A 113908-nucleotide genomic window follows, 5' to 3' on the forward strand; every position below is an offset into this window, starting at 1 on the left:
ACGCTATTCCTATCTCGAAATTCGAGTGGGAACTTCGGGGGTCGAATTTCGCGCGAAATTCGAATCGGCCTAGCCCTGCAGGGTCTCCGAGGGCGTGCGGCCGTACTTGTCGCGGTAGGCGGCGGCGAAGCGGCCCGTGTTGGTGAAGTTCCAGCGGGCGGCGACCTCGGCGACCGTGGACGTCCTCGCCGCCAGCAGGTCCTCGTGCGCTCGGGCGAGCCGGATGTCGCGCAGGCACGCCGACGGTGTCGTGCCGACGTACTCCTGGAAGCCCTCCTGCAGGCGGCGGACGCTGACACCGGCGATCTCGGCCATCTCGGCGGCCGTCCACGCGTGGGCCGGGTCCGAGCGCAGCCGGTCCAGGACGCGGTTGACGATGCGCGGCCGGGCGGGTGCGGCGCTGCGCCGGTCGGGGTGCATGGCCAGGAGGAATCCCGTCATGATCGTGCTCGACAGCTGCCGCTTGAGGACGTCGTCGCACAGCATCGCGTTGGTCTCGCCCAGGTCCGCGGTGAGGTTGCGGACGAAGTGCAGCCAGCCCCGGGTGGCCGCGCTGCGCCGGTCGATCTGCGCGGGCAGGTCCAGTCCGCTGGGCAGAGGAGCGGCCAGCACCCGGTCGGCCTCGCGTTCCAGGCAGGCGCGGTCGAACTTCACGCCGACCACCGTGCACTCCGACGACCAGCGGGTGATCGGGGTGGTGCGGTTGGGCGGGAAGATCGTTCCGGTGCCCTCGCCGGAAACCACCTGGTCGCGGCCGTGCCGGGACTCCAGGCGGCCGGCCAGCGGCATGTTGACCTCGTAGGCGTCGGGATAGGCGCAGTCGATGGCCACGTCCACGCCCCAACCGATCCGGCCGACGGTCACCGGCCCCAGGTCCACGGTGTGCATCGACAGGTCGAGCCGGTCGGTGGGCGACAGCGGGCGCAGCTCGTGCGGGAAGTAGGCGCCGGTGACGGCGCGGATCGCCTCGCTCCAGTCGCGCGTCGCCGCCCGGCGGACCGCCTCCTGCGACGTTCCGGTCACCATCTCGCCTCCTCGTCCTTGAGCCGGCTTGCCAGGGATTAAACCGGCCGGGAACGCGATGGGTAAGCGCTGCCGCGGGTGAATCCCGATTTCGTCGCGCAATTCGTCCCGGCACCGCGCCCAGCGGCTCGACCGCGCCCGCCGGACCGTGGTGTTTTTCCTGCTGACACCGCCCGGACGGCGATCCCGGATCCGCTGCGGAAGGAACCGATCTCCCGAAATGCGAGTGCGCCGGAAGAGCGACGGAGGAATTGCGATGACGATGACCACGCCGAGCTGGATCGCGGACGTGACGATGGAGCAGCTGGAGCGCGACCCGTACCCGTTCTACGAGCGGCTTCGCGCCGAAGCCCCGCTGGCCTACGTCCCGGCGCTGGGCTGCTGGGTGGCCTCCACCAAGGAGATGTGCAAGCGGATCGCGGGCACGGATGACAGCGACTTCGAGGGCGTCATCGCCCCGGCCGGTCGCCGCACCTTCGGCGACCCGGCGGTGCTGGACGCCAACGGCGCCGAGCACGACGACCTGCGCGCCATGGTCGACCCGGGGCTGCAGCCCAGCGAGGTCGACCGGTACGTCGACGGCCTGGCCCGGCCGATCGCTCGTCGCTACCTGGAGGCGTTCGAGAACGACGGCAAGGCTGACCTGGTCTCGCAGTTCTGCGAGCCGGTCAGCGTGCGCAGCCTCGGCGACCTGATGGGCCTGCGGTCGGTGAGCTCGGACAAGCTGCGCGAGTGGTTCCGCAAGCTCAGCGTCTCGTTCACCAACGCCGGTGTCTCCGAGAACGGCGACTGGGCCAACCCGGACGGCTTCCTGCCCGGTGACGAGGCCAAGGCCGAGATCCGCGCGGTGGTGGACCCGCTGCTGGACGCCTGGACCGTCGAGCCCGACGACAGCGCGCTGTCGCACTGGCTGCACGACGGCATGCCACCCGGCCAGGTCCGCGACCGCGAGATCATCTACCCGAACATCTTCGTGTTCCTGCTCGGTGCGATGCAGGAACCGGGACACGCGATGGCCTCCACCATCGCCGGCCTGTTCACCCGCCCCGGCCAGCTGGAAAGGGTCATCGACGATCCGTCGCTGGTGCGCAGGGCGATCACCGAGGGCGTGCGCTGGACCTCGCCGATCTGGTCGGCGGTGGCGCGGCGCAACCACCAGGACATGACCATCGACGGCATCGAGCTGCCCGCCGGTTCGGTGGTGATGATGTCCTACGGGTCGGCCAACCACGACGAGAACGACTACAGCTCGCCCGCGGTGTTCGACCTCGATCGCACGCCGGTGCCGAACCTGGCCTTCGGCGCGGGCAAGCACGCCTGCGCGGGAACGTACTTCGCGACCGAGGTCGTGCGCATCGCGCTGGAGGAGCTGTTCGAGGCCATCCCGAACCTGGAGCCCGACACCGATCACGAGGTGGACTTCTGGGGATGGGGCTTCCGCGGCCCGGTCGAGCTGCACGCCGTGTGGGAGGTGTGATGGCCGCGCCCGAGATGACCCACGAGGTCCGCATCGATCCGCTGGACCGGTCGACGACATGCCCTGCGGGGCAGTCGATCCTGGAATCGTGCCTGCGCGACGACATCTGGCTGCCGCACTCCTGCACGCAGGGAACCTGCGGCAGCTGCAAGGTGAAGGTGCTCGCCGGCGAGGTCGACCACCGCGAATCATCGGAGTACACGCTCACCCCGGAGGAACGGGAGTCCGGGATCGCCCTGGGCTGCCAGGCCACGCCGATGTCCGGGCTGGTGCTCGAACCCGTCGAGCAGGTCGACCCCGACGACGGGGTGCCGCGGCACCCGCTGCGCGACCACACCGGGACCGTGGTGGTGCTCGACGACATCGCCCGGGACATCCGGCGGCTGGTCGTCGAGCTCGACGAACCGATGGCCTTCAACCCCGGGCAGTACGCCGAGATCTCAGTGCCGGGAACCGAGGTGGCGCGGCAGTACTCGATGGCCAACCCGCCGTCGGAGACCTCGCGCCTGGAGTTCCACGTGCGGCGCACTCCCGGTGGGATCGCCACCGACGGCTGGATGTTCGCGGGCCTGGCGGTGGGCGAGCGCGTCGAGCTCAAGGGGCCGCTCGGGGACTTCGGGATGCCCGTGGCGCAGGAGGAACCGGCGATCCTCATCGCCGGGGGAACCGGGCTGGCGCCGCTGAAGTCGATCGTGCGGCACGCGCTGGCCCACGACCTCGCCCCGGAGCTGCACCTCTACCACGGTGGCCGGAGCAGGCAGGACCTCTACGACGTCGAGTTCTTCGAGGACCTGGCGCGCGAGCACCCGAACTTCGGGTACCGGCCCTGCCTGTCCGAAGAGGACTGGGAGGGTGCGACCGGACTCGTGACCGACGTGGTGCTGGCGGACTTCCAGTCCTGCCGCGGGCTCAGCGCGTTCCTGTGCGGTCCGCCGGGGATGATCGAGGCGGGGGTCAAGGCGCTGAAGCGGCGGCGGATGGCTCCTCGCAAGATCCACCGGGAGGAGTTCCTCGACGCATCGCACGCCGCGAGGTGACGCCTCGCCCCGCGCCACCGCAGTGGCGCGGGGCGGGGGATCAGAAGACGACGCCGGCGTCCTCGGCGAGGAGCTCGTCGGTGGCGCGTTCGGCCACGGCCGCGATGGTCATCGAGGGGTTGCAGGCGGCGGTGTTGCCGGGCATGAGGGCGCCGTCGAGGACGTAGAGCCCCCGGTGGCCCTTCACCCGGCCGGCGAGGTCGCAGACCACGTTCATCGACGCGCCGCCCAGCGGGTGCCAGGTGTTGGGCACCAGCGAGGTGGTGTCGAGCCGGACCGAGCCGTTGCCCGCGACCGCGGCGACGCGTTCGTCGATGCGCTCGGCCAGCACCGAATCCGCCTGCGACGGCCAGTCCAGCACGGCGTCGTCCTTCGCCGAGTCGTAGACGAACCGGCCGCGCCCGGAGCTGACGCCGTAGCCGACCAGCATCGTGGTGCGCAGGTTCGGCGTCGGAGGCAGCGACGCCTGGATGACCGTGTTGGCCAGGGTCGGGTCGTCCCACTCCTTGCTGCCGTAGATCACCGGTCCGCCCTGCGGCGCGCCGAAGTCGTCGGCGAGGTTGGTCCAGGTGTAGATGCGGTCGCCGTTGGAGCCCCAGTTGGAGCCGAGACCGTCGGGCATGTCCGGGATCTGGTCCTTGGCGGCGGCGCGCATCAACAACCGCGTGGTGCCCGCCGTGCCCGCCGCCATGACCAGCGCACCGGTGGTGATGATCTTCTGCTCCAGCACGGTGCCGTCGGTGGCGATGCGGTCGACGTGGACCTGCCAGCGGCCATCGCGGGTCTTGGCCACCTCGGTGACGTTGTGCTGCTCGGCGACGGTGACCTTGCCGGTGGCCTCGGCCTGGGCGATGTAGGTGACGTCGACGGAGTGCTTGCCGCCGTTGTTCACGCCGAACGCGCAATCGCCGTTGGTGTAGGAGGGTTTCATCTCGCCGCGGAGCTCGCGCAGCGCGTAGTCCCAGTCGATCGGCATCGGGATCTTCTCCACCGAGTAGCCGGCCCGCTCGACGTTGCGGGCGAAGATCCGCGATGCGGTGTAGGTCTCGCTGTTGATCAGCTCGTCCGGGGCGGTGGCGATCTTGAGCATCTCGGCCACGCGCCGGTAGTAGACGCCGTCCATCCGGGCGTAGTCGAGCCGCTCGGGCATGTTGGCGTTGAAGACCTCTTCGGTCGGTTGCAGCGTCATGCCCTGGTAGAGCAGGGAGCCGCCGCCGACCCCGGCCGCGCACATGATGTCCATGCCGTTGCCGGTCACGCGCTCCAGCAGGCCGGTGTAGCGCTCGAACGGCGGCGGGGAGATCCCGAACAGCGACGGGCCCGAACCCAGCCAGAAGAACCGCTTGTCCGGGGCGGCCAGGGTGGGGAAGGTGTCGGCGTTCGGGCCGGTCGGCCAGCGCTTGCCCCGTTCCAGCACGAGCACCGGCACCCCGGCCTGGGCGAATCGCAGCGCCGTCACGCCACCGCCGAACCCGGATCCGATGACCACCACCCGGTGCTCCTCGCGGGTGAGGGGCACGCGGCCGGCCGCGTGGGCGTACGGGCCCAGCAGGGACAGGCCTGTCGCCGCGGCTGTTCCGGCGAGCAGGGTGCGGCGGCTGAGTTCGGGCATGCGGTACCTCCAGGCGCGCGTCCTCGATGACTGAGCCGCGAGCCTAGGGAGCCAAAACGAGACATTGAACTGGTCGACGATCTCACTACTGGCGAGTAAGTTGGGGTCCCGTGTGGCCATGTGGAGGTAGTCGGTGCTGAGCTCTCGCCGTACCGACGCGCGCCGCAATCGCGAGGTCATCCTGCGGGCCGCCGACGAGGCGTTCACCGAGGACGTCGACCTCGTGCCGCTGTCGGAGATCGCCCGCCGCTCCGGACTGGGCCGCGCCACCGTCTACCGGCACTTCTCGGACCGCTACGCCCTCGGGATCGCGGTGGCCGAGAGCAAGCTGCACCTGCTGCGCGAGCTCGTCGCCGAATGCGACTTCATCGAGGTGCTGGAGGAGCTGTTCGACGAGCAGATCTCGCGGCGCCCGCTGGTGCGGCTGTTCCGCGAGCTCCCGCCCGCTGACCAGCGCCGATACGCCGGTCAGCTGGTCTCGATCCTGGCCCCGGGACTGCGCGAGGCGCAGGAGGCCGGTGTCATCCGCAGCGATGTCGGCCCCGACGACCTGGCCCTGATCTGCGAGATGGTCGAGGGCGCGCTGTCGTCGCACCTGCCGGTGCCCGGAGGCGTGGAGTCGGTCCAGCGGGTCGTGGAGGTCATGCTCGCCGGTCTGCGGGCCTGATCAGGACTCGCCCGCGAGGACCTGCTGCATCCGGGCGGTGACCAGCGGCCTGCGGGAGTCGTGGTGGGGGAGGCGGTGCGCGAGCTGCCCCAGGATCTCCAGGTCGTCGGTCGGGTGGTCGCGGAACAGCGCCCACAGCGCCGCCACGTCCCCGCGGTCGAGGACCGCGTTGCGCAGCGACGCGAACAGCTCCTCCCGCTCGTCGCGGATCGCCGGCGCCTCGCTGGCCTCCAGCAGCGGCCCCCGGTAGGTCTCCGAGGCGGTGCGGATGTCGCCGTCGTGCAGCGCGCGGCGCACGGTGAGGAAGTCCGCGTCGACCGCGGCCTGCAACCGGTAGGGCTTGGTGGCGATGACGTGCTCGCCCAGGTGCGTGCGCAACCGGTGGATCTCCGCGCGGGCGGTCACCGGGTTGCCGCGCTCGCCGTAGAGCTGGAAGGCCAGCCGGTCGGCGGTCAGGCCCGCTGGTCGCATCGCCAGCAGCGTCAGGATCTCCGCGTGCCGCAACGACAGCGGAACCTCGCGCCCGTCGAGGACCGCGCGCGGCCCCGCGGAGCTCAGGAAGGACAGCGACAGGACGGGACGAGGACGCGTCCGCGCCGCCGACGAACCGGGCAGCCGCAGCAGGTACCCCTCGGCGAGCCGTTCCAGCACCGCCTCGCGGCCGTCGGCGAGCGTGACCCGGCCGTCGGTGACGTCGACGCGCTCGGGCAGCAGCGACGCACCCGGTTCCACCGCCAGCACCCGCCCGGTGCGGGTCAGCAGCGCGCCCGCTTCACCCCGCAGCGCCCGCAGGTGCGGCATGTTGCGCGCCCGGAGCTGCTCGTCTCGCGCGGCCATCCGCGCGCGCAGGTGGCTCTCGGCCAGCTGCGCGGCGGCGCTGACCAGCGACACCATCGCCGGGTGCACGGTGCGCAGCGGGCCGCTGATGTCCACCGATCCCAGCACGTCACCGGTGTCGGGGTCGTGGATGGGGCTCGCCGCGCAGGTCCAGTCGTGGTAGGTGCGCACCAGGTGCTCGGCGGAGTAGATCTGCACCGGTTTTCCCACCGCCAGGGTGGTTCCCATCGCGTTGGTGCCGATCGCGTCCTCGGCCCACCGGGTTCCCTCGCACAACCGCACCCGGTCGGCGCGCCGCTGCACCTCGGAGTTGCCCTCGCGCCAGAGGATCAGCCCGTCCCGGTCGGTCACGATCATCACGTGCATCGCCTCGTCGGCGACGTCGAGCACGGTCTGCCGCAGCACGGGAATCGCTGCGGCCAGGGGATGTTCGGTGCGCATGTCGCGGACTTCGTCCCGCTCGCAGACCACCGGCGCCTCGCAGGAGTCGGGGTCGATCTCGGCGGCCAGCGAACGCTGCCAGGACTCCGAGACCAGCGTTCGCGGTGAGCGGGGCGCGCGGTCCCCGCGCAGCACCGCGTCCCACACGCGCCCCAGCAACGATGCGTACTCCAGCGGGTCGGCCAGCATCGCGGCGGTCGTGGGTTCCTCCTCGGTGCGCACCCTGCCTCCAGTCCCGACGTCGGCGTCGACGCGTGAGGGTCATGATGACCACGCGCGACACCGGGGACAAGAGCGCCACCCGCCACCAGGACCAAAACCGTCCGTTCGGTCAGGCACCCGGTCGGCGCAAACCCGGTGCAACCTCGTTGCAACGTGAGGCACGACACGATTCCGCGCGACAACGGAAGTTCTCGTGCAGGAGGCAACGCATGACCAAGTACGCAGCGCCGGGTACGCAGGGCAGCGTCGTGGCCTACGAATCCCGCTACGACCACTACATCGGCGGTGAGTACGTGGCCCCGGCCAAGGGCGGGTACTTCGCGAACCCGACGCCGGTGACCGGTGCGGACTTCACCGAGATCGCCCGGGGAACCGCCGACGACGTGGAGCGCGCGCTGGACGCCGCGCACGGCGCGGCACCGGCCTGGGGCCGCACCTCGGTCGCCGAGCGGGCCAACGTGCTCAACCGGATCGCCGACCGCATGGAGGCGAACCTGGAACGGCTGGCCGTCGCCGAGAGCTGGGAGAACGGCAAGCCGGTCCGCGAGACCCTGGCCGCCGACATCCCGCTGGCCATCGACCACTTCCGCTACTTCGCCGGAGCGATCCGCGCGCAGGAGGGGAGCCTCGGCGAGGTCGACGACAACACGGTGGCCTACCACTTCCACGAACCGCTGGGCGTGGTCGGCCAGATCATCCCGTGGAACTTCCCGATCCTGATGGCCGTCTGGAAGCTGGCGCCCGCGCTGGCCGCGGGCAACGCCGTGGTGCTCAAGCCGGCCGAGCAGACCCCGGCCTCGATCCACGTGCTGATCAGCATCATCGGCGATCTGCTGCCCGCGGGTGTGCTCAACGTGGTCAACGGCTTCGGCGTCGAGGCGGGCAAGCCGCTGGCCTCCAGCAACCGGATCGGCAAGATCGCCTTCACCGGTGAGACCACGACCGGGCGGCTGATCATGCAGTACGCCAGCGAGAACATCATCCCGGTGACGCTGGAGCTGGGCGGCAAGAGCCCGAACATCTTCTTCGACGACGTCGCCGCGGCCAACGACGCCTTCTACGACAAGGCGCTCGAGGGCTTCACGATGTTCGCGCTCAACCAGGGCGAGGTGTGCACCTGCCCGTCGCGGGCGCTGATCCAGAGCGGCATCTACGAGAAGTTCCTCGGCGAGGCCGTGGAGCGCACCAAGGCGGTCAAGCAGGGCAACCCGCTGGACACCGACACCATGATCGGGGCGCAGGCCAGCAACGACCAGCTGGAGAAGATCCTGTCCTACCTCGACATCGGCAAGCAGGAGGGCGCCAAGGTCCTCACCGGTGGCGAGCGCGCCGACCTCGGCGGTGAGCTCTCCGGCGGCTACTACGTGCAGCCGACGGTGTTCGAGGGCCACAACAAGATGCGGATCTTCCAGGAGGAGATCTTCGGCCCGGTCGTCTCGGTCGCTCGCTTCGACGATTACGCCGACGCGATCAAGACCGCCAACGACACCCTCTACGGCCTGGGTGCCGGGGTGTGGTCGCGCGACACCAACACCGCCTACCGCGCGGGTCGCGAGATCCAGGCCGGCCGGGTGTGGGTGAACAACTACCACGCCTACCCGGCGCACGCGGCCTTCGGCGGCTACAAGCAGTCCGGCATCGGCCGCGAGAACCACAAGATGATGTTGGAGCACTACCAGCAGACCAAGAACCTGCTGGTCAGCTACTCGCCCGACAAGCTGGGCTTCTTCTGATGGAGCCCGCCAGGGTCGCCTTGACACCGGAGGCGGCGCAGCTGCTGCGCCGCCTCCGGGCCGACCACGGCCCGCTGATGTTCCACCAGTCCGGCGGGTGCTGCGACGGCAGCGCCCCGATGTGCTACCCGGCGGGGGAGTTCCGCACCGGCGGCTCGGACGTGCACCTCGGAGACCTGGAGGTGGACGGGGAAGCGGTTCCGGTGTGGATGTCGGCGGCGCAGCACGAGTACTGGAAGCACACGCACCTGACCATCGACGTCGTGCGCGGCCGGGGCAGCGGGTTCTCGCTGGAGGCCCCCGAGGGGGTCCGGTTCCTGATCCGCTCCCGGTTGCTCACCGACGACGAGCTGGAGGCGTTCGGCCTCGCCTGATCGGCGGTGTCGTTCTCAGGGGGCGATGGCGGGGCCTGCCCCACCGGGTGGGCGCCGCTCGCGCCCTCACCGCGCGCACGCGCGTCCCTGGTCAGTGGAAATCTGGTCGACGGTGGTTCGCGGTGTGGTTCAGGTCACTTTTCGGACTAGGATGGGTCGGGGTTCGGCTCGTCGGCCCGATCGGTGATCGTCGAGGTCCGCGCCGCGCACACCCCCGCCCCGGTGCCTGGAGGATGCCTGATGACAGTGCGAAGCCGGGTGCCCAGCTCGCGCGAACCAGCGGTCGCCGAGCTGGCCGGACCGCAGATCGCGCCGCTGAGCGGCGGCTCGCCCGGGCTGGCGAAGTTCCACGTCCCGGAGGTCGTGTTCGGGCCGGGTGCGTTGGCCGAGCTCGGGCACTGCGCGCGGCGGCTGGGCGCGCGCCGCCCGTTCCTGGTCACCGACGGCGGCGTCGCCGAAGCCCGGTGGGCCGCCGAAGCCGCCGGGCACCTCGACGCGGTCGGGTTGAAGGCCGTCGTGTGGGACGCCGTCACGCCCAACCCCAAGGACCACGAGGTCGAGGCCGCGCACCAGCGCTACGCCGAGTCCGGTGCCGACGTGATCGTCGGCGTCGGCGGCGGTTCGGTGATCGACGCGGCCAAGGGCGTGGCGATCCTGTCCGGCAACGGGGGCCGGATCCTGGACTACGAAGGCGTGGACCAGGTGGTGAACCCGATCCCGCCGCTGGTCATGGCGCCGTCGACGTCGGGAACCGGTGCCGACGTCTCGCAGTTCGCGATCATCACCGACACCGCGAACGCCACCAAGATCACCATCCTCAGCCGCGCCCTCGTCCCCGAGATCTCGGTGGTCGACCCGCGGCTGCTGACCAGCATGCCGGACTGGCTCAACGCCGCCACCGGTCTGGACGCGCTCACCCACGCCATCGAGTCCTACGTCTCCCGGGCGCACAACACGCTCACCGAGCAGCACTCGCTGCACGCCGCGAAGCTCATCACCGGCAACCTCGCCCGCACCCTGTTCCGCCCCACCGAGGCCGAACCGCGCGTGGCCATGGCGCAAGGCGCGCTGGAAGCCGGGATGGCCTTCACCAACGCCATCCTCGGCGCCACCCACGCCATGAGCCACCAGGTCGGCGGGCTGCTCGACGCCCCGCACGGGGTGATCAACGGGGTGCTGCTGCCGCACGTGATCCGCTTCAACGCCGAGACGGACCCCTCGCGCTACGTGCCGCTGGCCGCGGCGATCGGGATCGACACAGCAGGAGTTCCCCCCTTCGAGGTGGCCTTCGCCCTCGCCGACCGGGTGCGGGAACTGGCCGACGTCGTCGGCGTCCCGCAGACGCTGCGCTCGCTCGGGGTGTCCGATGTGGACATCCCGGTGCTGACCCGCAACACGCTCAAGGACGCCTGCCTGACGACGAATCCGCGCGAAGCGCGGGCGACCGACATCGCGGCGCTGTTCCGGGCGGCGCTGTGAGCGGTGATTCCGGGACCTCAGGCGGCGACTTCGGCGACGACCTCGGCGTCCTGACCGGGCTGCGCTCCGGGAAGCGCTCGTTCTACCCGGAGTACGTGCGCTCCGCCGAACGCCTCGAATGCGCCGTGCAGGCGCTCGACCGCATCTCCCGCGCGCTGGTGCGCACCGTCGAAGGTCCCCGCACGCTCGTCGAAGCCGTGGTGCGCGCCGCCGCCGAACACCTGCAGGCCGACCGGCTGCTGCTGGGCATCGCCGACGGAGCCCTGCGCGCGGCCCGGCCGCGGTTCCTGCTGCTGCATCGCGGCGAACTCGTCGACGACGAGGACCACCTGCCGCCCGAAGCCCGCGAGCAGCTCGACGTGATCCGAACCCGGCCGTGGGAGATCGAACTCGCCCCCGACGGCCCCGGCTGGGTCCGGGCGCCGATGACCCTGGACGACGAGCCGGTCGGCGGCATCGTCGGCTGGCCGGGCGACGTGCAGGTCGCCGACACCGACCTGGCGATCATGCGGGTGCTGGCGAACCAGGCCGCCGTCGCCGTGCACAACTCGTTCCTGTTCCACGCCGCGGCCCAGCTGCGCGGGCGCACCGAGCAGCTCTCCGAGGCCGCCGCCCAGCAGGCAAGGGACCTCGCCGCCCGCAACGCCGAACTGCAGGAGACCCAGCGGCGCCTCGTGGAGGCCATGCAGCGCCAGGCCCTCGACGACGAACGCCACCGCATCGCCCGCGAGCTGCACGACACCGTCACCCAGTACGTCCTCAGCGCCGGCATGACCGTCGAGGTGTGCCGCTCCGAACTCGCCGAGATGGGCCCGGAAGCCGAGCAGGTCGCGGAGAAGCTCGCACCTGCCAAGGGGCTCACCCAGCAGGCCGTGGAACGCCTGCGCGCGGCGATCTACGCGCTGCACCACGGCGCCGAGGAACCCCCGGGCTCGCTGCCGGTCCTGCTCAAGCAGCTGTCCACCGTGCACCTGTCCAGCGAGTTGAAGGTGGAGGTGCGGGTGGCGGGCAGTCCCGCTCCGCTGCGACCGGAGGACGAGAGCTCCATCCTGCGGCTCACCGGCGAGGCGCTGTTCAACGTCGTCTCGCACGCCGCAGCCAGCCGTGCCGTCGTGCAGCTCGTCTACCAGCCGCAGCAGTTGAGGCTGACGATCTCCGACGACGGGACGGGCGATCCCGCGCAGCTGCGGCGATCGCTGAAGCTGTCCTCGGCGACCGACCTGGCGGGCCGGCACCGCGGCCTGGCCAACATGGCCGCCCGCGCGCAGGAACTCGGCGGGACGCTGGGCATCCGCCGTTCGCGGATGGGCGGCGTCGCGCTGCAGCTGCGGGTGCCGCTGTCCTCGACCCGGGAGGTGATGCCATGACCCCGCCGGTGCCCGACCAGCGCACACCGTGCGGACAAGTGCGGATCGTGCTCGTCGACGATCACGCGATCGTCCGGCACGGCCTGCGCTCGGTGCTCGAACGCGAGGAGGACCTGCACGTGGTCGGCGAGGCCGCCACCGCTGCCGAGGCGATCGACGTGGTCGCCGCCGCCCGCCCGCACGTCGTGCTGCTGGACCTCAAGCTCTCCACCGGCGACAACACCGAGGGGCTGCACCTGTGCGGGCAGCTCACCGAGCTGCACCCGGGACTCGGGGTGCTGGTGCTGACGACGTTCCTCGACGGCGGGCTGGTCGTCGAGGCCATCCACCGCGGTGCGCGGGGCTACGTCGTCAAGGACGTCGACACCACCGAGCTCGTCCGCTCCATCCGCGCCGTGGCCCGCCGGGAGAGCTCCTTCGACTCCCGCTCGGCCGCGGCCATGGTCGAATCGATGAACTCGCCGTCGAGCGATCCGCGCCTGACCGAACGGGAGCTCATCGTCCTGCGCCAACTGGCCCACGGGCTCAGCAACCGCGACATCGGAGCGAAGCTCTTCATCTCCGAAACCACGGTCAAGTTCCACGTCCGCAACATCATGCGCAAGCTCACCGCCACCAGCCGCGCCGAAGCCGTCTACGAAGCCAGCAAGCTCCACCTCATCTGACGAATCTCCCCGTCCCCGAATCCACAAGAACCCCCACCTGACCAGTGCAGACACGCTCGACCGCAGGGTGGGATTCGAATTTCGCGCGAAATTCGAGCCGCCCGAACACGTCTCAAATTTCGCGCGAAATTCGAAATGGGGTCAGGGGGACGTGCGGATCTCGAGCCAGCCTCCGTGGTGGTTGGTCACTTCGTAGGGGTGTCCCGTGCTGTCGCCGAGGTGGTGGAGATCGGTGGGTGTGTAGGTGCGGACGTGGCCGAAGGCCGCGGTGGGCTCGTCCTCGTAGGGGACGGCGATGATCACGCGTCGTCGGGCGAGGCGGAGTGCTTCGGCGAGGACCGCGTCTCCCCGGCCGGGCTCCAGGTGTTCGAGCAGGTGCATGGCCGTCACCGTGTCCACGGCGCCGTCGGGCAGCGGGACCTGGGCGGCATCGCAGACCAGGGTGGGCATGCGATGACCCCGGGTGGCCGCGACCGTCTCCAGCAGGCGCATGCTGCCGGGGGCCAGGTCGGAGGCGATGACCGAGTGCTCGCCCCGTTCGGCGAACAGCAGCGGCAGGAACCCGAAGCACGAGCCCAGGTCCAGCACCCGTCCGGGCGGGGCGAGCCGCAGGACCCGCCGGTACAGCGGGGCGAAGTCGGCGATGGAGGAGTGCGGCGCGCATCCCGCCGGAGCCGACCAGCACTCCCGGGTGCGCGAGAGGGTGTTGTCGTAGAACGTCGTCCACGCCCGCAGCGGGTCGTCGATCACCGACTGCACCACCTCGGTGAACACCCGCTCGAAGACCTCGACGCCGCTGAGCCAGCCGGGCGCGAACAGCTCGTCGGCGAGGACGCCCGCCAGGTTGTTGTCCAGCTGATCGGGCCGCAACCAGTGGCTGATCTCCATCCGGTGATCGCGCCGGTGCAGGCAGAAGTGCCCGGTGCGGGTCACCTGCACGCGCGCGTCGCACGGCGCGTCGTGCCGGGAGACGGTGACCATCGGGTCGCGGCCGTGCGGTGCCAGCGGATCGATGTGGTGCAGCGCGGAGCGCTCTCCCGCGCTCACCGCCCGGTCACCTCCGTCGCGATGGACTCGGCCGCCTTCGCCAGCCCTGAGAGGTCGCGCACCACCTGCACCCGGTCGCAGTGGTCGGCGTAGTCCGGCAGGTCGCAGCGCCCCAGCCGCCACGAGTAGCGCGGTTCCGGGGTGAGCCAGATGGTTTCCCGCGACCGGCGCGCGATCTCGGCGAGCGCGTCGACGTTCGGGTCGTTGCCGTTGCCGCGCCCGTCACCGAGGATCAGCACGGTGGTCCGGCGGTTGAGGCTGTTGCCGAACTCGTCGAGGAAGGCCGCGAAAGTGGCGCCGTAGTCGGAGTTCCCGTCCACGTCGAGGACCCCGCCCTGCGGCAGCCCGTCGAAGACGAGCCCGAGCGCGCGCTCCAAGGGGTGATCGGTGAACAGCTCCGAGATCTCCACCGGATCGTCGACGAACGCGAACGTGCGGACCTGCGTGAACAGCGACTGCAGCCCGTGCACCAGGTGCAGCGTGAAGCGCGCGGTGGAACGCACCGACAGCGACACGTCGGCCAGCACGATCAACCGCGGCTTGTCCTCCGCCCGCGTCACGGTGACCGGACGGAACGGGACGCCGTCGTAGCGCATGTTGCGCCGCATCGTGCGAGCCGGGTGCACCCTGCCGCGCGGGGTGTTGCGGCGCTTGCTGGTCGGCGCACCGCGCAGGCTGTGCACGATCCGGCGCAGCGACTCCTCCAGCTGCTGCCGCTCGCCCTCGTCGACGCGGTCGAGCCGGCCGGTGGTGACCTCGCGGGACTCCTTGGCCGTGCGCTCCAGCTCGGCGAGCTTGGCCAGGTGCTGCTTGAGCAGTTCGGGCAGGTTCTCCAACACCCCGGTGAGCTGCCCGCGCGGCGTGGAATCGGGTTCCTCGTCGTCGGCGAGCCAGTCCAGCAGCGTCTGCTCCTCGGCGATGCTCAGCCGTGTGTCGATGCGGTGACCGGTGTGCTCGGCCAGCGATCCGGGCGTGCCCGCGTTGTGCAGGTGCTCGGTCTCCAGCTGCACCGACGGCACCGATCCGCCGCCCGTGCTGCTGTTGTCGCTGGAGAACACCACCTCGTCGGTCATCGACGCGAGGTCGATCTTGTTGCTCTCCTGGTGCAGGTTGTACTGCTGGGCCATGTCTTCGGGGTCGAAGTAGTCCCGGATGTCGGCTGGTTTGGCGTGGGTGTGGCCCTCCTGCGGCGTGTCGGCAGGCTCCTCGGAGACGGTGAACGACTGGAGCTCGCCGGTGTCGGAGAGGTCGTCGTGCTCGTGGGTGTGCTCGTGCTCGTGGTCGTCGGGAACGACACGTCGCAACGTGAAGAAGGCGTCGAAGACCTCGTCGAAGATCTCCTCGTCGCGCCGGTCCTTGATCATCGCGACCTTCAGGGCGTTGCGCAGCGCGTCGCGGTCGTCGAGCATCCCGGGCTGGGCGGCGCAGCGCATCGCGTCGGTGGCCTCGGACACCGAGATGCGGATGCCGAACAGGCGCAGCAGGCGGACGAACCGGTGCAGAGCTGATTCCACGGCCCGCTCCTCACGACTTGCGCCGGGTCACCGATGAGAACGAGCGATGTCCCTGACCGCCCGTCGGCCGCCGACCGGAATCGGTGGAACCTGGTGCGCCGTAGTAGGAATCGTCGTGCCGTCCGGGCGCGTCCTTGGCCGCGCGCACCTCCCGGCCGTCGACCTCGCCGTGGTCGTGGTCATGCCCGTGTCCGTGACCGTGGCCATGTCCGTGCCCGTGGGCCGGCAGCTGTTGCGGGATGTCGCGGTTCGGGTCGGCCATGTGCCCGATGACGTCGAGCGCCTGGTGCAGGTCGCGCTCGTACTTCACGACCACGTTCACCGTCTCGGCCAGCACGTCCGAGCCGAGTTCGTCGGCGCCGAGGACCGCCAGGGTGCGTGCCCAGTCGATGGTCTCGGAGATCGACGGGGCCTTGCGCAGCTTCAGCGCCCGCAGCTGCCGCACCACCGAAACCAGCTCCTCGGCCAGGTTCTCCGGCAGGCCGGTGTTCTTGGAGCGGACGATCTCCAGCTCGCGGTCGTGATCCGGGTAGTCCAGGAAGAGGTGCAGGCAGCGGCGTTTCAGCGCCGCCGACAGGTCGCGCGTGTTGTTGGAGGTCAGCACCACGTACGGCGGAGTCGTCGCGGTGTAGGTGCCGACCTCGGGAACCGACACCTGGAACTCCGCCAGGCATTCCAGCAGCACCGCTTCCAAGGACTCGTCGGCCCGGTCCACCTCGTCGACCAGCAGCACCGCAGGCTGATCACCGCGGATGGCCTCCAGCAGCGGCCGCGCGGCCAGGAACCGGTCGGAGAAGAACACGCTGTCCTGCGCGCCGATCCGGTCGATCGCGGTGGACAGGTCCGGTGCGTCGGCGATGATCTCGCCGATCTTGTCCCGCAGCATCTGCGTGTAGAGCAGCTGCTTGCCGTAGTCCCACTCGTAGAGCGCCTTGCTCTCGTCCTGGCCCTCGTAGCACTGCAACCGCAGCAGCCTCCGGCCGGTGGCTGCCGCCAGCGTCTTGGCGAGTTCGGTCTTGCCGACGCCCGCAGGGCCTTCCAACAGCAGTGGTTTGTCCAACCTGGACTGGAGGTAGACGGTGGTGGCCAGCCTGCGATCGGCGATGTAGCCGTGCTCGCCGAATCGGCTGATCACCTCCTCCACCGACTCGAAGGGCTTGTCGCCGGGCTGATCCGCGATGTCGTCGAGCACTGCGATACCTCCGGAATTCGAGCGGTGCGGTGGTGGGAAGGCCGTGATGCCGCGCGGTCGGAGGGCGCGACACCACGGCCGGTCCGGGGGAGGGATCAGGTCAGCAGGTCGTCCAGATCCCCGGTCATGCAGTGCTCGACCACCGGGCGCACGGTGTCGAAGGTGCACTCCTTGGCGTTGCCCGGGGTGCAGGCGTCGCCGAGGACGTGGTTGGTGATGCGGTCGACGTCGCCGGAGTCGCCCTTGATCTCCTTGGCCTGCTCGTAGAACTTCGTCGGGCCCTGGCCGAGCCGGTTCTTCGAGTAGCTGTCGGCGTTGACGTCGACGAACCGCTCCGGGATGCCCACGTCGCGCAGCAGCCGGATCGCGGCGTTGAGCGCGGCGTCGGCCGCCTGCGGGTCGGTCATGCCGTGCGTGTCGATGCCCATCGCCTCGGCGATGTCGGCGAAGCGCTTGTAGGCCACCGGCATGTTGAACGCCCACACGCGCGGCAGCGCGACGGCGTTGTTGAGCCCGTGGTGGGTGTCGTAGAAGGCGCTCACGGCGTGCGAGATCGAGTGGATGATGCCCAGACCGCCCGAGTTGAACGCCTGCGCGGCGATGTACTGCGCGTACATCATGCCCTCGCGGCCGGGCAGGTCCTGCCCGTTCCACACCGCCTGGCGCAGGTTCTGGGCGGTCAGCTTGATCGCGTGCAACGCGTTGCCCAGCGACGGCGGGAAGTTCAGCCGCGACACGTAGGGCTCGGAGGCGTGCGCGAGCACGTCGAAACCGCACTGCGCGGTGTAGTCGACCGGGCAGTCGTAGTAGAGCACCGGGTCGTCGACGGCCAACGAGGTCACCGAGTTGTCGTCGAAGGCGACGTACTTGTGCGGGTTGCCGGGGTCGGTGGTGGTGTCGGTGATGACGTAGGCCCAGGACGTCTCCGAACCCGTGCCCGCCGTGGTGGACACCGCGATGTGCGGCGGGTTCTTCGGGTTCTCGGACTTGTTGAAGCCCTCGAACTCGTTGACGTTGCGGCCGTCGTGGGCCACCGAGATGCGCGCGCCCTTGCAGGCGTCGTGCGAGGAGCCGCCACCGATCGACACGAACGAGTCGCAGTGGTTCTCCTGGTACATCGCGACGGAGTCCATCACGTTGTAGTCCTTGGGATTGGACTCGACCTGGTCGTAGACCACCACTTCCAGGCCGTGGTAGCGCATCGACTCGACGATCTTGTGCACGATGTCGGTGCCGCGCAGACCGGAGGTCATCACCAGGGTCTTCTTGAAGCCCAGCTTGAGCGCCTCCGGGCCGATCATCTCGTGCGAGCCAGGTCCCAGCAGGGCGCGGGGGAACGGGTGGAACTCCTTGATCGGGAACGGCTTGAGCAGCTCATCGACCTGCATGTGCTGTCCTTTCCACGCGCGTCGTTGCACGTTGCTCTCCGTCCGGGCGAGGGAGCGCCCGGACGGTTCCGGGGGACGTCGGCGTCGAACCCGGCCATGCCCCGGAAGCTAGTGCCCCACATCACGCGGGGAGAACGGCTGCGACCCAAGACCCCTCATCCGAGAACCCGGTTCCGGACGAACGGGGAGGACGGCACCCGTCCGATCGGACAGGTACCCCCACCGGACCCGTTCGAACGGACGGGTGGGGGTGGACCCGGTCGCACGGTGCTCGCGATGGCTTCTGGCCCTAGCGTGGTGCGGCATGGCGGAGTGGTTCGAAACAGTGGCGGAGGCGCACAGGCGCGCCCGCAGACGACTGCCCAGGTCGGTGTACCTGGCATTGGTGGCGGGCAGCGAACGCGGCGCCACGCTCGACGACAACATCAGGGCCTTCGGCGAGCTCGGCTTCGCGCCGCGCGTGGCGGACCTGCCGGCCGAGCGGGACATGTCCACGACCGTGATGGGGCAGGAGCTGTCACTACCGGTGCTGGTCTCGCCGACCGGCGTGCAGGCCGTGCACCCGGAGGGCGAGGTCGCGGTCGCGCGGGCGGCGGCCGAGGTGGGCACGGCGATCGGCTTGTCCTCGTTCGCCAGCCGATCCGTCGAGGACGTGGCCGAGGCCAACCCGAAGACGCTGTTCCAGGTCTACTGGGTGGGCGACCGGGAGAAGGTGCTGGCCCGCGCCGAACGCGCCCGAGCCGCCGGAGCGAAGGGCCTCATCGTCACGCTCGACTGGTGCTTCGCCACCGGGCGCGACTGGGGGAGTCCCCCGATCCCGGAGAAGCTGGACCTGCGCACGAAGCTGAGCTTCGCCCCGCAGGGACTGCTGCGGCCCCGGTGGCTGAGCGGGTTCCTGCGGCACGGGCTGCCCGATCTGACCACGCCGAACATGGTGCCGCGCGGCGAGACCGCACCGACCTTCTTCGGCGCCTACGGCGAGTGGATGTTCACCCCGCCCCCGACCTGGGAGGACATCGCCTGGTTGCGGGAGCGCTGGGGCGGGCCGTTCATGATCAAGGGCATCACGCATCCCGACGACGCCCGCCGCGCCCGCGACATCGGCGCCACGGCGATCTCGGTGTCCAACCACGGCGGCAACAACCTCGACTCCACGCCGGCCACCATCCGGCTCCTCCCCGCGATCGCCGACGCCGTCGGCGATGACGTGGAAGTCCTGCTGGACGGCGGAATCCGGCGAGGCAGCGATGTCGTCAAGGCGCTCGCGCTGGGCGCTCGGGCCGTCCTCATCGGCCGCGCCTACCTGTGGGGTCTCGCGGCCGAGGGCCAAGCCGGAGTCCGCAACGTCTTCGACATCCTCCGGTCCGGCATCGACTCGTCCCTCCTGGCCCTCGCCCGCCCCTCGATCGACGAACTCACCCTCGAAGACCTCATCATCCCGAGGGATTTCACCCGGCACCCCGTGTCCGAGCACTGACCAGCGCGGTCCCCGACACGGCACACCACGTCACCTCCCCGGATGGAGTTCCGGATTTCAGTGGAAGTCGGAACCCCGATTTCCACTGAAATCCGGTGCTCGTGACGGGACCACGTCGATGGGGGAGGTGGTGACTCCGGTGTCCCGCCCCTCGGGGAACGGGGCACCGGAGCCGTGGGGTCGGGGGTGGGTGGTCAGGTGAGGGAGAGGGCCGCGCTGAGGGCTGCTGCGATGAGGAACGCCGTGCCGCCCATGAAGGTCTCCATGAGAGTCCAGCTCTTGAGGGTGGTGCGGATGTCGATGTTCATGTAGCGGTTGAACAGCCAGAAGCCCGAGTCGTTGACGTGCGAGAGCACGGTGCCGCCCGCGGCGACCGCGACCACGACCAGGGCGATCTCCGGTTGGGAGAGCCCGAGCTCGCCGATCAGGGGAGCCACGATCGGCGCGGTGGTCACGATCGCGACCGTCTTGGATCCCAGCGCCACGCGCAGCGCGGTGGCGATCAGGAACGCCAGCACCACCACCGGCAACGACGTCCCGCCCAGCAGGTCGGCGAGCGCCTGACCGGCACCGGTCGCCTCCAGGACCGCGCCGAACACCCCACCGGCTCCGGTGACCAGCAGGACCAGCGCCACCGGCCCCAGGGACGCGGAGGCGGCCTTCTCGATGCGTTCCATCGAGAAGCCGCCGCGCAGTCCCAGCACCCAGAACGACAGCAGCGTCGCGATCGTCAGCGCGATCACCGGAGCGCCGATGAACGTCAGCACATCGCGGACCGCTCCCTCCGGGAGCACGACCTCGGCGAAGGTGTTGAACATGATCAGCACGACCGGCAGCAGGATCACCCCGACCGTCACCCGCAGCGAGGGCGGAGCCTGCGTCGTCACGCCGCCACCGGAGGCCCCGGCCTGCTCGCGGGCCTCGCCCAGCAGTTGCGTGGGAACGGGCGTGCCCAGCTTGTCACCGACGCGCGTGCCGAAGAGGTACGCGCCGACGAACCACGCGGGAAGTCCGCAGATCAGGCCCATGATCGTGACCCAGCCGAGGTTCGCGCCCAGCAGTCCGGCCGCGGCCACCGGACCGGGGTGCGGCGGCAGCACGGCGTGCATGATGGCCAGACCACCGACGGCGGGCAGCGCGATGCTGATCACCGAACGGCCGGAGCGCTGCGCCACCGAGTAGATCAGCGGCAGCAGGATGATGAACCCGACGTCGAAGAACACCGGGATGCCGAAGATCAGCGCGGTCAACCCGACCGCCAGCGGAGCTCGGCGCTCGCCGAACGCCGCCAGCAGCCGACCGGACAGCACCTCGGAGGCTCCGGATTCCTGGATCAACCGGCCGAGCATCGCGCCCAGCGCGACGATGATCGCGATCTCGCCGAGGGTTTCGCCCATCCCGTCTTCGAGCAGGCCGGGGATCTCGGGGGGGCTGATGCCGGCGACCGCCGCCACCGCCACGCTGACCACCAGCAGGGCGACGAACGCGTGCAGCTTGGCCTTGATCACCAGCAGCAGGAGCAGTGCGATCCCGCCGGCCACGAGCAGCAGCAGCGCCCAGGGCGGCAGCGTGAACGCGGTCTCCGGTGCCTCATCGGCGGCCAGGGTGATCGCGCTGGGTAAGTCCATCGATCTGGCAGGCATCGTTGCCTTCCTTCGTCAGGGTGCACTCCATCGGGCGACCGAGGAACGGAATACCGCCGTTCTCCGGAACACGAAAACCGCAGTAATCCGCCCCCGGAAAACCCCGGTAATCGGGTTCCGGAAAACCGCAGTAATCGGGGTCCGGAAAACTGCGGTAATCGGGGTCTGGGGACTGGGATTTTGGGGCTGAGTCTTGATCGTTTGGGGGTTGGTGGGTCAGGTTCGGTCGAGGGCTGGGCGTTTGGGGTCGAAGGTCCAGCCCGGGATGAGGTACTGCATGGCCGCGGCGTCGTCTCGGGAGCCGAGACCGTGCTCGAGGTAGAGCTCGTGGGCCGCCCGAACCCGGTCTTCGTCGAGTTCGACGCCGAGTCCCGCAGCGGTGGGAACCGGCAGCAGGCCCTCGGAGATGCGCAGCGGCTCGCGGGTCAGCCGCTGGCCGTCCTGCCAGATCCAGTGCGTGTCGATCGCGGTGATCTCACCCGGTGCCGCCGCCGCGACGTGGGTGAACATCGCCAATGAGACGTCGAAGTGGTTGTTGGAGTGCGAACCCCACGTCAGGCCCCAGTCGTGGCAGAACTGCGCCACGCGCACCGAGCCGCTCATGGTCCAGAAGTGCGGATCGGCCAGCGGGATGTCCACGGCGTTCGCGCGGACCGCGTGGCCCAGCTGCCGCCAGTCGGTGGCGATCATGTTGGTGGCGGTGGGAAGTCCGGTGGCACGGCGGAACTCGGCCATGGTCTCCCGGCCGGAGTAGCCGCCCTCCGCGCCGCACGGGTCCTCGGCGTAGGCGAGCACGTCGCGCAGCCCGCGACCGACCTCGATCGCCTCGGACATCAGCCATCCCCCGTTGGGGTCCAACGTGATTCGCGCGTCGCCGAACCGCTCGGCGAGCGCGGTGACCGCCTCGGCCTCCTGCCGGGCGGGCAGCACGCCGCCCTTGAGCTTGAAGTCGCGGAACCCGTAGCGCTCGCGCGCCGCCTCGGCCAGCCGCACCACCGATTCCGGGGTCAGGGCCTCCTCGTGCCGCAGCCGCGTCCAGTCGTCGGTGCCGTCCTCGGGGGTGAGGTAGGGCAGGTCGGTCTTGGTGCGGTCGCCGACGAAGAACAGGTAGCCCAGCACCGGGACTTCGGCCCGCTGCTGCCCGTCACCGAGCAGTTCGGCCACCGGCACACCGAGGTGCTTGCCGAGCAGGTCCAGCATCGCCGACTCGATCGCGGTCACCGCGTGCACGGTGACGCGCAGGTCGAAGGTCTGCGCGCCGCGCCCGCCCGCGTCGCGGTCGGCGAAGCGGGCGTGCACTGCGCGCAGCACCGAACGAAGTCGTGCCACCGGCTGCCCGACGACCAGCTCCGCCGAGTCCTCCAGCGTCGAGCGGATCGGTTCCCCGCCGGGCACCTCGCCGACGCCGGTGCGGCCGTCGGAATCGGTGAGCACCAGCAGGTTCCGGGTGAAGAACGGCGCGTGCGCGCCGCTGAGGTTGAGCAGCATGCTGTCGTGCCCGGCGACCGGGATCACGCGCATCTGGGAGATCACGGGTGTCATGTTCGCTCTCCGTGTGGTCAGTGCCTGCCGGGTTCGCCGTCGATCCGGCGCAGCAGCTGGTCCGGGTTGCCGTCGGCCAGCGAGCTGGGCAGCAGCGCGGCGGGTAGGTCCTGGTAGGCCACCGGTCGCTGGAATCGCTCGATGGCCAGCGTGCCGACCGAGGTCGTCCGCGAGTCTGAAGTGGACGGATGCGGTCCACCGTGGACCATCGCGTGACCGACCTCGACCCCGGTCGGCCAGCCGTCGAACAGGATCCGGCCCGCCTTGAGCTCCAGCACGTCCAGCAGCTCGGCCGCTTCGGCGTGGTCGGCACCGGTCGCGTGCACGGTGACGGTCAGCTGGCCCTCCAGGGACTCGGCGACCTCGCAGACCTGCGCGGCGTCGCGGCAGCGCACGACGACCGAGCAGGACCCGAAGACCTCCTGCTGCAACGACTCGTCCCCGATGAACGCCTCGGCGTCGGTGGCCACCAGCGCCGGGCGGCACGCCACCGGGAGATCGGTCTCCGGCCCCTGCGCCAGCACCTCCACCGCGGGGTGCTCGGCCAGCCGGGTCACGCCCTCGGCGTAGGCGCGGGCGATCCCCGGGGTGAGCATGGTGCCCGCCTCGCGCTCGGCCACCGCATCGGCGGCGGTGTCGAGGAAAGAGCGAAGCTCCGGCCCGTCGACGGCCACCACGATGCCCGGGTTGGTGCAGAACTGGCCCGCTCCCAGCGTCAACGACCCCGCGAAACCGGTGGCGATCTGCGGGCCGCGCTCGGCTAGCGCGCCCGGCAGCAGGAACACCGGGTTGGTGCTGCTCATCTCCGCGTAGACCGGGATCGGCTGCCGACGCGACTGCGCGGCGGCCACCAGCGCCAGACCCCCGGTGCGCGAACCGGTGAAGCCGACCGCCTGGATGCGCGGATCGGTCACCAGCCGGGTGCCCAGATCGGGCCCGTCGCCGAACAGCAGCGAGAAGGTCCCGGCGGGAAGTCCGAGCTCGGCGACCGCGTCGGCGATCGCCCGGCCCACCAGCTCGGACGTGCCCGGGTGCGCGTCGTGGCCCTTGACCACCACCGGGCACCCGGCCGCCAGCGCCGACGCCGTGTCACCGCCCGCCACCGAGAACGCCAGCGGGAAATTGCTGGCGCCGAACACGGCCACCGGTCCCAGCGGGACCTGGCGCTGCCGGATGTCCGGGCGCGGGGGAGTGCGGTCGGGCAGGGCCGGGTCGATGCGCGGGACGTCGTGGCCGCCGGAGCGCAGCAGGGTCGCGAACATCCGCAGCTGCCCGGTCGTGCGACCGCGCTCGCCGGTCAGCCGCGCCACCGGCAGTCCCGACTCGGCGTGTGCGCGCTCGACCAGCGCGTCACCCACCTGCTCGATGTTGTCGGCGATGCGTTCCAGGAACGTCGCTCGCTCGGCGATCGGCAGCCGCCGGTAGGGGCCGAACGCCTCGGCCGCGGCGGTGCAGGCGCGGTCGACGTCGGTGGCGTCGCCGTGGCCGAACGCCGGCTCCAGCTCGGAACCCGTCCTCGGATCGATCGCGCGGATCTTCTCGCCCGAGCCCGCCACCGGGGCGCCGGCGATGATCATCTGTCCGGTCGGTTCGGTCATGCTCCCGCCTCCGGAACGCGCTCGATCAGCTCGGTCAGCATCGTCAGCTCGCTCTCGTCGAGGTCGACCAGCGGCGAGCGGACCGGGCCCGCCGGACGGTCGATGGCGCGCATCCCCGCCTTGACGATGCTGACGGCGTACCCGGCGCTGCGGTTGCGGATGTCGCAGTAGGGCAGCACGAACTCGTCGAGGTAGCGCTGCACCGCGGCCCGGTCGCGCTCGCGGACGGCGTTGTAGAACCGCACCGCGAACTCGGGCACGAAGTTGTACATCGCCGAGGAGTAGGTCGTCACGCCCATCTCGAGGTAGGGCAGCGCGAACGTCTCGGCGGTCGGCAGCCCCCCGACGTAGGTCAAGCGGTCTCCGACGCGCGAGCGGATGCGGGTCATCTTCTCGATGTCGCCGACACCGTCCTTGAACCCGACGAGGTTCGGGCACTCCTCGGCCAGCCTCGCGACCGTCGTGTCGGAGTAGACGGCGTTGGCGCGGCTGTAGATGATCACGCCCAGGTCGGTGGCCGCGCACACCGCGCGGACGTGCTCGATCAGGCCCTCCTGCGGCGCCTCGGTGAGGTACGGCGGGAGCAGGAGCAGGCCGTCGGCTCCGGCGCGATCGGCGGCGCGCGCCAGCTCCACGGCGGTGGTGGTGCCGTAACCGGCGGGGGCGATCACCGGGACGTCGGCGGGAACCTCCTGCACGGCGGCGGTCACCACGGACTCGACCTCGGCGGGGGTCAGGGAGAAGAACTCGCCCGTCCCGCCTGCGGCGAACAGCCCGGTCGCGCCGAAGCCGGAGAGCCAGCCGATGTTGTCCCGGTACGCGGCCTCGTCGAAGCTCAGGTCGTCGCGGAAGTGCGTCACCGGGAACGAGAGAAGCCCGCTGGCGAGCCGTTCGGCGGCTTCGGCGGGCGAGAAGCGGGACATCGTTTCCTCCAGGTCCGGTGCTCGGTCGACGCTGACGGTAGAGCCGGTCATCGATGCGCGTCCAAACCCGATTGAGCATCCACCGATACCGGCACGGCATCGAAGCTGGCGGTGGCCCCGTCGCGGCCGAAGGAGGGGCCTGATTCCGCGGAACTACGTCGGGACGCGCAGGTGCGGCGTCGCGCCACGGCGGACGACCCGCACCGGCGAGGGGCGCACGCTCGACCGGTCGGAGGCGACGGGGGTGAGCGGACGTGCGATCTGCGGTGGCGATGATCGGGAAGGACCTGTCCGAGGCGTACCGGGGCGGGACGCGGGTCGAACGGGCCTGCTACCTGGTCGCCTTGGTGCTCGTGGCGAGCGGGATCTTCCACCTGGGAGTGCTTCTCGCGACGGGAGGGACGTGGAGCGGGCCGCTGTCGTGGCGCAAGCCGACGACCTTCGGGCTCTCGTTCGGGCTGACCGTGGCGACGCTGACCTGGGTCCTGTCGTTCCTGCCGATGGCGCGGCGCACGCGCGCCCGGCTGCTCACCGCGTTCGCGGCGGCCAGCGCGGTCGAGGTCGCGGGCATCACCACGCAGGCGTGGCGGAGGGTTCCCTCGCACTTCATCCCGCCCGACAGGGCGACCTGGGTGGACGCGCCGGCGGCCGTCGCGGCGGCTTCGGGCGCGGTGGTGATCGTGGCGGTCGTCGTGACCTCGACGGTGCTCGCGCTGCGCCGCCACGACGAACTCGACCCGGGGATGCTCCTGGCGCTGCGGGTCGGCTTCCTGGCGCTGCTGCTGGCCATGGCGATCGGCGTGCTGATGCTGGCGGGCGGCCAGGTGCTCACCCGCACGCAGGGCGACGTGGCTCCGGCGTTCGCGTTCACCTCGGTGCTCAAGCCGGGCCACGCCGCCACCATGCACGGCGTCCTCGTCCTGCCCGCGATCGCCTGGTTGCTGCGCTTCACCGACGGATCAGAGGCCTTCCGGCTCAACGTGGTGCGGCTGGCAGCAGCCGGTTACGGCGCCTTCGCGGCGGTCGTGGTCGCCGAAACCCTCGCCGGCGTCGACCCGCTCGGCGCGGCCCCGCTGATCGCGCGAGCCCTGCCGGTCCTGGGTTTCGTCGCCCTCGTGGCGGCCGTCGCGATCACCCTGCACCAGCTCCTCCGAAACCCGTTGCCCGAAGCCCGGACGGTTCGCCATCGGTGATCAGCCTCCGGTGAAACCCATTCCCCGACGGCCGGTTTCGTTGAGCTGGGCGTAGGTGAAGCGGCCTTCCCAGTCGCGTTCGTAGTGCTCGGCGGGGAAGTCGGTGGGGCTGGACCCGGTCAGGAACGCCTGGCGGACGCTCGCGGCGTACTCCTCGTTGCGCGGGCACCACGGCGCTGCCGGGATGTACATGACGTTGCCCCACCCGCGCTGGTCGGCGACCGGTGCGACGCTGTGGATCATGTCGCAGTGCCACCACACCGAGTCGCCCGCCTCGACGTCGGGAATCCCGACCAGGCCGTCGAGGAGCTCGGAGTGCCACTTGTGGTCGGCGGGGAAGACCTGGTTGGTGGTCACCCCGCACATGTCGTCGTCGGGGACGTCGGGCAGCAGCGGGCGCAGCATGAGGTAGGCCATGGCCTCCGGGATCGGCACGGTGTGCAGCACGCCCTGGTCGTGGGCCATGTCCGACAGCGCCGTCCAGCCCTGGAACGTGCGGAACGCCGAGCACATCGTCGATCCCGGGTACTGGTTGGCCGAGGTGCGGTGCGCGGCGTCCCACGGGTCGTACTGCTCGACGCTGCCGTCGAAGAGGTGCCGGAACGCCCGCTGGTAGGACTCGGTCATCCACAGGTCCAGGGTGCCCGGGTCGCTGTGGGTGCCCAGGCCCGCTGAGTCGGCGCCCTCCGGCCGGCGCCGGATCCGGTCGGGGTACAGCGCGTCGCGGTCCGGGTCGAACCAGCGCACGCCGTGCGACTCGTGCTTCCAGAAGGAGTTCAGGAACGACTGCACCCGAGCCATCCGGTCGCTCTGCCGCGCCCGCATCTGGGCCTGCGACCAGTAGATCGGGTAGATCTCGGGTTTCGAGCCGACGCTGCCGAAGAAGTCGTCGCCCGGACCCCGGTAGTTCTCGAAGAACGCGTTGCGCTCGACGTAGTCGACGATGCTCTCGTCCCAGAGCAGCGCCTGCGCGCGCTCGAAGTGCCCGCGCACCACGGCGCAGCCGCGCGTGCGCACCGCCTCGACCTGCTCGGCCGGCACGGTGCCCGCGGCGATGTCGGCGTAGTCGATCACCGGCCAGACCGCTTCGCCGCGTTCTCGCAGCTCCCGGATCTCGGCCACGCGCGTGCGGACCTGGTCCTCCACGACTGCGAAGACCTCTTCGACGTTGCGCCCGGACGCCTCGATGCGGGCGCGCAGCGCGGTTTTGATCTCCCGGATCGCGCCGGAGAGGTCTGCGGGCGGGGTTTCCCAGTGCGGCAACGACGGCAGTGCTTCGGCTGCGGCGGTCATCCCTGAATTCCTTTGGTTAGGGGTCCTTACTAAAGAAGTGATGGGTTGAACGTAATCGGAGTCGCGCATTTAGGCAACACTCCTGACTAAACTGGCTCGGTGCCGACCGCCAAGCCTTCGCTGGAGCTGCTGCGCTCCATGACCGATGAGCACGTGCTGCGCGCGATCATGGAGGGCGAGCGGCTGACCCGCACCGAGATCGCCGCGCTGACCGGGATCTCGAAGCCCACGATCTCCGACAGCGTCCGCAGGCTCACCGAGGCCGGCGTGCTCGCCGACACGGGGGAACGCACCACCGGCAGGGGCAGGGCCGGCTCCTACTACTCGCTGTCCCCCGAGACGGGTGTTGCCCTGGTCGCCGAGATCACCCCGCGTGGCGTGAAGGCCGAGGCCGTCGACGCCTTCGGCGCCGTCGTCGCCCGCTCCCGGGCCGAGTTGGGACGCGCGGCGGGACCGGAGAAGGCGGCGGCCGCGCTGCGCGAGGTCGCCGGGGAGCTCGCGGACGGCATGCCGTTGCGCTGCGCGGTGATCAGCGCCGCGGACCCGGTCGATCGCCGAACCGGTCGGCTGGTCCAACTGCCCGATGAGCCGTTCCTGATCGGCGACCTCGACCCGGTCGCCGTGCTGGCACCCTTGGTCTCCGGCGACGTCCTGGTCGACAACGACGTGAACTGGTCGGCCCGCGCCGAGCGGGACGGCGGCTGCGCGTCCGGTGTGGACGACTTCGTCTACCTGCACCTCGACGAGGGACTCGGTGCGGCGGTGGTCGCCGACGGCGAGGTCCGCCGCGGCGGCAGCGGGCTGACCGGCGAGATCGCCCACGTGATCACGACCGGGCCGGACGGCTCGGCCCTCCACTTCACCGAGTTCTTCCGCGAGACCGACCTGCGCCAACCCGCCACGACCGCCATCGACGTCGACGCGCTGCGCGCCCGCTACCGCGACGTCCTCCCGCAGCTGGCCGACGCCCTCCGCGGAGTGGTCCTGGCCATGATCGCCTTCGTCGACCCGCAGCTGGTCGTCCTCGGCGGAACGTGGGGTCGCGATCCGGAAGTGCTCGACGCCCTCGCAGGAGGTCCGGCCGCACCCCGCGAGGTCGCCTACGCCCGGGCGACGCTGGACGAACCGGAACTCGCCGGAGCCCGAGCGCACGCGATCGACACCCTTCGCACCCGGATCGTCCAGCACGCCACCGAGCAGCAGCGGGGCGCCGTGGTCACGCCGAGGTGAGGTCCAGCACCACCGCCGCCGTCCAGCTGAAGTGGTGGGCTCCGCGGCCTTCGCCGGTCGTCGGATCCACGTACTCGCGGAACCCGCTGCGGGTCGCGGTGTTCAGCATTCCACCGCGCAGGACCTCGGCGAGGTCGGTGGCCCCGTGCCGGGCGAGGCCCCGGCGCAGCAGCCAGCCGATGTTGAACCAGGCCGGGCCGCGCCAGTAGCGCGAGGCGTCGTGCAGCGGATCGGTCAGGTCGAAGCTGGGCACCACCCCGAGCTCGGCGGCCCGGAACCGGGGGCCGGTGATCGTCGCGATGAGCTCCGGCGCCTGCGGGAGCCCGGGCACCACCAGCGGCACCAGGCCCGCGACGCTGCCGCCCCGGATCAGCTCGCCGCCGTGCACGTCCCGCGAGTGGAACAGCCCGTCGGCGTGGAGCTGCGCGAGCGCGTCCCGCAGTCGCGACACCTCGGCCACGTGCGGCCGGGGGTCCTCGCCGAGCTCCTCGGCGATGCGGGCGAGCGCGTCCTCGGACGCGGCGAGCAGCGCGTTGGTCAGCGGGTCCTCGACGGCGAACTCGTGCACGTCCAGGCCGTCGGCGTAGCCGTGGTCGCGGTAGGTGGCGGCCAGCCGGACGTAACGCCCGTAGTCGGCGTCGGTGGGCCGCTCGGCCGCATCGGCGTGATCGAGGTCCCGGCGTCGGAACTCACCGGCGGGAACGGGTTCCACGCGCCGCAGCGGAGCGTCCCACGAGGGGCTGTTGTCCATTCCGGACTCCCACGGGTGCACGATCGACACCAGCCCGCGACCACCGAGATCACGCGACCCGCGAAGGTATCCGTGCCAGGCCAGCAGCTTCGGGTACAAGCGCTCCAAGAAGCCCCGGCGTCGAGCCAGGCCGGGCTCCGACGAGAACACCTCCCACGCGGCCAGCGCGTGCACCGGCGGCTGGACGATGCCCGAGGTGTCGGCGTGCGCGGGCCCGTTGACCCGCGCGGAGCACCAGAAGTCCGGTCCCGGGAAGTAACCGTCCCGCGGTGCCGAAGGGTCGAAGACGATGTGCGGCACCCGTCCGTCGGACCACTGCGCTCCGAACAGCGATTCCAGCTCCTGCTGGGCGCGCAGCGGGGACAGGTGGCGCAGCCCGGCGGCGATGAAGGCCGAGTCCCAGCTCCACTGGTGCGGGTAGAGCCCGGGAGCGGGAATGGTGCTGCGGCCGCGCCAGTTTCCCAGCAGCACCTTCGCGGCCTCGTCGCGCAGGTTCACCCGTGCCTCCGCAGGAACTTCGGCACCGACGCGACGGCCTCGGCGGGCTCACCGCGCAACCGGCACTCCATGGCCAGGTACCCGTCGTAGCCGCCTGCGCCCAGCGCGCCCAGCAGCGCCGACCAGTCGAGGTGGCCGGTGCCGGGCTGGAACCGGTTCGATTCGCTGACCTGCACGTGACCGAGGTGCGGTACCGCGTCCAGCAGGGCCGTCACGGGATCGTCCTCCTCGATGTTCATGTGGTAGGTGTCGGCGACCACCCGCACCGAGGCCAGACCGACCTCGCCGACGAGGTCGATCGCCTGGTCCAGCCGGTTGACCATGTGGTCCTCGTAGCGGTTGAGCGGTTCGAGGTAGATCTCCACGCCCTCGGCCCGCGCGTGCTCGCCCAGCTCCGCCAGGCCCGCGAGCAGCACCGCGCGATCCTCCTCCGGGGAGCGCGGCGGCTCGAACGGCGGCAGCCGCCGGGAGAACATGCCCCACGACGCGGGGGTCATCGCGCCGCGACCGCCGATCTCGGCCATCACCGACAGCTGCGACTTGAGCTGCTCGATCGCGTCGCGCCGCAGGTCGGCGTCGAAAGCCGCGAAGAAGTGCGGCATTTCGACGCACGCCGTCGGCATCACGACGCCGTTGGTCCGGGCGCGACGCAGTTCCGGCAGCCGGTCGCGGAAGTGGAAGTCGCCGCGGCCGCGCAGCTCGATCGCGTCGAAACCGGCGTCGCGGGCGAACTCCCACTTGGCCTCCAGCGAGTCACCGGGCAGGAGTTGTTCCTGGCAGGCGAGTTTCACGATGGCTCCTGTCCGAAGTCGAGGACGATCTGCAGCACGTCGGGCGTGCCTTCGTCGAGCAGCCGGTAGGCCTGCTCGACCTCCGACGGAGCGAGCAGGTGGGTGACCAGGGCGGTCGGGTCCACGGCGCCGTCGGCGCACTGCCGCAGGAACGTCGCGTTGAGCCGGTCCTGGTCCCAGCGACCGGAGAGCGTGGGCGGCACTCCGCCGATCTGCGAGCTGACCAGCTCGATCCGGTTGTGGTGGAACTCCTCGCCGAGCCGCAGCCCGACGCCCTCGTCCTGGTAGAAGCCGGCGGCGACCACGCGCCCGCCGACCACCACCGTCCGGATGGCCTCGTGCAACGCGCGGTAGGACCCGCTGAGGTCGATCGCCACGTCCGCGCCGCCCAGTTCGCGCACCCGCTCGGCCGCCCCGGCGCCGTCGAGCGCGTGCGCGGCGCCGAACTCGACGGCCTTGTCCCTGCGCTGAGCGATGGTGTCGACGGCGACGACCTCGGCTCCGCTGCACCGCAGCAACCGCGTCGCCAGCAGGCCGATCACGCCCTGCCCGAACACCGCCACCCGCTCACCGAGGTGCACGTCGGCTGACAGCACGGCGTTGAGCGCCACCGCGCCGACCCGGGCGAACGCGGCGGCCAGCGGATCCAGGCCGGAGGGGATCGGGCGCACCTTCTCCGCCGGGAGCACGGCTTCGCTGCGATGCCCCCAGATTCCCCACACCTGCTCGCCGATTCGCGCCGGGTCCTCGGCCTCGACGATCTCGCCGACCTCCGAATAGCCCCACCCCACGACGGGATAGGTCTGCGAAGGCGCTGATGAGGCTGTGGTGAACAGGCGCCGGTCGGCGTCCCAGGTCCGCGTCAGGTACGGGTTCGTGCCCCGGTAGGCGGTGAGCTCGGTGCCCGCGGAGATGCCGGAGTACCGGGTGCGGACTCGGATCTGGCCCGCCGCAAGGGGTTCGGTGGGGACTTCGGTGATGTCGACCTGCCGGGCACCGGTGAACTGCACGACCCGTGGCACTGAGCCTCCTCGCTCCGAGATTTGTCGGGCAGTTTACATACTTATGTCTTGCGGGCAAGCATAAGTGGCTGGTGTGATGTCCGGCGCGACGAACGCGCAAAGGAGCGTGATGGTGATGCGGGCCAGATCCAGGCCGATGGGCGTCTTGCTGGCGGCGGTGAGCTGCGCCGCGCTGCTGTCGGGCTGCGCGCCTCCGGCCGAGGACGACGCGCTGGTCGTGTGGAGCCTGGAGAGCCAGTCCGACCGGGTGCGCGCGACCGAGGCCATCACGCAGCGGTTCACCGCCGAGACCGGAATCCCGGTCCGCGTCGTCGCCGTCGACGAGAACCAGTTCAGCCAGATGGTGATGTCCTCGGCGGCGGCCGGGACGATGCCCGACGTCATCGGCGCGCTGCCGCTGAGCGCGACCTGGCAGATGGCCGGCAACGAACTGCTCGACACCCGCGCCAACCAGGAGATCCTCGACGCGCTCGGCCCGGCCACCTTCTCCGACCGCGCGCTGGAGCTCACCTCCGACGGCCAGCGGCGGCTGGCCGTGCCCTCCGATGCGTGGGCGCAGGTCCTGGCCTACCGCAAGGACCTCTTCGCCCAGGCCGGGCTCCCGGTGCCCGACACCTACGAGAAGATCGAGCACGCCGCGCGAGTGCTCAACCGCGACGGCAGGTCCGGCATCTCGATGGCCACCCACGCCAACGACACCGCCACCGGCCAGGCCTTCGAATCCTTCGCCCTGGCCAACGACTGCAAGCTCGTCGACGAGAACGGCCGCGTCGAGCTCGACAGCCCGCGGTGCCGCGAGTCCTTCCGGTTCGTGCACGACCTCATCACCCGGTACTCGCCGCCCGGAGCCCAGGACATCGACTCCACCCGCGCCACCTACTTCGCCGGGCGCTCGGCGATGCTGTCCTGGTCGACGTTCCTGCTCGACGAGCTCGGCGGCCTGCGCGCCGACGCGATGCCGGCATGCCCGCAGTGCCAGGCCGATCCGCTGTTCCTGGCCCGCAACACCGGAATCGTCAGCGCCATCAAGGGCCCTGACGCCACCGAACCCGCTCAGTACGGCGAGCTGACCTCGTGGACGGTGCCGGTCGGTGCCAAGCGCGAGCAGGCCAAGCGCTTCGTCGAGCACATGCTCGACCGGGGCTACCCGGACTGGCTGGGCATGGCGCCGGAAGGAAAGCTCCCCGCTCGCAAGGGAACCGCGCAGGACCCCGAGCGCTTCATCCGCGACTGGCAGCGGGCGCCGGCCGGCGTGGACCTCAAGCGCCCGCTGACCGAGATCTACCCGCCGGAGACGATCGGCGATCTGCGCACCGGCATCGACCGGTTCCGCCGCTGGGGGTTCGAGCAGCGCCAAGGCGTGCTCGTCGGCGCCACGCTCGGCGAGATGCCCGTCCCGCACGCGGTGAACTCGATGCTCAACGGCGGCGATCCGGTCGAAGCCGCCACCGAGGCGGCCGACGAGATCCGCGCCATCCAGAACTCCATGAACTAAAGGGCGTGACCATGACTTCGACGACTCGTGCGCGCTCGTTGCGGCAGCGCGAGAACCGGGACGGACTGCTGCTGATCTCACCCACGCTGCTGGTGGTGCTGGCGATCGTGGTGCTGCCGATCCTGTGGACGGTGGTGCTGGCCTTCCAGCGCATCCGGCTGATCGACATCCGGAGCGCGGGGCTCTTCGACGCCTACACGCTGCGCAACTTCACCACCGTGCTCGGCTCGCCGGGCTTCTGGAGCTCGCTGGGCACCACCGTGGTCTACGCGGTCGGCGGCACGCTGCTCTCGCTCGCGCTCGGCCTGGTCGCGGCGCTGGCGCTGCGACGGCCGTTCCGGGGCCGCGCCCTGCTGCGCGGTGCGATGCTGCTGCCCTACGTGGCGCCGGTGGTGGCGGTGGCGTTCGTGTGGGAGGTGATGCTCAGCCCGCAGTACGGCATCCTCAACGACTGGGGGATGAGGCTGCTGGGGTGGGACGAGCCGATCGCGTTCCTCACCGACCGCGAGACCACGGTCTCGCTGCTGGGGATGCAGATCCCCGTTCCGGTGGCGCTGCTGACGGTGATCGTCTTCGAGGGCTGGCGGTACTTCCCGTTCGCGTTCCTGTTCCTGCTGGCCCGGCTGCAGGCGATCCCGCGCGACCTCGAAGAGGCCGCCGTGGTCGACGGTGCGGCGCCGACGCAGCGGTTCCGGCACATCGTCTGGCCTGAGCTCGCCTCCGTGCTCGCACTGCTGGCGATGCTGCGGTTCGTCATGAACTTCAACAAGTTCGACGACGTCTACCTGCTCACCGGCGGCGGATCCGGCACCGACGTGGCCAGCGTGCGGGTCTACGACTTCCTCACCGCGCGCTTCGACGTCGGCGCCGCCTCGGCCCAGGCCCTGGTGCTCGCGGCGGTGTTGCTGGTGTTCCTGGGGGTCTACCTGAAGTTCTTCGCCCCAGCGGCGGACGGCAAGGAGTCGTGATGTCCCGGATCGGTTTCGAGAACAGGCTCTTCGGCGCGCTGCGCTGGGCGGTGCTCGCGGGGCTCGCGGTGGCGACGCTGTTCCCCTTCTACTACATGCTTCTGCTGTCGGTCCGGCCCGTCGAGCAGCTGCTGCAGGACCCGGGAGCGCTGTGGGTGGGCTTCTCGGAGTGGACCACCGAGACCTACGCCGAGGTGCTGCGCCCGGAGGACGCCGAGGGCCAGGGCATGCTGACCCTGCTGACCAACTCGGCGCTGGTGTCGCTGGGCACCGTCGTGCTGACCCTGCTGGTGACCATCCCCGGCGCCTACGCGGTCAGCAGGTTGCGGTTCTTCGGGCGGGGCCAGGTGCACTTCCTGTTCCTGGCGGTGTACATGTTCCCGGCGATCCTGCTGGCAGTGCCGCTGTTCGTGGCCTTCACCCGGCTCGGCCTGCGCGGCTCGCTGCTCGGCCTGGCCATCGTCTACATCGCCCAGACCGTGCCGGTGTCGATCTACATGCTGCGCAACTACCTGTCGACGATCCCGGACGCCATCGAGGAGGCCGCCGCCATCGACGGCTGTTCGCGCTGGCAGACGATGTGGCGGGTGACGATGCCGCTGGCCGCGCCCGCCCTGCTGGCCAACGGCCTGTACGTGTTCATGATCGCCTGGAACGAGTTCCTGTTCGCGCTGCTGTTCCTGGTCGAGGACCGCGACGGTTGGACGGTGTCGCTGGGCCTGGCGCAGCTGTCCAGCGGCATCGAGGTGCCCAAGACGGTGCTCATGGCAGGATCGGTGGTGCTCACGATCCCCATCGTCGTGCTGTTCTACGCGGCGGAACGAATGCTGACCGAAGGGCTCACCAGCGGTGCCGACAAGGGCTGAGGACCTGACGAGCGCCGGCCACCTGCTGTGGCTGGTGCGGACCGGGCGCGCTCGCACGCGCGCGGAGTTGCAACAGGTCACCGGCCTGTCCCGGTCCACCGTCGGTCAGCGGCTCGACGCCCTGCTCTCGCACGGATTCCTGCGCCCGACCGGCGTCGACTCCTCCACCGGAGGACGGCCGCCGGTGCGGCTGGACTTCAACCACGAGCACGGCCTGGTGCTGGCCGCCGACTTCGGCGCGACCCACGCCCGCACCGCCGTGTTCGACCTCGCCGGTCGCTCCTTGGCCGAGGAGGTCGACGACATCGACATCGCCGACGGCCCGGAGGAGGTCCTGAACTGGGTCGACCGGCGTTTCCGCGACCTGCTGTCCCGAGCCGGGGGCGAGCCCGACCAGGTGCGCGGCATCGGGCTCGGCGTTCCCGGACCGGTCGAGTTCGACGCGGGCGTGGTGCGCCAGCCGCCGATCATGCCCGGCTGGGACGGGTACCCGATCGCCGAGAACCTGCGCGAGCGCTGGAACGCGCCGGTGCTGGTGGACAACGACGCCAACGTGATGGCCATCGGCGAGCGCACGGCCCGCTTCCCGGACAGCGCGTCGCTGGTGCTGATCAAGGTCTCCACCGGGATCGGTGCGGGCATGGTTTTCGGCGGTGAGGTCTACCGCGGAGTCGACGGGGGAGCGGGCGACCTCGGCCACGTCCGGGTGGAGAGCGCCTCGCAGGCGCAGTGCATGTGCGGATCGACCGGTTGCCTCGCCGCGCTGGCCAGCGGCTCCGCGCTGTCCCACAGGCTGGATGCGGCCGGCGTGCCGACGGCCTCCAGCAGCGAGTTCGCCGCGCGCGTCCGCGAAGGGCACCCGGAGGCCGTGCGCCTGGCCCGCGAAGCCGGGCAGCTCATCGGCGAGGTCCTCAGCACCGTGGTCTGCCTGGTCAACCCGCAGGTGCTCGTGCTGGCCGGCGACCTCGCCGAGGCGCAGTTCGTCAGCGGCCTCCGCGAAGTCCTCTACCGGCGCGCCCTGCCCAGGGCGACCCGGAACCTCTTGGTCACCACCACCGAACTCGGTGATCGAGCCGGAATCGTCGGTGTGCACACCATGGTCGTCGACTCGGTCTACTCGCCTTCCTCGGTGGACGTGCTGCTCGCGGGCGAATGATCCGCTGCCCGGAATTTCTGTAACATGTTTCAGAAATTCGGTTCGGGCGGGTAGTCTTCGGCGTTGCCGCCGGTTCGCGAGGAGGTAGGCGCTGTGGGGATTCGGGTGGCTCACATCGGCACCGGGAACGTGGGACGACTGGCGCTCGCGGGCGTGCTCGACGCCGCCGAGTGCGAGCTGACCGGAGTGCGGGTCTCCAGCGAGGCCAAGATCGGCCGGGACGCCGGTGAGCTCGCCGGGCTGGACCGCCGCACCGGCATCGCCGCGACCGGTGACCTCGACGAAATCCTCGCCGCACGACCGGATTGCGCCGTGCACTGCGCGATGGGCGATACCCGCCCGGTCGAGGCGATGGCCGACGTCGAGCGGCTGCTCCGCGCGGGCATCAACGTCGTCGGCTCGTCCCCCGTGACGCTGCAGTACCCGTGGCAGGTGTTCCCGCAGGAGATGATCGACGGCATCGAGCGAGCCGCGCGGGACGGCGGCGCGAGCCTGTTCATCACCGGCGTCGACCCGGGATTCGCCAACGACCTCCTCCCGTTCGCGCTGGCGAGCACGTGCCAGCGCATCGAGCAGGTCCGGTGCCTGGAGATCGCCGACTACGCCACCTACGACGGCGCCACGGTCATTTTCGACGTCATGGGCTTCGGCAAGCCCGATCACGAGACGCCGATGCTCTACCAGCCGGGCGTGCTCGGCATGGCGTGGGGAACGACGATCCGGCAGCTGGCGGCGGGTTTCGGCATCGAGGTCGACGAGATCACCGAGCACGTCGAACGCGAACCCGCGCCGGAGGCCTTCGACGTCGCCGCCGGCCACATCCCGCGGGGCGGCACCGCCGCGGTCCGCTTCGAGATCACCGGGATGGTCGCCGGGCGACCGGCGATCGTCGTCGAGCACGTGACCCGGCTGCGCGACGACCTGCGGCCGGACTGGGCGCGACCGGCCCAGCCCGGCGGCTCCTACCGAGTGGAGATCACCGGCGAACCGTCCTACGCCGTCGACATCTGCCCGAGCAGCGAGAAGGGCGACCACAACCACGCCGCCATCGTCGCCGCGGCCGGTCGCATCGTGAACGCAATCCCCGCGGTGGTGGCCGCCGAACCCGGCATCCGCACGACGCTGGACATGCCGCTGGGCACCGGCAGGGGCCGGTTCACCCAGGCTTTCCGGCCCGCGTGACGCGCCGCGCGCTTCACCTGTGCGGCACGTCGGCGACCAGACCGCCGTCGACGACGAACTCCGAACCCGTGGCGAACGACGACTCCTCGCTGGCGAGGAACACCACGAAGGTCGCCACCTCCTCGGGGTCGGCGGCCCGGCCCAGCGGCGTCTTCACCATGTCCTCGGGCAGGTTCTCGGTCATCGGAGTCCGGATCATGCCGGGGTGGATGGAGTTCACCCGGATCTTGTGCGGCGCCAGCTCCAGCGCCGCCGACTTCGCCAGTCCGCGCACTCCCCACTTGGTGGCGACGTAACCGTGCGCCCAGGGACTCCCGCGCAGTCCCTCGACCGACGAGATGTTCATGATCGACCCGCCGCCGGCCGCCTTCATCGGTTCCACCGCGGCCTGGATGCCCAGGAACGTGCCGGTGAGGTTGACGTCGAGGATCTGCTGCCAGCGGGTCAGGTCGAAGTTCTCGATGGTGCTGCCGTTGACGATCCCCGCGTTGTTGACCAGCACGTTGAGCAGGCCGAACTCGCCGACGGCGACGTCGACGGCCTTCTTCCACTCGTCCGGCTTCGTCACGTCCAGGTGGACGTAGCGCGCCGCGTCGCCGAGCTCCTCGGCCAGCGCCTCGCCCTCGTCGTCGAGGATGTCGCCGATGACGACCTTCCCGCCCTCGGCGACCAGGGCCCGAGCGTGCGCGGCGCCCATGCCCCGGGCGCCACCGGAAATGATGGCTGCTTTGCCGTCCACACGTCCCATGCTCGGTGACGCTACCCGAGCGGTAGAACATGTTTCAATATTGCGTCCGGGTCGGCGACGGTCGGGGTGGCGGTGACCAGGTAGATCATCCCGCCGACGGGACCATTACGATGCTCCGGATGACCGCATTCGACGATCTCGACCTAGAGCACCTGGACACCTCGATCCTGCCGGAGCGCCAGCAGCGCATCCTGGCCACGATCCGGGACTGGGTGGTCAAGCACGGCTACGCGCCGAGCACTCGGCAGATCGGTGAAGCGGTCGGGCTGCGCTCGGCGTCCTCGGTGTCGCGCCACCTGGCGAGCCTGGAGGAGAAGGGCTTCCTGCGGCGCAGCGAAACCCTCTCCCGGCCCATCGACGTGCGGATCTTCCTGCAGGACCAGCAGTCCCGGCCCACCGACGAGCAGTCCGTCCCGGTCCCGGTCGTCGGCGACATCGCCGCCGGTGCGCCCATCTCCGCGGAGGAGCACGTCGACGACGTGCTGACGTTGCCGCGCGAACTCACCGGGCGCGGCAACGTCTTCGGACTGCGAGTGCGCGGTGACTCGATGGTCGACGCCGCGATCTGCGACGGCGACATCGTGGTCGTGCGCCAGCAGCCCGAGGCGCACTCCGGGCAGATCGTCGCCGCGATGCTCGACGACGAGGCCACGGTCAAGGTGTTCCGCCGCCGCAACGGCCACGTCTACCTCGAACCGCGCAACCCCGCCTACGAGGTCATCGACGGCGACGACGCCGTGATCCTCGGCGCCGTCGTCTCCGTCCTCCGCAACGTCTGACCCCAGAACCGCCCGGCGGCCCCGTTGTCGCGCGAAACCCACCTCCGGGCGTTGCTCAGGCGTGGGCCCGCAGGGCTTCGATGAGCCACTCGAAGTTGGGGACGTGCGGGTCGAAGGCCGGCCAGCCGTTGAGCACGCCGAGCAGTTGCCAGTAGCGCTCCACCCGGCGATCGGTGAAGGTCTCGACCACGTCGGCCAGCGCCCGCCGATCCTCCGAGCTCAGGGCCGGGTCGACGATGCGGTCCAGGACCTCCTTGCCGCGGGCGGATTCCGGTGCGATCCCTTCGCGAAGCGCCGTTGCGGCGTGCTCCATCGTCTTCTCCGGCGAGTAGCCGCCGGGCTGCTCGATGCCCTGCGAACCGGTCACCGCCATCTCGCGGCAGCGCCGCCGGAAGTCCTCGTCGCCGACCAGCTCGGCGAGCTCGATCCACGCGTCCACCTGCTCGGTGGACGGATCGGCCGGTAGTGCGGCGGGCATCGAGCGCATGCCCTGGGCGATGCTCGCGCCCGGAGCGTCGTCGTCGATGCCGTCGAAGGTGCGCTGGACGAAGTCGTCGATGATGCGCTGCCGCTCGTCGGCCGACATCTTCGCCACCTCGTGCATGGTCCTCATCTCCTCGGTAGTGGTTCCACGTCGAGCGATCCACCGCAGCACCGAGCGCCTGGCCTGCAGCGTGCGCAGTTCCGCGTCGAGCGCCGCCAAGTGCGCCTCGGCCACGTCCTGGACCGTCACCTGGCTGGTCAGCACCCGCCGCACCGACGGCAGGTCCAGGCCCAGTTCCCGCAACGTGCGGACCAGGTCCAGGCGCGCGACGGCTTCGGCGTCGTAGAGCCGGTAGCCGCCGGCCGAACGCCCGCTGGGCGCGACGACGTCGCTGTCGGACCAGAAGCGGATGGTGCGCACCGCCAGTCCGGTGCGTTGCGCCAGCTCACCGATGGTGAACAGCTCGGGTTTCTCGCTCACGGGATTCACCTTCGACCTTCCACCGGCTGGAGACTCAAGCCCATTTTCCAGGGTCGCGAGAAAATCGATGGAAGATTCCCTAAACATCCCTATGATGAGGCATCATAGCGTCAGTTGCGTATGAATGGGGTAGCCATGAGCAAGGCGGAGATCTACAAGTCCGAGCGCGGGAGGCTGGCGATCCAGCGCTCCTACCGGAAGCTGCTCGACGACTGGCCCGTGCCCGTGAGGCGGCGAACCGTCGACACCTCGCTCGGCGAGACGTTCGTGCTGGAGGGCGGGCCGCCGGACGCGCCACCGCTGGTCCTGCTGCACGGTTCCGGGACCAACGCGGCGATGTGGCGCGCGGAGTTCCCGGAGTGGTCGAGGCACTTCCGCGTGCTCGCGCTCGACCTGCCCGGCGAGCCCGGCCTGAGCGCTCAGGTGCGCCCGCCGCTCGACTCGGACGCGCACGCCCGGTGGCTCGACGAGGTCTTCGAGGAGCTGGGCCTGGACGACGCGGCGGTGGTCGGCGCCTCGCTGGGCGCCTGGGTCGCGCTCGACCACGCCGTGCGGCGGCCGAGCCGGGTGAACCGTCTGGTCCTGCTGTGCCCGGCCGGAATCGGCAGGCAGACCTACGGCTGGCTGCTCCCGGTGATCCTGCTGCGCCTGCTGGGTCCGTGGGGTCTGCGCCGGTCGGCGGCGATGGTCGCCGGGCTGGACGACGCGCCGTTCCTGGACTACCTCACCGAGATCTACCGCGCGTTCCGGCCTCGGACCGAGCGGCTCCCGGTGTTCACCGATGCGCAACTGGCCGGCCTGCCGATGCCGGTGCTGGCGATCGCGGGGGAGCGCGACGCGATGTTCGACACCGCCGAAACGCGCCGCAGGCTCCGGAACGCGCCTCGCGCGACGGTGCGAGTGCTGCCCGGGGTCGGGCACTCCGTGGTCGGGCAGGCGGAGCGCGTGTCGGCCTTCCTTGTGACCAAGTCCACAGTGGAGTAACGGAACCAATTGTTACCGGGTCACTTTGGTTGCTGCACGACCGGGTGATCCTTTGTGGATCGCTCCTCACGGCGAAGCCTGAGATGACGCCCGATCGGTGCACGGCGCTGATCGGGTCTCTTCAGTTTCGATCTTGGTGCGACCGATATCCCGGACGAAGCGGACACTGGAAGATCCGCTTCGTCTTCATCGATGGGAGGAGTGGGATGACCGCGGTCGAACTGAATCGATACGGGCCGGCGCCGGAAGGCCTGGCCCTGAACTGTCCACTGTGCACTGAAGGGGTCCGCTGGCTGGAACCGCCGCTGCTGCGCTGGTTCTGCCCGGACTGCGCGGTGTTCTGGCGCCACCCGTGCGAACCCGGCCTGCTGGAGGACCCGATCCGCACCGGCGGCGCGGTGATCACCACGGCACCGTCGCTGCTGGGAGGAGACCAGCCGTGACCAACACCCAGCCCGTCCAGGTGCACGCCTGCACTCGCACGATCACCGCCGCGCACACCGTCCCGAGGATCCTGCCCGGGACGCTGCTGGCCAGGCGCGGCGAACCGGTGCTCGCCACCGGAACGCTGATCGCGATGCTGGAGGACGCGACCTGGGAGCTGCTGGCCCCGGACGTGCCGGACGAGTTCGCGATGCTCGGCTGCGGCGGCGTGTACGAGCACACCGCGCCGACGCTGCCCGGACAGGTGGTGCGCATCGAGGTCGAGCGCGGCCCCGCGCCCGACGTCGGCCGCCAGACCTGGACCGCCCGCGCCTTCAACGTCGACACCGGCCAGCAGGCCGGCGTGCTGCACCACCAGGTGGCCACCGTCGACCGCGAGCGCTTCTACCGTCGGCTGGGTCGATGAGCGAAGCTCTGGACGCGGCCTGCTCGTCGCGCACGGGGGCAGGCCGCCCAGGATCGAGACCTCAGCCCAGCGCCAGTCGGAGTTCGTCCGGTGCGGGCAGGGTCTCGAAGACGACCTCGGCGCCGGCGGACCGCAGTTCGTCGGCGCTGTAGGAACCGGTGGCGACCGCGACGAGGTGCGCGCCGGACTCCAGGGCCGCGCGCACGTCGTTGAGCGTGTCGCCGATCAGCACGGTCTGCTCCGGCGCGAAGTCGGTCCCGAGCTTGTCCGCGGCGCGCTCCCGGGCGATGGGTACCAGCCCGCCCCGCCGCAGGTGGTCGTCGCCGAACGCGCCGATGTCGAGGTCGACGTGGTCCAGCAGGCCGAACGCGTCGAGCTTGATCCGCGCCACCTCCGCGGTGTTGCCGGTCAGCACGCTCTGGTGCACCAGCGGGTCGGCGTCGAACGCCGCCAGGGCCTCCCGCGCTCCGGGCAGAACCCGGCCGTTGTCGGCCAGCTCCCTCCGCACCTCGTCGAAAACCCCGGCCAGAGCGGTGGTCATCGCCGTCACCAGCTCACCGGTCGGCTCGATGTCGTGCGAGCGCAGCATGTGGTCGATGGTGCCGAGGTCCGTGCGGCCGTCCATCAGCGCGGGCCGACGCACCGGCTGTCCGGTGACCTGCGGGAAGATCCGCTGGTAGGCCGTTCCGCCCAAGCCCAGGGAGTCGATCAGCGTGTGGTCGACGTCCCACAGCACCAAGCGCTCGTCCACGTCGTGGCTCCTCGAATTCGGTGGTGAAGTGGCGGTGCCACTTCCTGCTTCAGCTCTCCTGGCGCCGCTGGTCGACGGCGTGCATGCCGCGGACCTCCTCGCGCAGCTGCTGGATCTCGGCGAGCAGGATCGCGGTCTGGTTCTCCTCGGCGATCTCCTGCTCGCGCGCGACCTGCGATTCCATCGCCGAGACGGTCACCGCGATGAACAGGTTGAGCACGGTGAACGTCGTGACGGCGATGTAGATGATGAAGAAGGTCCAAGCCAGCGGTTCGGCCTGCATCACCGCCCGTGCCACCTCCGACCAGGCCTCGCCGGTCATGACCTGGAACAGGGTGAACAGCGACGCGCCCAGGTCGCCGAAGTACTCCGGTGCGACGTTGTTGAACAGCGTCGTGGCGACGACCGAGCCGACGTAGACGATCAGGACCAGCAGCGCCGCGATCGAGGCCATGCCGGGAAGCGCTCCGAGCAGCGCCCCGACCACGCGGCGCATGCTGGGAATCGCGGAGATCAGGCGCAGCGCACGCAGGATCCGCAGCGCCCGCAGCACCCCGAACGAGCCCGAGGTGGGCAGCAGGGCGATCCCGACGATGACCGTGTCGAAGCAGTTCCACGGGTCGCGGAAGAACCCGGGCCCGTAGGCGTAGAGGCGGGCGGCGAGCTCGACGGTGAAGATCGCCAGCGCGATCCGGTCCACCGCGTGCAGCAGTTCCCCGTGCTCGGCGACCAGCGCCGGGGAGGTCTCGCAGCCCAGAGTCACCGCGTTGACCAGGATGACGCCGATGATGACCTGCTGGAACAGCGGTGCGTCGACCAGCGTCCGTAACCGTTCCCGTGTGCTCAAGTGTCGTCCCCCGACCTCGTGCTCGGTAATGACCGCCGATCAAGTTAACCGCCAGTGCTCCGGAATCCGAAGAGGCGCGACCGACTGTCATGCACCGCACAGCGAGGCGGCGGGTCACAGCCGCCGCGCGTGGAGCCGGCGCACGGCGGGGGTCAGCTCGGGGTCGGGGCCGTCGACCTCGGCTTCGGGCACGATCGCCTCGATCGGCAGCGCCGCGACGGGGGAGAGGGGCAGCCCCAGCTCGACGGCCCACTGGCCCAGCTGTTCCGCCGACGACGCGTAGACGATGCGGCCCAGGCCGACCCAGGCGTGCGCCGCCGAGCACATCGGGCAGTGCTCACCCGAGGTGTAGACGGTGCACCGCGGACGCACCTCGGCGGTGAGGTTCTCGGCGGCCCACCGGGCGATCGCGAACTCCGGGTGCTGCGTGCGGTCTCCGCTCGCGACGTGGTTGTGGTCCTCGAACAGCACGTCGCCCTCGGGCGAGACGAGCACGGAACCGAACGGTTCGTCGCCGGAGGCCAACGCGCGCTCGGCGAGCACGACGGCGCGCCGCAGGAAACCTCGATCAACTTCGCTGATGGCCATGCGACGACGCTATCGCGGGGGTGCGCTCGAGCTCGCCGGATCACCCGGTGGGAGGCCACCGCTCGACGGGGTCTCGTCTCCACCGGGCGTCTCCTCCCGAGACGTCCCCGATTTCAATGGAAATCGGGGACCCGGTTTCAGTGGAATTCCGAATCCCGAATTCCACTGAAACCGGAAAGTTCACCCGGGCGGGGGGTCGGTCGAGGGGAAGTGGGGGAGGGATCGGGCATTTCGGAGAGTTCGGGGTATTGGGGGTTGTGGGTTCGCGGTTTCGGGGTTGGCGCGGTGGTGGCGGGGATAGGGTTGTTCGGGGAGTGAGGGGCCGGTGCCGGTCGGGTTTTCGGGCGTTGGGGGATGTGTTGCACGTCGTTGTCAGCGGGGGAGGGATCGCCGGGACGGCCCTGGCGCTGGCCCTGCGGACCGCGGGAATCGCCGTGACCGTCGTGGAAGCGCGACCGGCCGATCACGGCGAAGGCGCCGTGGTGCGGCTCAACCCCAACGGGATGGACGCGCTGCGCGCCGTGCGCGCCCACCAGCCGGTGATCGCCCGCTCGTTCCCGCTCGTGCGCACCGAGCGGATCAACCCCGACGGCAGCCGGATCGGGTACTCGCTGGGCGCCGACCCGAGCTCGCAGCGCGGTCTGCCCCGCGTGATGCACTGGCCGGTGCTGGCCTCGGTGCTGCGGGAGCAGGCCGTCGAACGCGGCGCGGTGTTCCGCCACGGCAGCCGCGTCGTGGACGCCGAGGTCGGCGCGACGGCGGCGCTGTCGCTCACCGACGGCAGCCGGTTCGACGGCGACCTCCTCGTCGGCGCCGATGGCGCGAACTCCTTGGTGCGCAGGAGGATCAACCCCGACGGGCCGGAGCCCGAACGGCTGGGCACCCGCACCATCTACGGCTACGCCTCCGAACCCGGATGCGAACCGCCGCCGCCCGAGGTGATGCGTTCCCACGTGGGCGCGACGGCGTTCTTCGCCGCCACCCGCGACTCGCACTCCGGCGGCTGCTTCTGGTTCACCAGCCTGCGCGCCCCGGTTCCGCGCGGCCGCGACGAACCGCAGGACCCCGACGCGCTGCGCGCCGAGATGAGCGAGCTGTTCGCCGGTGACGGCACGATCGCGCCGACCGTCATCGGCAACTCCGAACGCGTCCTGTCCTTCGACGACCACGCCCTGCCGAGCGTCCCGCGCTGGCACACCGACCGGGCGATCATCATCGGCGACGCCCTGCACGTCGCCCCGCCGGCGTCCGAGCAGGGTGCGGCCATGGCGCTGGAGGACGGCGTTCAGCTGGCCCGCTGCCTGCGCGACCACGCCACCCCGGCGGCCGCGTTCGCCGCGTTCGAGCGGATGCGCCGGGACCGGGTCGAGGCCGTCGTCGCCGCGGGCCGGATGGGCACCAGCCGCGCTCACCACAGGCCGCTGGCCCGCCGCTGGCGCAACCTCCGCACCAGGACCAAGCGCTACTTCACGTGGCAGCGCACGCCCCCGATGGGTGGGGGCTGGGCCTACGACCACCACATCGACTGGCCGGAGAGCACCGCGTAGTCGCTGGTCCTTGGCGTGGCGTGAGATGTGGGACACACTGTGGCGGTGCGTCAGGAGAGCTTCGGGGCAGCGCTGCCGGTCGGGGAGGACCCGCACCGCCACGCGCGGCTGCTCGCCCGCGTGCACGATGCGACGGTGGCCGGTGAGGTCCCGCCCGCGCGGCCCCGCGCGGTGATCGGCGCGTCCTGGACGCGCGTGCGCTCCCGCGGCATCGACCCCGAACGCGGCCGCACCGGCCGGTTGCTGCGGGCCGACGAGCTCGTCGAGCGCAGGCGCGAGTCCGGGATGTCGGAAGTGCTGCCGCTGCTGCGCGGCAAGCTCGCCGGTGTCGCCGAGCAGACCGCCAACATCATGGTGATCACCGACGCGGACGGCCACCTGCTGTGGCGCGACGGGAGCACCGCCGTGCGCCGCAACGCCGACGCGCTCGGGTTCGTCGAGGGCATGAGCTGGGGCGAAGACGTCGTCGGCACGAACGCGATCGGAACCGCGCTGGTCACCGGCCTGCCGATCCAGGTGTACTCCGCCGAGCACTACGTGCGCACCCACCACGCCTGGACCTGCGCGAGCGCACCCGTGCACGATCCCCGCACCGGCAGGCTGCTCGGCGCCGTCGACCTCTCCGGGCCCGCCGCCACCGTCAGCCCCACCACGCTCGCGCTGGTCGAGACCGTTGCCCAGCTGGCCGAGTCCCAGCTGCGCACCGCGCACTTCGAGGCGCTCGAAGCGCTGCGCGGCAGCGCGGTTCCCCTCCTGTCGCGGGTCACCGGACGGGCGGTGGTGACCGACTCGCACGGGTGGGTCGCCGCGTCCACCGGCATCGCGCCGGTCCACCACGTCGCGCTGCCCGACGCGTGCGGCGTCGGCCGCGCGTGGGTGCCCGCGCTCGGCGACTGCGCCGTGGAGCCGGTGCCGGGCGGCTGGCTGGTGCGGCTGATCGACGACGATCCGGCCTCGGCGCTCGACGAACGCACCGGGGTGCGCCTGGACCTGCGCGACTCGCAGGCCCGCATCGAGGTCACCTCGGCTTCGGGCGGGTGGAGCCATCCGCTGACTCCGAGGCACGCGGAACTGCTGTTCCTGCTGGCCGCGCATCCGGGCGGAAGGACGGCCGCGCAGCTGGCCGCCGACGTGTTCGGCGACGAGCTGCGCACGGTCACGGTCCGGGCCGAGATGTCCCGGCTGCGCCGGAACCTCGGTGGCCTGCTGGACAGGCGGCCCTACCGGTTCAGCGAGAACGTCGAGGTGGAGGTGCTGCGCCCGGACGACCCGGGCTCGCTGCTGCCGCACTCGATCGCCCGGGCGGTGCGCGGCGGCTGACCGCCGTTGCAACCCCCTGCAACCCGTGCGCCGCCGAGTTCGGTGTGGCTCCATGACTGTGTCATGTGATCGCCACCACTGAGGGCAACGACGCCCGCGCGGGAGGTATTTCCGTGAGCCAGACCGTGGAGCACAACGCGACCCGGACCCGGGTCGAGCAGTGGATTTCCGAGTTCTCCGAGGCCATCGCCGCCCGGGACGCCGATCGGGTCGCGTCGATGTTCGGCGAGGACAGCTACTGGCGCGACCTGATCGCGCTCACCTGGAACTTCAAGACGTCCGAAGGGCGCGAGGACATCGCCGCCATGCTGCGGGCGACGCTGGAGCACGCGGCCCCGAGCGGGTTCACCGTGCTGGGGGAGCCGACCGAGGCCGACGGCGTCACCGAGGCCTGGTTCTCGTTCGAGACCGCCGTGGGACGCGGCACCGGTCACCTGCGCCTCGCCGGCGGCACGGCGTGGACCCTGCTGACCACCCTCGACGAGCTCAAGGGGCACGAGGAGCCGAAGAACCACCGCAGGCCGAGGGGCGCCGAGCACGGCGCCAACCCGGACCGGGTGACCTGGCGCGAGCAGCGCGAGACCGAGCTCGCCGAGCTCGGCCACACCCGCCAGCCGGAAGTCGTCATCGTCGGCGGCGGTCAGGGCGGCATCGCGCTCGGCGCGCGGCTGCGCCAGCTCGGCGTGCCGACGATCATCGTCGAGCGCAACGAGAAGCCGGGTGACTCCTGGCGCAGGCGGTACAAGTCGCTGGCCCTGCACGACCCGGTCTGGTACGACCACCTGCCCTACATCGATTTCCCGGACAACTGGCCGGTCTTCTCGCCGAAGGACAAGATCGGTGACTGGCTGGAGATGTACACCAAGGTCATGGAGCTCAACTACTGGGGCTCCACGACGGCGCTCAGCGGCAAGTACGACGAGGACGAGGGCAGGTGGGAGCTCGTCGTCGACCGCGCGGGCGAGCAGGTCACGCTGCGGCCGCGCCAGCTGGTGATGGCGCTGGGCGTCTCCGGCAAGCCCAACGTGCCGGTCTTCCCGGGCCAGGAGCGGTTCCGCGGCGATCAGCACCACTCCTCCCAGCACCCGGGACCGGACGCCTACCAGGGCAAGAAGGCGGTGATCATCGGGTCGAACAACTCCGCGCACGACATCTGCGGCGCGCTGTGGGAGTCCGGTGCCGACGTCACCATGGTGCAGCGCTCCTCCACGCACGTGGTGCGGTCGGATTCGCTGATGGAGCACAGCCTCGGCCCGCTGTACTCGGAGGAGGCCGTCGCGGCGGGCATCGACACCCGCACCGCCGACCTGACGTTCGCGTCCATCCCGTACCGGATCCTGCACCAGTTCCAGAAACCGGCGTTCGACGCGATCCGCGAGCAGGACGCCGAGTTCTACGAGCGCCTGGCCGCGGCCGGTTTCCAGCTCGACTTCGGCGACGACGAGTCGGGTTTGTTCATGAAGTACCTCCGCCGGGGCTCGGGCTACTACATCGACGTCGGCGCGTGCGAGCTCATCGCCGACGGCAGCGTCAAGCTCGCCCACGGCGACGTGGCCGAATTGACCGAGAACGAGGTGGTTCTCGCCGACGGAACCCGGTTGGAAGCCGATCTCGTCGTCTACGCAACGGGTTTCCGGTCGATGAACGGCCTGGCCGCCGACATCGTCGGGCAGGAGGTCGCCGACAAGGTCGGCAAGGTGTGGGGCCTGGGATCGGACACCACCAAGGACCCCGGCCCGTGGGAGGGCGAGGAGCGCAACATGTGGAAACCCACCCAGCAGGAGGGACTCTGGTTCCACGGCGGCAACCTGCACCAGTCCCGCCACTACTCCCTCTACCTCGCGCTGCAGCTCAAGGCCAGGGCGGAAGGGATCCCCACGCCGGTCTACGGCCTGCAGGAGGTCCACCACACCGCCTGATCCCGGGGGCGGGGTGGGGGCTATCCCCCATCCTGCCCCGACCTTGATCACTTCGGTGCTCGACGGAGGTCGTCAGGCGCTAGGCTCGCGGCGTGATGACGGCGGAACCGGTGGTCTTCGGCCGTGAAGCGGAGCTCGGCGAGCTGCGGCGCGCGGTGGCGTCGGTGGTCGACGGCACCGGCGGCGCGCTGTGGATCGAGGGCGAACCCGGGATCGGAAAGACCGCGCTGTTGAGCCAGGTCATCGCCGAAGCCGCCCTCAAGGGCTGCGCCGTCCGCAGCGCCACCGCCGACCGGCTCACCCAGCGGTTCCCGCTGCGGCTCGTGCTGGACTGCCTGGGCATCGGCCCCAAGTCGGAGGAACCGGAACTGCGGGCGCTGCACGAGCGGTTCTCCGGCGCGGCCGACGTGCCCGTGCCCTCGATCGCCGACGAGCTCTCCGGGCACGTCGCCCAGTGGTGCGCGAACGCCCCGCTGGTGCTGGTCGTCGACGACGTCCAGTGGGCCGACGAGGCGAGCCTGCTGGTGTGGCAGCGGTTCGCGCAGCTGGCCGAACAGCTGCCGCTGCTGCTGGTCGCGGCCGCGCGGCCCACGCGCAGCCGCACCGAACTGCGCTCCGGCGTCCGGCGGATCGCGCTGGCACCCCTGGACGACGCGGCCGTGGCGAGCATGGCCGCGAAGCTCACCGAGACCGCGAGGATCGGCCCCGAACTGCGGCGGTTCCTGGCCGGAGCGGCCGGAAACCCGCGCTACGTAGGCGACGTCGTCGCCGCACTGACCCGCGAGCGCACCCTGGTGGCCGCCGACGGCAGGGCCGAACTGGTCGTCGGTGTGGCCGGTGTGCCGCGCCAGCTCGCCGAGACCGTCGTCGAGCGGCTCGGCTTCTTCGACAGCCAGACCACCGGCCTGCTGCGCATGGCCGCGCTGCTGGGACCGACCTTCTCCGTGACCGAGCTGTCCACCGTCTCCGAACACCCGGTGTCGGCGCTGGTCGGCTACGTCGAGCAGGCGCTGGACACCGGCGTGCTGGTGGAATCGGGGCTGCAGCTGAGCTTCCAGCACCCGCTGGTCCGCCGTGCCCTCTACGAGACCACCCCGACGGCGCTGCGGCTCGCCCTGCACAACCAGGCCGCCCGCGTCCTGCAGGACTCCGGTGCCTCCGTGGAACGGGTCGGCGAGCAGCTGCTGTCCTCGATCTCCCTCGGCGACGCCGAAGTCGACGACTGCGGTCTGGACTGGCTCGTGCGCAACGGGCGCGCGCTGGCCCACCGCGCCCCGGCCTGCGCGGCGGAACTGCTCGAAGCCGCGCTCGTCCCGCTGCCCGCGAACGAGCACCACCGCGACGTCCTGCTGGCCGCCCGCGCCCTCGCGCTGGTGCAGCTCGAACGCTCCGAACAGGCCCACGAGTTCGGCGAGCGCGCGCTCGACGAGGTCGCCGACCCCTCCTGCGCCGCCGAGCTGACCTGGTACCTGGTGTGGTCGCTGACCGCGCGCCGGATGGCCGACGAAGCCGCAGCGGTCATCGCCGAAGCCGATGCCACGGCCGGGTTCGAACTCCGCTGGCTGGCCCGGATGCGCGCCAGGCTCGCGCAGGCGAAGCTGATGAGCGGGAGCTTCGCCGAAGCCGAGAGCACCGTGGACCGAGCGCTGGCCGAGGCCCACGAAGCCGACGACGACTACGCGCTGGGACTCGCGCTGCACGTGCGAGGCACCGCGCGAGCCCGCAACAACGACCTCGCCGAAGCTCTCGTGTGCTACCAGCAGGCCGGTTCGGCGCTGGGCGACGCCCTGGAGAACGTCGACCTGCTGCTGCAGGTGCTCAGCAACCGGATGATGCTGCTGTTCGCCCTCGGGCACGCCGAAGAAGCCGGATTCGCGCTGCACGAGATGCTGGCCATCGCCGAGCGCAGCGCCACCCCGTCGCGGCTCGCGGTGGTGCGGCTGTCGGCGGCCAACCACTACTTCACCGTCGGCCGCTGGGACGACGCCGCGGCCGAGCTCCAGGCGGCCGGGGAGCTCACCGCCGAGATGAGCTCGCACCAACTCCGCTGGTTGCACGGACTGCGGGCGATGCTGGCCGGATATCGCGGCGAGCGCGAGGTCTTCGAGCAGCAGCTCGCGGTGGCCGGGGAAGCGACACCGGATTCCCAGGAGAACGCCGGATTCCTGATGGTCGCCGCCGTGCTGCGGGCCGAGATCGAGGGCGAACCCCGGCGGGCGATGGGCATCCTCGCCGAGGCGCTGGACACCAGCGAGCGCTTCGGCAGCAACTACGTGTGGCTGCCGATCCTGGTCCGGCTCGCGCTGCAGACCGGTGACGAGGAGACCGCCACCCGAGCCACCAACGCCTGCGTGCAGGGCGCCACGGTGGGCGCCGCGCCCAACATCCTCGCCGCCGCGCAGCACTGCCGGGGCCTGCTCGAACGTGACCCGATCACGCTGCGCGCCGCCATCGAGCACTACGACAAGACCAACCAGCCGCCCAAGCGCGCTCGGGCGCTGGAGGACCTGGCCGCCGTCCTCGCCGAACGGGGCGAGATCCCCGCCGCCCGCAAGGCGTACGTGCAGGCGGTGGAGATCTTCACCCACCTCGGCGCGAACTGGGACCTCGAACGCGCCGCGGCCAGGATGCGCCCGCACGGCATCCGGTCGCCGCGCACCAAGCGGCTCCGCGCCACCACGGGCTGGGAAGCGCTGACCAAGACCGAACGGCAGGTCGCGCTGCTGGTGGGCGACGGGATGTCGAACCCGGAGATCGCGGCGCGGCTGTTCGCCTCCCGGCGCACCATCGAGGTGCACGTCTCGCACGTGCTGGCCAAGCTCGGCGTGCGCTCCAGGGTCGAGGTCGCGGTGGAGGCGACCGGGCACCGAGCCTGACGCTCCCGAGCTGCGCCGGCGACCTGCGGAAACGGCGCGGCCCGTTGATCTCGGTGAACCGGGCGGAGATGCTGGGTCCGGTTTTTCGGTGCAGCGCGCGCTGCTCGGTGGTGGAAGAGGAGAACGGGTGGACGTCGAGGAATACCTGCGGCACGACGGTCTGGGACTGGCCGAGCTCGTCGCATCGGGACAGGTGACGGCGGGCGAACTGCTCGACGCCGCCCGCAGCAGGGCGAAGGCGGTCAACCCCGCCATCAACGCCATCGTCGCGTGGCTCGACGAGCACGCCGACCAGCGCGTCGCCGGCGAGCTCTCCGGCCCGTTCGCCGGGGTCCCGTTCCTGCTCAAGGACCTGGGCCACAACCTCGCCGGAGCCCCGAGCTCCGACGGCTGCCGCGCGTTCGCCGACCGCACCTCGGCCGTCACCGACACCGTCGTGCAGCGCTGGCTGGACGCCGGGCTCGTCGTCTTCGGCAAGACCAACACGCCCGAGTTCGGCTCCAAGGGCGTCACCGAACCGGCTCTGTTCGGCCCCACCCGCAACCCGTGGGACCTCCAGCGCACCCCGGGCGGTTCCTCCGGCGGAGCGGGCGCGGCCGTCGCGGCGGGGATCGTGCCCGTGGCGGCGGCCAGCGACGGCGGCGGATCCATCCGCATCCCGGCGGCCTGCAACGGACTGGTCGGGCTCAAGGCCGGCCGCGGCCTGGTTCCCGCGGGGCCGGTGGAGAGCGAACCGCTCCTCGGCCTGGCCACCAGCGGAGTCCTCTCCCGCACCGTGCGCGACACGGCCGCGATGCTCGACGCGCTGATCGGCCCGGAAGCCGTGAGCCCGTTCGCCGCCGCGCTGCCCGACCGCCCGCTGGCCGAGCAGCTCGACGAGGCGCCCGGCAAGCTGCGCATCGGCTACACCACTCAGTGCGCCCTGCGCGAGCGACCGCACCCGGATGCGGTGCGGGCCGTGGAGCGTTCGGCGGAACTGCTCACCGAGCTCGGGCACGAGGTCGAGGAGGTGGATCCGCCGCACGACGATCGCCAGCTCGGCAAGGACTTCCTGCTCGTGTGGTTCGTCCACCAGGCGGACGAGGTCGACCGCATCAAGCGCGAAACGGGCTGCGGCGATGACGCTTTCGAACCCGACACGCTGATGATGGCCGCGCTCGGCCGGATGACCGGCGCCGTCGAGCTCTCGCAGGCGCAGGAGCGGCGGCGCGAGCACATCGCCGCGCTCGCCGGTTTCCACAGCCGCTACGACCTGCTGATGACGCCCACCCTGGGCGAGCCGCCGATCGAGGTCGGATCGCTGGCGACCCCGCCCGCGCTGCAGGCCGTCTCCAAGCTGCTGGTGCGCACCCGGACCACGCGCGTGCTGCGGTTGCTGGGCATGGTGGACCAGCTCGTCGAGAAGAACCTCGCCTGGGTGCCCTACACCCAGCTGGCCAACATCACCGGGCGTCCGGCGATCAGCCTCCCGCTGCACCGCACCGACGCGGGTCTGCCGATGGGCGTGCAGTTCGTCGGCGCCCTGCAGAGCGAAGCACTTCTCCTGCGCCTGGCCCGTCAGCTGGAGCTCGCGGCTCCCTGGACCCTGGAGGCACCACTGCTCGAGGCCGCGTAGGAGGCTCGCCTAGTCCGGCCAGTCGGGGTTGCGCTTCTCCAGGAACGCGGCCATCCCTTCGCGGGCGGCCGGGAGCTGGGAGGCCGCGGCCATGACCTCCAGGGCGATCGCGTAGGCGTCCTGCTCCGGGCGGCCGAGCTGGGCGTAGAGGGTCTGCTTGCCCATGGCCTTGCTGGTGCGGCTGCCCCGCGTCGCGCGGGCGAGCAGGTCGGAGACCGCGTCGTCCAGCGCGTCGTCGGCGGCCACCCGGTTGACCAGGCCCCAGTCCAGGGCCGTGGCCGCATCGATGACGTCACCGGTGAACGCCATCTCCATCAGCCGCTTGCGGCCGATGTTGCGGGCCACCGGCACCGCGGGCGTGTGGCAGAACCAGCCTCCCTTGCCGCCGGGCAGCGCGAACCCCGCCGATTCGGCGGCCACCGCCAGGTCGCAGGCGCCGACCAGCTGGCACCCGGCGGCGGTCGCCAGGCCGTGCACCCTGGCCAGCACGACCTGCGGCACCGACTGGATGGTGTCCATCAGCTCGGTGCACAGGCGGAGCAGCTCGCGCACGCCGGTGAGGTCGCGCGCGGCGACGTCGCCGAAGTCGTGGCCCGCCGAGAACACCGGGCCCTCGCCCGCCAGCACGATTCCCGTCGCATCGGACTCGCCGGCTTCGCGGAACGCCGCCAGCAGCTCGGCGAGGTGCTCCTGCGACAGGGAGTTGCGGCGCTTCGGCCGGTTCATCGTGATCGTGACGGTCGCGTCGTCCCGCCGGGTCAGGATGTGCGCGTGGTCGCCCATGTTCCGACGGTACCGCGAGCGAAGATCGACAACCGGAATTCACGCTTCCCATTGGTCGAACCACTTGCGCCGATCGGCGGTACAGGCGGTCGGTGCGCCTTTGAACAATGCCGGTACCGCCCCTGAGAACCGCTCGAATCCGACGAGTTTCGCAGCGGGGGTGGGACGGGGAGGTGCGGGCATTGGCGTTGCCGGGCGAGTTCAGCCGTGGCGAGCGGTTCACCGCGGTGACCACGGGACTCCTGGTGGCGTTGCTACCGGTCCTGGCGGTGCGCGGAGATTCCGCGCTGGACGCGGGGCAGCAGCGGTCGCACGCGGCCAGCCCGGCACCGACGCCGCCGGGAGGCAGCAGGACGGGCGTCAGCGGACGCGTGCCCCACGACCCGGTCCTCAGCCCGCGGTTCCACGAGGACCTGCGGCGGGGTGGGATCGAACGCGGAACCGGCCGGTTGGGGCGGATCCCGGCCGGGACGCTCGGGATTCCCGGCGTCGTGCTCGCCGCGTACCAGCGGGCGCAGGACGCGCTGGCGAAGTCGGACCCCGGGTGCGGCCTGCACTGGTCGGCGCTGGCGGGCATCGGGCGCGTCGAGTCCAACCACGCGAGATCCGGTCAGGTCGAGGCCTCGGGACGCACGTACTCGCCGATCCTGGGACCGCGGCTGAACGGTGGTCCGGGCATCGCCGCGATCCGCGACACCGACGGTGGCGGGCTCGACGGCGACGTGGTGTGGGACCGCGCGGTCGGGCCGATGCAGTTCATCCCGGGGACCTGGCGCTCCTACGCGCACCGCGGAGCCGATCCGCACAACGTCTTCGACGCCGCGGTGACCTCGGGCCGGTACCTGTGCGCGGGCGGCGGGAACCTGCGCGACCGCGCGCAGCTGGCCGCCGCCCTCTTCCGCTACAACCCGTCGGAGACCTACGTCCGCACGGTCCTGGCCTGGGCGGACCGCTACGCCCGAGGCGTCGTCTCCACGCCGGGTCTGCCCCCGGGAGCGCCGGACCCGACGCCGTCTCTCGCGGAAGCCCCACCGGCCGGTGCGGCGGTCGCGATGGCGCCGCCCGGCGCCGCTCCCGCGGGCGCGCCGCCTCCCGCCCCTGCGCCAGGACCGGCGCCTGCCCCTGCGCCGGCTCCGGCCCCTGCGCCAGCGCCTCCGCCGCCGCCTCCGCCGGCACCCGCTCCGGAGCCGACGCCGACCCAGCCGCCGCCACCTCCGCCGAGCGAACCACCTCCACCCAGCGAACCGCCGCCGCCGAGCGAACCACCGCCTTCCAGCAGCACGCCACCGCCGGAACCCGCGCCCACGACGACGTCACCGGCGACGGCCACCACGACGGAACCCACGGGATAGCGACGAGGGCGCAGCGCGCGGACCCGCGCTGCGCCCTCGTCGGTCTCGCTGAGATCAGTACAGGTTCACCAGGGCGTCCTTGGTGAACGGGACGAGTTCGTGCTGGCGGTCCTCCAGGACCTTCTGGCTCCACAGCGGGTCGGCCAGCAGCGCGCGGCCGATCGCGACCATGTCGAACTCGTCGCGCTCGAAGCGCTCCAGCAGCCGCTCGATGCTCTCCACGCCAGCGCCCTTGCCCGCCAGCGAAGCGGCGTCGAAGATCGCGTCCAGGCCGACCGAACCGACGGTGATGACGGGCTTGCCGGTGACCTTCTTCGCCCAGCCCGCGACGTTGAGCTCCGAACCCGATTCCGGGAACTCCGGCTCCCAGTAGCGTCGGCCGGAGGCGTGGAAGGCGTCGACACCGGCGTCGGCCAGCGGCGTGAGGATCGCCGAGAGCTCGTCGGGGTTCTCGGCGAGCTTGGCGTCGTAGTTGTCGGCCTTCCACTGCGAGAAGCGCAGCACGACGGGGAAGTCGGGGGCGACGCGCTCGCGGATCGCCTTGACGATGTCGACCGCGAACCTGGTGCGCTCGACCGGGTCGCCGCCGAAGGCGTCGGTGCGCCGGTTGGTGCGCTCCCACAGGAACTGGTCGATGAGGTAGCCGTGCGCGCCGTGCAGCTCGACGCCGTCGAAGCCGATGCGCTCGGCGGCCCACGCGGCCTCCGCGAAGGCGTTGATCAGGTCGTCGATGTCCGACAGGGTCAGCGGGGAACCGGCGCCAGGCTCACCGTTCAGGCCGACGCCCGACGGGCCGACGACCGGGGCTTCGGGGAACGGGCCCGCGCCCGCCGGGCGCTGGATGCCCACGTGCCACAGCTGCGGCATGATCTTGCCGCCCTCGGCGTGCACGGCCTTGACCACGCGCGACCAGCCCGCCAGCTGCTCCTCGCCGTGGAAGCGGGGGATGTCACCGCTGAAGCCCGCCGAGGTGTGGTCGACGTAGGTGCCCTCGGTGATGATCAGGCCGGTGCCCGCGGCGGCGCGGCGCGCGTAGTACGCGGCGACGTCCTCGCCGGGGATGCCGCCCGGGGACTTCTGCCGCGTCATCGGCGCCATCACGATGCGGTTGGGCAGCTCGGCCGAACCGAGGGTGAACGGGCGGGCCAATGCCTGCGAAGCGCGACTGCTCACAGCGATGCTCTCCTGTCGGTGCGTTCCAGGAGTGAAGTCCCGGAGCTGAAGTGTGCAAGACAAACTTACATATTCGATTCAGGAAACTGCAACTGTGACAGTCGCTATTATGGGGGCGTTGTTAGACTTCGGTGCGACTCGCGGACGGAGGTGGAGGAGATGCTCGACATCCGGTTCTGCCGTGCGCTTCAGGTGATGATGCGGCTGGCCATCGCGGCCGAAGAGGGCGCCGAGGTGCGCAGCTCCACGCAGTTCGCCGAGGAGCTGAGCACCAACCCCAGCCTCGTGCGCAAGCTGCTCGTCCCGCTGCACGCCGAAGGTCTCGTGATCTGCACCAAGGGCCGCGGCGGCGGCGCCAGGCTGGGCAGGCCTGCCGAGGAGATCACGCTCGCCGACATCTACCGCTGCGCCGTCGGCGACAAGCCGCTGTGGGCGCGCTCACCCGACGGCGAGCACGTGTGCATGGTCGCCGCGCGCACCGGGGAGTTCTTCGCCAACCTCACCGCCGAAGCCGAACGAGCCGTGCTGGCCTCCCTCGGCGACCGGACCCTCGCCGACAGCGTTCGCGAGATCCGCGCGCTGGAACCGGCGCATCGATGATTTGCGGTTGACGCGGCGTCAACTGGTTGGCTGATCGCCATGAACCCGCTGGAGCACAGGCCGCTGACGATCGGCCAGGTCGCCGAGCTCGCCGACGTCTCACCCCGCACCGTTCGCCACTACCACCAGATCGGACTGCTCAGCGAGGCCGAGCGGGACTCCGCCGGTCGGCGCGTCTACCGGACCTCGGCGATCGCCCGCCTGCTGCTGATCCGCAAGCTCGTCGACCTCGGCCTGAGCCTGTCGCAGATCAAGGACGTCGCCGATGGGACCACCGAACTCGCCGACCTGCTCGACGGCGTCGAGCTCGACCTTGCCGAGCAGGAGCGGCGGATCGCCCGGCAGCGCGAGGCGCTGCGCCTGGTGCGCGCGGCCGGCGGCGCCCCGGCGTTGATCGGCGAGGTCGGCAACGAGAGCGAGCGGGTCGCGCGCGTGCGGCGCCACGCCGGTGTTCCCGGTGGCCAGCAGCGGGACATGCTGCTGCTCGTGGAGAAGGCGTTCGGCCCCCAGCGCGCCGTGCTGCAAGCCGCCACCGACAACCTCGCCGCAGCCGACGAACACCTGCGCGCGCTGACCGACCGGGTCACCGAGCACTACGACCACCTCGCCGCGGCCGACCCGGACGACCCGAGGGTCGAGCAGTGCGCCCAGGACCAGCTCGAACTGGCCGACGCCGTCCGCGAAGCCGAACTCGCGGCGGGCATCGACGGCGACGCCCTCTGGCGGGATCTCGCCGCCGAGGAGGAGCAGGACCCCGAGATCAAAGCCCTCGCCATCCAGGCGATGACTTCCGAGGTCCCGCAACTCTCACCGGCGCAGCACCAGGCGCTCCGCCGCTTCCTGCAGGAGGCCGTGGCCGCTCAGACGCGACCCGCGTAGTCCGGGGCCGCTTCGAGGCGGCTGTTGAGGGCCTCGGTGATGTCCTCCGGGAACGGGGAAGTGCGCCCCTGCTCTGAATCCACGTGCAGGGCGACGAGTTCGGTCGTGGCCCGCAGGACGTCGTCCACCACCATCTCGTGGCAGAGGCGCAGCTTCTTGGCGCCCACCTCGACGACCCTGGTGGTGATGAGCATCTCCGAGTCCGGAGGCACCTCGCGGAGGTAGCGGACGTGGGCCTCGACCGTGTAGAGCGAACAGCCGGTCCGCTTCAGGTGCTCGGAGTCCATGCCGATCCGCTCCATCAGGGCGTCGGTGGCGAAACCGAAGACCAGCACGTAGTAGGCCTCGCTGAGGTGACCGTTGTAGTCGATCCACTCCGGGCGGACCTGCTGCCGCATCATCATCGCGCCTCCCGGACCTCGTTGACCGCGCGCATCACCGCGATGACGGCCTTGTCCCGGTCGGCGACGAGCTCCGGGATGCTGCGGCCGTCGGCCGCTTCCTCGCACCCGTCGACCATGCGGTCGCGCAGCTCGGCGGTGAGCTCCGGCGCCTCCAGCCGGGTCCACGGCGACTTCAGCGACGGCCCGAAGTGGTCGAGCATGTGCGCCATGCCGCCCTCGCCTCCGGCGAGGTGGAAGGTCAGGCACGGCCCCAGCAGCGGCCAGCGCAACCCGGGACCCTCGGTGATGGAGGCGTCGATCTGCTCCACGGTCGCCTCGCCGCTGTCGACCATGTGCAGCGCCTCGCGCCAGATCGCCTCCTGCAGGCGGTTGGCGATGAAACCGGGCACCTCGCGGTCCATCTTGATCACGTGCTTGCCCGCGACCTCGAAGAACTCCGCCGCGAAGTCCACCGCCCACTGCTCGGAGGACTCACCGCCGACGACCTCCACCAGCGGGATCAGGTAGGGCGGGTTGAACGGGTGCCCGACCACCAGGCGGCCCGGGTTCGCGCACGCGGTCTGCATGTCGGTCATCGGGTAGCCCGAGGTCGACGAGGAGATCACCACGCCCGCCGGCGTCGCGGCGTCGATCTTGGCGAGCAGGTCCTGCTTGAGCGCGAGGTCCTCCGGCGCGCTCTCCTGCACGAACTCCGCTTCGGCGACGGCCTCTTCGAGGGTGTCGGCGACGGTGAGGTTGTCCCGGGAGGCGCCGTCGGCCAACCCGAGCTCCGTCAGCGCGGGCCAGGCGGCGTCGACGAGTCGACGGAGCTTCTCCGCCGCGTCCGGCGCCGGGTCCCACGCGGTGACCCGGTAGCCGCGGGCGAGGAAGTGCGCTGCCCAGCCGCCGCCGATCACGCCCGCGCCGATGCAGGCGACGTGGCGGACCCGCGATGCGCTCTCGTTGTCCACAGTGGATTCCCTTTCGGTTCAGGAGCGGGGCTTGAGGCCGAGCTTGGCGCGGGCCTGGTCCGGAGTGGCGATCTTGGCGCCCATGCCCTCGACGATGGTCACGGCGCGCTCGACCAGCTGCGCGTTGGTGGCCTTCACGCCGCGGCTCAGGTAGAGGTTGTCCTCCAGGCCGACGCGGACCTGCCCGCCGAGCAGCGCCGACTGCGCGACCCACGGGAGCTGGTTGCGGCCGATGGCGAAGCTCGCCCAGTTCGCGCCCTCCGGCAGCATGTTCACCATCGCCTGCAGCACACCGGGATCGACCGGAGCGCCGTAGGGGATCCCCATGCACAGCTGGAACAGCGGCGGGGCGTCGATGAGGCCCTCTTCGATCATCTTCTTGGCGAACCACAGCTGGCCGGTGTCGAAGATCTCCAGCTCCGGCTTCACGCCCAGCTCCTGGATGCGCTTGGCGCCCGCGCGCAGCATGTCCGGGGTGGAGATGTAGAGCTGGCTGCCGTCGCCGAAGTTCAGCGAACCGCAGTCCAGCGTGCAGATGTCCGGCAGCAGCTCCTCGACGTGCGGCAGCCGTTCCAGGCCGTTGACCAGGTCGGTTCCGTCGACCGGCTTGAGCGGGTCGTCCTGGTCGATGAACAGGTCACCGCCCATGCCCGCGGTCAGGTTCAGCACCACGTCCACACCGGACTCGCGGATCCGCCGCACCGTCTCCCGGTAGACCGACACGTCGCGCGTGCCCTGGCCGGTCTCGATGTCGCGCACGTGCACGTGGACCACGGCCGCGCCCGCGTTCGCCGCCTCCACCGCCGACTGCGCGATCTGCTCCGGGCTGACCGGCACGTGCGGGCTCTTGCCGACGGTGTCGCCGGCGCCGGTGAGCGCCGCGGTGATGATGACCTCTTCGTTCATCGGTCTTCCTTCAAGTTCGTTGCGGTGCGGACCATCTCGCGTCGGATGGACTCGTGGGGCGCCCGGCGCATCGGCTCCGCGGAGCGGCCGGGGGAGTGGCGGTGGATCGTGGCGGCTGACGTGGCGCGCGTGCGCGACGCGCCGGCGATCGCGTGCCGGGCCGCTTCCTGGAGCCGGGGCCGAACCCGCGCGACCCACCCGCCATCCGACACGCATCGGACCGTACCGACCCCATGCGCAAATCGCAACATTCAACTGAGGAATCAGTCAGTCGCAACGGTGTCCGAACGCGGCGGTGATCGGGTTGTGGAGGTGATCGAAGGCGTCAGGGGGAGGTGTGGCGGTAGCCCTCGACGGCGACCCGGGCGGCCTGGGCGGATTTCCGGACGACGAGGTCCGGGGTGTAGCCGTGCTTGGTGAAGACGCCGTTGAGCCAGAAGGTGCCGTAGCCGTGGGCCTGGGTGAACAGCTGCTCCATCAGCTCCAGGGCATCGGCCGGGGCGGCCACCGCCATGGTGCGCAGGAGGAACTGGTCGGTGAGGCGGCGGGTCTGGTCGTGCAGCTCGGCGTAGCGGGCGCCCTGCAGGACCTCGGCGTTGATCAGGTCCATCCCGACCCGCTGCCGGATCAGGTACCCGGTGTAGGTGCCCGCGGCGGCGGCGAGCCCCTCCACGGGGTCGGTGTGCTCTCCCGCCGCCTGCTCGACCTCGTCGGCGAGCTGGCGGGCGACCTCGGTGGCCACGGCGGCGACGAGGCTCTCCCGCTCGGGGAAGTGCCGGTAGGGAGCGCCGGGGCTGACCTTGGAGCGGCGGGCGGCCTCGGCGACGGAGAAGCTCTCGACGCCGCGTTCGGCGATGAGCTCCAGCGAGACTCGCACGAGCTCGGCGCGGAGGTCGCCGTGGTGGTACTTGCCGCCCATGTCCTGGATCACATCTTTCGCTTGGAATATGTAAGAGCCCTCTCACGTCCCAATGTAAGAAGGCTCTTACATCGAGAGCTCGTGCACAAGCTGTTCCATGGAGGGTTCATGAGCACGATCACGAACGCTATCGCCGTTCCGTCCCCGGGGGCACCCCTGGAGCAGACGACGATCACGCGACGTGACCTGCGGCCGGACGACGTGCTGATCGACATCGCCTACGCCGGCATCTGCCACAGCGACATCCACCAGGCCCGCGAGGACTGGGGCACCGCCATCTTCCCGATGGTCCCGGGCCACGAGATCGCGGGCACCGTCGCCGCCGTCGGATCGGCGGTGACCGAGTACCAGGTCGGCGACCGCGTCGGCGTCGGCTGCATGGTCGACTCCTGCGGTGAGTGCGAGTACTGCCAGGCCGGGACCGAGCAGTTCTGCGTCAAGGGCAACGTCCAGACCTACAACGGCGTCGGCTTCGACGGCGAGAACACCTACGGCGGCTACAGCCAGCAGGTCGTGGTCAAGGACGCGTTCGTCTGCGGGATCCCGGAGGGCATCGGCCTCGACGTCGCCGCCCCGCTGCTGTGCGCGGGCATCACCACCTACTCGCCGCTGCGGCAGTGGGGCGCCGGCCCCGGCAAGAAGGTCGCCGTCGTCGGCCTGGGCGGTCTCGGCCACATGGCCGTGAAGCTGGCCGCCGCGATGGGCGCCGAGGTGACGGTGCTCAGCCAGAGCCTGAAGAAGCAGGAGGACGGCCTCAGGCTCGGTGCGAAGGACTACTACGCCACCAGCGACGAGTCGACCTTCGAGACCCTGGCGGGCCGCTTCGACCTGATCCTCAACACGGTCTCGGCCGAGCTGCCCATCGACTCCTACCTGGGTCTGCTGCGCGTCGGCGGAGCCATGGTCAACGTCGGTGCCCCGGGCACGCCGCTGTCCTACAGCGCGTTCTCGCTGATCGGCGGCAACAAGTCGCTGGCCGGTTCGATGATCGGCGGCATCGCCGAGACCCAGGAGATGCTGGACTTCTGCGCCGAGCACGGCATCGGCGCGGAGATCGAGACCATCTCGGCGGACCAGGTCAACTCCGCCTACGAGCGCGTCACCGGCAGTGACGTGCGCTACCGCTTCGTCATCGACACCGCCACCATCGGCGCCTGACGAAGGACCGAGGAGAACCCCGGGGGCGCCGAACGCGGGACGCGGCGCCCCCGGGCTCTCCCGCTCAGTCCGGCCGGTAGACGTGAAGCGCGCCGTCGCGGGCGGCGAACTCGAAAACGGTTCCCTTGAGCGAGACCTCGCCGTCGCGGGCCAGCGCCACGGGCGCGCCCAGCACCTCGACCCGAACCCGGTCGCGCTCCTCCTGCACGTAGGCGCGGTTGTGGAACAGCGCCCCGGTCAGGGCTCCCGCGACGAACCGGGTCCGGGAGAACGGCAGGTCCGCGCGGATGTAGCGGACGTCCAGCACGCCGGTGTCCAGCCTCGGCCGCCAGGTCGGAGCCAGACCCTTCGGCTGATACCCGTTGCCACCGGCGAAGAACAGCCAGATCCTGCGGTCGATCCCGTTGATCCGCACCGGGATCGGCTCGGCGCTGGCCAGCACCCGCACCAGCGCCGCCGCTCCGGCGGGCCACTTCCCCCAGCGGTGCTCCCACTTCTCGCGCAGCCGCACCATGTCCGGGTAGCCGCCGAGGCTCGCGGTGTTGACGAACCACTGCTGCGGCAGGTCGTCGACCTTGACCGTGCCCAGGTCCACGTTCACCGCCGAACCGGCGCGCAGCGCCCGCACGGAGTCGTCGGTGCTGTTCACGCCGAGATCGCGCGCGAAGTGGTTGAGCGTCCCGCTCGGCACCACCAGCAGCGGCAGCCCGCGCACTGCGGCGACCGCGGCCGCTGCCGCGACGCTGCCGTCCCCACCGGCGACGCCGAGCGCCTTCGCGTCGCCGGTGGCGTCGAGGTGCTCGTGCAGCTGATCGGCCAGATCGGTGCCGGGCAGCGGGCGGACGAAGTCGGCGCGCGGCAGCAGTCCGGTGAGCTCGGCGGTGGGATCCCGGGCGGGGTCGCCGGAGGAGGGGTTGACCAGCAGCACCAGACCCTCGCCCTCCTCCATCGCGACGGTGCGCGCGCTGGGCCTGGCGATGCTCGGCGTGGAGGGGCGCACCGGCCACCAGCGGCTGGTGGCGGCGGCGACGCCGGTGCCGATCGCGGCGCCGAAGAGCACGTCGGTCGGCCAGTGGACCCCGGTGTGCACCCGCGAGTACGCCACGGCCCCGGCCAGCGGGAGCAGCGCCAGGCCCATCTCCGGGGATTCCATCCACACCGCGGTGGTGAACGCTGCCGCCGAGGCCGCGTGACCGGACGGGAACGAGGACGACGACGGCGGCGTGCTCAGCCTGCGGCGCACGGGCAGGAGGTTGGCGGCCGGACGACGGCGGGGGAGCAGGGGCTTGCCGATGCCGTTGGTCACGGCGCTGGTGAACGCGATGGCGCTGGCTCCGCGCAACGCCGCACGCCGGAGCCGTCCGCGCCTGGTCGCCAGCACGGCGGCGACGCCGAGCCACAGCTTGCTGTGGTCGGCGAGGTGGGTGAGCCGGCGCAACGCCGGGTCGGCGGTGCTGCGCGGCCACGACGCCGAGCGCAGCACGAAGTCGTGGTCCGCGGATTTCAGTCGCCGGATCACGCGAACGCTGTTGAGCACGTCGCGACCCTAGCCCGTGCGGCTGGAGCTCAGCGACCGTCGGTGTCGCGGAAGATGACCCAGCGCATGACGCTGTACATGTACACCGCTTCGCACAGGCCGGCGATGAGCCGCGACACGTGGTACTGCGTGCCCAGCGCCGCCAGGCCGCTGCCGAGGCCGAGGATGAACGCCAGGTAGTTGATCAGGATCGCCAGCGCGTAGAGCGCGGCCTGCGGTCCGACGGGCGCGTGCGAGCGGAAGTTCAGCGCCCGGTTGAGCACGAAGCTCAGCGCGAAGGCGATCAGGTAGGCGACCGTGAACGCCACCGGGACCGGCCAGTGCAGCACGCTGCGGAACAGCGTGAGCAGCAGCAGGTCGAAGGCGAAGGTGGATCCGTTGATCAGCGCGAAGCCGAGGAGGCTGGGCGCGACGACGCGGGAGAGCCCGAAGGGGAGTCTTCGCGTCACGGCTTCCATCGCGGCGTGGAACCGCTGCCCTCGGTCGGGCTGGGAGGACTGCTGTGCGATCGGCTCGGCCTGCTGCCCGGCGCTCATGACCCAACGATGGCATGCCCGCATGCACGCGACCCGCCGAGGGGTCGTGCGCGTGGCGATGACACCTATCGCTTCAGTGCAAAGTGAAATTGAGCCTAAAATTCGGTGAAATCGCGGGAATCGCAATTCGATCCACAATGGAATGCGAATGGAATTCGACGCTTTCGGATGCAGATGTCGACCCCGCCGTGAAGATCGACATCGGATGGCGCATAATTGGTTCTCGGCAGCGCGTGCTCTCCTGCCCCAATTTTGCTCTTTACCTACTTTTCGCTGGTGAGAACTGTGTCCAAGCACGCTCAGCCCCGCCCGGAGGCCGGTATTTCCCGGATCGCCGAAGGTGGGCGCACCTGTCCGCTCCCGTCCGACATGATCGCCCTGCACGGTCCGTGGGGCACCCGCCGAGCCAAGCGCCGATTGGTCTCGACCGGCGTCGTCACCGCAGACGTCGGCGCCCGCGCCTGACCGTCCGTTCCTGCGGCGAGGGGAAGGCCGCCGCGAGGCCGGTTCCACGTCTCGCGGCGGTGCCGCTCGGTCCCGGACACCCCTGTGGGGTGTGACCCGCGACCTGGCGGCGGTAGAAAGGACGCCATCGGTGTCCCCGAACTTCGCAGGAGGCGGACCATTCGCATCGAGCGGCCTGTCACCAAAGCCGCCCTGGTGGTCAACGTGCACTCGCGCACCGGAGGCAAGGCCTACGCCTACGCCCTCGACCGGTTGCGCGAGCTCGGCGTACCCCTGGGCGCCACCTACCCGCTGCACGACCCGTCGCGACTGGTCGAAACCGTCGACTCGGCGGCCAAGAGCGGCCACGACCTGATCATCGTCGGCGGCGGAGACGGCAGCGTCAGCTCGGTGGTCGACTGCCTGGCGCACCGCGACGTCCCGCTCGCGCTGCTGCCGTTGGGCACGGCCAACGACTTCGCCCGCACCATGCACATCCCCGACGACCTCGACGGGGCCTGCCGGACCATCCTGGGCAGCCACATCGTCGACGTCGACCTCGGGCTCTGCGGGGACAACTACTACGTCAACCGCGCCTCGGTCGGCATCGGCGCCGAAGTCGCGCAGGCCATGTCGCCCCGGCTCAAGCGCTACGTCGGCCCGCTGGCCTACCCGGTGGCCACCGCCAAGGCGTTCCTCAAGCACCGGCCCTTCGGCGCCAAGCTGACCTTCCCGGACGGAGACCACGAGGACCGCGAGCACGACAAGCTGCTCCAGGTCTCGGTCGCCAACGGTCGCTACTTCGGCGGCGGGCAGCTGGCCGCCAGCGACTCCGGCATCGACGACGACGCGCTGGACGTCACGGTCATCAAGCAGGGCAACCTCCGCCAGCTCGCCGACGTCGTGCGCGGGCTCAAGACCGGCAAGTCCAGCGATCAGGTCGAGCACATCCGGACCCGCGCGGTGCGGATCGACACCGAGGAGCCGCTGCCGATCAACATCGACGGCGAGGTCGTCTCCAGCACTCCGCAGACCTTCGAGGTTGCGCGCAACGCCCTGCACGTGGTCGTGCCGCGCACCTGGACCGACGGCGAAGCGCCGGAGTAGATCAGCTGTAGGGGGACGGGGTCGGCAGGTCACCGCGCAGGGTGTACCGGCCGACCTCGACCCGCTTGTAGGCCACCGGGTCGTGCAGGCTGTGGGTGCGCAGGTTGCGCCAGTAGAGGTCCATGCCCACCGAGTTGGCCGTGGCGCGAGCGCCGGTGAGCTCGAAGACCCGGTTGGCGATCTCCAGGCCCACGTCGATCGCGCGCTGCTTGGCGGCTGAGACGAGAACCGCTGCGCGACCCCGCTGTTCGCGCGTCACCGAATCGCGGTCGGCGTGCAGCAGCTGCGCGAGGTTCGCCCCCGCCGCGTCGGTGAGCGTCTCGGCCGCCCACAGCTTGGACTGCAGGTCGCCGTACCCCTCCAGCACGTAGAACTCCTCGGTGCCGGAGTTCTTGCCCTCGCCGCCGTAGGGCCAGGCGCGCGTGTGACCGCGGGTGTAGGTGACGCCGGCGCGCAGCGCCGCCTGGGCGATGCCGAGGTAGAGGTTGGCGAACACCAGGTGCAGCGCGGGCACGTGCAGGGTGCTGAAGGCCGACGGGCGGAACTGCTTGTCGACGTACCCGGCGGCGCCGGACCACGGCACCCGGACGTCGGTGATCTCCACGCTGCCGGAGACGGTGAGCCGCTGGCCGAGGTTGTTCCAGTCGTCGCCGAAGGTGATCCCGTCCTGCTGGGCGGGCACGACCGCGAACACGCTGCTCCCGCTGGTTTCCAGCGTTCCCTCCATGACCAGCAGGTCGGCGACCTTGCTCCCGGTGGAGAAGAACTTCTTGCCGCGGTAGAGCAGGGTTTCGCCCTCATCGGTGACGACGAGGTCGTGGTCGCGCGGGTTGACCACGCCGCCGAAGAAGTGGCCGCGGGTGGTGTAGAGCTCGTCGACCTCGGCGATCTGTGCGGGAGTGCCGACCAAGCGCATCGCCCACGCCCACACGTAGTGGTGGCCGAGCAGCTGTCCGATCGAGCCGTCCCCGGCGGAGACCTCGCGCACCACGCGGCAGGCGGTGGTCCAGTGCTGCTCCGCGCCGCCGTGCTCCGCGGGCCCCAGCAGGGTGACGAGCCCGGAGTCCTTGAGCAGCTGAACTTCTCGCGTCGGCACCGCACCGGCCCGGTCGCGCTCGACGGCGTCGGCGGCGAGGACTCCCGCGACTTCGCGCGCTCGCGCGATCCACCCTTCGGCGGACGATGGCTTGGACTGATCGGACCAACGTGAAATCTCGTTGCTGCTCAAGGCCATCCCCTCCGAGCGAAGCGAAAATGCCACGACGAGAGGCACAATAGCGCCCGCGTCGTCGCGGTCTCCCCGCGCCCGGCGAACTTCCCGGCCTCAGGTGAGAGCGGCGTCGCGGGTTTCGGTGCGGTCCGTCGCCGGCGGCGGGGGAGGGGAGAGCTGGGAGATCTCCTCGCGGAGGTCGGGCGTCATGTCGATGTCGAGCGCCGCCAGCGAGTCGGCGAGCTGGTCGAGATCGCGGCCGCCGATGATGGGGGCGGTGACCGCCGGGGCCGACATCGCCCAGGCGACGGCGAGCGTGGCCGGTTCGACGCCCTGCTGGGCGCAGAAGTCGGTGAACTTCTCGGCGGTGACGTAGTCGGACTCCTGCCCGTAGCGGCGGGCGTAGCGCTCGTTGTCGACGAGACGTCCGGTCTCGGGGCGGCGGCTGGTCCCGTACTTGCCGGTGAGCAGACCGCCGCCGAGCGGGCTGTAGGTGATGACGCCGAGCTTCTCGGATTCGGCCAGCGGCATGATCTCCACTTCGGCCTGCCTGCGGACGAGGTTGTACATCGGCTGGATCAGCTCGAAGCGCGCCAGCCGGTCCTTGGCCGAGATCCCCAGCGCCTTGGCGATCTGCCAGGCCGCCCAGTTGCTCACCGCCGGGTAGCGGATCTTGCCCTGCCGTTGCAGGTCGTCGAGCGCGCGCAGGGTTTCCTCGATCGGGGTGTGCGCGTCGAAGGCGTGCACGAAGTAGAAGTCGATCCACTCGGTGCCCAGGCGTCGCAGGCTGGCCTCCACGGCGCGCACGAGGTACCGGCGGGAGGAGCCCTGGGCGTTGATGTCGGGTCCGGTGGGGAAGAACGCCTTCGAGGTGAGCACGACCTCGTCGCGGCAGTCGGCGATGAGCCTGCCGAGGATCTCCTCGGAGCGCCCGCCCGCGTAGACGTCGGCGGTGTCGAAGAAGTTGAGGCCGAGCTCGCGCGCCTGCTGGAACATCTCGGCCGAGGTCTGCTCGTCGGCTTCGGCGCCGAACGACATCGTTCCCAGGCACAGCGGCGACACGCGAACGCCGGTCGCCCCGACGGTCCGGTACTCCATCACGTTCCTCCCGTGGTCGGTCGGATCACAGTGTCACCCATCGGTCACGCGCCGTCAGGATTTCCGCGCTGCGTGGTCGCGGTGCCCGCTGAACCGGATGGACGTGCTCCGGAAGAAGGCGTTTTCCCAGTTCGGAGGCTGGGAAGGTGCCCGGGGGTCCAGGGCGGATCACACGTCCGGGTTAGCCTGGTCGGGGTTTTTCCCGAGCAGAAGGGCTACGCGTGGCAGAGGTGGGCGCGCTGCTCGCCGATCGGTACCGGCTGGAGCGGCGACTGGGCAGCGGCGGCATGGGCGTGGTGTGGCTGGCCGCCGACGAGCTGCTGGGACGCCCCGTCGCGGTCAAGCAGCTCAACCCCAGCGCGGCGTCGACCCCCGAGCTCGTCGAAGTGGCCCGGCAGCGGGCGATGCGCGAGGGCCGCATCGCTGCGCGCCTGCACCACCCGAACGCGGTGGCGGTGCACGACGTGATCGAGCAGGACGGCTTCCCCGTGCTGATCATGGAGTTCCTGCCCTCGCGCAGCCTCGCCGAGGTCCTGGAGGAGAAGGGGCGCATGACGCCCGGTGCGGTGGCGAGCATCGGCGCGCAGACGGCCGCCGCCCTCGACGCGGCCCACGCCGCCGGGATCACCCACCGCGACGTGAAGCCGGGCAACATCCTGCTCAGCGACGACGGCACCGCCAAGATCACCGATTTCGGCATCGCCCACGCCGTCGACGACGTCGCGGTCACCCAGACCGGCGTCATCGCGGGCACGCCCGCCTACCTGTCTCCCGAGGTCGCTCGCGGGCGGGCGCCCACGCCCGCCTCCGACGTCTACGCGCTGGGCGCGACGCTCTACGCCGCGGTCGAGGGCGTGCCCCCGTTCGGCGAGGGCGCGGAGAACTCGATCGCCCTGCTGCACGAGGTCGCGGCGGGGCAGATCCGCCCGCCGCAACTGGCCGGCGTGCTGGCCCCGGTGCTGACCAGGATGCTGCACGTCGACCCCGCTCAGCGGCCGACGCCCGCGCAGGCGAGCGAGGCGATGCAGGCCGTGCTCTCCGGAGCCCCGTCGCCGCTCCCGCCGATCACCGACCCGGACCTCACGCAGCCGGTGGCCCGGGTGCAGGCCGGTTCGCCGAGCCAGGACACCCGCCTCGACAACGTTCCGGTCCCCGCGTCGCAGCCCGCTCGCTCGCGGCGCTGGATCTACGCCGCCGCCGGTGCCGCCGCGGTGGTGCTGGTCCTGCTGGCCTTCCTGCTGCCCTCGGCCGAGAAGGAGCAGCCGGTGGAGCGGTCCGCCACGGCCGCCGAGCTCGAACGCGTAGTCTCGGACTACTACGCGCTGCTGCCCGAGCACCCCGCCAACGCGTGGACGCGGTTGGGCACCGGCTTGCAGGCGCAGGGCCGCGCGGGCTACGAGGGCTTCTGGTCGAGCGTGGCCGACGTGCGCGTCGTCGAGCCGCCGAAGACCAGCGCGCCCAACACCGTCCTGGTCGGAGTCGAACTCCACATGACCGACGGGTCCCGCATCACCGAGCGCCACCAGCTCGGACTGCGCGGCTCCCAGCAGCCGCTGATCGTGTCCGACGCGGTCCTGAACTCCACGACCAGCACGCCACCGCCCCCTCCGCCTCCGCCGCCCGCGCGGACCGAGCGTCCCCAGCCGCCCGACGGGGACAAGCAGGAGGAACGCAGGGGGCGCGAGGACCGCAAGGGCGAAGAGGACAAGAGGGGCGAGGACAGCTGACCCTCGCAACCCCCGGACGGGAGGGCGGAGTCGTGCGCACGCTGCTGGTCGACAACCACGACTCCTACACCTACAACCTGTTCCACCTGCTGGCCCGGGTCAACGGCTGCGAGCCGCACGTGGTCACCAACGACGCCTCCGTCGACCTCGACGACTACGACAACGTCGTCCTCTCACCCGGACCTGGAACGCCTGAACGTCCGCGCGATTTCGGCATCTGCGCCGACGTCCTGGACAGGGCCACCGTTCCGGTGCTGGGCGTGTGCCTCGGGCACCAGGGCCTGGCGGTGAGCGAGGGCGCGCGCGTCGTGCAGGCCCCGGTCGCGCGGCACGGTCACATCACCCGCGTCGCGCACGACGGCGACGTGATGTTCGCCGGGATTCCCACCGGGTTCGGGGCCGTGCGCTACCACTCGCTGTGCGTGGCCGAGCCGGTGCCCGAGGAGCTGCTGGTCACCGCGCGGGCCGAGGACGGGGTGGTGATGGCCTTGCGGCACAGGCGGTTGCCGCGCTGGGGCGTGCAGTTCCACCCGGAGTCCGTCGAGTCCGAGCACGGCGAGCGGCTGCTCGCGAACTTCCGCGATCTCGCCACCCGCAGCACACCTCGGACCGCGCGACGAGCGCCGCGAAGGGTCCTGCCGCAGAGGAGGTTCCGCGCCAACGTCGTGGAGCTCGACGGGGCGGTCGACACCGAATCGGCGTTCACGCGGCTGTTCTCCGAGTCGGAGAACGCGTTCTGGCTGGACAGCTCCCGGGTCGAGGAGGGGCTGTCGCGGTTCTCCTTCCTCGGCGACGATTCCGGTCCGCTCAGCGAAACCCTCGTCTACCGCGTCGGTTCCGGCGACGAGCCGGTCCTCGACCGGTTGCAGGGGGAGCTGGCGCGCCGCGAGATCGAAGCACCGCCGCTGCCGTTCGACTTCACCGGTGGTTACGTCGGCTACTTCGGGTACGAGCTCAAGGCCGACTGCGGCTCGCCCAACCGGCACCGCTCGCCGACGCCGGACGCGGTGTGGATCTTCGCCGACCGCTTCGTCGCCGTCGACCACCAGCAGCAGCGCACCTACCTGGTGGCGCTGAGCGAGGGCGAGGACCGGTCCGGTGCGGTCGACTGGCTCGCCGACACCGCCGCGCGACTGGCAGACCCGGTCCGGCTCGACGAACCCGGCGGCGGTGAGGCCGACGGCGTCGAGTCCGCGTTGGCCCGCGACCGCGCCGAGTACGTGCGCGACGTGCTCCGGTGCAAGCAGCACCTGCTGGCCGGTGAGAGCTACGAGATCTGCCTGACCAACTCGGCGGACCTGCCCGCCGCGGAACCGGCGTTGCGGACCTACCGGCGCCTGCGCCGCCGGAATCCCGCGCCGTACTCCGCTTTCCTGCGCGCGGGCGGTGTCGAGGTGGCGTGCTCCTCGCCGGAGAGGTTCCTCAAGATCACCTCGGACCGGGTGGTGGAGGCCAAGCCGATCAAGGGCACCGCGCCGCGCGGCGAGAACCCCGAGGAGGACGCGCGCATCCGGCGTGAGCTGGCGGCCGATCCGAAGACGCGGGCCGAGAACCTGATGATCGTCGACCTGATGCGCAACGACCTCGGCCGGGTGTGCGCGGTGGACACGGTGCACGTGCCCGAGCTGATGGCGGTGGAGACCTACGAGACCGTGCACCAGCTGGTCTCGACGATCCGCGGTGCGCTGCGCCCCGAGCGCGACGCGATCGACTGCGTGCGCGCCTGCTTCCCGGGCGGATCGATGACCGGGGCGCCCAAGCCGCGCACGCTGGAGATCATCGGAGAGGTCGAGGACCGGGCGCGCGGCGTGTACTCCGGCACCATCGGCTACCTGGGCTGTTCGGGCGTGGCCGACCTCAACATCGTCATCCGCACGATGGTGCTCGTCGACGGGCGCTGGCAGGTCGGCGCCGGTGGCGCGATCGTGCTGGCGTCGGATCCGGAGGACGAGTTTGACGAGATGCTGCTCAAGGCCGCCGCACCGACGCGCGCGCTGCCGCCGTCAGTCGGGAGCGCGCATGGCGGTGGCCAGCAGCGCCGCGGCCGGGCCGGTGAGCTGAAGTCCTGAGCGCCAGACCGCGTGCAGCGGTCGTCGCAGGTCCAGGTCGGCGACCGGGACCTCCACGAGCCGCTTCTCGGCGAGGTCGGAGGCCACCGCGAGCGTGCTGAGCACCGCCGGACCGGCGCCTGCGACCACCGCGTTGCGCACCGCCGTGGTGGAGCGCAGCTCCAGCAGCGGAGCCACCGGGGTGGCGCCGACGTCGGCCAGCGCCCGGTGCAGCGTCTCCCGGGTGCCCGAGCCGTGTTCGCGCACGATCACCGGCGTGGCGGCCAGTTCGCTGGGGGTCAGCGGTCGCCGCAGCTTCGCCCAGGGGTGTCCGGGCGGGGCGATGACGACCATGCGGTCGCGGGCGACGTAGCGAACCGAGACGCCCTCGGGCGGGTCGGGGGTTTCGATGAAGCCCAGATCGGCCTGGCCGTGCCGGACCGCTTCGGCCACCGCCGCGGAGTTGGTGACGTCGAGCTCCAGGTGGACCTCGGGCAGGGCTTCTCGAAGCCGGCTGATCCAGCGCGGCACGAGGTACTCGGCGACGGTCATGCTCGCCGCCACCCGCAGCTTGGACTCCTGCTGGGCGCGCAGCGCCCGGACGCCGTTCATCAGCCCGTCGACGTGCGCGAGGACCTCGCGCGCCCAGCCGCACACCATCTCCCCGGCGGGGGTGGGCGTGCAGCCCTGGCGGGTGCGTTCCAGCAGCGCCAGGCCGAGCTGGCGTTCCAGCCGGTTGAGGCGCTTGCTCGCCGAGGGCTGGCTGATGCGCAGCTCGGCGGCGGCGGCCCCGATGCTGCCCAGCTCGCCCACCAGCACCAGCAGGCGCAGGGATTCCGAATCGGGCGCGGTCATGCCCGAAGGGTAGGTCCTGGGCAGGCTCACTGGGGAGCGGGCATTCCGCTGGGCTATGACGACCTGCGCCGACGACGGCTACAAGGGGGCCGCCCGGTCGGCGAACGTGACCGGTGTGAAGATCCTGACCAGCGCTGATACCCACCTCGTTCCGGGACTCGTGCTGACCGGCGCGGCCGTGGCCGCGGCGATGCTGGTGTCCTCGCAGGTTCCGGTGCTCAGCGCGCTGACCGTCGCGGTCGCGCTGGGCGTGGTGGTCGGGAACCTCCCGAACCTGCCCGAGCGGGTTCGGCCGGGACTCGCGTGGGTGGCGCGCATCCCGCTGCGCGCGGGCGTGGTGCTGCTCGGGTTGCAGCTGAGCGTCGGGCAGATCCTCGGGCTGGGCGCGGGCACGGTGCTGGCCGTGCTGATCACCGTGGTGGCGACCTTCGCCGGGACGCTGTGGCTCGGCCGGGTGCTGGGAGTCTCGCGAGGTCTGTCGCTGCTGGTGGCGACCGGGTTCTCGATCTGCGGGGCGTCCGCCGTGGCGGCCGTCGAGGGAGTGGTGGACCGCGAGGACGAGGACGTGGCGACCAGCGTGGCGATGGTGACGGTCTTCGGGACCGTCGCGATGATCGCGCTGCCGGTGACCTTCGCGGGCACCGGTGTCGGCGCCGACCTCGGCGGGCGGATCGCCGGGGCGGCGGTGCAGGAGGTCGCTCAGGTCGTGGCCGCCGCCTCGCCGCTGGGTGCCTCGGCGGTGACGCTGGCGGTGGTGGTCAAGCTCAGCCGCGTGGTGTTGCTGGCCCCCCTGGTGGCCGGCGTGAGCCTGCTCGGCCGGCGGCGCGCGACGGCGACGCGACCGCCGATCATGCCGATGTTCGTGGCCGGATTCCTGGTGACCGTGGCGCTGCGCAGCAGCGGGGTTCTGCCGGATTTCGTCGTCGACGTGTCCCGGCCGGTCACCACGCTGCTGCTCACCGCCGCGCTGTTCGCGCTGGGCACGGCGGTCCGCGTCGGGGCGCTGCTGCGCACGGGACCGCGCGCGTTCGCGCTGGGCACCTGCTCGACGATCCTCGTCGTCGCACTGGCCACCACGACGATGGGCCTGCTCAGCCAATAGCGGGCAGCAGCCTGCGCAGGGCGCCGTCGGCGGCCGTGGCGAGCTCGTCGAGGTCCATGCCGGTGCGCCCGAGTGCGACGATGCCGAGCTGGGCGGCCAGGACGGCCCGGGCGAGTTCCTCGGCGTCCGCGTCCGGGTCTACGTCGCCCTCGCGCTGGGCGCGGTCGAGCGCCTCGGTCAGCACCCGCGTGGTCGCCTCGTAGCTGCGGCGGGCCTCGGCGGCGACGTCGGGCATGCTCATGGCCAGCTCGGCGGTGGTGTTGGCCAGCAGGCAGCCGCGCCGGGCGCCCGTCACGTCGCTCCCCGGACCGCGCACGAAGTCGCGGACGAAGTCCACACCCCGCTTCGCCGCGGCCAGGCGCTCGCGGAGCATGCGGTCGTTGGCCTCGTCGTAGTCGCGCAGCACGCGCAGGAACAGGCTCCGCTTGTCGCCGAACGCGCCGTAGAGGCTGCCCTTGCCGAGTCCGCTGGCGCGCATGAGGTCGTCCAGCGACGTCGCCGCGTAGCCCTTGTCCCAGAACTCCTGGCGGACCGCCGCGACGACACCGGCTTCGTCGAACTCCCGGGGTCGTGGCACGGCACGAGAATACGACTTCTTGACCGAACGGTCCAGAACGGGCAGAGTTGTGGACGGAACAGTCCATAATTCAGGGAGGTGGGCGGCATGGCCGTCCTGCAGGACAAGGTCGCCGTGGTCACCGGTGGTAGCAGCGGAATCGGGCTCGCGATCGCGCGAGCGTTCCGCGACGAGGGCGCGACGGTGTTCATCACCGGCCGCCGGAAGGAGGTGCTCGACGAGGCGATCGCCGAGCTCGGCGAGGACGTCACCGCCGTGGTCTGCGACTCCTCGAAGCTCGCCGATCTCGACGCCCTCTACGAGGCGGTCCGAGAGCGGGCGGGGCACGTCGACGTGGTGGTCGCCAACGCCGGCATCGGCATCGACGCGCCGTTCGGCGAGGTCACCGAGGTGCAGTTCGACGCCCAGTTCGGCGTCAACGTCAAGGGAACGGTCTTCACCGTCCAGAAGGCGCTGCCGCTGCTGCGGCCGGGCGCGTCGATCATCCTCACCGGATCGACCGCCGCGACGCACCCGCAGCCCGGCCTGGAGATCTACGCGGCGACCAAGGCCGCGGTGCACCACCTGGCGCGCGGCTGGGCGCACAGCTCCGGTGCGCGCGAGTTCCGGGTCAACGCGGTCTCGCCCGGCATGGTCCCCACACCGGGCCTGCTCGACCTCGTCGACGCCGAAACCCGGGAGCAGGCCCAGCGAACGATCCCGTTGGGCCGCCACGGCAAGCCCGAGGAGATCGCGGCGGCCGCGGTCTTCCTGGCCTCGGACGCCGCCAGCTATGTCAACGGCTCGGTGCTCGCCGCCGATGGGGGAGTCGGGCAGGTCTGACTCGCCGGTCGAAGTCCCCCGGTCGTGATCGTCTGGCCGTGCGCGGCGCAGATCCGGCCGGTCAAGAAGTCGGGGACTACCGGGTCCGGGTCGGCGCACAGGTCCGCCGGCACCCGGACCCGGTGGTCCCGGCCGGCGGCATCGCGGACGGTCGACAGCACCACGCCGCTGGTCGAGATCCCGCCGACAGCAGGGTGTTCACCCCGCGCTCGCGCAGCCGCGCGTCGAGGTCGGTGGTGGAGCACGCGCCCACGCGGGTCTTGCGGACCTCGTGCGTCCGCAGGATGGGATGGTCGATCCGGCTGTTGACACCTGCGGTGGGCACTGGTGGCATGAGTGCGTGCTCCCCGCGGATCTGCTGACCAAGCGCCGCCACGTCGACCTGGTTCGCGTGGCCGCGCAGGCGTGTCGCATCCGCTGATCCGCAGCGCTCTTCTCCCTCTTCTCATTCGGCGCAGCCGCGTCTGGTTCAGGCTGCCGCGCGCCGTTTTCCGCTGCCTTCGAGGAGCCCACCCATGGCAACCACGTCCACCGCTCCCACCCCGGTGGCCGCCGTGCTGCGCGACGACGCCGACGCGCTCGTGCAGGCACGCCGGCTGGCCGACTCGTTCGCGGTCGAGGCCGCTGACCGGGATCGGGAGCGCCGCATCCCGCGCGCCGAGCTCGCCGAGCTGTCGGCCAGCGGCCTGCTCGCCGCCACCGTGCCCGCCGACCACGGCGGCGCCGACGTCGGAACCCGCACGCTGCTGGAGGTGTTCCGGCTGCTCGCCGCCGCGGACCCCAGCATCGCGCAGATCCCGCAGAGCCACTTCGCCTACGTCAACGTGCTGCGCGAGAGCGCGACACCCGATCAGCAGGAGTTCTTCTTCGCGGAAGTGCTGGCGGGCAAGCGCTTCGGCAACGCGCAGTCCGAGACCGGCAGCCGCACCGTGCAGGACATCCAGACCCGTCTGAGGCCCACCGAGGACGGCGGTTTCGCGCTCAACGGCACGAAGGGCTACTCCACCGGGGCGCTGCTGGCGCACTGGATCCCGGTGCTGGCCAAGGACGACGCCGACCGCCTCCAGGTCGCCTACGTGCCGCGCGACGCCGACGGCGTCACCGTGATCGACGACTGGGCCGGGATGGGTCAGCGCACCACCGCCAGCGGCACCGTCGAGCTCGACGACGTCCGGGTGCCCGCCGAGCGGATCGTGCCGCACCACTTGACGTTCCAGCGCCCGCAGCTGCACGGCGCGCTCGCCCAGGCGCTGCACGCGGCGATCGACGTCGGCATCGCCGGGGGAGCCCTGGCCGACGCCGCGGAGTTCGTGCGCACCCGCAGCCGCCCGTGGGGTGAAGCGGGAGTGGACACCGCCGCCGAGGACCCGCTGACCATCCAGCGCTTCGGCGAACTGGGCATCCGGCTGCGCGCCGCCGAAGCGCTGCTGGACTCCGCCGGTGCGGCCATCGACGACGCCCGAGCGGACCTGACCGAGGACTCCGCCGGAGCCGCCTCCATCGCCGTGGCCGCCGCCAAGGCGTTCGCCGACACCACCGCGATCGAGCTGACCAACGCCCTGTTCGAGGTATCCGGGGCGCGGTCCAGCCTCGATTCCGCGAACCTGCACCGGCATTGGCGCAACGCCCGCACCCACACCCTGCACGACCCGGTCCGCTGGAAGATCCAGCACATCGGTCGCCACACCCTCAACGGCACCCTCCCGCCGCGCCACGGCCAGATCTGAAACGAGGACGCACATGCTGATCGAAGAACGGGACGTGGCCCTGACGGCGGTCGCCGCAGGAGAAGCCGTCGTCGTGCACGACGCGGGTGACGAAGGCGGAGTCGTCTTCGCCGCCGGACGCGCCGACGTGGGAAGCACCGCGTTCGCCGTCCGGCACTCGTCGGGCTTCCTGTGCGTCGCGCTCCCCGAGAACCGTTGCGATGAACTGGCCCTGCCGCCCATGTCACCACGGGCGCGGCGCGATACCGGCGGCACGGTGTGCGTGACGGTGGACGCCGCCGTCGGGGTGAGCACCGGAATCTCCGCCGCCGACCGCGCCCGCGCCGCGCGGGTGCTCGCCGACCCGGCGGCGGTGGCCGCCGACCTCACCCGGCCCGGACACCTGGTCCCCGTCGCGGTCGACCCCGACTTCCCGAAGCCCGGACTCGCGCACGCCGCGCTGCGCCTGGTCACCCTGGCCGGGCACGCCCCGGCCGCGGTGTTCGCCCACCTGGTCAGCCCCGCCGATGAGACCCGCATGGCCACGGGCGACGAGCTGCGCACCTTCGCCGCCGACCACGGGCTCACCGCGTTCGACGCGCGGAACCTGACCGAAGGCGACCTCGCCCGCGTCGGCGCGCCGGCGCCCAGCTGACCGACCCTTCCTGAAAACCCGCTGCAGAGCGGGACTTCCCACCGCACGCGCGTGATCCACGCGCGTCGATCCCGCACGCCCGATTCACGTTCGCATTGGAGTTCTTCGCATGTCCGAGAACACACCGCTGAAGTTCGCCTACTGGGTGCCCAACGTCAGCGGCGGCCTGGTCACCAGCACCATCGAGCAGCGCACCGAGTTCACCTACGACTACAACAAGAAGCTCGCCGTGCTCGCCGAGAACAGCGGGTTCGAGTACGCCCTGAGCCAGGTGCGCTACGCATCGAGCTACGGAGCCGCGCAGCAGCACGACCCGGCCGCGTTCAGCCTCGGCCTGCTCACCGCCACCGAGCGGCTCAAGATCATCGTCGCCGCCCACCCCGGTCTGTGGCATCCGGCGATCCTCGCGAAGTTCGGCATCACCGCCGACATCATCTCCGAGGGCCGGTTCGCGGTGAACATCGTCAGCGGCTGGTTCAAGGACGAGTTCACCGGTCTCGGCGAACCCTGGCTCGAACACGACGAGCGCTACCGCCGGACCGAGGAGTTCATCCGCGTGCTGCGCGGGCTGTGGACGCAGCCGAACTTCGAGTTCTCCGGCGACTTCTACCGCATCCACGACTTCAGCCTCCGCCCGCAGCCCGTCGACGTTCCCGGCCGAGCGCATCCGGAGATCTTCCAGGGCGGCAACTCCACCGCCGCGCGCAAGCTCGCCGGACGCGTGTCGGACTGGTACTTCAGCAACGGCAAGGACTTCGACGGCTTCTCCGAGCAGGTCGCCGACGTCCGGGGCTTCGCGGCCGAGAACGACCACGCCGTGCGCTTCGGGCTCAACGGCTTCGTCATCGCCCGCGACAGCGAGGCCGAGGCCCGCGACGTGCTGCGCGAGATCGTCGACAAGGCCGACGCCGGTGCCGTCGAGGGGTTCCGCAAGTCCGTGCAGCAGGCCGGGAACTCCACATCGGACGGCAAGGGCATGTGGGCCGACTCCGAGTTCGCCGATCTCGTGCAGTACAACGACGGGTTCCGCACCGGGCTGATCGGGACTCCCGAGCAGATCGCGCACCGCATCGTCGAGTACAAGAAGCGCGGCGCGAACCTCCTGCTGCTCGGATTCCTGCACTACCTCGAAGACGTCGAGCACTTCGGCGAGAAGATCCTGCCGATCGTCCGCGAGCTCGAAGCGGACCTGGACCGCACCGGCGACCCGATCGGTGTGGGGAACGCTCGCTGAAATCCCGGAAACACCGAGAGAAGGAGAGTCATGACCACCACCGAACAACGCCGCTTCACCACCCGGCCCGACACCACGCAGGGCTGGCTGGACCGAGCCCGCGAGGTCGCCGGCGTGCTCGCCGAGACCGCGCTGAGCCGCGACCGGGCCAACGAGACACCGCACGAGGAGGTGCGGCTGCTCAAGGAATCCGGGCTGGTCACGCTGCTAGGGCCGCGCGAGCACGGCGGCGCCGGCGAGACCTGGCAGACCGCCTACCGCGTGATCCGCGAGGTCGCCAAGGGAGACGGCTCCATTGGCCAGCTGCTCGGCTACCACTACCTGTGGGCCTGGGCCGCGCGGCTGGTGGCCACCCCCGAGCAGATCGCCGAGGTCGAGCAGCTCTACACCAGCAACGAGTTCTTCTTCGGCGGCGCGGTCAACCCGCGCGACGACGACCTGGTCATCACCGACGAGGGCGACACGCTGGTGTACCGGGGGCGCAAGTCGTTCTCCACCGGCAGCAAGGTCTCCGACCTGACCGTGCTGGAAGGCGTGCTGGAGGGAACCGACACGCACGTCTTCGCGATCGTGCCCTCCCAGCAGGACGCCATCGTCTACGGCGACGACTGGGACAACCTCGGTCAGCGGCTCACCGAGTCCGGCAGCGTGCGGATCGACGGGGTCCGCGTGCCGTGGGCGTCGGCGGCCGGGTTCGTGGACAAGCAGTTCCAGGCGCTGACCTACAACACCCTCAACGTGCCCACCATCCAGCTGGTGTTCGCGAACTTCTACCTCGGCATCGCCCAAGGCGCGCTGGAGGCGGGACTGTCCTACACGGCGGGCAACACCCGCGCCTGGCCCTACGGCGGTGACAACAAGGAGTCCGCGGGCGAGGAGTTCTACGTCCTGGACGGCTACGGCGACCTGCAGGCCAAGCTGTGGGCGGCCGAGGCGCTGGTGGACAAGGCGGGCGAGGAGATCTCGGCCGTGTTGCACGCCGAGCGGGAGGCGCTCACCGAGCAGCAGCGCGGTGACGTCGCGGTGCGCATCGCCGCGGCCAAGCAGCGGGTCATCGACGTGGGGCTGGAGATCGCCACCCGCGTGTTCGAGCTGACCGGTGCTCGCGCGTCGTCGAACTCGGTGGGCCTGGACATCTACTGGCGCAACCTGCGCACTCACAGCCTGCACGACCCGGTGGCCTACAAGCGGGTCGAGGTCGGCCGGTACGCGTTGCTGGGGGAGGTGCCCGAACCCACCTGGTACACATGACCGGACCACGAAGAGGGGGTGCGGCCACCGCCGCACCCCCTCTTCACCGACCGCCACATCCGGGCCTGCGGGCGTCGGGTGTCTTGGCAATGGGCGGTTTTGGTCTGAACTGTCCGGGCAAAAGGGATTTCGATCACGGACGGTTCGGACCAGAACCGCCCCCGGTCGAGATTCCTCTCGGTGGGTCAGCCGACTCCGGCAGTGGGTTCGTAGCGGCTGGGAGGCCGGGGGAGGCCGAAGTGCTCGCGGAGGGTCCTCCCGCTGTAGTCGTGGCGGAAGATCCCTCGCCTCCGGAGTTCGGGGACGACGTGGTCCACGAAGGTTTCAAGACCTGAGGGCAGGACGTCCGGCATGAGGCTGAAACCGTCCGCCGCTCCGTTGCGGAACCAGTGCTCGATGGTGTCGGCGATCTGCTCGGGCGTGCCGATGGCGTAGCGGTGACCACCGCCGCCCAGCAGGGCGAGCTCCCGGGCCGTGAGACCGCCCTCACGGGCGTAACCGGCCACCGCGCGCGCGAATCCGCGCGAGCCCCGCTTCTCGTCGAGGTTGGCCAGCAGGTGTTCCGGCACCGGTGCGTCCAGGTCGAGATCCTCCGGCGACACGCCGAGATTGGCGGCGAGTCTCGCGATCGCCCACTCCTGACCGCCCAGCTCGTCCAGTTCCGCCTTGCGGGAGCGCGCCTCGGCCTCGGTGGAGGCGATGACGGTGCACAGGCCCGGCAGGATCTTGAGCGTCGACGGGTCCCGGCCGAACTCGCGGGCCCGGCTCTTCATCGCGTCGTAGAACGTCTTGCCGTCGGCGAAGGTCGTCTGGGCGGCGAACACCGCGTCGGCGGTGCGGGCGGCCAGTCGCTTGCCCGGTTCCGAACCGCCCGCCTGCACCACCACCGGCCGGCCCTGGGGCGATCGGGGCAGCGGCAGCGGGCCGCGCACCGAGAAGTGCGGGCCCCGGTGGTCGATGGTGTGGATCCGGTCCGCATCGGCGAGATCTCCACGTCGATCGCCGACCAGCGCGGAATCCTCCCAGGAATCCCACAGCGCGTTGACGACGTCGACGAACTCCTCCGCGCGGCCGTAGCGGTCGTCGTGGCCGGGCAGCTCAGGGAGTCCGAAGTTCGGGGCCACCACGGGGTCGTAGGTGGTGACGGCGTTCCACGCCGCCCGGCCCCGGCTGATGTGGTCCAGCGAGGAGAACCTGCGCGCCAGGTTGTACGGGTCGTTGAAGGTGGTCGAAGCGGTGGCCGCCAGACCGGTGTGGGTGGTGGCCGAGGCGATGCCGGTCAGCAGCACGGTCGGCTCCAGCCCGAGCGTCGGCCGGACCCGGGGATCCTCCCGCAGTCCGGGGATGTCGGCGAGGAACACCGCGTCCAGGGTGCCGCGCTCGGCGATGCGGGCGATGGCGCGGTAGTGGTCGATGTCGAGGTAGGCGAACGGGTCGTCGTGGGTCCGCCACGCCGCCGCGTGGATTCCGGCGTTGTACATGTTCACGCCGAGATGGAGCTGTCTCATGTCGGCTCCAGATCAGGCGGTGACGGCGACCGGACGGCCGGACAGCGTCGGCAGCCGGTGCGTCTCCGCCGCCAGGTAAGCAGAGACGGCGGTGATCGCCGACAGCGCCGCGTAGAACGCCACGATCAGCCACGGCTGACCGCCACCGGCGATGAGCAGGCTCGCGGCGATCAGCGGAGCCAGACCACCGCTGACCACCGAACCGAACTGGTAGCCGATGGAGGCGCCGCTGTAGCGCACGCGGGTGCCGAACAGCTCGCTGAACCACGCGGCCTGCGGCCCGTACATGGCGTCTTGGAACACGTTGATGCCGACCACGACCGCCAGCACGACCAGCACCGGCGACCCGGACCCCACCGCCAGGAAGTAGGCGGGCAGGAACAACCCGCCGCCGATCGCGCCGAACAGGTACAGCGGTCTGCGCCCGACCCGGTCCGAGAGCACCGCCCACGCGGGTGTGCTGATCAGGCCGAGGGCGGAGGAGACCAGGATCGCGGTGAGGCCGACGTTGTTGTGCGTGCCGAAGTGCTGCGCGATGTAGGTCAGGCCGAAGGTCGTGTAGATCGTGTAGCCGCCGTTCTGCGACAGCCGCATGCCCGCGGTCAGCCACAGGTTCTTCTGCTGGGTGCGGGCGACCTCCAGGAGCGGCCAGCGGGCGAGCTCGTCGCGCTCCCGAACTTCGGTGAACACCAGGCCGTCGTCGAGCTTCATCCGGATGACCAGGCCGACCGCGATGAGCGCGATGCTGGCCAGGAACGGCAGCCGCCAGCCCCAGGCGTCGAAGGAGTCGTTGCCGATCAGCCAGCGCACCGTCGCGAAACCGCCCGAGGCCAGGAGCATTCCGGCAGGCGAGCCGACCTGCACCAGGCTGCCGTAGAAACCGCGCTTGCCGGGTTTGGCGTGTTCCACCGCCAGCAGCGCAGCACCGCCCCACTCGGCGCCGGCCGCGAGGCCCTGCAGCAACCGCACGGTCACCAGCAGTGCCGGGGCGGCCAGGCCGACCTGGACGTAGGTGGGCAGCAGACCGATCGCGAGCGTGGCGATGCCCATCAGCAGCAGCGAGCCGACCAGAATCGGCTTGCGGCCCACCCGGTCTCCGAGGTGCCCGGCCACCAGAGCTCCGATCGGCCGGGCGCCGAAACCGGCGGCGAACGTGGCGAACGCGGCCAGCGTTCCGGCCGTGGGGCTGATGTCGGGGAAGAACATCCGGTCGAAGACCAGTGCCGTTGCCGTGCCGTAGAGGTAGAAGTCGTACCACTCGATGGTGGTGCCGACGAAGCCATCGATACCGGCCTTGGTGGCCGGATCGCGCAGAGCGCTGTTCATGTCGTGCCGTCCCTGAAGTCGAGTTCCGTTGCTGCGGAGGCGAAATCCGCCGAGGTGTGCGGATCAGGGACGACAGGAGGCCGCGGTCACGCGTGCGAGATCGATGTGTCGACGGGCGACCAGCTGGACCATGGCCGAGAGTATGAGCCGCCGAGGTTGAACCGGCCAAGGTCGTCCAGCGAGTGAGAATCCCCCACGGCCACCAGCGGTTTCCCATCAGGTGAGTGTCGTTGACACCTCCGCTCAGCGGCTGGCACCGTCAACCGCGTGGATGAACCGAAGCTGTTCGTGCGGCTGCACGTCGACCTGCGTCGCGTGACGTCGGCTTCCTGTTCGGCCTGAGCACTCGTCTCCTCCCCGCTCTCGCGGGAACTCTCACCTCGCCGGTTCGCGAAAAACCGGGAACCTGCTCAGGAGCATCCTGTGACCGCTTCCATCACGCAGTCCGACGACGCGATCACCACCCGCCTTCGCCCGCTTCTCGCGCGCATCGCCGACACCGCCGCCGACCGAGACCGTCGCCGCAGGCTGCCCTTCGAGGAGGTGCGGTGGTTGCGCGAGGCCGGCATCACCACCTTGCGGCTGCCGGTCGAACGCGGCGGTGCCGGCCTGACGTTGGACGAGTTGTTCCGCCTGCTGGTGGAGCTCGGCGAGGCCGACCCGAACTTCCCGCAGCTGCTGCGCGCACACATCATGTTCACCGAAACAGTCCTGCACCAGCAGGATTCGCCGCAGCGGGAACGTTGGCTCGCGCTGCTGGAGGGCGGTGCGCTGGTGGGCAACGCGATCAGCGAGACCGGCTCGGCCGCGGTCGGGCGGGTCGGCACGCGCATCACCGAGAGCGACGGCCGACTGCTGCTCAACGGCACCAAGTACTACACGACCGGTAGCCTCTACGCCGACTGGATCCAGGTCTCCGCCGAGCGTGATGACGGCGAATCCGTGCGCGTGCTCGTCCCCGCCGACGCGCCCGGGGTGGCGCAGCGCGACGACTGGGACGGGTTCGGGCAGCTGACCACCAGCAGCGGCACCATCGAGTTCACCGATGTCGCGGTCGACCCGGCGGACGTGGCAGCGGGGGAGTCGGGACGCACGCTGCGCCCGGCGGTGGCGCAGCTGGTGCTGCTGAGCTGCCTGGTCGGCATCTCCCGCAACGCGGCCGCCGACGCCACGCGCTTCGTGCGGGAGCGCCGCCGGTCCTACAGCCACGCCAGCGCGGAGCTGCCCAAGGACGATCCGCTGGTGCAACAGCTCGTGGGTGGGCTGCACGCGACGAACTTCGCCGCGGAAGCCACCTTGCACGCCGCCGTGACCCCGCTGCAGCGGGCGCTGTCGGCCCTGCGGTCCGGAGACGTCACCGACGAGGAGCTGGACCGGGCCGAGATCGCGGTCTCGAAGGCGCACGTGGTGATCGTCGAGCAGGTGCTCGCGGCCATCACCAGGATGTTCGACGTCGGAGGCGCGTCCATCGTGGGCCGCGAACTCGCGCTCGACCGGCACTGGCGCAACGCCCGCACCCTCGCCGTGCACAACCCCGTGCTGTACAAGACGCGCGGCATCGGTGACTGGGCGATCAACGGCACCGATCCGATCTACCGGTGGACGCCGGGAACCGTGAACTGACCTGGAGGAGCCGTGCCGACCGAATCCCAGCCCCTGCGCCACCTCGGATTCCTGACCATCGGGCTGTTCGACGAGGTCGATCCCGGGGCCGGCCACGAGACCACGCTGCGGATCATCGAACTGGGCGAGCGGCTCGGCTTCGACAGCGCCTGGGTGCGGCACCGGCACCTGCAGTTCGGGATCTCCTCGCCCGTCGCGGTGCTGGCCGCGGCATCGCAACGCACGCGGCACATCCAGCTGGGAACTGCGGTCACCCCGCTGGGCTGGGAGAACCCGCTGCGGTTGGCCGAAGACCTCGCCACCGTCGACGTGCTCTCCGGCGGTCGCCTCAACCCGGGCATCAGCGTCGGTCCGCCGCGCGCGTACGACGAGGTCAAGGAGGCGTTGTACCCGGACAGCGCCGAGCACGAGGACTTCAGCCACCAGCGCGTGGCGCGGCTGCTCGCGCACGTGCGCGGGGAACCGGTGACCGGGTGGAGCGGGACGGAGGGCTTCGAGGAGTTCTCCGACCGGGTGCAGCCGCACTCGCCCGGACTCGCTTCGCGGCTCTGGTACGGCGGCGGCAGCCTCGGCTCGGCCCGATGGGCGGGGGAACACGGCATGAACCTGCTGACCAGCAGCGTCGTCAAGTCGGAGGAGTCCGAGGACTTCGCCGAGATCCAGCGGGCCCTGATCCGCACCTTCCGCGCCCACCACCCGGACGGTGAGCGGGCGCGCGTCTCCCAGGGCCTCGTCGTCATCCCCACGGACTCGGCCACGCCCCAGCAGCGGGCCAAGTACGCGGACTACGTGGCCCGCCGAACACCGCGCACCGCCGCCCCGCAAGGGCCCGAGCGGTTGCTGTTCGCGCGCGACCTGCTGGGCACCTCCGAGCAGATCGCGGAGCAGCTCCACGCCCACGCCGGTTTCCGCGAGGTCGACGAGGTGGCGTTCGCGTTGCCGTTCACCTTCGACCACGACGACTACGTCCAGATCCTCACCGACATCGCCACCGGGCTCGGCCCGCGGCTCGGTTGGAAACCCGCGCACTGATGGGAATGAGCACGTGAGCACCAGGAAGCGACTCCTGCTGAGCGCGTTCGTCATGGCCACCACCTCGCACATCCTGGAGGGGCAGTGGCGGAGGCCGGACGCGCAGCAGCACCGGTTCGACGAGCTGGAGCTGTGGACCGACCTGGCGCGCAGGCTCGAGGACGCGCGGTTCGACGCGATGTTCTTCGCCGACGTCGTCGGCCTCTACGGCAACTACCGGGGCGATTGGGACATCTTCGCCACCGAGGGGCTGCAGATCCCCTCGCACGACCCGTCGGTGATGATCTCCGCCCTCGCCGCTGCCACCGAGCACTTGGGCCTGGCTTGGACGAGTTCGGTCATCCAGGAGCACCCGTTCAACTTCGCCCGCCGGACGGCGACGCTCGACCACCTCACGCGCGGCCGCGTCGGGTGGAACATCGTCACTTCGGCGCTGGAGAACTCCCACCGCAACTTCGGGCTGCCGGGTCTGACTCCGCACGACGAGCGCTACCGCTGGGCCGACGAGTACGTCGATGTCGTCTACAAGCTCCTCGAGGGCAGTTGGGACGACGGCGCGCTGCGGCGCGATAAAGCCGCGGGACTGCACGCCGACCCAGCCGGGATCCACAAGATCCACCACTCCGGTCAGCGCTACCGCGTCGACGGGCCGCACCTGGTGGCACCGTCACCGCAGCGCACCCCGGTGCTGTTCCAGGCGGGGAACTCACCGGCCGGGATGGATTTCGCCGCGCGCAACGCCGAAGCCGTGTTCATGTTCGCCGGTTCGCCGGAGAGCGCCGGCAAGGTGACCGACACCGTCCGATCCCTGGCGGCCCGATACGGGCGCCGCCGGGAGGACCTGCTGTTCTTCGCCGGTCTGTCCTTCGTCGTCGGCAGCACCGAAGCCGAGGCGCGACGGCGCAAGGAGGACGCGGACGCCTACATGTCCGTCGAGGGCCTGGCCGCGCACATGCTCGGCGGCATGGGCGTCGATCTCGGAGACGCGCCGGTCGACACGCCGCTGAAGGACCTCGAGGTCGAAGGGGCCCGAGGAATTCTGCAATCGATCATCGATTCGGTGCCGGGTGGTGCGCCGACCATCGAGGACATGGTGCGCTACCGCGCCGAGCGGATGCGTCTGGTCGGCACTCCGGAGCACATCGCCGACGAGCTGGAACGCTGGCAGGACGCGGGAATCGATGGCATCAACATCATCAACCACGTCATCCCCGGCAGCTACGACGAGGTGATCGAGGGATTGCTGCCCGAACTCCGCCGACGCGGCCTGGCGCAGTCCGACTACGCACCGGGAACCTTCCGCGAGAAGCTCTTCACCGACTCCGGGCCCCGCCTCAACGCCCGCCACCCGGCGGCATCCCACCGCGGAGCTTTCCGCGACACCCCGCGCTGACCACTTGTTCCCGCCTCCGGGCTGCCGGTGCGCCAGAGTTCGCGCGAAATCCGAAGTCTCCGAGGGGCCTTCGAATTTCGCGCGATATGTGAATCCTTGCGTCAGCGGGTCTCGGTCGGGTTGATCTGGGAGGAGGGGATCGCCGAAGCGGTCGTTCCCCACTTGTGGAGGATGCGCTGGTAGGTGCCGTCGGCGATGAGCTTGTTGACCGCCGCCTGCAGCGCCGGGGCCAGCGGTGAGTTCTTGGGGAGCGCGAAACCGACGTCCAGGCGGCGGAATTCGTTGAGGAAGCGCAGGCCGGGCTGCTGGGTGGTGGCGTACCGGAGTCCGTTGATGGTGCTCATCAGGACGTCGACCTTGCCCTGCTGCAGCGCGGAGTACATGGCGCTCTGCTCGGAGAACACCTGAACCTCGTACGGCGGCCGGCCGATCTGGGCGCAGCGCTCGCGGTGGGCGTTGAGCGTCGCTTCGAACGTCGTGCCCGCGCCGGTGCCGATGGCCCGGCCGCACAGCTGGGTGATGTCGGTGACCTGGCCGAGGTCGCTGTCCTGCCGGACGGCGAAACCCTGGCCGTCGTCGATGTAGGTGACGAAGTCGATGGTCTTCTTGCGCTCCTCGGTCACGCCGAAGTTGCCGGTTCCGACCTGGAACTTGCCGCTGCCCAGCGCCGGCAGGATCGCCTCGAACGCAGCCTCGCGGCGGTCGACGCGGATGCCGAGCACGCGCCCGACGGCATCGGTGATCTCGACGTCCTGGCCGACGACGGTTCGGTTGTCGGCCAGGTAGAACGCCGAGGGCGGAGAACCGACGGAACTGCCGACCGCCACCGATTCGGCTTGCCGGATCTCGGGAGGTAGCAGCGCGGCGATCGTCTCGTCCTTCGGGATCGACGACACCACATCGGTGTTCACGTCGAGACCCGGCGCGGGATCGGTGGCGAGACCGGATGAGCACCCGGCCAGCAGGCCACTTGCGAGCAGCGTTGTCGCCGCGGTTCTCAGGCGCGCGAACATGATCATGAATTCCCTTCTGGGGCAACGAGGAATGAGGTGGTGGCGGTGCCCTGGGCGAGGGAAGTGGGAGAGATCCGGCTCAGCAGCCGGCGAAGGAGAACGAAGTCAACCGCGACACGACGCCGACCACACCAGGGCCAGATCGATGTGGTGGCGCTTCACCAAGCGGGATCGACGGGACACAAGACGAGAATCGTCCTCGCGGACAGCGGATGTCAACGCCGATCAGTCCGTGGGACGCGGTTGACGACCCGCCGCTGCGGGATACCGTTGATGCCGGTGGCGGTCGGGCGAGGCCTTCCCTCCGGAGGAGGAAAGTCCCCTCATGGCAAGATCTTCAGTCCTCGAGGTCGCGCGCGGCGGAGTCGCCGCCCCGACTCGGGTCGTGCCCGCGCGGCACGCCGGAAGGTGGTGCGCGGCGGCCGTCGCCGTCGTGGTGCTGGCGCTCGTGATCCGGTCGGTGGCCACCAACCCGAACTTCCAGTGGTCGGTCGTGGCCGCGTACTTCACGCTGCCCGCCGTGCTCCAGGGCCTGTGGCTGACGCTGTGGCTCACCGCTGTCACGATGGTTCTGGGATTCGCCCTGGGAACCGTCCTGGCGGTGATGCGGCTGTCCGGCAATCCCGTGCTCAACGCAATCAGCTGGTTCTACACCTGGGTCTTCCGGTCGATCCCGCTGCTGGTGCAGCTGCTGTTCTGGTTCAACATCGGCGCCCTCTACCCGTCGGTGAGCATCGGCCCCTGGCACTCGGTGAACACCGTCGACCTGATCGGCGGCACCACCACCGCGGTCATCGGGCTGGTGCTGCACGAGGCCGCCTACGCGGGTGAGGTCGTGCGCGCCGGGATCCTGTCCGTCGATGCCGGCCAGAGCGAGGCGGCCCAGTCGCTGGGCATGACGCGGCTGCGCGTCCTGCGCCGGATCGTGCTTCCGCAGGCGATGCGCTCGATCATCCCGCCCGCGGGGAACATGCTGATCGGCACCCTCAAGGGAACCTCGATCGTCAGCGTCATCGCGGTGCACGACCTCCTGTACTCGGTGCAGTTGATCTACAACCGGAACTACCTGGTGATCCCACTGCTGCTGGTCGCCACCGTCTGGTACCTCGTCGTCACCTCACTGCTGACCACCGCGCAGTTCTACGTCGAACGCCACTACGCGCGCGGTTCGCAGCGTGAGCTGCCACCCACGCCGTTGCAGCGGCTGCGGCGACTTCTGGACAAGAGGAGGACCGATGCTCGAACTTCGTGACGTGCGCAAGAGATTCGGGCAGACCGAGGTGCTGCGCGGGGTGGACCTGACCGTTCGGCGTGGTGAGGTGACGTGCGTGATCGGCCCGTCCGGTTCGGGCAAGAGCACCCTGCTGCGCTGCATCAACCACCTGGAGAAGGTCGATTCCGGGCGGATCGAGATCGACGGCGAGCTGGTGGGGTACCGGGAGTCGGGTGGCACGCTGCGCGAGCTGCCGGACCGGGTGGTCGCCCGGCAGCGAGCCGGAATCGGCATGGTGTTCCAGAACTTCAACCTCTTCGGCCATCTCACGGTCCTGGAGAACCTGATCGAGGCGCCGGTCGGCGTGCTCGGTCTGTCGAAGGACGAGGCGGTGCGGCGAGCGCGCGACACGCTGCGGCGGGTCGGTCTCGACGGCCGCGAGGGCGCCTATCCGAGGCAGCTCTCCGGCGGTCAGCAGCAGCGGGTCGCCATCGCGCGGGCCCTGGCGATGGAACCCGAGCTGCTGCTGTTCGATGAGCCGACCAGCGCGTTGGACCCGGAACTGGTGGGCGAGGTCCTGGCGGTGATGCACGACCTGGTGCGGGCCGGGCAGACGATGGTCGTGGTCACCCACGAGATCGGGTTCGCTCGCGAGGCCGCCGACTCGGTGGTGTTCCTCGACGGTGGTGAGATCGTTGAATCCGGTCCGCCAGGGGAAGTTCTGAGCAGGCCGTCGCACACCCGAACCCGGGAGTTCCTGCAGCGCACGCTGTGATGTGCGGCAAGTCATAAGTGCGATGGGAACCGGGGCGGTGATCTCTCCGACCACTGGGACGTGGAATCGATCGCGAGGAGCAGTGCTGCGGTGGACGAGATCGGTGTGATCGGGGCCGGTGGCGAAGGGCTGGCCGTGGTCGCCCACCTGTCCTCGACGGGTCGCCGGGTGCGGCTGTGCACCCGGAACCCGCAGCGGGTGGCGGGCATCCGGGCCGGAGGTGAGATCGGGGCGACCGGTGAGCTGGAGGGCAGGTTCCCGGTCGCGCAGGTCACCGCCGACCCGGCGGAGCTGGCGCGGCGCTGCCGGGTGGTGGTGATCGCCGCGATCACCACCGCCTACCCGGAGATCGCCGCTTCGCTGGCCGCGCATCTCACCGAGGACCACGTGATCGTGCTGTTCTCCGGAAAGCTCTGCGGCAGCGCGGAATTCGCCGCATCGCTGAGCAGTGCCGGAGCGCCGGAGGTGGACGTGGTGGAGACCGACGCCCTGTTCGCCGCCCGCCCCGACGGCGACGACGGCGTGCGCGTCCTCGGCACGAAGCGGTGGAACCTCCTCTCCGGCGCCACGCCCGGTGCCGTTGAACGCGGGGCGCCGGTCGTCCGGGAGTGGTTCCCCTGGCTGGAGAAAGCCACGAATCTTGTCCACAGAGGACTCACCGATTTCGGCGCGGTCGCCCACGCACCGATCGCGCTGGCCAACCTCGGCACCATCGACCGCGGCGAGGAACTGCTGTTCTACCTCGACGGCGTCTCCGACCGCACCGTCGCGCTGCTGCGCGAGGTCGAGCAGGAGTTCCGCGAGGTCGCCGCCGCCTACGGCGCAACCCTGATGCCCATGCCGGAAGTCCTCGACCGCTACTACGGCTGCACCACCACGAGCCTGCTGGACGCGATGCGCAGCGCAGCGCCCTACAAGACCATCCTCGCGCCCGGATCGCTGGACCACCGGTTCCTGCACGAGGACATCGCCTCGACGCTCGTGCCGCTGGAAGGCCTCGCCGACAAGGCCGGAGTGGCCACGCCGATGGTCGGCTCCATCATCAACGTGATGTCCACGCTGTCCGGGAAGTCCTTCCGCCGCAACGGCAGGACCCTCGAACGGCTGGGCTGGGCGGACCTCGACCACGACGAGATCCGCCGCGCGCTCAACCCCGCGAGAACCGCCGGCGTTCGAACATCGCGGCCAGCGCCGGGTAGCGTCGCGGCAGCAGTCTGACCAGCAGGTCCACCAGTTTCGCGTCGTTCCCGACCAGGACCCGCTGCTTGCCCGCCTCGACCCCGTCGACGATGATGCCGGCGGCCTGCCGCGGCGGCATCTTCAGCAGCTTCTCGTTGTAGGTGCGCACGCGAGCCTCGTCCTCGGGAGTCACCTCACCGCGCTTGCGCGCGTCCTCCAGACCGGCCGAGGCGATGTTGGTGCGCACCCCTCCGGGATGCACCACGGTGACCCGCACCGGGTGCCCGGCCATGAGCATCTCGGCGCGCAGGCTCTCGGTGAACCCGCGCACCCCGAACTTGCTGGCGCAGTAGGCGGTGCTGCGCGGCTGGCCCATGATGCCGTTGAGGCTGGACACGTTGACCACGTGACCGTCACCGGAGGCGATGAGGTGCGGAAGGAAGGCCTTGCTGCCGTGGATCACGCCGAACAGGTTGATCCCGAGCACGCGCTCGTAGGTCTCCCAGTCGTTGTCGGCCACCGCGCCGCCCGCGGCGATCCCCGCGTTGTTGTAGACCTGGTGCACCACGCCGAAGTCCGCGGCCACCGACGCCGCGTAGGACTCGACGGCCTGCCGGTCGCTGACGTCCAACCGAGCCGAGCGCACCTCGGCGCCCAGCGCCTCGAGCCGGTCGACCGTGGCCGCCAGGTTGGTCTCGTCGACGTCCGACACCGCCAGCCGCGCACCCCGGCGGGCCAGCTCGAACGCGACCTCGCGCCCGATGCCCGAACCGGCACCGGTGACCACGGCGACCTTGCCGCGAACCTCGCTCATCGGGACGACTCCTCTGCAGCGGTGCTGATGTGCTCGGTGGTCATCGCCACCAACCGGTCGATCAGGCCGGGTGCGATGTGGTGGCCCATGCCTTCGATCTCGACGTAGCGGGCGCCGGGGATGGCCGCCGCCGTGGCGCGACCGCCGCTGACGTGCACCATGCGGTCGGTGTCGCCGTGGATCACCAGCGTCGGCGCGGCGATCCGGCGCAGCTCGGCCGTGCGGTCGCCGCTGGCGTGGATCGCGCTGATCTGACGCGGCCGACCGTCCTTGGCGCGGGCACCGCCACCGCGTTCCCACAGCCCGGCCGCCCACGCGCGTTCGAGGTCGTCGTCCGGGGGGAACGACGCCGAACCGATGTGCCGCAGCATCCACAGGTGGCGCTCCACCGACTCCTCGACCGTGTGCGTCGGGCCCTTGGCCATGCGCACCAGCGTCGACCGCGCGGGCTGGCCGACCTCGCGCGCACCCGTGGTGGAGAAGATCGAGGTCAGCGAGTCGACCCGGTCGGGGTGCCGGGCGGCGACGGTCTGGGCGATCATCCCGCCCATCGACATCCCCAGCAGCTGCACGCGCTTGAGGCCCAAGTGGTCGAGCAGCCCGACGGTGTCGGCGGCCATGTCACCGAGGTCGTAGGCGTCCGGCCTGGGCCGGGCGAACAGCTGGCGCAGCCTGCCGGGCGGTGGCGTGCCGATCCGCGACGAGCGGCCGGCGTCGCGGTTGTCCAGGCGCACCACGCGGAAACCGCGCTTGGTGAACCCGTCGACCAGCCGCTGCGGCCACGAGGTCAGGTCCAGTCCCAGTCCCGCGATGAGCACCAGCGGAGTCCCGTCGGCCGGGCCGTCGACGCGGTAGCAGATCCGGGGGCCCGCGGGCAGGTCGACGAAGAGGTCCTCGCTCATCGGGTCACCTCCACGCGGGCCTCGGCGCGGGAGAACCGCAGCTCGGGGTCGGTGACGTCGTCCGCACGCAGCAGCTTGACGTCGGAGTGGTAGCTCAGCGAGGTCAGCCACGGCATCCGGTCGCCCTGCTTGGGCAGTTGGTCGACCGCCCGCTGGACGTAGCCGGCGTTGAAGTCCAGGAACGGGCGCTTGGGCATCGCCGGATCGCTGGGAACCGGCCTGCAGATGTCGAGCCCGTAGTTGTCCATGTGGCTCAGCAGGCGGCAGAAGTGCTCGCACAGCAACCCGATCTTCAGCGTCCACGACGAGTTGGTGTAGCCGATCGCGAACGCCAGGTTCGGCACGCCGGAGAGCATCATGCCCTTGTAGGCGATCGTGTCCGGCAGGTGCACCGGTTCGCCGTCGACCACCAGCGGCACGCCGCCGAAGGGCTGCAGGTTCAGGCCGGTGGCGGTGATGATGACGTCCGCCTCCAGCTCCGCGCCGGATTCCAGCTTCACGCCCCGCTCGGTGAACGTCTCGATCCGGTCGGTGACCACCGAGGCCTGACCCCGCCGGATCACCTTGAACAGGTCGCCGTCGGGCACCGCGCACAAGCGCTGGTCCCACGGGTCGTAGGGCGGGTTGAAGTGGGTGTCGACCGGATAGCCCTCGGGCAGCGCCTTGCTGTTGACGTAGCGGATCAGCTTGCGCGCGGTCTTCGGGAAGCGCTGGCAGAAGCTCCAGATCAGCCGCTGCTGCAGGATGTTCTTGCGCCGCGCGATCGCGTAGCCGCGTTCGGGTCCGAAGAGCCGGCCCGCGATGTTGGCGACGGCGTCCTTCTTGGGCACCGGCATGATGTAGGTCGGCGTGCGCTGCAGCATCGTCACGTGCGAGGCCGTGTCCGCCATCGCCGGGACGAGCGTCACCGCCGTCGCACCGCTGCCGATCACCAGCACCTTCTTGCCGGAGTAGTCCAGGTCCTCCGGCCAGTGCTGCGGGTGGACGATCGGGCCGGTGAACCGCTCCCGGCCCTCGAAGTGCGGGGTGAACCCCTCGTCGTAGCGGTAGTAGCCGCCCGCGCTGAAAATCCAGCGCGCGCTGAGCTGGTGGCGAGCGCCGGTCTCGGGGTTCTCCACGTCGACGAGCCACCGCGCCTGCGCCGAGGACCACTCGGCGCCCACCACCTTGTGGTGGAAGCGGATGTGCGGTTCGAGGTCGTTCTCGGTGATGGTCTCGCGCAGGTAGTCGAGGATGCGCGGTGCCGAGGCGATCGACTCCTCGTCCCGCCACGGCTTGAACTCGTAGCCGAAGGTGTGCAGGTCGGAGTCCGAGCGGATGCCGGGGTAGCGGAACAGGTCCCACGTCCCGCCGGAGGCGCCGCGCGCTTCCAGGATCGCGAAGGACTTCGCCGGGTGCGAGGTCTTGAGGTAGCGACCTGCGCCGATGCCGGAGATCCCGGCCCCCACGATCAGGACGTCCAGGTGCTCGACCGGTGTTTCGGTGGTGGTCATTCTGCTGCTCCCCGCACGAACGGACTGCTCTCCCCGGGGAGCATGCCCGGGGCCTGCTGATTTGCGCCACAGCGACATGCACCAGGATCATGCGGAGATGGTGCCGAATGCTGCGTCCGAGTGGCCGAGGGTGTCCCCGCGCGTGCGGGAGCTGTTCCGGCGGGGTGCCGAGATCGCGCTGAACCCGCAGGCCGAGTGGGTCGAGGAGGTGCACGCCGCCGCCCTCGGCGGTGCGCGGGTCCGGCTGGTCGCCGAGGACCCGGCGCTGGCCGCCGCGACCCGCCGCGCCAACCTCGCGAACCTGCTGCACTGGGCGGCGGCCAACGTCCAGAACCCGGGTCGCAGGGTTCCGGCCAACACCAGCTCAGAGCTGCTCGAAGCCTCCCGCGACCTGGTGCGACGGGGTTTGGACGAGACCGCGCTGGACTCCTACCGGATGGCGCAGAACGTCGCGTGGCGGCGCTGGATCGAGATCGTCTTCGGCCTCACCGACGACCCCGGCGAGCTGCGCGAGCTGCTCGACGTCTCCGCCGTGTCGATCGGCACCTTCATCGACGACACCGTCGCCGCCGTCAGCGAGCGCATGCAGCACGAACGCGACGAGCTCACCCGAGGTGCGCACGCGGAGCGCCGCGCGGTGGTGACGCTGCTGCTGGAAGGCGCGCCGATCGGGCAGGCGCGGGCCGAGAGCAGGCTCGGCTACCGGCTCTCCGGACCCCACACCGCCGCGATCCTCTGGAGCGGCGCGGGAGGCTCCGAGCAGGTCGAGGCCGCCGCGGAGGCGGTGACCCGCGCGGCCGGTGCCGACCACCGGCTCACCGTCATCGCCAGCGCCGCGGCCATGTGGGTCTGGCTGCCGGTGGCCACCGCGCCACCCGCGGCCGAACTGACCGCGCGCCTGGCCGAGCACCCCGACGTGCGGGTCGCGGTGGGTCGTCCCGGCACCGGAGTGGAGGGGTTCCGCCGCAGCCACCTCGACGCCGCCACCACGCAGCGCATGGTCGCCCGGCTCACCTCACCCCAGCAGGTGGCCCGCTACCAGGACGTGCAGCTTGTGTCGTTGCTGACCAGCGAACCCACCCAGACCGACGAGTTCCTGGCCGACACCCTGGGCGATCTGCGGCACGCCGACGCCGAGACGCGCACCGCGGTGCTGACCTACGTTCGCGAGCTGGGCAGCACGACCCGCACCGCCGAACGCCTCTACACCCACCGCAACACGGTCCTGCGCCGGCTCGCCAGGGCCGACGAGCTGCTGCCGCGCCCGCTCGCCGAGAACGCCCTCGCGGTGGCGGCGGCTCTCGAAGCCCTGCACTGGCGCGGCACCGGCTAGGTGCTGTTTGAGGAGCGGCGGAGCCGCTGTTCCAGGTGTGGGACTCAGCTCGCACCGCTCAGGTTCTGCTACTGGCACCCGAGCAACGCAATTCCCGAACAGCTCCGAGGACACTCGTGATCGGCTAGCGCTCAAGGGCGCTGGCCGACGCCCGTGCGGAGCTCCTCCAGCCTGCCGCCAGGGAGCGGAGAGCGGAGCGGAGGGCTGGAATCGCCGGTGGCCGAACGCAAACCGCGCAGGAAGTCGGCGACCGCCTCGGTGGAGCTGCGTCGCGGGCTCCAGCCGAGCTCCTCGCGGGCGCGGCCGGTGTCCATCATCGGCAGCCGCAGGAACGCGTCGAACAGGTCCGGTGACGCGGGAACCAGGTGCAGGTTCCAGGCCGCCGCCAGAACCGCGCGCACCAGTGGCGCCGGAACCGCTGCGGGACGGACGTGCAGCAGGTCCGCCAGCGCGCTGAAGTCCACCACCGGATCCGCCGCGACGTTGAACGCTCCCCGGCTGTCGGACAGGATCGCGAGCCGGTACGCCTCGCCGACGTCGTCGCTGTGCACCGCCTGGAAGCGCAGCCCGGTCGGCAGCGGCAGCACCGGGAGGAGTTCCGGGCGGGCGAGGCTGTTGGGCAGGAACGGCCCGATGAACAGGCGTCGCTGCTGTTCGGCGGACTCGGGCTTGAAGCAGAACGCGGTGCGCATCCGGACGACCCGGATGTCCGGGTGCTGCCGTTCGAAGGAGTCGAGGAACCGCTCCAGGTAGGCCTTCTCCCGGCTGTAGGCCGCGGCCGGCCACCCGTGCGTCGGCCAGGTCTCGCTGACCGCGCGCCCGGCGGGCCCGGGGGAGTAGGCGGCCACGGACGAGGCGTAGACGAGGTGGCGCACCCCGGCGGCGGCAGCGGCCTCGAACACCCGGATGCTGCCGAGCACGTTGGTGCGCCAGGTCGTCACCGGGTCGTGGGTGGGCTGGAACAGCCAGCCCAGGTGGACCACGGTGTCCACCGAGGCGAATCGCCCGACCAGGTCGTCCTCCCGGACGTCGGTGCGCTCCCACTGGATCTCCGGGCCCTGTTCGGGTGGTTGCCGGCGGGAAAGCGCGGTGATCCCCTCCACGTGGGGGTCGCCGCGCAGCGCCTCCACCACGCTGGTTCCGATGTTGCCGGTGGCTCCGACGATCGCGACTCGCCGGGAACTCGCAGACGTTGCCATGAGGACTCCTGCCATCGGTCCGGACGGTCTTCCCACAACGGGTTCCCCGCAGGCCGCGGCACAAACGCCCCGCGGCGGTGCGGGGTTTGCCCGGTGCTGCCACCGGAAAGAACGTGGTGGCGAGCTATTGAGGAGGTGGCCTGTGAAGGCGCTGACATGGCAAGGACCGCGCGACGTGCGCGTCGAGAACGTGCCCGACCCGAAGTTGGAAGCGGACACGGACGCGATCATCCGCGTCACCAGCAGCGGGATCTGCGGCTCCGATCTGCACCTCTACGAGGTGCTGGCCCCGTTCCTCGACCCCGGCGACATCCTCGGCCACGAGCCCATGGGCGTGGTGGAGGAGACCGGGTCCGCGGTCACCGACATCGCGCCGGGGGACCGGGTCGTCGTGCCGTTCAACATCTCCTGCGGCCACTGCTGGATGTGCGAACGACGCCTGTTCGCCCAGTGCGAGACGACTCAGGTGCGCGAGCACGGCAGCGGAGCCGCGCTGTTCGGCTACACCAAGCTCTACGGCAGCGTTCCCGGCGCCCAAGCCGAGCGACTGCGAGTGCCCCAGGCGCAGTTCGGTCCGATCAAGGTGCCGGAAGGACCGCCGGACGAGCAGTTCGTCTACCTCTCCGACGTGCTGCCCACGGCGTGGCAGGCCGTCGAGTACGCCGACGTACCCGAGGGCGGCACGGTGGCGGTGTTCGGCCTCGGCCCCATCGGGCAGATGGCGGCCCGCATCGCCCTGCACCACGGATTCCGCGCCATCGGCATCGATCGGGTGCCGGAACGGCTGAACATGGCCGAGCGGCACGGAGTTCGCACCATCGACGCCGCACAGCAGGACCACGTCGCGGACGCCGTGCGCGAGCTTACCGAGGGTCGTGGCGCGGACTCGGTGATCGACGCCGTCGGCATGGAGGCGCACGGCTCACCCGTCGCCGAACTCGGGCAGAAGGTCGCCGGGGTGCTGCCCGACGCCGTCGCCGAGCCGCTGATGTCCAAGGCCGGGGTCGACCGGCTTTCCGCGCTGCACCAGTGCATCGACAGCGTCCGCCGGGCGGGCACGATCTCGCTCAGCGGCGTCTACGGCGGCATGGCCGACCCGATGCCGATGCTCACCATGTTCGACAAGGGCGTTCGCATCGCGATGGGGCAGGCCCACGTGAAGCGGTGGATCCCGGACCTGCTGCCGCTGGTCGGCCACGAATCCGACCCGCTCGGCGTGCGCGACCTGACCACCCACCACCTCCCGCTGGACGATGCCCCGAACGCCTACGACATCTTCCAGCGCAAGGCGGACGGGGCGATCAAGATCCTCCTGGAGCCGTAGGACGTGCGTCAGGTGAGGCTGAAGGGGAGGAGCTGCACGCAGCGGTCGAACTTCGCTCGCAGCTCCTCCTCGTCCGCCGCTCCCAGGTAGACGGCGAAGAGCTCGTAGCTGTAGCTGTCCTGCGCCGGGAGCTCCGAGAGCCGCGCGCCCTCCTCGGCGATGATGTCCACAGTGGCCCCGGGAAGCTCCTCGGCCAGCCGCGCGAGGTCGTCCTTCGACGGGGTGGAGCGGACCACGGCGTCCTCGAAGACGCGGTGGAACCACTTCGCCGCGACGCGGTCCTGACCTTCCCGGCTCGGCATGGCCGGCTCCTCGCCGACCGCGAGCTGCACCATCGCCTGGTGGTTGGGCATGCCGTCGACCAGCTCGAACAGCGGCGCGTGCGACTGCGACAGGCGCGGGTTGATCTCCAGGATGTTCACCGCGTCCGTCTCGGTGTCCCAGAAGAACTCGATGTTGAACGTCGAATCGTTCAACCCGATGTGCTCGATCACCTCCCGGCTGATCTCGGTGATCCGATCCCGCACCTCCTCCGGAGCCCGCGAGGGGTACTGGTAGCGCAGGAAGCTGGAGGATCCCGGGTAGCACAGCGAATCCACGATGCCGTGCACGTGCGCGCGGCCGCCGTGGACGTAGCCCTCCGTGGTGAGCTGCTCGCCCCGCACGGCCTCCTCGGCCAGGCACGCCATGCCCCCGGCCTCCTCGATCGCCGGCGGCAGCTCCAGCTTGGAGAGCAGGAAGTCGAAGGCCCGACCGATGCGGCCGATGCCTTCCCGGATCTCGGCCGCCGCCGCGCGCAGCTGGTCCTCGTCGTCGACCTTGAACGCCAGGTCGGAGGAGAAGGACTTGACCGGCTTGAGCCACATCGGGAAGCGCATCCCCGGCGGCGTCTCCGGGTCGTCCAGGTCGATGATCGCGAAGCCCGGGTGGGCGTCGGTGACCTCGCGCTGCACCCGCCGGCTCCAGTACTTGTGCTCGCACTTGACCACCGATTCCAGGCTCGGTCCCGGCAGGCCGTTGTCGGTGGCCAGGATCGGAACCATCGAGCTCACCGGGAAGTCCCAGTAGCCCACGATCGCGTCGATCGGCTCCGAGAAGTCGTCGAGGCGCTGCTGCGCCCTCTCCAGCAGCTCCTCCAAGCTGATGTCGCCGTACATCAGCTGCTCCTTGTCGAGCAGCGCGTGGAACCGGTACGGGGCGAGGTGCTGGAGCTCGCGCATCAGGGCGAGGTTGCGTTCGTCGGGTCCCAGCAGGAACACGTTCTTCGGCCGCTCAATCACACCACTCCGCATACCCCGGGCATGCCGAGGTTGAACACGCCGGGAGGCGGGGTACTCGGCGGGGCGCCGAAGACTTCCGATGTGGAGGACGTGATGGAACAGCCGCCCCGCAGTGCGCCGGCCCAGCAGCAGACCCCGCCGGGTGCCACCGGGCCTATGCAGCCTCACCCGCGCGACGAGATGCGCGACTACGTCGGTTCCGGGCACCTCGCGGGCAAGCGGGCGCTGGTGGTCGGCGGCGACTCCGGGATCGGTCGAGCGGTGTCGGTGGCCTTCGCCAAGGAAGGCGCCGACGTCGCGCTCGCCTACTTCGACACCTCGGAGGACGCCGACGCCGAGCGCACCGCCGAGCTGGTGCGCGAGCAGGGCCGCGAATGCCACCTGTTCCGCGGCGACGTCGCCGAGGAGAGCTTCTGCACGCGCCTGGTAGACGACGCCGCTGAGCGGCTCGGCGGGCTGGACGTGCTGGTCAACCACGCCGGCACGCAGGCGGCGCAGGACGACCTGCGGTCGATCAGCACCGAGCAGTTCAAGCGGACCTTCGAGGTCAACGTCTTCGCGGTGTTCTGGTTGTGCAAGGCGGCGCTGCGGCACCTGCCCGAAGGCGGGGCGATCATCAACACCGGTTCGGTCAACGGGCTGCGCGGCAACAAGGACCTGATGGACTACTCGGCCAGCAAGGGCGCGGTGCACGTGCTGACGCAGTCGATCGCCCAGTCGCTGGCCGCCTCCGGTGTCCGCGTCAACTGCGTGGCGCCCGGTCCGGTGTGGACACCGCTGATCCCGGCGACGCTGCCGGAGGACAAGGTGGAGGGCTTCGGCGAGCAGACGCCGATGGGGCGCATGGGCCATCCCGACGAGATCGCGCCGTCCTACGTCTTCTTCGCCTCCGACCGACTGTCCAGCTACTACACCGGCGAGGTGCTGGCACCGGTCGGCGGCGAAACCCATCCCGGCTGACCCGGGCCCGAGGAGATCCATCAGATCCCGGTTGAGCGCGCCGACATCGGGGTAGGCGGGTGGGGACGACGCCGACACGGACGATCGGAGGCTTCGGCATGGCCGACACGGTGGCCGACTACCTGCTGCGACGGCTGCGGACCTGGGGCGTGGAGCACGTCTTCGCCTACCCCGGGGACGGCATCAACGGGATCCTCGCCGCCTGGGAGCGGGCCGACGACGACCCGCGGTTCATCCAGGCCCGGCACGAGGAGCTCGCCGCGTTCGAAGCCGTGGGGTACGCGAAGTTCTCCGGGGAGGTGGGGGTCTGCGCGGCGACCGGCGGACCCGGCGCCATCCACCTGCTCAACGGGCTCTACGACGCCAAGCTGGACCACGTTCCCGTGGTGGCCATCGTCGGGCAGCAGGCCAGCACCTCCCTCGGCGGGGCCTACCAGCAGGAGGTCGACCTCTCCTCGCTGTACAAGGACGTCGCCGAGTACGTGCAGTTCGTCTCCACCCCGCAGCAGCTGCCCAACGCCTTGGACCGCGCGATGCGCACCTCCTTCGCGCGCAGGACCGTCACGGCCCTGATCATCCCGGGCGACGTGCAGGAGATGACCTACTCTCCGCCCACGCACGCGTTCAAGATGGTGCCCTCCAGCGTCGGGATCTCCGAGGCGGTCACCACGCCCGCGGAGGCGGACCTGGAGCGCGCCGCCGAGGTGCTCAACGCCGGCGAACGCGTGGCCATCATGGTCGGCCAGGGAGCCCGGAAGGCGGCGGGCGAGGTCACCGCCGTCGCGGACGTGCTCGGAGCCGGTGTGTCGAAGGCGTTGCTGGGCAAGGACGTGCTGCCGGACGACCTGCCGTGGGTGACCGGTGCGGCGGGACTGCTGGGAACGCGGCCGTCGTGGGAGCTGATGCGCGACTGCGACACACTGCTGATGATCGGCGCGAGCTTCCCCTACAGCCAGTTCCTGCCGGACTACGAGCAGGCCCGCGCGGTGCAGATCGACATCGATCCGACCATGATCGGCATGCGTTACCCGTTCGAGGTGAACCTGCTCGGCGATGCGAAGGCGACGCTGTCGGCCCTGCTGCCGCGCCTGCGCCGCAAGCAGGACCGCGCCTGGCGGGAGAAGGTCGAGTCCGGTGTTCAGGACTGGTGGGACGTGATGGAGCGCCGCGCCGGGGTCGAGGCCGAACCGCTCAACCCGGAGCGGGTGTTCCACGAGCTGTCACCGCAGCTGCCCGATGACGCCATCATCACCGCCGACTCCGGCTCGGCGGCCAACTGGTACGCCCGGCACCTGCGGGTGCGCGGCCACATGCGCTGCTCGTTGAGCGGGACGCTGGCCACCATGGGGCCGGGAGCCCCCTACGCCACGGGCGCGAAGTTCGCCCACCCGGACCGGCCGGTGATCGCGCTGGTCGGCGATGGCGCGATGCAGATGAACGGGATCAACGAGCTCATCACCATCGGGCAGTACTGGCGCGAGTGGCGGGACCCGCGGGTGGTCGTGGGCGTGCTCAACAACGGCGATCTCAACCAGGTCACCTGGGAGATGCGCGCGCTCAACGGCGCTCCGCAGTTCCTTCCCTCGCAACGTCTCCCGGAGTTCGACTACGCGGAGTTCGCGCGCAGCGCGGGTTTCCGGGGGATCCGGGTCGCCGACCCTGGCAGCGTCGCCGATGCGTGGGCCGAGGCGCTGAGCAGCGATCGGCCCTGCCTGATCGACTTCGTCACCGACCCGGCCGTGCCACCGATCCCGCCGCAGGCGGACTGGAGCCAGGTCGAGTCGATGGCCGAGGCCATGCTCAAGGGCGATCCCGACGCGTGGTCGGTGGTCACCGAGGGCGTGAAGTCCAAGGCCCAGGAGTACCTCCCGCGCCGTCGCTGACGCGGCACGAACCGGCGCCCCCGGGCGAACCGGGGGCGCCGCTCCGTGGGATCTCAGCTGTTCCTGCGCCGCTCCGGTGGGACGCGGGGCCCGGTGTGGAGCAGCGAGTTCGCCCTTCCCGTCTTGTTCGGAGCGCCGTCCTGGGAAGCCGACGTCTCCCTGGCGGGTTTCATCGGGTTGTGCTGCGCGACTTCGTCGCGAACCCTCTTGGTGAGTTGGCGGATCCGGTCACCGGGCATTCCCACCACTCCTCTCAGCCGTCGTCGAGGTGGTTCTTCTTTCGCGCCCGTCGGGTTGTCACCGCGGGACGGGTGCCAAACACGCTGGTGCAAACAGAATTCCGGTGGAGGGGCGTTCAGCTGCCGGCCGCTTCGCGGAGTGCGGGAAGCAGCTTCTCCCGCGCGAAGCCGAAGAAGCCCGCAGGATCGGCGTCCACGCCGACCTGGACCAGGGCGATGTCGGTGAAACCCGCCTGCCAGTGGGCCTGCACGGTCTTGACGATCGGATCGACGTCAGGGCCGCACGGGATGCCCGCGGCGACGTCGTCGAGCCGCACGTGCTGGGTGGCGGCGGCGAAGCCGGCGGGGCCGGGCAGTTCGGCGTTGACCTTCCAACCACCGGCGAACCAGCGCAGCTGCTCCCAGGCGCGCTGGGCGGCGGCATCGGCGGAGGGGTCCCAGCAGATCGGCTGCTGACCGTACTTGCGATGGCCGCCGCCGGTCGCGGAATCCCAGGTCCGGCAGAGCGAGGATTCGGGCTGGACGGCGATCATCGCGTCGGACAACGGGGCGAAGCGCTGCACCGACTGGTCGCCCGACACCGCGGTGGCCACCGGGACCCGCGGGTCCGGCAGGTCCCACAGCTTCGCCGAATCAACCCGGTAGTGGTCACCGGTGAAGTTCACGTGGCCGCCGTCGAACAGCGAGGAGATGATCCGCAACGCCTCGGTGAGCATCTCGTGCCGCACGTTGACCGGCGGCCAGCCCTGGCCGATGACGTGCTCGTTGAGGTTCTCCCCGGCACCCACACCGAGCGTGAACCGGTTGTCGGAGAGCAACCCGATCGTGGCGGCCTTCTGCGCCACGACGGCCGGGTGGTAGCGCATGATCGGCGCGGTGACGAAGCTCAGCAGGTCCATCCGCTCGGTCATCTGCGTGACGGCCCCCAGCACGCTCCACGCGTAGGGGGAGTGGCCCTGCTCGTCCAGCCACGGCGAGTAGTGGTCGCTCATCACCGCGAAGTCGAACCCCGCGCGCTCGGCCGCGGCCGCCTGCTTGACCAGCTCGCGCGGCCCCGACTGCTCCGTCATCAGCGTGTACCCGAACCGAACCATGTTGCCCGCCCTCCGGTGCTCGCCAGTCCTGTCCGCGAGTAACCGCGGGGCGGCGCGGTGAAACGTTCGCGCGTTGGGCATGGCCGCATCGGTTAATGGGTAATCAACGAGTGACGCCCGGGACAGTCGAGGTGAGCGAGGAGGAAGCGTGCGCGAGGTCGACGAGCTGCCCTGCGAGATCAAGCAGGAGGAGCAGATCTGGATCCCGATGTCCGACGGAACCCGCTTGTCCGGACGCATCTGGCGCCCGGTCGCCTCCGACACCGAACCGGTTCCGGCGGTGCTGGAGTTCATCCCGTACCGGCAGCGGGACCTCACGTCGTTGCGCGATTCCATCCACCACCCGTACCTGGCCGGGCACGGCTACGCGTGCGCCCGCGTGGACCTGCGCGGCAGCGGTGATTCCGACGGGATCCTGGCCGACGAGTACCTGGAGCAGGAGCTCGCCGACGCCGAGGAAGTGCTGGCCTGGCTGGCGGAACAGCCGTGGTGCACCGGGCGGACCGGCATGATGGGCATCTCCTGGGGCGGTTTCAACGCCCTTCAGGTGGCGGCCAGGAGACCGCCGAGCCTGGGGGCGATCGCTGCGGTGTGCTGCGCCGACGACCGCTACGCCGATGACGTGCACTACATGGGCGGATGCCTGCTCAGCGACAACCTGTCCTGGGCGAGCACGATGTTCGCCTACACCTCCTGCCCGCCCGATCCGGAGGTCGTCGGCGACCGCTGGGAGGAGATGTGGCGCGAACGCATGGAGGAGAGCGGCCTGTGGATCGACACCTGGCTGCGCCACCAGCGTCGCGACGACTACTGGCGGCACGGTTCGATCTGCGAGGACTTCTCCGCGGTCGAATGCCCGGTGCTGGCGGTGAGCGGCTGGGCCGACGGTTACTCCAACGCCGTGTTCCGGCTGATGCAGAACCTCGACGCGCCGCGCCGCGGACTGATCGGGCCGTGGTCGCACAAGTACCCGCACCTGGGGCGACCGGGTCCCGCGATCGGCTTCCTGCAGGAGCTGGTGCGCTGGTGGGACCACTGGCTCAAGGGCGTCGACAACGGAGCGATGGACGGCCCGATGCTGTGCACCTGGATGCAGGAGAGCATGCCGCCGTCCACCAGCTACGAGGAGCGTCACGGTCGCTGGGTCGGCGAGCCGTCGTGGCCTTCGCCGCACGTGCGCCGCACGCGGTTCCCGCTGGGGCAGAACAGGATCGCGCAGCCGGGGGAGGAGCAGGACGCACGGCCGCTGACGGTGTCCTCACCGCTGTCGGTCGGGCAGTACGCCGGCAAGTGGTGCTCCTACAACGCACCCCCGGACCTGCCCTACGACCAGCGCGAGGAGGACGGCGGCTCGCTGGTGTTCGACACCGAGCCGCTGACCGAGCGCTGCGAGATCCTGGGAGGACCGCTGCTGGACGTGTGCGTGGAGGTGGACCGGCCGGTGGCGATGCTGGCCGCACGGCTCTCCGACGTCAGCCCGACCGGACAGGCCACGCGCGTGACCTACGGTCTGCTCAACCTCACCCACCGCGACGGGCACGACCATCCGAAACCGCTGGAACCCGGTGTGCGGTACCAGGTTCGGTTGCGGTTGAACGGCGTGGCCCAGGCCTTCCCGGAGGGTCATCGCATCCGGCTGGCGCTGTCCACTTCGTACTGGCCGCTAGCCTGGCCGCCGCCGGAACCGGTGCGGCTGACCGTGCATCCGACCGACAGCGAGCTGGAACTGCCGATCCGGCCGGCCGACGAGGCCGATGAGCTGCCCACGCCGCTGTTCGGTGAACCCGAGGGCGCCCCACCGGTGCCGGCGAAGCAGATCACCCCCGGGGAGCAGCGGTGGCAGGTCAGCAGGGACCTGGCCGACTACCGCTCGTCGCTGGAGGTGATCAAGGACCTGGGGCATGCCCACTTCGACGGCATCGACCTGGACGTCGATCGCCGCGCCACCGAGCTCTACAGCTGGGTCGGGGAGGACTTCGACTCGGTGCGCGGAGAAATCGAGTGGACGATGGGCTTCACCCGCGGCGACTGGGCGGTGCGCACCAGCACCCGCACGGCGCTGACGTCCACGGCCACCGAGTTCCGGCTGCACGCCGAACTCGACGCCTACCTGGGCGGGGAGCGCGTGTTCTCCAAGAACTGGGACCGCCGCATCCCGCGCGACAACGTGTGATCATCGAAAAGCGTTGCCGCGCCGGGGGTCGATCACCCCGGCGCGGCAACGCGGGTCTCATTGGCCGTTCTTCTGCACGTAACCCCGGACGAAGTCCTGCGGGTTCTCCTCGAGGACGTCGTCGATGTCGTCGAGCAGTTCGTCGGTGTCCTCGTCGAGCTGCTCGCGGCGTTGTTGGCCCGACGTCGTCGGGGCCGGGGCGTCCTCGTCGTCGTCCGGGGGTCTGCGGGTCTTGTCCTGGTGCATGGGGGCCTCCACGGTCGGCGGGCTCGCCCGCTCGCCATACCCGTTGCGGTGGAACGCGAATCCCCGCCTCAGCTCGCCTTCCGCAGCAGACTGCGGCGTTCCTGCTCGCCGAGACCGCCCCACACGCCGTAGGGCTCGTGGGACCGCAGCGCGTGCTCGCGGCACTGGGCGATGACCGGGCAGCGGCGGCAGACGGCCTTCGCCTGGCGCTCCCGCTGGGCTCGGCGCTCGCCGCGTTCGTTGTCCGGGTGGAAGAACCGAGCGGTCCTGAGATCCCGGCACGCGGCGCGCAGCTGCCAGTGCCAGGAGTCGCTGTTGGGCTTCGGAAGGCGGGTCGTGGCGGTCATTCTCACCTCCGTGCTGCCGAGTTCGATCATCCGGTCGATCATGGATTACCCGGTGGGGGCACGGTTCACACATGGCGGGCTCCGGTTCGGACCGTGCCGTTCCGGGTAGCCCGGAGAGGATGCAGCGCACGAAGACCGAACTCGATCGCCCGGACCTGTCCGAGGCCGGTGTCGTGGCGTGGCGCGTCGAGGGCCGGGGCCCTCCGCTGGTGTGCGTGCACGGCGCAGGGGTCTCCAGCCGGGAGCTGCTGCCGTTCGTGTCCGGCCGGGCCGGAGTGCGCGAGACCTGGGCGGTGGACCTGCCCGGCTTCGGGTCCAGTCGTCGTTCCGGCCGCCCGCTCGGGCTCCACGACCTGGCGCAGGCCTTGGACGTGTGGCGGCAGCAGGTGGGGTTGGCGGAGGTGAACCTGCTCGGATGCTCCTTCGGGTGCCAGATCGCCGTCGAGGCGGCGCTGCACGCCCCGGAGCACGTGCGGGGGCTCGTCCTGGTCGGCCCGACCACCGACCCGCGCGCCCGCACCTGGCAGGGCCAGGTGCGCCGGTGGTTGCGCAACGCCCGCTGCGAACCGCGCCGGCTCGCACCGCTGACGTTCCGCGACTACCGGGAGGCCGGCCTTCGGCGCGTGGTGACCAGCTTCGCCGAGTCGATCCACGACCGCCTCGAGGACAAGCTGCCCCGGGTCGGTGCGCCCGCGCTGGTCGTGCGCGGCGAGCACGACGCGCTGGTCCCGCAGGACTGGGCTCAGCGGGTCACCAGGCTGCTCCCGGAAGCCCGCCTGCTGGTCTGGCCCGGCGCGGCGCACATGGTGCCGTTCGCGGCGCCCGACGACCTGGGGAGCGCGGTCGAGGACTTCCTCGCGGCGTCGTGATCAACCGGAGGCGTCCGCGGAGGACATGTCGCCGTCGGCGTGCTGCCCCCGGACCTCCCACCGCATCCGCACCCGCGTGCCGTTCTCCCCGGCGCACACGACCGCTTCGTCGGCGAGCCGGTGGATCAGCGGGAGACCGCGCTTGCGCTCCTGGTCACCGTCGTGCGGAGAGCGCCACGATCCGTGGTCGGTGACCGTCACCTCGACGCCCCGGTCGAGCAGCGAGGCCTCCACGTCGAACGGTCCGGGCATGCCGTCGTAGGCGTGTTCGACGGCGTTCGCCATGGCCTCGTAGGTGGCCAGCGCCAGCGCACCGGCGAGGCTGTCGCCGAGCCCGGCGGTGCGGGCCCACTGGTCCAGCTCATCGCGCAGCACCGGCAAGCTGCCGGCGGAGGCGAGTACTCTGTGGCGGCGCAAGGCCTCCACGGCCCCGGGCTCCGGCCCGCCTGACTGAGCGGGTGCCATAGGTCGCTTCCTAACAGTTCTCCGTCAAACGAGGCTCAGCTCCTAGGTTCGGCGACTCGGACAGCTCACAAACCCCGCGCGCCGGACAGCGCGTCATCGCGGTCGGCGAACACGTCGAACTCCTGGTCCAGTCCCATGAGCTGGATCGGGCGCAGCGTGGCGACGTTGGCGGCGACGACCCGGAACCGGGTGCCGGCCGCCTCCGCGTTGCGGTGGGTGCGCACCAGCACGGCCAGTCCGGCCGACGACAGGAACGTGACGTCCATGATGTCGAGCACCAGGACCTCGGGCTCATCGGTGAGGGCGTGGTTGAGCACCGCCTCGAGCTGCGGTGAGTTGACCAGTTCGACCTCGCCGGTCGCGGTGACGAAGAGCGTGCGGCCCGACCACTCGGCGACCGCGCTGAACGGCGTCGTGCTCTCGTTGATGTCGGTAGCCATGACCCCATGATGGGACCGCTGGGCCCGCTTGGCAAAGACGCACGGCACCGTGGCGGCTATGCTGAACGCATGCGTGCTTCTGCGGACTCTTCCGCCGAGGAGCGTTTGCGGCGCATCGAACTGGTCACGGACACCTCGTTGGCTCACCTGGACGTCAACGAGCTGCTGCGCGAAATCCTGGCTCGGGTGCGCGATGTCCTTGGTGTGGACATGGCGACGGTCCTGCTGCTGGATCCGGGTGGTGAGGAGCTGATCGCGACCGCCTCGGTGGGCATCGAGGACGAGGTCCGGCAGGGCGTCCGCATCCCCGTGGGCAACGATTTCGCCGCCGCCGTGCTCGACTCCGAGCGAGCCGTCGTGTCCAACCGGGTCGACGACGACGTCCTCGTCAGCACGCCGTTGCAGCCGAAGGGGATCCGATCGCTCGTCGGCGCCCCGATGGTCGCGAGCGGGGACACGCTGGGAGTGCTGTGCGTCGGCGCGTTCGGAGAGCACGGGTTCACCGACCAGGACGCCGGTCTGGTGCGCATCGCCGCCGACCGCATCGCCTCTGTCTCGAAGGTCGGTTCCTCGCGCGCGGAACGCATCGCCGCGACCGTGCTGCAGCACAGCCTGCTGCCCGGCCGCTTGCCGTCCGTTCCCGGTGTGTCGATGGACGGCCGATACATCGCCGGCGCCGACCACGGCATCGGCGGTGACTGGTACGACGTGTTCGAGCTGCCCTCCGGCCAGATCGGCATCGTGATCGGTGACGTCGTCGGCCACGGCCTGCTGGCCGCGGTCGTGATGGGACGTCTGCGCAGCGCGCTGCGCGCCTACGCGCTCGACGACGAGAACCCCGCCCGCGTCCTGCACAAGCTCGACCGCAAGGTCACCTACTTCGAGCCGGACGCGATGGCCACGGTGTCCTACGCGCTCTACGACCCGGTCACGTCGCGGCTGGAGCTCTCGCTGGCCGGGCATCTGCCGCCGGTGCTCGCGCTGCCCGGTGATTGCGGCGACCTCGTCAAGGTGCCGGTGGACCCGCCGGTGGGCGTGGAGGTGTCCCGCCGCGAGCGGCGCTCCACCACCATCGAGCTGCCGGAGTCCTCCGTGCTGTGCTTCTACACCGACGGGCTCATCGAGCGCCGCCAGCAGTCCATCGACGTCGGGCTGAACTCGCTGTGCGAGGCGATCGAGTGCGCGCCCGCCCAGGAGGTCTGCACCGCCGTCACCAACCGCCTGGTGACGGCGGCGTCAGCCGGTGACGACGTCACGCTGCTGGTCCTCAGCCGCCACGGCTAGGCGCTGTCGGCCACCAGCTCCTAACTTCCCAGCGCGACCTCCTCGTTGACCTGCTCCTGGTTCTCGTAGGTGCGGTCGGGGACGATGCGCAACGCGCGCAGCACCTCGCCGTCCACGCCCTGCTGCTCGGCGATGTGCACCAGTTCCTGCTTGCTGACCGGGTAGTGCACCTCCCGCAGGAACGGCTGCACGCTGTCCGGGTCCGGAGGATGGGTCATGACCGCTCACCTCGTCTTCGGCGTGTCCGGGGAAGGCTCTGGGGGGTGGTTTCCCCGAAACCGGCCCGTTCAATCACCGACCAGCTCCGAGACCCTGTCGGTCGCGTGCCTGGCCTCCGGCAGGCTCTGCAAGATCCAGCCGTGGAACATCCCGGGGTACTCCTCGTAGTCGACGTCGGCGCCGGTCGCGCGGATCCGGTCGCGCAGTCGTCGCGAGTCGGTCAGCAGCACGTCGCGGGTTCCGGTGAACACGCTGATCGGAGACAGCCCCGACAGGTCGCCGAACAGCGGGCTCACCCGCGGATCGCGCTGATCGAGTCCGTCGGTGTAGAGCCGGGCGGCCTCCCGCAGCCCCGGCCCGCTGAGGAACGGGTCGTGCGACTCGCGCTCGGCGATGCCCGGATCCGACGTGGTGAGGTCCAGCCAGGGCGCGAACAGCACCAGACGTCGCGGCTGCGGCCACCCGCGGTGCTTGATCCGCTGCGCCACGAACAGGCTCAGCCCGCCGCCCGCGGAGTCGCCCATGACGATCTGGTCCTGGGTCGGGAGATCCCCGAGGGTCCGCTGGTAGGTCTCCCAGACCATCGCCAGCGTCTCGTCGTAGGCGTGCGCGGGAGCCAGCGGGTAGATCGGCACGGTGACCACCGAACCGGTCGAGTCGATCAGCCGGGCGAGGAACCGCCAGTGCGCCTGCTCGACCTGGTGAACGTAGGCGCCTCCGTGCAGGTAGAGGATGTGCTGCGAGTTCTCCGGCTCGCGGGGGTGCAGCGTGTAGCAGCGGTGGCCGAGCACGTCGGACTCCACGACGTCGAATCGCCGGTGGACCCAACCGGGCACCTGCACGCTCTCCGCCTGGTGGCTCTCCGCGCTGTCCCGCAACTTCCCCGGATCGGCGAAGACCTGCTTGCGCCGGGTCACCCAGTACTTCGCGATGACGACCCGAGCCTGCCAGCTCACCACCGGTGAACCTCCTCTCGTGCTCCGAACTCCGCTCCCGGCGTACCCGCTCAACACCGGCCAAACCGCGCCCTGCCGGGGAGGCGGACGGGGGTGTTCCACTTGAGACCGTGGATGTCGTTGGGGTGAAACGGATTTCACGAGCCCGGAGAGGTCTATCGCGCGCAGTTCGGGTGCGGGTTACGGGCGATGTGCACCAGAGTGGGGGAATCGGGAGGCAGAGTGCCCCTGGAAGCGAGGTGTGTGGCTGATCACTCTGGATGCCCTGCCGAGACCACGGGGAGCCGCGATGGGTGTTGGAGTGGCACGACCAGCCGGTACCGGTCCGCTCAGCGAGACCGGGCGGCTGTTCCTGCACGCCGTGGACGTGGCGAGGGCGGTGTTCGCCCGGCCGTTCCAGTGGCGCGAGTTCGTCCAGCAGTCCTGGTTCGTCGCCAGCGTGACCATTGTGCCCACCGCCCTGGTGTCGATCCCGTTCGGGGCGGTGATCGCGCTGCAGCTCGGTTCGCTGACCAAGCAGATCGGCGCTCAGTCGTTCACCGGCGCCTCCAGCGTGCTGGCCATCATCCAGCAGGCCAGCCCGCTGATCACCGCACTGCTCATCGCCGGGGCCGGCGGCTCGGCGATCTGCGCCGACCTGGGTGCGCGCACCATCCGCGACGAGATCGCCGCGATGGAAACCCTGGGCGTCTCACCGATCCACCGGCTGGTCGTGCCGCGCGTGCTCGCGGCGATGCTCGTCGCCACCCTGCTCAACGGCGTGGTCAGCGTCGTCGGCGTGCTCGGCGGCTACTTCTTCAACGTCATCATGCAGGGCGGCACTCCCGGCGCCTACATGGCCAGCTTCAACGGCCTCGCACAGCTGCCCGACCTGTGGATCGGTGAGATCAAGGCGGTGATCTTCGGGTTCATCGCCGGAGTGGTCGCCGCCCACCGGGGGCTCAACCCCGCACCGGGGCCGAAAGGCGTTGGGGACGCGGTGAACCAGGCCGTGGTCATCTCGTTCATGCTGCTGTTCCTGGTGAACGTGGTGCTCACCGCGATCTACCTGCAGCTAGTCCCGGCGAAGGGGATGTGAGCCGTGGTCGTGGCGACCGGCCGAGTCCGACGGCTGCTCAACGGGCCGCTGCGGGTCCTCGACACCTCCGGTGACCAGGCGCTGTTCTACCTGCGCGCCATCGCGTGGGCGCCGCGCACGCTGCGCCGCTACTCCAAGGAAGTGCTGCGGTTGCTGGCCGAGGTGACCTTCGGCAGCGGCGCGCTGGCGGTGCTCGGCGGCACGATCGGCGTGATGGTGGGCATGACGCTGTTCACCGGCACGGTCGTCGGGATGCAGGGCTACACCGCGCTCAACCAGCTCGGCACGGCCAGCTTCACCGGGTTCGTCTCGGCCTACTTCAACACCCGCGAGGTCGCGCCGCTGGTGGCGGGTCTGGCGCTGTCGGCGACCGTCGGCTGCGGGTTCACCGCGCAGCTGGGCGCGATGCGCATCTCCGAGGAGATCGACGCGCTGGAGGTCATGGCGGTGCGCAGCGTGCCGTTCCTGGTGACCACCCGCGTGCTGGCCGGTATCGGCGCGGTCATCCCGCTGTACGTGATCGGGCTGATGTCGTCGTACCTGGCGTCGAGGGTGATCACCGTCTACTTCTACGGCCAGTCCGCGGGCACCTACGACCACTACTTCCACCTGTTCCTACCGCCTGAGGACGTGCTGTTCTCCTTCGGCAAGGTGCTGCTGTTCAGCCTGATGATCATCCTGGTGCACTGCTACTACGGCTTCCGCGCCTCAGGCGGTCCCGCCGGAGTCGGCAGCGCGGTGGGCCGGGCGGTGCGCACCGCGATCATCGCCCTCAACGTGCTGGACTTCTTCCTCAGCCTCGCGATCTGGGGCGCCACCACGACCGTCCGGATCGCCGGATGAGGGCGGGCGAGCGGGCCGAGGCGGTGCGCCGCCGCGTCGTCGGGGCGGTGTTCATCAGCGTGATCGTGCTGTTCCTGGCCTCGACGGTCGCGGTGTACCAGAAGGCGTTCACACCGGTGGTCAACGTGCTGCTGCGAACCGACCGCGTCGGGAACCAGCTGCAACCGCCCTCGGACGTCAAGGTGCGCGGCCTGGTGGTCGGCGAGGTGCGGGAAGTGCGCGCCACCGCGAGCGGCGCCGAGCTGGACCTGGCGCTGCACCCGGACAAGGCGCACCTCATCCCGGCCGAGGTCACCGCGCGGCTGCTGCCCAAGACCCTCTTCGGCGAGCGCTACGTCAGCCTCGTCCCGCCTCCCGAACCCTCCCGCGAGTCGCTGCGCGACGACGACGTCATCGAGCAGGACCGCAGCGAGGCATCGATCGAGCTGGAGAAGGTGCTCAGCGACCTGATGCCGGTGCTGCAGGCCGTCCGGCCCGACAAGCTCGCCACCACGCTCAACACCGTCTCGATGGCGCTGGACGGACGAGGTGAGCAGCTCGGCGAGACGCTGGTGGCCACGAACCGCTACCTGGAGCAGTTCAACCCGGCGCTGCCCGAGCTCAAGGGCAACATCCAGGCGCTCGCCGACGTCGCTCACCTCTACGCCGAGACCACGCCGGAGCTCACGCAGGCCTTGCGCGACCTGGCGGTCAACCACCGGACCGTCGCCGACAACCGCGAGGGCCTCGACCGCCTCTACCGCACGGTGACGACCGGGGTCGCGGACCTGGACGGTTTCCTGCGCGTCAACTCGGAGAACATCATCGACCTCAACGCGGCCAGTCGTGAACACCTGCGGTTGCTGGCGCGCTACTCGCCCGAATACCCCTGCCTGTTCGAC

The 113908-nt window shown here is 70.7% G+C and carries 105 protein-coding genes (1 of these 105 cut by a window edge); 57 read left to right on the plus strand and 48 right to left on the minus strand.

Features of this window, described 5'->3' with window-relative positions; genetic code table 11:
- Positions 1 to 69 precede the first annotated feature (69 nt).
- Positions 70 to 1026 carry an AraC family transcriptional regulator gene (locus AB0J91_RS17495; RefSeq protein ID WP_363869743.1) on the minus strand — a complete coding sequence of 319 codons (957 nt, stop codon included), beginning with the start codon at positions 1024 to 1026 and terminating at the stop codon, positions 70 to 72.
- Positions 1027 to 1279: 253 nt separating this feature from the next.
- On the opposite strand from AB0J91_RS17495, the gene AB0J91_RS17500 reads away from it, so the two are divergent.
- Positions 1280 to 2500 (plus strand): cytochrome P450, encoded by a 1221-nt coding sequence (locus AB0J91_RS17500; RefSeq protein ID WP_363869745.1) that lies wholly within the window; start codon positions 1280 to 1282, stop codon positions 2498 to 2500.
- Entirely contained in the window at positions 2500 to 3537 is a 1038-nt protein-coding gene (locus AB0J91_RS17505; RefSeq protein WP_363869748.1) for a 2Fe-2S iron-sulfur cluster-binding protein, read from the plus strand. Before AB0J91_RS17500 ends, AB0J91_RS17505 begins: the two co-directional genes overlap by 1 nt.
- A gap of 40 nt (positions 3538 to 3577) precedes the next feature.
- Here AB0J91_RS17505 and AB0J91_RS17510 read toward each other — a convergent pair whose 3' ends face one another.
- Positions 3578 to 5149 (minus strand): GMC oxidoreductase, encoded by a 1572-nt coding sequence (locus tag AB0J91_RS17510; RefSeq protein ID WP_363869751.1) that lies wholly within the window; start codon positions 5147 to 5149, stop codon positions 3578 to 3580.
- A 133-nt stretch (positions 5150 to 5282) separates the two neighbouring features.
- Between AB0J91_RS17510 and AB0J91_RS17515 the strand changes: the two genes are divergently transcribed.
- Positions 5283 to 5816: a TetR/AcrR family transcriptional regulator gene (locus AB0J91_RS17515; RefSeq protein ID WP_363869754.1), complete on the plus strand. Its 534-nt coding sequence runs from the start codon at positions 5283 to 5285 to the stop codon at positions 5814 to 5816.
- Here the strand turns inward: AB0J91_RS17515 and AB0J91_RS17520 are convergent, their stop codons facing one another.
- Positions 5817 to 7283, minus strand: a complete 1467-nt coding sequence (locus tag AB0J91_RS17520; RefSeq protein ID WP_363870007.1) for a GAF domain-containing protein — start codon at positions 7281 to 7283, stop codon at positions 5817 to 5819.
- A 242-nt stretch (positions 7284 to 7525) separates the two neighbouring features.
- Here AB0J91_RS17520 and adh point away from each other — a divergent pair, with 242 nt between their 5' ends.
- The 5 genes from adh (at position 7526) to AB0J91_RS17545 (ending at position 12934) form a co-directional block, all read left to right on the plus strand.
- A complete protein-coding gene (adh, locus tag AB0J91_RS17525; protein ID WP_363869757.1) occupies positions 7526 to 9049 on the plus strand; it encodes an aldehyde dehydrogenase in 1524 nt (507 codons plus the stop codon).
- A complete protein-coding gene (locus AB0J91_RS17530; protein ID WP_363869760.1) occupies positions 9049 to 9423 on the plus strand; it encodes a DUF779 domain-containing protein in 375 nt (124 codons plus the stop codon). The genes adh and AB0J91_RS17530 overlap by 1 nt, the downstream gene beginning before the upstream one ends.
- A gap of 240 nt (positions 9424 to 9663) precedes the next feature.
- The gene (locus AB0J91_RS17535) at positions 9664 to 10902 is read left to right on the plus strand and encodes an iron-containing alcohol dehydrogenase (protein WP_363869763.1); all 1239 of its coding nucleotides are present in this window, start codon (positions 9664 to 9666) and stop codon (positions 10900 to 10902) included.
- Positions 10899 to 12269 carry a histidine kinase gene (locus AB0J91_RS17540; protein ID WP_363869766.1) on the plus strand — a complete coding sequence of 457 codons (1371 nt, stop codon included), beginning with the start codon at positions 10899 to 10901 and terminating at the stop codon, positions 12267 to 12269. Before AB0J91_RS17535 ends, AB0J91_RS17540 begins: the two co-directional genes overlap by 4 nt.
- Positions 12266 to 12934 carry a response regulator transcription factor gene (locus AB0J91_RS17545; protein WP_363869769.1) on the plus strand — a complete coding sequence of 223 codons (669 nt, stop codon included), beginning with the start codon at positions 12266 to 12268 and terminating at the stop codon, positions 12932 to 12934. The genes AB0J91_RS17540 and AB0J91_RS17545 overlap by 4 nt, the downstream gene beginning before the upstream one ends.
- Positions 12935 to 13075: 141 nt before the next feature.
- On the opposite strand, the gene mftM is transcribed toward AB0J91_RS17545, so the two are convergent.
- The 4 genes from mftM to mdo form a co-directional block, all read right to left on the minus strand.
- Complete coding sequence (gene mftM, locus AB0J91_RS17550) at positions 13076 to 13981, minus strand: mycofactocin oligosaccharide methyltransferase MftM (RefSeq protein WP_363869772.1); 906 nt, start codon at positions 13979 to 13981, stop codon at positions 13076 to 13078.
- Positions 13978 to 15495: a VWA domain-containing protein gene (locus tag AB0J91_RS17555; protein ID WP_363869775.1), complete on the minus strand. Its 1518-nt coding sequence runs from the start codon at positions 15493 to 15495 to the stop codon at positions 13978 to 13980. Before AB0J91_RS17555 ends, mftM begins: the two co-directional genes overlap by 4 nt.
- 10 nt (positions 15496 to 15505) lie before the next feature.
- Entirely contained in the window at positions 15506 to 16687 is a 1182-nt protein-coding gene (locus tag AB0J91_RS17560; protein ID WP_363792023.1) for a MoxR family ATPase, read from the minus strand.
- A 95-nt stretch (positions 16688 to 16782) separates the two neighbouring features.
- The gene (gene mdo, locus AB0J91_RS17565; RefSeq protein WP_363792021.1) at positions 16783 to 18075 is read right to left on the minus strand and encodes an NDMA-dependent methanol dehydrogenase; all 1293 of its coding nucleotides are present in this window, start codon (positions 18073 to 18075) and stop codon (positions 16783 to 16785) included.
- Positions 18076 to 18379: 304 nt separating this feature from the next.
- Here mdo and mftD point away from each other — a divergent pair, with 304 nt between their 5' ends.
- The gene (gene mftD / locus AB0J91_RS17570; protein WP_363869778.1) at positions 18380 to 19552 is read left to right on the plus strand and encodes a pre-mycofactocin synthase MftD; all 1173 of its coding nucleotides are present in this window, start codon (positions 18380 to 18382) and stop codon (positions 19550 to 19552) included.
- Positions 19553 to 19746: 194 nt separating this feature from the next.
- Here mftD and AB0J91_RS17575 read toward each other — a convergent pair whose 3' ends face one another.
- From AB0J91_RS17575 to kdgD, 4 genes are all read right to left on the minus strand, one after another.
- Positions 19747 to 21195, minus strand: a complete 1449-nt coding sequence (locus AB0J91_RS17575) for a gluconate:H+ symporter (RefSeq protein ID WP_363869782.1) — start codon at positions 21193 to 21195, stop codon at positions 19747 to 19749.
- Between the two features lie 216 nt (positions 21196 to 21411).
- Positions 21412 to 22737 carry an enolase C-terminal domain-like protein gene (locus AB0J91_RS17580; protein ID WP_363869785.1) on the minus strand — a complete coding sequence of 442 codons (1326 nt, stop codon included), beginning with the start codon at positions 22735 to 22737 and terminating at the stop codon, positions 21412 to 21414.
- Positions 22738 to 22754: 17 nt separating this feature from the next.
- Positions 22755 to 24335 carry an aldehyde dehydrogenase (NADP(+)) gene (locus AB0J91_RS17585; protein ID WP_363869788.1) on the minus strand — a complete coding sequence of 527 codons (1581 nt, stop codon included), beginning with the start codon at positions 24333 to 24335 and terminating at the stop codon, positions 22755 to 22757.
- Entirely contained in the window at positions 24332 to 25258 is a 927-nt protein-coding gene (gene kdgD / locus AB0J91_RS17590) for a 5-dehydro-4-deoxyglucarate dehydratase (protein ID WP_363870010.1), read from the minus strand. The genes AB0J91_RS17585 and kdgD overlap by 4 nt, the downstream gene beginning before the upstream one ends.
- A gap of 254 nt (positions 25259 to 25512) precedes the next feature.
- On the opposite strand from kdgD, the gene AB0J91_RS17595 reads away from it, so the two are divergent.
- Positions 25513 to 26451 (plus strand): hypothetical protein, encoded by a 939-nt coding sequence (locus AB0J91_RS17595; protein ID WP_363869790.1) that lies wholly within the window; start codon positions 25513 to 25515, stop codon positions 26449 to 26451.
- Here AB0J91_RS17595 and AB0J91_RS17600 read toward each other — a convergent pair whose 3' ends face one another.
- The gene (locus tag AB0J91_RS17600) at positions 26452 to 27744 is read right to left on the minus strand and encodes a DUF1479 domain-containing protein (protein ID WP_363869793.1); all 1293 of its coding nucleotides are present in this window, start codon (positions 27742 to 27744) and stop codon (positions 26452 to 26454) included.
- Between the two features lie 99 nt (positions 27745 to 27843).
- Here AB0J91_RS17600 and AB0J91_RS17605 point away from each other — a divergent pair, with 99 nt between their 5' ends.
- Positions 27844 to 28974 (plus strand): ROK family transcriptional regulator, encoded by a 1131-nt coding sequence (locus tag AB0J91_RS17605; RefSeq protein WP_363869796.1) that lies wholly within the window; start codon positions 27844 to 27846, stop codon positions 28972 to 28974.
- Here the strand turns inward: AB0J91_RS17605 and AB0J91_RS17610 are convergent.
- The 3 genes from AB0J91_RS17610 to AB0J91_RS17620 are packed head-to-tail and all read right to left on the minus strand — an operon-like array spanning position 28961 to position 32036.
- The gene (locus AB0J91_RS17610; RefSeq protein ID WP_363869799.1) at positions 28961 to 30223 is read right to left on the minus strand and encodes a hypothetical protein; all 1263 of its coding nucleotides are present in this window, start codon (positions 30221 to 30223) and stop codon (positions 28961 to 28963) included. The two genes, AB0J91_RS17605 and AB0J91_RS17610, sit on opposite strands and share 14 nt — an antisense overlap.
- The gene (locus AB0J91_RS17615) at positions 30220 to 31014 is read right to left on the minus strand and encodes a sugar phosphate isomerase/epimerase family protein (RefSeq protein ID WP_363869802.1); all 795 of its coding nucleotides are present in this window, start codon (positions 31012 to 31014) and stop codon (positions 30220 to 30222) included. Before AB0J91_RS17615 ends, AB0J91_RS17610 begins: the two co-directional genes overlap by 4 nt.
- On the minus strand, positions 31011 to 32036 hold the full coding sequence (locus AB0J91_RS17620; RefSeq protein WP_363869805.1) for a zinc-binding dehydrogenase: 1026 nt from the start codon (positions 32034 to 32036) through the stop codon (positions 31011 to 31013). The genes AB0J91_RS17615 and AB0J91_RS17620 overlap by 4 nt, the downstream gene beginning before the upstream one ends.
- A 115-nt stretch (positions 32037 to 32151) precedes the next feature.
- Between AB0J91_RS17620 and AB0J91_RS17625 the strand changes: the two genes are divergently transcribed.
- The 5 genes from AB0J91_RS17625 (at position 32152) to AB0J91_RS17645 (ending at position 37703) form a co-directional block, all read left to right on the plus strand.
- Complete coding sequence (locus AB0J91_RS17625; protein WP_363869808.1) at positions 32152 to 33531, plus strand: ABC transporter substrate-binding protein; 1380 nt, start codon at positions 32152 to 32154, stop codon at positions 33529 to 33531.
- Between the two features lie 11 nt (positions 33532 to 33542).
- On the plus strand, positions 33543 to 34499 hold the full coding sequence (locus AB0J91_RS17630) for a sugar ABC transporter permease (protein ID WP_363869811.1): 957 nt from the start codon (positions 33543 to 33545) through the stop codon (positions 34497 to 34499).
- Positions 34499 to 35365, plus strand: a complete 867-nt coding sequence (locus tag AB0J91_RS17635) for a carbohydrate ABC transporter permease (RefSeq protein ID WP_363869814.1) — start codon at positions 34499 to 34501, stop codon at positions 35363 to 35365. The genes AB0J91_RS17630 and AB0J91_RS17635 overlap by 1 nt, the downstream gene beginning before the upstream one ends.
- Positions 35349 to 36521: an ROK family protein gene (locus AB0J91_RS17640; protein WP_363869817.1), complete on the plus strand. Its 1173-nt coding sequence runs from the start codon at positions 35349 to 35351 to the stop codon at positions 36519 to 36521. Before AB0J91_RS17635 ends, AB0J91_RS17640 begins: the two co-directional genes overlap by 17 nt.
- 93 nt (positions 36522 to 36614) lie before the next feature.
- Complete coding sequence (locus AB0J91_RS17645; protein ID WP_363869820.1) at positions 36615 to 37703, plus strand: diacylglycerol kinase; 1089 nt, start codon at positions 36615 to 36617, stop codon at positions 37701 to 37703.
- A gap of 13 nt (positions 37704 to 37716) precedes the next feature.
- Here AB0J91_RS17645 and AB0J91_RS17650 read toward each other — a convergent pair whose 3' ends face one another.
- Complete coding sequence (locus tag AB0J91_RS17650) at positions 37717 to 38451, minus strand: glucose 1-dehydrogenase (RefSeq protein ID WP_363869823.1); 735 nt, start codon at positions 38449 to 38451, stop codon at positions 37717 to 37719.
- Between the two features lie 119 nt (positions 38452 to 38570).
- Here AB0J91_RS17650 and lexA point away from each other — a divergent pair, with 119 nt between their 5' ends.
- Positions 38571 to 39230: a transcriptional repressor LexA gene (gene lexA / locus AB0J91_RS17655; protein ID WP_363791988.1), complete on the plus strand. Its 660-nt coding sequence runs from the start codon at positions 38571 to 38573 to the stop codon at positions 39228 to 39230.
- Positions 39231 to 39285: 55 nt separating this feature from the next.
- Here the strand turns inward: lexA and AB0J91_RS17660 are convergent, their stop codons facing one another.
- On the minus strand, positions 39286 to 40194 hold the full coding sequence (locus AB0J91_RS17660) for a MerR family transcriptional regulator (RefSeq protein ID WP_363869825.1): 909 nt from the start codon (positions 40192 to 40194) through the stop codon (positions 39286 to 39288).
- 135 nt (positions 40195 to 40329) lie between these two features.
- On the opposite strand from AB0J91_RS17660, the gene AB0J91_RS17665 reads away from it, so the two are divergent.
- The 3 genes from AB0J91_RS17665 (at position 40330) to AB0J91_RS17675 (ending at position 42028) form a co-directional block, all read left to right on the plus strand.
- Positions 40330 to 41178: an alpha/beta fold hydrolase gene (locus AB0J91_RS17665; RefSeq protein ID WP_363869828.1), complete on the plus strand. Its 849-nt coding sequence runs from the start codon at positions 40330 to 40332 to the stop codon at positions 41176 to 41178.
- Positions 41179 to 41384: 206 nt separating this feature from the next.
- Positions 41385 to 41621, plus strand: coding sequence for a hypothetical protein (locus tag AB0J91_RS17670; protein ID WP_363869831.1), 237 nt, complete (start codon positions 41385 to 41387; stop codon positions 41619 to 41621).
- A complete protein-coding gene (locus AB0J91_RS17675; RefSeq protein WP_363869833.1) occupies positions 41618 to 42028 on the plus strand; it encodes a hypothetical protein in 411 nt (136 codons plus the stop codon). The genes AB0J91_RS17670 and AB0J91_RS17675 overlap by 4 nt, the downstream gene beginning before the upstream one ends.
- Before the next feature lie 61 nt (positions 42029 to 42089).
- Here the strand turns inward: AB0J91_RS17675 and AB0J91_RS17680 are convergent, their stop codons facing one another.
- The 3 genes from AB0J91_RS17680 to AB0J91_RS17690 all read right to left on the minus strand — a co-directional run bounded on the left by AB0J91_RS17680 (position 42090) and on the right by AB0J91_RS17690 (position 44214).
- Positions 42090 to 42779, minus strand: a complete 690-nt coding sequence (locus tag AB0J91_RS17680) for an HAD family hydrolase (RefSeq protein ID WP_363869836.1) — start codon at positions 42777 to 42779, stop codon at positions 42090 to 42092.
- A gap of 49 nt (positions 42780 to 42828) precedes the next feature.
- On the minus strand, positions 42829 to 43626 hold the full coding sequence (locus tag AB0J91_RS17685; RefSeq protein WP_363869839.1) for an ion transporter: 798 nt from the start codon (positions 43624 to 43626) through the stop codon (positions 42829 to 42831).
- 114 nt (positions 43627 to 43740) lie between these two features.
- Positions 43741 to 44214, minus strand: a complete 474-nt coding sequence (locus tag AB0J91_RS17690; RefSeq protein ID WP_363869842.1) for a nucleoside deaminase — start codon at positions 44212 to 44214, stop codon at positions 43741 to 43743.
- A 356-nt stretch (positions 44215 to 44570) separates the two neighbouring features.
- Here AB0J91_RS17690 and AB0J91_RS17695 point away from each other — a divergent pair, with 356 nt between their 5' ends.
- The 5 genes from AB0J91_RS17695 (at position 44571) to AB0J91_RS17715 (ending at position 53491) form a co-directional block, all read left to right on the plus strand.
- Complete coding sequence (locus AB0J91_RS17695; RefSeq protein WP_363869845.1) at positions 44571 to 45761, plus strand: NAD(P)/FAD-dependent oxidoreductase; 1191 nt, start codon at positions 44571 to 44573, stop codon at positions 45759 to 45761.
- A gap of 45 nt (positions 45762 to 45806) precedes the next feature.
- Positions 45807 to 47081 (plus strand): GAF domain-containing protein, encoded by a 1275-nt coding sequence (locus AB0J91_RS17700; protein ID WP_363869848.1) that lies wholly within the window; start codon positions 45807 to 45809, stop codon positions 47079 to 47081.
- A gap of 113 nt (positions 47082 to 47194) precedes the next feature.
- Positions 47195 to 49000, plus strand: coding sequence for an NAD(P)/FAD-dependent oxidoreductase (locus AB0J91_RS17705; RefSeq protein ID WP_363869851.1), 1806 nt, complete (start codon positions 47195 to 47197; stop codon positions 48998 to 49000).
- Positions 49001 to 49095: 95 nt separating this feature from the next.
- Positions 49096 to 51876, plus strand: coding sequence for an AAA family ATPase (locus tag AB0J91_RS17710; RefSeq protein WP_363870014.1), 2781 nt, complete (start codon positions 49096 to 49098; stop codon positions 51874 to 51876).
- A 127-nt stretch (positions 51877 to 52003) separates the two neighbouring features.
- The gene (locus AB0J91_RS17715) at positions 52004 to 53491 is read left to right on the plus strand and encodes an amidase family protein (protein ID WP_363869854.1); all 1488 of its coding nucleotides are present in this window, start codon (positions 52004 to 52006) and stop codon (positions 53489 to 53491) included.
- Between the two features lie 9 nt (positions 53492 to 53500).
- Here the strand turns inward: AB0J91_RS17715 and AB0J91_RS17720 are convergent, their stop codons facing one another.
- Positions 53501 to 54274, minus strand: a complete 774-nt coding sequence (locus AB0J91_RS17720) for an enoyl-CoA hydratase-related protein (protein ID WP_363869857.1) — start codon at positions 54272 to 54274, stop codon at positions 53501 to 53503.
- 182 nt (positions 54275 to 54456) lie between these two features.
- Between AB0J91_RS17720 and AB0J91_RS17725 the strand changes: the two genes are divergently transcribed.
- Complete coding sequence (locus tag AB0J91_RS17725) at positions 54457 to 55626, plus strand: lytic transglycosylase domain-containing protein (RefSeq protein WP_363869860.1); 1170 nt, start codon at positions 54457 to 54459, stop codon at positions 55624 to 55626.
- Positions 55627 to 55680: 54 nt separating this feature from the next.
- On the opposite strand, the gene AB0J91_RS17730 is transcribed toward AB0J91_RS17725, so the two are convergent.
- Positions 55681 to 56799, minus strand: a complete 1119-nt coding sequence (locus AB0J91_RS17730; RefSeq protein ID WP_363869862.1) for an NADH:flavin oxidoreductase — start codon at positions 56797 to 56799, stop codon at positions 55681 to 55683.
- A 159-nt stretch (positions 56800 to 56958) separates the two neighbouring features.
- Here AB0J91_RS17730 and AB0J91_RS17735 point away from each other — a divergent pair, with 159 nt between their 5' ends.
- Together AB0J91_RS17735 and AB0J91_RS17740 are read left to right on the plus strand one after the other, a co-directional pair.
- Positions 56959 to 57399: an Rrf2 family transcriptional regulator gene (locus AB0J91_RS17735; protein ID WP_363791955.1), complete on the plus strand. Its 441-nt coding sequence runs from the start codon at positions 56959 to 56961 to the stop codon at positions 57397 to 57399.
- Positions 57400 to 57438: 39 nt separating this feature from the next.
- Positions 57439 to 58278, plus strand: coding sequence for a MerR family transcriptional regulator (locus AB0J91_RS17740; protein ID WP_363869865.1), 840 nt, complete (start codon positions 57439 to 57441; stop codon positions 58276 to 58278).
- Here the strand turns inward: AB0J91_RS17740 and AB0J91_RS17745 are convergent.
- The 4 genes from AB0J91_RS17745 to AB0J91_RS17760 form a co-directional block, all read right to left on the minus strand.
- Complete coding sequence (locus AB0J91_RS17745; protein ID WP_363869868.1) at positions 58260 to 58682, minus strand: thioesterase family protein; 423 nt, start codon at positions 58680 to 58682, stop codon at positions 58260 to 58262. The genes AB0J91_RS17740 and AB0J91_RS17745 overlap by 19 nt on opposite strands.
- Entirely contained in the window at positions 58679 to 59632 is a 954-nt protein-coding gene (locus AB0J91_RS17750) for a 3-hydroxyacyl-CoA dehydrogenase NAD-binding domain-containing protein (protein WP_363869871.1), read from the minus strand. Before AB0J91_RS17750 ends, AB0J91_RS17745 begins: the two co-directional genes overlap by 4 nt.
- 18 nt (positions 59633 to 59650) lie before the next feature.
- Complete coding sequence (locus AB0J91_RS17755; RefSeq protein ID WP_363791945.1) at positions 59651 to 60538, minus strand: 3-keto-5-aminohexanoate cleavage protein; 888 nt, start codon at positions 60536 to 60538, stop codon at positions 59651 to 59653.
- A 325-nt stretch (positions 60539 to 60863) separates the two neighbouring features.
- Entirely contained in the window at positions 60864 to 61457 is a 594-nt protein-coding gene (locus AB0J91_RS17760) for a TetR/AcrR family transcriptional regulator (RefSeq protein ID WP_363869874.1), read from the minus strand.
- 108 nt (positions 61458 to 61565) lie between these two features.
- On the opposite strand from AB0J91_RS17760, the gene AB0J91_RS17765 reads away from it, so the two are divergent.
- Positions 61566 to 62615 carry an NAD(P)-dependent alcohol dehydrogenase gene (locus AB0J91_RS17765; RefSeq protein WP_363869877.1) on the plus strand — a complete coding sequence of 350 codons (1050 nt, stop codon included), beginning with the start codon at positions 61566 to 61568 and terminating at the stop codon, positions 62613 to 62615.
- Positions 62616 to 62679: 64 nt separating this feature from the next.
- On the opposite strand, the gene AB0J91_RS17770 is transcribed toward AB0J91_RS17765, so the two are convergent.
- Both AB0J91_RS17770 and AB0J91_RS17775 read right to left on the minus strand, forming a co-directional pair.
- Positions 62680 to 64152 carry a phosphatase PAP2 family protein gene (locus AB0J91_RS17770; RefSeq protein ID WP_363869880.1) on the minus strand — a complete coding sequence of 491 codons (1473 nt, stop codon included), beginning with the start codon at positions 64150 to 64152 and terminating at the stop codon, positions 62680 to 62682.
- A 29-nt stretch (positions 64153 to 64181) separates the two neighbouring features.
- Entirely contained in the window at positions 64182 to 64610 is a 429-nt protein-coding gene (locus AB0J91_RS17775) for a GtrA family protein (protein WP_363870017.1), read from the minus strand.
- Positions 64611 to 64964: 354 nt separating this feature from the next.
- On the opposite strand from AB0J91_RS17775, the gene AB0J91_RS17780 reads away from it, so the two are divergent.
- Positions 64965 to 65153 (plus strand): hypothetical protein, encoded by a 189-nt coding sequence (locus AB0J91_RS17780; RefSeq protein ID WP_132627042.1) that lies wholly within the window; start codon positions 64965 to 64967, stop codon positions 65151 to 65153.
- 195 nt (positions 65154 to 65348) lie between these two features.
- Positions 65349 to 66239 (plus strand): YegS/Rv2252/BmrU family lipid kinase, encoded by an 891-nt coding sequence (locus AB0J91_RS17785; RefSeq protein ID WP_363791936.1) that lies wholly within the window; start codon positions 65349 to 65351, stop codon positions 66237 to 66239.
- 1 nt (position 66240) lies between these two features.
- Here the strand turns inward: AB0J91_RS17785 and AB0J91_RS17790 are convergent, their stop codons facing one another.
- Positions 66241 to 67467, minus strand: a complete 1227-nt coding sequence (locus AB0J91_RS17790; protein WP_363869884.1) for an acyl-CoA dehydrogenase family protein — start codon at positions 67465 to 67467, stop codon at positions 66241 to 66243.
- A gap of 96 nt (positions 67468 to 67563) precedes the next feature.
- On the minus strand, positions 67564 to 68547 hold the full coding sequence (locus AB0J91_RS17795; RefSeq protein WP_363869887.1) for an aldo/keto reductase: 984 nt from the start codon (positions 68545 to 68547) through the stop codon (positions 67564 to 67566).
- Between the two features lie 221 nt (positions 68548 to 68768).
- On the opposite strand from AB0J91_RS17795, the gene AB0J91_RS17800 reads away from it, so the two are divergent.
- Together AB0J91_RS17800 and pabB are read left to right on the plus strand one after the other, a co-directional pair.
- Complete coding sequence (locus AB0J91_RS17800; protein WP_363869890.1) at positions 68769 to 70274, plus strand: serine/threonine-protein kinase; 1506 nt, start codon at positions 68769 to 68771, stop codon at positions 70272 to 70274.
- Between the two features lie 32 nt (positions 70275 to 70306).
- On the plus strand, positions 70307 to 72343 hold the full coding sequence (gene pabB / locus AB0J91_RS17805; RefSeq protein ID WP_363869893.1) for an aminodeoxychorismate synthase component I: 2037 nt from the start codon (positions 70307 to 70309) through the stop codon (positions 72341 to 72343).
- Here pabB and AB0J91_RS17810 read toward each other — a convergent pair.
- Positions 72278 to 73177: a LysR family transcriptional regulator gene (locus tag AB0J91_RS17810; protein ID WP_363869896.1), complete on the minus strand. Its 900-nt coding sequence runs from the start codon at positions 73175 to 73177 to the stop codon at positions 72278 to 72280. The genes pabB and AB0J91_RS17810 overlap by 66 nt on opposite strands.
- Before the next feature lie 55 nt (positions 73178 to 73232).
- Between AB0J91_RS17810 and AB0J91_RS17815 the strand changes: the two genes are divergently transcribed.
- Positions 73233 to 74279, plus strand: a complete 1047-nt coding sequence (locus AB0J91_RS17815) for a putative sulfate exporter family transporter (protein ID WP_363869899.1) — start codon at positions 73233 to 73235, stop codon at positions 74277 to 74279.
- Here the strand turns inward: AB0J91_RS17815 and AB0J91_RS17820 are convergent.
- Complete coding sequence (locus tag AB0J91_RS17820; RefSeq protein WP_363869902.1) at positions 74269 to 74856, minus strand: TetR/AcrR family transcriptional regulator; 588 nt, start codon at positions 74854 to 74856, stop codon at positions 74269 to 74271. The two genes, AB0J91_RS17815 and AB0J91_RS17820, sit on opposite strands and share 11 nt — an antisense overlap.
- An 87-nt stretch (positions 74857 to 74943) precedes the next feature.
- On the opposite strand from AB0J91_RS17820, the gene AB0J91_RS17825 reads away from it, so the two are divergent.
- A complete protein-coding gene (locus tag AB0J91_RS17825) occupies positions 74944 to 75678 on the plus strand; it encodes a glucose 1-dehydrogenase (protein ID WP_363869905.1) in 735 nt (244 codons plus the stop codon).
- 76 nt (positions 75679 to 75754) lie between these two features.
- Here AB0J91_RS17825 and AB0J91_RS17830 read toward each other — a convergent pair whose 3' ends face one another.
- Positions 75755 to 76012: a hypothetical protein gene (locus AB0J91_RS17830; RefSeq protein ID WP_363870023.1), complete on the minus strand. Its 258-nt coding sequence runs from the start codon at positions 76010 to 76012 to the stop codon at positions 75755 to 75757.
- On the opposite strand from AB0J91_RS17830, the gene AB0J91_RS17835 reads away from it, so the two are divergent.
- The 5 genes from AB0J91_RS17835 (at position 75968) to AB0J91_RS17855 (ending at position 80524) form a co-directional block, all read left to right on the plus strand.
- Positions 75968 to 76099 carry a putative leader peptide gene (locus AB0J91_RS17835; protein WP_363870020.1) on the plus strand — a complete coding sequence of 44 codons (132 nt, stop codon included), beginning with the start codon at positions 75968 to 75970 and terminating at the stop codon, positions 76097 to 76099. The two genes, AB0J91_RS17830 and AB0J91_RS17835, sit on opposite strands and share 45 nt — an antisense overlap.
- Before the next feature lie 94 nt (positions 76100 to 76193).
- A complete protein-coding gene (locus AB0J91_RS17840) occupies positions 76194 to 77405 on the plus strand; it encodes an SfnB family sulfur acquisition oxidoreductase (protein ID WP_363869908.1) in 1212 nt (403 codons plus the stop codon).
- A gap of 13 nt (positions 77406 to 77418) precedes the next feature.
- Positions 77419 to 78039: a 3,4-dihydroxy-2-butanone-4-phosphate synthase gene (locus AB0J91_RS17845; protein ID WP_363869911.1), complete on the plus strand. Its 621-nt coding sequence runs from the start codon at positions 77419 to 77421 to the stop codon at positions 78037 to 78039.
- A 109-nt stretch (positions 78040 to 78148) separates the two neighbouring features.
- A complete protein-coding gene (sfnG, locus tag AB0J91_RS17850) occupies positions 78149 to 79273 on the plus strand; it encodes a dimethylsulfone monooxygenase SfnG (RefSeq protein ID WP_363869914.1) in 1125 nt (374 codons plus the stop codon).
- A 30-nt stretch (positions 79274 to 79303) separates the two neighbouring features.
- On the plus strand, positions 79304 to 80524 hold the full coding sequence (locus AB0J91_RS17855) for an acyl-CoA dehydrogenase family protein (protein ID WP_363791913.1): 1221 nt from the start codon (positions 79304 to 79306) through the stop codon (positions 80522 to 80524).
- Positions 80525 to 80709: 185 nt separating this feature from the next.
- Here the strand turns inward: AB0J91_RS17855 and AB0J91_RS17860 are convergent, their stop codons facing one another.
- Together AB0J91_RS17860 and AB0J91_RS17865 are read right to left on the minus strand one after the other, a co-directional pair.
- Positions 80710 to 82032 (minus strand): LLM class flavin-dependent oxidoreductase, encoded by a 1323-nt coding sequence (locus tag AB0J91_RS17860; protein ID WP_363869917.1) that lies wholly within the window; start codon positions 82030 to 82032, stop codon positions 80710 to 80712.
- A 12-nt stretch (positions 82033 to 82044) separates the two neighbouring features.
- Positions 82045 to 83358, minus strand: coding sequence for an MFS transporter (locus AB0J91_RS17865; protein ID WP_363869920.1), 1314 nt, complete (start codon positions 83356 to 83358; stop codon positions 82045 to 82047).
- A 267-nt stretch (positions 83359 to 83625) separates the two neighbouring features.
- Here AB0J91_RS17865 and AB0J91_RS17870 point away from each other — a divergent pair, with 267 nt between their 5' ends.
- The 4 genes from AB0J91_RS17870 (at position 83626) to AB0J91_RS17885 (ending at position 87406) form a co-directional block, all read left to right on the plus strand.
- Positions 83626 to 83700: a putative leader peptide gene (locus AB0J91_RS17870; protein WP_363792279.1), complete on the plus strand. Its 75-nt coding sequence runs from the start codon at positions 83626 to 83628 to the stop codon at positions 83698 to 83700.
- 81 nt (positions 83701 to 83781) lie between these two features.
- Positions 83782 to 84981, plus strand: coding sequence for an acyl-CoA dehydrogenase family protein (locus AB0J91_RS17875; RefSeq protein ID WP_363869922.1), 1200 nt, complete (start codon positions 83782 to 83784; stop codon positions 84979 to 84981).
- A gap of 12 nt (positions 84982 to 84993) precedes the next feature.
- On the plus strand, positions 84994 to 86013 hold the full coding sequence (locus AB0J91_RS17880; protein WP_363869925.1) for an LLM class flavin-dependent oxidoreductase: 1020 nt from the start codon (positions 84994 to 84996) through the stop codon (positions 86011 to 86013).
- Between the two features lie 13 nt (positions 86014 to 86026).
- Positions 86027 to 87406 carry an LLM class flavin-dependent oxidoreductase gene (locus AB0J91_RS17885; protein ID WP_363869927.1) on the plus strand — a complete coding sequence of 460 codons (1380 nt, stop codon included), beginning with the start codon at positions 86027 to 86029 and terminating at the stop codon, positions 87404 to 87406.
- 101 nt (positions 87407 to 87507) lie between these two features.
- Here AB0J91_RS17885 and AB0J91_RS17890 read toward each other — a convergent pair whose 3' ends face one another.
- Entirely contained in the window at positions 87508 to 88425 is a 918-nt protein-coding gene (locus AB0J91_RS17890; protein ID WP_363869930.1) for an ABC transporter substrate-binding protein, read from the minus strand.
- Between the two features lie 319 nt (positions 88426 to 88744).
- Here AB0J91_RS17890 and AB0J91_RS17895 point away from each other — a divergent pair, with 319 nt between their 5' ends.
- The 3 genes from AB0J91_RS17895 (at position 88745) to AB0J91_RS17905 (ending at position 91625) form a co-directional block, all read left to right on the plus strand.
- Positions 88745 to 89671, plus strand: coding sequence for an amino acid ABC transporter permease (locus tag AB0J91_RS17895; RefSeq protein ID WP_363869933.1), 927 nt, complete (start codon positions 88745 to 88747; stop codon positions 89669 to 89671).
- Complete coding sequence (locus tag AB0J91_RS17900; RefSeq protein ID WP_363869936.1) at positions 89655 to 90407, plus strand: amino acid ABC transporter ATP-binding protein; 753 nt, start codon at positions 89655 to 89657, stop codon at positions 90405 to 90407. Before AB0J91_RS17895 ends, AB0J91_RS17900 begins: the two co-directional genes overlap by 17 nt.
- A 90-nt stretch (positions 90408 to 90497) precedes the next feature.
- The gene (locus tag AB0J91_RS17905) at positions 90498 to 91625 is read left to right on the plus strand and encodes an NAD/NADP octopine/nopaline dehydrogenase family protein (protein ID WP_363869939.1); all 1128 of its coding nucleotides are present in this window, start codon (positions 90498 to 90500) and stop codon (positions 91623 to 91625) included.
- Here AB0J91_RS17905 and AB0J91_RS17910 read toward each other — a convergent pair.
- From AB0J91_RS17910 to AB0J91_RS17920, 3 genes are read right to left on the minus strand one after another with little or no spacing between them, the layout of a single operon-like run.
- On the minus strand, positions 91555 to 92400 hold the full coding sequence (locus AB0J91_RS17910) for an SDR family NAD(P)-dependent oxidoreductase (protein ID WP_363869941.1): 846 nt from the start codon (positions 92398 to 92400) through the stop codon (positions 91555 to 91557). The genes AB0J91_RS17905 and AB0J91_RS17910 overlap by 71 nt on opposite strands.
- A complete protein-coding gene (locus AB0J91_RS17915) occupies positions 92397 to 93302 on the minus strand; it encodes an alpha/beta fold hydrolase (protein ID WP_363869944.1) in 906 nt (301 codons plus the stop codon). The genes AB0J91_RS17910 and AB0J91_RS17915 overlap by 4 nt, the downstream gene beginning before the upstream one ends.
- Positions 93299 to 94795, minus strand: coding sequence for an NAD(P)/FAD-dependent oxidoreductase (locus AB0J91_RS17920; RefSeq protein ID WP_363869947.1), 1497 nt, complete (start codon positions 94793 to 94795; stop codon positions 93299 to 93301). The genes AB0J91_RS17915 and AB0J91_RS17920 overlap by 4 nt, the downstream gene beginning before the upstream one ends.
- Before the next feature lie 97 nt (positions 94796 to 94892).
- Between AB0J91_RS17920 and AB0J91_RS17925 the strand changes: the two genes are divergently transcribed.
- Positions 94893 to 96128 (plus strand): PucR family transcriptional regulator, encoded by a 1236-nt coding sequence (locus AB0J91_RS17925; RefSeq protein WP_363869950.1) that lies wholly within the window; start codon positions 94893 to 94895, stop codon positions 96126 to 96128.
- A gap of 131 nt (positions 96129 to 96259) precedes the next feature.
- Here AB0J91_RS17925 and AB0J91_RS17930 read toward each other — a convergent pair whose 3' ends face one another.
- Positions 96260 to 97327 (minus strand): NAD-dependent epimerase/dehydratase family protein, encoded by a 1068-nt coding sequence (locus tag AB0J91_RS17930; protein ID WP_363869953.1) that lies wholly within the window; start codon positions 97325 to 97327, stop codon positions 96260 to 96262.
- A 142-nt stretch (positions 97328 to 97469) separates the two neighbouring features.
- Here AB0J91_RS17930 and AB0J91_RS17935 point away from each other — a divergent pair, with 142 nt between their 5' ends.
- Positions 97470 to 98651, plus strand: coding sequence for a zinc-dependent alcohol dehydrogenase (locus AB0J91_RS17935; RefSeq protein ID WP_363869956.1), 1182 nt, complete (start codon positions 97470 to 97472; stop codon positions 98649 to 98651).
- A gap of 8 nt (positions 98652 to 98659) precedes the next feature.
- Here AB0J91_RS17935 and AB0J91_RS17940 read toward each other — a convergent pair whose 3' ends face one another.
- Positions 98660 to 99931 carry an ATP-grasp domain-containing protein gene (locus AB0J91_RS17940; protein WP_363869959.1) on the minus strand — a complete coding sequence of 424 codons (1272 nt, stop codon included), beginning with the start codon at positions 99929 to 99931 and terminating at the stop codon, positions 98660 to 98662.
- A gap of 93 nt (positions 99932 to 100024) precedes the next feature.
- Between AB0J91_RS17940 and AB0J91_RS17945 the strand changes: the two genes are divergently transcribed.
- Positions 100025 to 100891, plus strand: a complete 867-nt coding sequence (locus AB0J91_RS17945; RefSeq protein ID WP_363869962.1) for an SDR family oxidoreductase — start codon at positions 100025 to 100027, stop codon at positions 100889 to 100891.
- Positions 100892 to 100989: 98 nt separating this feature from the next.
- Positions 100990 to 102774, plus strand: coding sequence for a thiamine pyrophosphate-requiring protein (locus tag AB0J91_RS17950; protein ID WP_363869964.1), 1785 nt, complete (start codon positions 100990 to 100992; stop codon positions 102772 to 102774).
- A 355-nt stretch (positions 102775 to 103129) separates the two neighbouring features.
- Here the strand turns inward: AB0J91_RS17950 and AB0J91_RS17955 are convergent, their stop codons facing one another.
- Positions 103130 to 104107, minus strand: a complete 978-nt coding sequence (locus AB0J91_RS17955; protein WP_363869967.1) for a TIGR03557 family F420-dependent LLM class oxidoreductase — start codon at positions 104105 to 104107, stop codon at positions 103130 to 103132.
- A 148-nt stretch (positions 104108 to 104255) separates the two neighbouring features.
- Between AB0J91_RS17955 and AB0J91_RS17960 the strand changes: the two genes are divergently transcribed.
- Positions 104256 to 106280 (plus strand): CocE/NonD family hydrolase, encoded by a 2025-nt coding sequence (locus AB0J91_RS17960; protein ID WP_363869970.1) that lies wholly within the window; start codon positions 104256 to 104258, stop codon positions 106278 to 106280.
- Between the two features lie 57 nt (positions 106281 to 106337).
- Here AB0J91_RS17960 and AB0J91_RS17965 read toward each other — a convergent pair whose 3' ends face one another.
- Both AB0J91_RS17965 and AB0J91_RS17970 read right to left on the minus strand, forming a co-directional pair.
- Entirely contained in the window at positions 106338 to 106526 is a 189-nt protein-coding gene (locus AB0J91_RS17965; RefSeq protein ID WP_363869973.1) for a ubiquitin-like protein Pup, read from the minus strand.
- Positions 106527 to 106594: 68 nt separating this feature from the next.
- Positions 106595 to 106873, minus strand: coding sequence for a WhiB family transcriptional regulator (locus AB0J91_RS17970; protein WP_363869976.1), 279 nt, complete (start codon positions 106871 to 106873; stop codon positions 106595 to 106597).
- A 119-nt stretch (positions 106874 to 106992) separates the two neighbouring features.
- On the opposite strand from AB0J91_RS17970, the gene AB0J91_RS17975 reads away from it, so the two are divergent.
- Entirely contained in the window at positions 106993 to 107742 is a 750-nt protein-coding gene (locus AB0J91_RS17975) for an alpha/beta hydrolase (protein ID WP_363869979.1), read from the plus strand.
- Here AB0J91_RS17975 and AB0J91_RS17980 read toward each other — a convergent pair whose 3' ends face one another.
- Positions 107743 to 108207 (minus strand): ATP-binding protein, encoded by a 465-nt coding sequence (locus AB0J91_RS17980; protein WP_363869982.1) that lies wholly within the window; start codon positions 108205 to 108207, stop codon positions 107743 to 107745. It lies immediately after the preceding gene.
- A gap of 65 nt (positions 108208 to 108272) precedes the next feature.
- Positions 108273 to 108647, minus strand: a complete 375-nt coding sequence (locus AB0J91_RS17985; protein ID WP_363791867.1) for an STAS domain-containing protein — start codon at positions 108645 to 108647, stop codon at positions 108273 to 108275.
- 69 nt (positions 108648 to 108716) lie between these two features.
- Here AB0J91_RS17985 and AB0J91_RS17990 point away from each other — a divergent pair, with 69 nt between their 5' ends.
- A complete protein-coding gene (locus AB0J91_RS17990) occupies positions 108717 to 109931 on the plus strand; it encodes a GAF domain-containing SpoIIE family protein phosphatase (RefSeq protein WP_363869985.1) in 1215 nt (404 codons plus the stop codon).
- Between the two features lie 20 nt (positions 109932 to 109951).
- Here AB0J91_RS17990 and AB0J91_RS17995 read toward each other — a convergent pair whose 3' ends face one another.
- Positions 109952 to 110149: a DUF2795 domain-containing protein gene (locus tag AB0J91_RS17995; RefSeq protein ID WP_363791863.1), complete on the minus strand. Its 198-nt coding sequence runs from the start codon at positions 110147 to 110149 to the stop codon at positions 109952 to 109954.
- Positions 110150 to 110218: 69 nt separating this feature from the next.
- Complete coding sequence (locus AB0J91_RS18000; RefSeq protein WP_363869988.1) at positions 110219 to 111106, minus strand: alpha/beta hydrolase; 888 nt, start codon at positions 111104 to 111106, stop codon at positions 110219 to 110221.
- Positions 111107 to 111395: 289 nt separating this feature from the next.
- Here AB0J91_RS18000 and AB0J91_RS18005 point away from each other — a divergent pair, with 289 nt between their 5' ends.
- The 3 genes in view from AB0J91_RS18005 to AB0J91_RS18015 are tightly spaced (at most 3 nt apart) and all read left to right on the plus strand, a layout consistent with a single transcriptional unit that may run on beyond the window.
- Positions 111396 to 112184, plus strand: a complete 789-nt coding sequence (locus AB0J91_RS18005; RefSeq protein ID WP_132673170.1) for an ABC transporter permease — start codon at positions 111396 to 111398, stop codon at positions 112182 to 112184.
- A 3-nt stretch (positions 112185 to 112187) separates the two neighbouring features.
- Positions 112188 to 113027, plus strand: a complete 840-nt coding sequence (locus AB0J91_RS18010) for an ABC transporter permease (protein WP_363869991.1) — start codon at positions 112188 to 112190, stop codon at positions 113025 to 113027.
- Positions 113024 to 113908: the 5' portion of an MCE family protein gene (locus AB0J91_RS18015; RefSeq protein ID WP_363791857.1), read on the plus strand. The gene runs 438 nt beyond the window's last position; 885 of the gene's 1323 nt are visible here — the first part of the coding sequence; it begins with the start codon at positions 113024 to 113026; its stop codon lies beyond the right edge, outside the window. Before AB0J91_RS18010 ends, AB0J91_RS18015 begins: the two co-directional genes overlap by 4 nt.

Origin of the sequence: Saccharopolyspora sp. NPDC049357, from assembly GCF_040677225.1 — a bacterium.
Classification (GTDB): Bacteria; Actinomycetota; Actinomycetes; order Mycobacteriales; family Pseudonocardiaceae; genus Saccharopolyspora.

Coding starts and splice junctions, on each gene's coding strand:
- AB0J91_RS17690 (WP_363869842.1), bottom strand. CDS start 44,214: ATGGCCATCAGCGAAGTTGATCGAGGTTTCCTGCGGCGCGCCGTCGTG.
- AB0J91_RS17775 (WP_363870017.1), bottom strand. CDS start 64,610: ATGGAAGCCGTGACGCGAAGACTCCCCTTCGGGCTCTCCCGCGTCGTC.
- AB0J91_RS17845 (WP_363869911.1), top strand. CDS start 77,419: ATGCTGATCGAAGAACGGGACGTGGCCCTGACGGCGGTCGCCGCAGGA.
- AB0J91_RS17925 (WP_363869950.1), top strand. CDS start 94,893: ATGGTGCCGAATGCTGCGTCCGAGTGGCCGAGGGTGTCCCCGCGCGTG.
- AB0J91_RS17535 (WP_363869763.1), top strand. CDS start 9,664: ATGACAGTGCGAAGCCGGGTGCCCAGCTCGCGCGAACCAGCGGTCGCC.
- AB0J91_RS17860 (WP_363869917.1), bottom strand. CDS start 82,032: ATGAGACAGCTCCATCTCGGCGTGAACATGTACAACGCCGGAATCCAC.
- AB0J91_RS17995 (WP_363791863.1), bottom strand. CDS start 110,149: ATGACCCATCCTCCGGACCCGGACAGCGTGCAGCCGTTCCTGCGGGAG.
- AB0J91_RS17975 (WP_363869979.1), top strand. CDS start 106,993: ATGCAGCGCACGAAGACCGAACTCGATCGCCCGGACCTGTCCGAGGCC.
- AB0J91_RS17765 (WP_363869877.1), top strand. CDS start 61,566: ATGAGCACGATCACGAACGCTATCGCCGTTCCGTCCCCGGGGGCACCC.
- AB0J91_RS17580 (WP_363869785.1), bottom strand. CDS start 22,737: ATGACACCCGTGATCTCCCAGATGCGCGTGATCCCGGTCGCCGGGCAC.
- AB0J91_RS17985 (WP_363791867.1), bottom strand. CDS start 108,647: ATGGCTACCGACATCAACGAGAGCACGACGCCGTTCAGCGCGGTCGCC.
- AB0J91_RS17815 (WP_363869899.1), top strand. CDS start 73,233: ATGACGACCTGCGCCGACGACGGCTACAAGGGGGCCGCCCGGTCGGCG.
- AB0J91_RS17670 (WP_363869831.1), top strand. CDS start 41,385: ATGACCGCGGTCGAACTGAATCGATACGGGCCGGCGCCGGAAGGCCTG.
- AB0J91_RS17600 (WP_363869793.1), bottom strand. CDS start 27,744: ATGACCGCCGCAGCCGAAGCACTGCCGTCGTTGCCGCACTGGGAAACC.
- AB0J91_RS17630 (WP_363869811.1), top strand. CDS start 33,543: ATGACTTCGACGACTCGTGCGCGCTCGTTGCGGCAGCGCGAGAACCGG.
- AB0J91_RS17530 (WP_363869760.1), top strand. CDS start 9,049: ATGGAGCCCGCCAGGGTCGCCTTGACACCGGAGGCGGCGCAGCTGCTG.
- adh (WP_363869757.1), top strand. CDS start 7,526: ATGACCAAGTACGCAGCGCCGGGTACGCAGGGCAGCGTCGTGGCCTAC.
- AB0J91_RS17855 (WP_363791913.1), top strand. CDS start 79,304: ATGACCACCACCGAACAACGCCGCTTCACCACCCGGCCCGACACCACG.
- AB0J91_RS17710 (WP_363870014.1), top strand. CDS start 49,096: ATGACGGCGGAACCGGTGGTCTTCGGCCGTGAAGCGGAGCTCGGCGAG.
- AB0J91_RS17895 (WP_363869933.1), top strand. CDS start 88,745: ATGGCAAGATCTTCAGTCCTCGAGGTCGCGCGCGGCGGAGTCGCCGCC.
- lexA (WP_363791988.1), top strand. CDS start 38,571: ATGACCGCATTCGACGATCTCGACCTAGAGCACCTGGACACCTCGATC.
- AB0J91_RS17720 (WP_363869857.1), bottom strand. CDS start 54,274: ATGGGCGACCACGCGCACATCCTGACCCGGCGGGACGACGCGACCGTC.
- AB0J91_RS18005 (WP_132673170.1), top strand. CDS start 111,396: ATGGGTGTTGGAGTGGCACGACCAGCCGGTACCGGTCCGCTCAGCGAG.
- sfnG (WP_363869914.1), top strand. CDS start 78,149: ATGTCCGAGAACACACCGCTGAAGTTCGCCTACTGGGTGCCCAACGTC.
- AB0J91_RS17825 (WP_363869905.1), top strand. CDS start 74,944: ATGGCCGTCCTGCAGGACAAGGTCGCCGTGGTCACCGGTGGTAGCAGC.
- AB0J91_RS17635 (WP_363869814.1), top strand. CDS start 34,499: ATGTCCCGGATCGGTTTCGAGAACAGGCTCTTCGGCGCGCTGCGCTGG.
- AB0J91_RS17965 (WP_363869973.1), bottom strand. CDS start 106,526: ATGCACCAGGACAAGACCCGCAGACCCCCGGACGACGACGAGGACGCC.
- AB0J91_RS17920 (WP_363869947.1), bottom strand. CDS start 94,795: ATGACCACCACCGAAACACCGGTCGAGCACCTGGACGTCCTGATCGTG.
- AB0J91_RS17760 (WP_363869874.1), bottom strand. CDS start 61,457: ATGGGCGGCAAGTACCACCACGGCGACCTCCGCGCCGAGCTCGTGCGA.
- AB0J91_RS17495 (WP_363869743.1), bottom strand. CDS start 1,026: ATGGTGACCGGAACGTCGCAGGAGGCGGTCCGCCGGGCGGCGACGCGC.
- kdgD (WP_363870010.1), bottom strand. CDS start 25,258: ATGTCCCGCTTCTCGCCCGCCGAAGCCGCCGAACGGCTCGCCAGCGGG.
- AB0J91_RS17915 (WP_363869944.1), bottom strand. CDS start 93,302: ATGAGCGAGGACCTCTTCGTCGACCTGCCCGCGGGCCCCCGGATCTGC.
- AB0J91_RS17755 (WP_363791945.1), bottom strand. CDS start 60,538: ATGAACGAAGAGGTCATCATCACCGCGGCGCTCACCGGCGCCGGCGAC.
- mftD (WP_363869778.1), top strand. CDS start 18,380: ATGGCGGAGTGGTTCGAAACAGTGGCGGAGGCGCACAGGCGCGCCCGC.
- AB0J91_RS17900 (WP_363869936.1), top strand. CDS start 89,655: ATGCTCGAACTTCGTGACGTGCGCAAGAGATTCGGGCAGACCGAGGTG.
- AB0J91_RS17500 (WP_363869745.1), top strand. CDS start 1,280: ATGACGATGACCACGCCGAGCTGGATCGCGGACGTGACGATGGAGCAG.
- AB0J91_RS17930 (WP_363869953.1), bottom strand. CDS start 97,327: ATGGCAACGTCTGCGAGTTCCCGGCGAGTCGCGATCGTCGGAGCCACC.
- AB0J91_RS17740 (WP_363869865.1), top strand. CDS start 57,439: ATGAACCCGCTGGAGCACAGGCCGCTGACGATCGGCCAGGTCGCCGAG.
- AB0J91_RS17585 (WP_363869788.1), bottom strand. CDS start 24,335: ATGACCGAACCGACCGGACAGATGATCATCGCCGGCGCCCCGGTGGCG.
- AB0J91_RS17950 (WP_363869964.1), top strand. CDS start 100,990: ATGGCCGACACGGTGGCCGACTACCTGCTGCGACGGCTGCGGACCTGG.
- AB0J91_RS17970 (WP_363869976.1), bottom strand. CDS start 106,873: ATGACCGCCACGACCCGCCTTCCGAAGCCCAACAGCGACTCCTGGCAC.
- AB0J91_RS17945 (WP_363869962.1), top strand. CDS start 100,025: ATGGAACAGCCGCCCCGCAGTGCGCCGGCCCAGCAGCAGACCCCGCCG.
- AB0J91_RS17745 (WP_363869868.1), bottom strand. CDS start 58,682: ATGATGATGCGGCAGCAGGTCCGCCCGGAGTGGATCGACTACAACGGT.
- AB0J91_RS17625 (WP_363869808.1), top strand. CDS start 32,152: ATGCGGGCCAGATCCAGGCCGATGGGCGTCTTGCTGGCGGCGGTGAGC.
- AB0J91_RS17910 (WP_363869941.1), bottom strand. CDS start 92,400: ATGAGCGAGGTTCGCGGCAAGGTCGCCGTGGTCACCGGTGCCGGTTCG.
- AB0J91_RS17865 (WP_363869920.1), bottom strand. CDS start 83,358: ATGAACAGCGCTCTGCGCGATCCGGCCACCAAGGCCGGTATCGATGGC.
- AB0J91_RS17735 (WP_363791955.1), top strand. CDS start 56,959: ATGCTCGACATCCGGTTCTGCCGTGCGCTTCAGGTGATGATGCGGCTG.
- AB0J91_RS17810 (WP_363869896.1), bottom strand. CDS start 73,177: ATGACCGCGCCCGATTCGGAATCCCTGCGCCTGCTGGTGCTGGTGGGC.
- AB0J91_RS17795 (WP_363869887.1), bottom strand. CDS start 68,547: ATGGAGTACCGGACCGTCGGGGCGACCGGCGTTCGCGTGTCGCCGCTG.
- AB0J91_RS17520 (WP_363870007.1), bottom strand. CDS start 7,283: ATGCTGGCCGACCCGCTGGAGTACGCATCGTTGCTGGGGCGCGTGTGG.
- AB0J91_RS17890 (WP_363869930.1), bottom strand. CDS start 88,425: ATGATCATGTTCGCGCGCCTGAGAACCGCGGCGACAACGCTGCTCGCA.
- AB0J91_RS17665 (WP_363869828.1), top strand. CDS start 40,330: ATGAGCAAGGCGGAGATCTACAAGTCCGAGCGCGGGAGGCTGGCGATC.
- AB0J91_RS17955 (WP_363869967.1), bottom strand. CDS start 104,107: ATGGTTCGGTTCGGGTACACGCTGATGACGGAGCAGTCGGGGCCGCGC.
- AB0J91_RS17545 (WP_363869769.1), top strand. CDS start 12,266: ATGACCCCGCCGGTGCCCGACCAGCGCACACCGTGCGGACAAGTGCGG.
- AB0J91_RS17510 (WP_363869751.1), bottom strand. CDS start 5,149: ATGCCCGAACTCAGCCGCCGCACCCTGCTCGCCGGAACAGCCGCGGCG.
- AB0J91_RS17980 (WP_363869982.1), bottom strand. CDS start 108,207: ATGGCACCCGCTCAGTCAGGCGGGCCGGAGCCCGGGGCCGTGGAGGCC.
- AB0J91_RS17575 (WP_363869782.1), bottom strand. CDS start 21,195: ATGCCTGCCAGATCGATGGACTTACCCAGCGCGATCACCCTGGCCGCC.
- AB0J91_RS17840 (WP_363869908.1), top strand. CDS start 76,194: ATGGCAACCACGTCCACCGCTCCCACCCCGGTGGCCGCCGTGCTGCGC.
- mdo (WP_363792021.1), bottom strand. CDS start 18,075: ATGCAGGTCGATGAGCTGCTCAAGCCGTTCCCGATCAAGGAGTTCCAC.
- AB0J91_RS17990 (WP_363869985.1), top strand. CDS start 108,717: ATGCGTGCTTCTGCGGACTCTTCCGCCGAGGAGCGTTTGCGGCGCATC.
- AB0J91_RS17505 (WP_363869748.1), top strand. CDS start 2,500: ATGGCCGCGCCCGAGATGACCCACGAGGTCCGCATCGATCCGCTGGAC.
- AB0J91_RS17835 (WP_363870020.1), top strand. CDS start 75,968: ATGGTCGATCCGGCTGTTGACACCTGCGGTGGGCACTGGTGGCATGAG.
- AB0J91_RS17650 (WP_363869823.1), bottom strand. CDS start 38,451: ATGGGACGTGTGGACGGCAAAGCAGCCATCATTTCCGGTGGCGCCCGG.
- AB0J91_RS17830 (WP_363870023.1), bottom strand. CDS start 76,012: ATGCCACCAGTGCCCACCGCAGGTGTCAACAGCCGGATCGACCATCCC.